General features: G+C 71.4%; 88 protein-coding genes and 2 pseudogenes (1 of these 90 running past the window's edge). 50 read left to right on the top strand and 40 right to left on the bottom strand.

The window, feature by feature from the left end; genetic code table 11:
- Nucleotides 1-417 carry the 3' portion of an HAD family hydrolase gene (locus tag ACFYYH_RS23690; RefSeq protein ID WP_388554399.1) on the top strand. The gene continues 297 nt to the left of window position 1, outside the view, so the window shows 417 of its 714 coding nt (coding positions 298-714); the start codon falls outside the window, past its left edge; its stop codon occupies nt 415-417.
- A gap of 125 nt (nt 418-542) precedes the next feature.
- Nucleotides 543-962: a hypothetical protein gene (locus tag ACFYYH_RS23685; protein WP_388554396.1), complete on the top strand. Its 420-nt coding sequence runs from the start codon at nt 543-545 to the stop codon at nt 960-962.
- Between the two features lie 99 nt (nt 963-1,061).
- Here the strand turns inward: ACFYYH_RS23685 and ACFYYH_RS23680 are convergent, their stop codons facing one another.
- From ACFYYH_RS23680 to ACFYYH_RS23650, 7 genes are all read right to left on the bottom strand, one after another.
- Nucleotides 1,062-1,958 (bottom strand): endo alpha-1,4 polygalactosaminidase, encoded by an 897-nt coding sequence (locus tag ACFYYH_RS23680; protein WP_388554394.1) that lies wholly within the window; start codon nt 1,956-1,958, stop codon nt 1,062-1,064.
- A gap of 89 nt (nt 1,959-2,047) precedes the next feature.
- On the bottom strand, nt 2,048-2,932 hold the full coding sequence (locus ACFYYH_RS23675; protein WP_388554391.1) for a ferritin-like domain-containing protein: 885 nt from the start codon (nt 2,930-2,932) through the stop codon (nt 2,048-2,050).
- Nucleotides 2,929-3,624, bottom strand: coding sequence for a ferritin-like domain-containing protein (locus ACFYYH_RS23670; RefSeq protein ID WP_388554389.1), 696 nt, complete (start codon nt 3,622-3,624; stop codon nt 2,929-2,931). The genes ACFYYH_RS23675 and ACFYYH_RS23670 overlap by 4 nt, the downstream gene beginning before the upstream one ends.
- Nucleotides 3,625-4,002: 378 nt before the next feature.
- Nucleotides 4,003-4,947, bottom strand: coding sequence for a carbohydrate ABC transporter permease (locus tag ACFYYH_RS23665; protein ID WP_388554386.1), 945 nt, complete (start codon nt 4,945-4,947; stop codon nt 4,003-4,005).
- On the bottom strand, nt 4,944-5,930 hold the full coding sequence (locus ACFYYH_RS23660; protein ID WP_388554509.1) for a carbohydrate ABC transporter permease: 987 nt from the start codon (nt 5,928-5,930) through the stop codon (nt 4,944-4,946). Before ACFYYH_RS23660 ends, ACFYYH_RS23665 begins: the two co-directional genes overlap by 4 nt.
- Before the next feature lie 176 nt (nt 5,931-6,106).
- Nucleotides 6,107-7,351, bottom strand: coding sequence for an extracellular solute-binding protein (locus ACFYYH_RS23655; protein WP_388554383.1), 1,245 nt, complete (start codon nt 7,349-7,351; stop codon nt 6,107-6,109).
- A gap of 126 nt (nt 7,352-7,477) precedes the next feature.
- Nucleotides 7,478-8,527, bottom strand: coding sequence for a LacI family DNA-binding transcriptional regulator (locus ACFYYH_RS23650; protein WP_388554380.1), 1,050 nt, complete (start codon nt 8,525-8,527; stop codon nt 7,478-7,480).
- Between the two features lie 125 nt (nt 8,528-8,652).
- Between ACFYYH_RS23650 and ACFYYH_RS23645 the strand changes: the two genes are divergently transcribed.
- The 9 genes and pseudogenes from ACFYYH_RS23645 (at nt 8,653) to argF (ending at nt 17,058) form a co-directional block, all read left to right on the top strand.
- On the top strand, nt 8,653-10,776 hold the full coding sequence (locus tag ACFYYH_RS23645; protein ID WP_388554377.1) for a glycogen debranching N-terminal domain-containing protein: 2,124 nt from the start codon (nt 8,653-8,655) through the stop codon (nt 10,774-10,776).
- A 155-nt stretch (nt 10,777-10,931) separates the two neighbouring features.
- Nucleotides 10,932-11,336: a cell division protein SepF gene (locus ACFYYH_RS23640; RefSeq protein WP_388554375.1), complete on the top strand. Its 405-nt coding sequence runs from the start codon at nt 10,932-10,934 to the stop codon at nt 11,334-11,336.
- A gap of 124 nt (nt 11,337-11,460) precedes the next feature.
- Nucleotides 11,461-11,811 carry a nucleotide pyrophosphohydrolase gene (locus tag ACFYYH_RS23635; protein ID WP_388554372.1) on the top strand — a complete coding sequence of 117 codons (351 nt, stop codon included), beginning with the start codon at nt 11,461-11,463 and terminating at the stop codon, nt 11,809-11,811.
- Nucleotides 11,812-11,956: 145 nt separating this feature from the next.
- Entirely contained in the window at nt 11,957-12,433 is a 477-nt protein-coding gene (locus ACFYYH_RS23630; protein ID WP_388554369.1) for a DUF6099 family protein, read from the top strand.
- A 4-nt stretch (nt 12,434-12,437) separates the two neighbouring features.
- Nucleotides 12,438-13,361, top strand: coding sequence for an LLM class F420-dependent oxidoreductase (locus ACFYYH_RS23625; RefSeq protein ID WP_388554366.1), 924 nt, complete (start codon nt 12,438-12,440; stop codon nt 13,359-13,361).
- A 232-nt stretch (nt 13,362-13,593) separates the two neighbouring features.
- Nucleotides 13,594-14,496 (top strand): homocysteine S-methyltransferase, encoded by a 903-nt coding sequence (gene mmuM / locus ACFYYH_RS23620; RefSeq protein WP_388554363.1) that lies wholly within the window; start codon nt 13,594-13,596, stop codon nt 14,494-14,496.
- A 13-nt stretch (nt 14,497-14,509) separates the two neighbouring features.
- Nucleotides 14,510-14,602, top strand: a pseudogene (locus ACFYYH_RS23615) (hypothetical protein); the annotation flags it as partial.
- A 93-nt stretch (nt 14,603-14,695) separates the two neighbouring features.
- Nucleotides 14,696-15,928, top strand: a complete 1,233-nt coding sequence (locus ACFYYH_RS23610) for an arginine deiminase (protein ID WP_388554361.1) — start codon at nt 14,696-14,698, stop codon at nt 15,926-15,928.
- A 113-nt stretch (nt 15,929-16,041) separates the two neighbouring features.
- Entirely contained in the window at nt 16,042-17,058 is a 1,017-nt protein-coding gene (gene argF, locus ACFYYH_RS23605) for an ornithine carbamoyltransferase (protein WP_388554358.1), read from the top strand.
- Between the two features lie 76 nt (nt 17,059-17,134).
- On the opposite strand, the gene ACFYYH_RS23600 is transcribed toward argF, so the two are convergent.
- Entirely contained in the window at nt 17,135-17,551 is a 417-nt protein-coding gene (locus tag ACFYYH_RS23600; protein ID WP_388554356.1) for an ATP-binding protein, read from the bottom strand.
- Between the two features lie 418 nt (nt 17,552-17,969).
- A complete protein-coding gene (locus ACFYYH_RS23595; protein WP_388554354.1) occupies nt 17,970-19,556 on the bottom strand; it encodes a hypothetical protein in 1,587 nt (528 codons plus the stop codon).
- A 464-nt stretch (nt 19,557-20,020) separates the two neighbouring features.
- Here ACFYYH_RS23595 and ACFYYH_RS23590 point away from each other — a divergent pair, with 464 nt between their 5' ends.
- Nucleotides 20,021-21,919: an FHA domain-containing protein gene (locus ACFYYH_RS23590; protein WP_388554352.1), complete on the top strand. Its 1,899-nt coding sequence runs from the start codon at nt 20,021-20,023 to the stop codon at nt 21,917-21,919.
- A 115-nt stretch (nt 21,920-22,034) separates the two neighbouring features.
- On the opposite strand, the gene ACFYYH_RS23585 is transcribed toward ACFYYH_RS23590, so the two are convergent.
- Nucleotides 22,035-23,363, bottom strand: a complete 1,329-nt coding sequence (locus ACFYYH_RS23585; protein ID WP_388554349.1) for an aminotransferase — start codon at nt 23,361-23,363, stop codon at nt 22,035-22,037.
- Nucleotides 23,364-23,802: 439 nt separating this feature from the next.
- Between ACFYYH_RS23585 and ACFYYH_RS23580 the strand changes: the two genes are divergently transcribed.
- Nucleotides 23,803-24,852 carry an aldo/keto reductase gene (locus ACFYYH_RS23580; protein ID WP_388554346.1) on the top strand — a complete coding sequence of 350 codons (1,050 nt, stop codon included), beginning with the start codon at nt 23,803-23,805 and terminating at the stop codon, nt 24,850-24,852.
- Nucleotides 24,853-24,922: 70 nt separating this feature from the next.
- On the opposite strand, the gene ACFYYH_RS23575 is transcribed toward ACFYYH_RS23580, so the two are convergent.
- Nucleotides 24,923-25,744 carry an alpha/beta fold hydrolase gene (locus ACFYYH_RS23575; protein WP_388554343.1) on the bottom strand — a complete coding sequence of 274 codons (822 nt, stop codon included), beginning with the start codon at nt 25,742-25,744 and terminating at the stop codon, nt 24,923-24,925.
- A 240-nt stretch (nt 25,745-25,984) separates the two neighbouring features.
- Here ACFYYH_RS23575 and ACFYYH_RS23570 point away from each other — a divergent pair, with 240 nt between their 5' ends.
- Nucleotides 25,985-26,545 (top strand): TetR/AcrR family transcriptional regulator, encoded by a 561-nt coding sequence (locus ACFYYH_RS23570; RefSeq protein ID WP_388554340.1) that lies wholly within the window; start codon nt 25,985-25,987, stop codon nt 26,543-26,545.
- Here the strand turns inward: ACFYYH_RS23570 and ACFYYH_RS23565 are convergent.
- From ACFYYH_RS23565 to ACFYYH_RS23555, 3 genes and pseudogenes are all read right to left on the bottom strand, one after another.
- A pseudogene (locus ACFYYH_RS23565) lies at nt 26,529-26,834 on the bottom strand (IS1380 family transposase); the annotation flags it as partial. The gene ACFYYH_RS23570 and the pseudogene ACFYYH_RS23565 overlap by 17 nt on opposite strands.
- Nucleotides 26,819-27,256, bottom strand: a complete 438-nt coding sequence (locus tag ACFYYH_RS23560; protein WP_388554337.1) for a VOC family protein — start codon at nt 27,254-27,256, stop codon at nt 26,819-26,821. The gene ACFYYH_RS23560 and the pseudogene ACFYYH_RS23565, both read right to left, overlap by 16 nt.
- 116 nt (nt 27,257-27,372) lie before the next feature.
- Nucleotides 27,373-28,062, bottom strand: a complete 690-nt coding sequence (locus ACFYYH_RS23555) for a hypothetical protein (protein ID WP_388554334.1) — start codon at nt 28,060-28,062, stop codon at nt 27,373-27,375.
- 289 nt (nt 28,063-28,351) lie between these two features.
- Between ACFYYH_RS23555 and ACFYYH_RS23550 the strand changes: the two genes are divergently transcribed.
- On the top strand, nt 28,352-29,557 hold the full coding sequence (locus ACFYYH_RS23550; RefSeq protein ID WP_388554331.1) for a glycosyltransferase: 1,206 nt from the start codon (nt 28,352-28,354) through the stop codon (nt 29,555-29,557).
- 235 nt (nt 29,558-29,792) lie between these two features.
- On the opposite strand, the gene ACFYYH_RS23545 is transcribed toward ACFYYH_RS23550, so the two are convergent.
- Nucleotides 29,793-31,322, bottom strand: coding sequence for a helix-turn-helix domain-containing protein (locus ACFYYH_RS23545; RefSeq protein WP_388554328.1), 1,530 nt, complete (start codon nt 31,320-31,322; stop codon nt 29,793-29,795).
- A gap of 259 nt (nt 31,323-31,581) precedes the next feature.
- Complete coding sequence (locus ACFYYH_RS23540; RefSeq protein WP_388554325.1) at nt 31,582-33,183, bottom strand: alkaline phosphatase D family protein; 1,602 nt, start codon at nt 33,181-33,183, stop codon at nt 31,582-31,584.
- 399 nt (nt 33,184-33,582) lie between these two features.
- Here ACFYYH_RS23540 and ACFYYH_RS23535 point away from each other — a divergent pair, with 399 nt between their 5' ends.
- From ACFYYH_RS23535 to ACFYYH_RS23515, 5 genes are all read left to right on the top strand, one after another.
- A complete protein-coding gene (locus ACFYYH_RS23535) occupies nt 33,583-36,681 on the top strand; it encodes a family 78 glycoside hydrolase catalytic domain (RefSeq protein ID WP_388554321.1) in 3,099 nt (1,032 codons plus the stop codon).
- The gene (locus ACFYYH_RS23530; protein WP_388554318.1) at nt 36,678-38,015 is read left to right on the top strand and encodes an ABC transporter substrate-binding protein; all 1,338 of its coding nucleotides are present in this window, start codon (nt 36,678-36,680) and stop codon (nt 38,013-38,015) included. The genes ACFYYH_RS23535 and ACFYYH_RS23530 overlap by 4 nt, the downstream gene beginning before the upstream one ends.
- Nucleotides 38,012-39,127 (top strand): carbohydrate ABC transporter permease, encoded by a 1,116-nt coding sequence (locus ACFYYH_RS23525; protein WP_388554315.1) that lies wholly within the window; start codon nt 38,012-38,014, stop codon nt 39,125-39,127. The genes ACFYYH_RS23530 and ACFYYH_RS23525 overlap by 4 nt, the downstream gene beginning before the upstream one ends.
- Nucleotides 39,124-40,017: a carbohydrate ABC transporter permease gene (locus ACFYYH_RS23520; RefSeq protein WP_388554312.1), complete on the top strand. Its 894-nt coding sequence runs from the start codon at nt 39,124-39,126 to the stop codon at nt 40,015-40,017. Before ACFYYH_RS23525 ends, ACFYYH_RS23520 begins: the two co-directional genes overlap by 4 nt.
- Nucleotides 40,018-40,111: 94 nt before the next feature.
- A complete protein-coding gene (locus ACFYYH_RS23515) occupies nt 40,112-44,530 on the top strand; it encodes a hypothetical protein (protein WP_388554309.1) in 4,419 nt (1,472 codons plus the stop codon).
- A 30-nt stretch (nt 44,531-44,560) separates the two neighbouring features.
- Here the strand turns inward: ACFYYH_RS23515 and ACFYYH_RS23510 are convergent, their stop codons facing one another.
- From ACFYYH_RS23510 to ACFYYH_RS23500, 3 genes are all read right to left on the bottom strand, one after another.
- A complete protein-coding gene (locus ACFYYH_RS23510) occupies nt 44,561-46,012 on the bottom strand; it encodes an FGGY family carbohydrate kinase (protein ID WP_388554306.1) in 1,452 nt (483 codons plus the stop codon).
- Nucleotides 46,013-46,192: 180 nt separating this feature from the next.
- Nucleotides 46,193-47,209, bottom strand: coding sequence for a 2-hydroxyacid dehydrogenase (locus ACFYYH_RS23505; RefSeq protein ID WP_388554303.1), 1,017 nt, complete (start codon nt 47,207-47,209; stop codon nt 46,193-46,195).
- Between the two features lie 130 nt (nt 47,210-47,339).
- The gene (locus ACFYYH_RS23500; RefSeq protein ID WP_388554300.1) at nt 47,340-48,125 is read right to left on the bottom strand and encodes a DeoR/GlpR family DNA-binding transcription regulator; all 786 of its coding nucleotides are present in this window, start codon (nt 48,123-48,125) and stop codon (nt 47,340-47,342) included.
- Nucleotides 48,126-48,493: 368 nt separating this feature from the next.
- On the opposite strand from ACFYYH_RS23500, the gene ACFYYH_RS23495 reads away from it, so the two are divergent.
- Together ACFYYH_RS23495 and ACFYYH_RS23490 are read left to right on the top strand one after the other, a co-directional pair.
- Nucleotides 48,494-49,978, top strand: coding sequence for an FGGY-family carbohydrate kinase (locus ACFYYH_RS23495; RefSeq protein WP_388554297.1), 1,485 nt, complete (start codon nt 48,494-48,496; stop codon nt 49,976-49,978).
- Nucleotides 49,975-50,610, top strand: coding sequence for a histidine phosphatase family protein (locus ACFYYH_RS23490; RefSeq protein ID WP_388554294.1), 636 nt, complete (start codon nt 49,975-49,977; stop codon nt 50,608-50,610). The genes ACFYYH_RS23495 and ACFYYH_RS23490 overlap by 4 nt, the downstream gene beginning before the upstream one ends.
- A gap of 232 nt (nt 50,611-50,842) precedes the next feature.
- On the opposite strand, the gene ACFYYH_RS23485 is transcribed toward ACFYYH_RS23490, so the two are convergent.
- Nucleotides 50,843-51,439 (bottom strand): TetR/AcrR family transcriptional regulator, encoded by a 597-nt coding sequence (locus tag ACFYYH_RS23485; RefSeq protein WP_388554292.1) that lies wholly within the window; start codon nt 51,437-51,439, stop codon nt 50,843-50,845.
- A 124-nt stretch (nt 51,440-51,563) separates the two neighbouring features.
- On the opposite strand from ACFYYH_RS23485, the gene ACFYYH_RS23480 reads away from it, so the two are divergent.
- The 5 genes from ACFYYH_RS23480 to ACFYYH_RS23460 all read left to right on the top strand — a co-directional run bounded on the left by ACFYYH_RS23480 (nt 51,564) and on the right by ACFYYH_RS23460 (nt 58,970).
- Nucleotides 51,564-52,538 (top strand): quinone oxidoreductase family protein, encoded by a 975-nt coding sequence (locus ACFYYH_RS23480; RefSeq protein WP_388554289.1) that lies wholly within the window; start codon nt 51,564-51,566, stop codon nt 52,536-52,538.
- An 838-nt stretch (nt 52,539-53,376) separates the two neighbouring features.
- The gene (locus ACFYYH_RS23475; RefSeq protein WP_388554286.1) at nt 53,377-53,712 is read left to right on the top strand and encodes a hypothetical protein; all 336 of its coding nucleotides are present in this window, start codon (nt 53,377-53,379) and stop codon (nt 53,710-53,712) included.
- Nucleotides 53,709-55,937, top strand: a complete 2,229-nt coding sequence (locus tag ACFYYH_RS23470; RefSeq protein WP_388554284.1) for a bifunctional serine/threonine-protein kinase/ABC transporter substrate-binding protein — start codon at nt 53,709-53,711, stop codon at nt 55,935-55,937. The genes ACFYYH_RS23475 and ACFYYH_RS23470 overlap by 4 nt, the downstream gene beginning before the upstream one ends.
- Nucleotides 55,938-55,958: 21 nt before the next feature.
- Nucleotides 55,959-58,232 carry a bifunctional serine/threonine-protein kinase/ABC transporter substrate-binding protein gene (locus tag ACFYYH_RS23465; protein WP_388554507.1) on the top strand — a complete coding sequence of 758 codons (2,274 nt, stop codon included), beginning with the start codon at nt 55,959-55,961 and terminating at the stop codon, nt 58,230-58,232.
- A gap of 120 nt (nt 58,233-58,352) precedes the next feature.
- Nucleotides 58,353-58,970: a hypothetical protein gene (locus tag ACFYYH_RS23460; protein WP_388554282.1), complete on the top strand. Its 618-nt coding sequence runs from the start codon at nt 58,353-58,355 to the stop codon at nt 58,968-58,970.
- 188 nt (nt 58,971-59,158) lie between these two features.
- Here ACFYYH_RS23460 and ACFYYH_RS23455 read toward each other — a convergent pair whose 3' ends face one another.
- The 3 genes from ACFYYH_RS23455 to ACFYYH_RS23445 all read right to left on the bottom strand — a co-directional run bounded on the left by ACFYYH_RS23455 (nt 59,159) and on the right by ACFYYH_RS23445 (nt 63,137).
- Complete coding sequence (locus ACFYYH_RS23455; protein ID WP_388554280.1) at nt 59,159-61,192, bottom strand: DUF2264 domain-containing protein; 2,034 nt, start codon at nt 61,190-61,192, stop codon at nt 59,159-59,161.
- The gene (locus tag ACFYYH_RS23450) at nt 61,189-62,223 is read right to left on the bottom strand and encodes a hydroxyacid dehydrogenase (protein WP_388554277.1); all 1,035 of its coding nucleotides are present in this window, start codon (nt 62,221-62,223) and stop codon (nt 61,189-61,191) included. Before ACFYYH_RS23450 ends, ACFYYH_RS23455 begins: the two co-directional genes overlap by 4 nt.
- Nucleotides 62,224-62,450: 227 nt before the next feature.
- Nucleotides 62,451-63,137, bottom strand: a complete 687-nt coding sequence (locus tag ACFYYH_RS23445) for a superoxide dismutase family protein (protein ID WP_388554275.1) — start codon at nt 63,135-63,137, stop codon at nt 62,451-62,453.
- A gap of 583 nt (nt 63,138-63,720) precedes the next feature.
- Here ACFYYH_RS23445 and acnA point away from each other — a divergent pair.
- From acnA to ACFYYH_RS23415, 6 genes are all read left to right on the top strand, one after another.
- On the top strand, nt 63,721-66,435 hold the full coding sequence (gene acnA, locus ACFYYH_RS23440) for an aconitate hydratase AcnA (protein ID WP_388554273.1): 2,715 nt from the start codon (nt 63,721-63,723) through the stop codon (nt 66,433-66,435).
- A gap of 181 nt (nt 66,436-66,616) precedes the next feature.
- Nucleotides 66,617-66,886, top strand: coding sequence for a hypothetical protein (locus tag ACFYYH_RS23435; RefSeq protein ID WP_388554271.1), 270 nt, complete (start codon nt 66,617-66,619; stop codon nt 66,884-66,886).
- A gap of 60 nt (nt 66,887-66,946) precedes the next feature.
- On the top strand, nt 66,947-67,216 hold the full coding sequence (locus ACFYYH_RS23430) for a hypothetical protein (RefSeq protein WP_388554269.1): 270 nt from the start codon (nt 66,947-66,949) through the stop codon (nt 67,214-67,216).
- Nucleotides 67,209-67,838 carry a DUF6879 family protein gene (locus tag ACFYYH_RS23425; protein ID WP_388554267.1) on the top strand — a complete coding sequence of 210 codons (630 nt, stop codon included), beginning with the start codon at nt 67,209-67,211 and terminating at the stop codon, nt 67,836-67,838. Before ACFYYH_RS23430 ends, ACFYYH_RS23425 begins: the two co-directional genes overlap by 8 nt.
- Before the next feature lie 94 nt (nt 67,839-67,932).
- Complete coding sequence (locus ACFYYH_RS23420; RefSeq protein WP_388554264.1) at nt 67,933-69,735, top strand: ATP-binding protein; 1,803 nt, start codon at nt 67,933-67,935, stop codon at nt 69,733-69,735.
- A gap of 82 nt (nt 69,736-69,817) precedes the next feature.
- Nucleotides 69,818-70,258 carry a tetratricopeptide repeat protein gene (locus ACFYYH_RS23415; RefSeq protein ID WP_388554261.1) on the top strand — a complete coding sequence of 147 codons (441 nt, stop codon included), beginning with the start codon at nt 69,818-69,820 and terminating at the stop codon, nt 70,256-70,258.
- A 211-nt stretch (nt 70,259-70,469) separates the two neighbouring features.
- Here the strand turns inward: ACFYYH_RS23415 and ACFYYH_RS23410 are convergent, their stop codons facing one another.
- On the bottom strand, nt 70,470-74,321 hold the full coding sequence (locus ACFYYH_RS23410) for a GH92 family glycosyl hydrolase (RefSeq protein WP_388554258.1): 3,852 nt from the start codon (nt 74,319-74,321) through the stop codon (nt 70,470-70,472).
- 505 nt (nt 74,322-74,826) lie between these two features.
- Here ACFYYH_RS23410 and ngcE point away from each other — a divergent pair.
- The 10 genes from ngcE (at nt 74,827) to ACFYYH_RS23360 (ending at nt 88,636) form a co-directional block, all read left to right on the top strand.
- Nucleotides 74,827-76,272 (top strand): N-acetylglucosamine/diacetylchitobiose ABC transporter substrate-binding protein, encoded by a 1,446-nt coding sequence (gene ngcE, locus ACFYYH_RS23405; protein ID WP_388554255.1) that lies wholly within the window; start codon nt 74,827-74,829, stop codon nt 76,270-76,272.
- 121 nt (nt 76,273-76,393) lie between these two features.
- Nucleotides 76,394-77,317, top strand: coding sequence for a carbohydrate ABC transporter permease (locus tag ACFYYH_RS23400; protein ID WP_388554252.1), 924 nt, complete (start codon nt 76,394-76,396; stop codon nt 77,315-77,317).
- Entirely contained in the window at nt 77,317-78,276 is a 960-nt protein-coding gene (locus ACFYYH_RS23395) for a carbohydrate ABC transporter permease (RefSeq protein WP_388554249.1), read from the top strand. Before ACFYYH_RS23400 ends, ACFYYH_RS23395 begins: the two co-directional genes overlap by 1 nt.
- Nucleotides 78,277-78,485: 209 nt before the next feature.
- Nucleotides 78,486-79,685 carry an ROK family protein gene (locus ACFYYH_RS23390; protein WP_388554246.1) on the top strand — a complete coding sequence of 400 codons (1,200 nt, stop codon included), beginning with the start codon at nt 78,486-78,488 and terminating at the stop codon, nt 79,683-79,685.
- A gap of 133 nt (nt 79,686-79,818) precedes the next feature.
- Nucleotides 79,819-80,919, top strand: a complete 1,101-nt coding sequence (locus ACFYYH_RS23385; RefSeq protein WP_388554504.1) for a substrate-binding domain-containing protein — start codon at nt 79,819-79,821, stop codon at nt 80,917-80,919.
- A 237-nt stretch (nt 80,920-81,156) separates the two neighbouring features.
- Nucleotides 81,157-81,945 (top strand): ATP-binding cassette domain-containing protein, encoded by a 789-nt coding sequence (locus ACFYYH_RS23380; protein WP_388554244.1) that lies wholly within the window; start codon nt 81,157-81,159, stop codon nt 81,943-81,945.
- A complete protein-coding gene (locus ACFYYH_RS23375; RefSeq protein ID WP_388554241.1) occupies nt 81,942-83,258 on the top strand; it encodes a sugar ABC transporter permease in 1,317 nt (438 codons plus the stop codon). Before ACFYYH_RS23380 ends, ACFYYH_RS23375 begins: the two co-directional genes overlap by 4 nt.
- A gap of 278 nt (nt 83,259-83,536) precedes the next feature.
- Entirely contained in the window at nt 83,537-85,441 is a 1,905-nt protein-coding gene (gene dxs / locus ACFYYH_RS23370; RefSeq protein WP_388554239.1) for a 1-deoxy-D-xylulose-5-phosphate synthase, read from the top strand.
- Nucleotides 85,442-85,656: 215 nt separating this feature from the next.
- Nucleotides 85,657-87,117, top strand: coding sequence for an amino acid permease (locus ACFYYH_RS23365; RefSeq protein WP_388554237.1), 1,461 nt, complete (start codon nt 85,657-85,659; stop codon nt 87,115-87,117).
- Between the two features lie 31 nt (nt 87,118-87,148).
- Nucleotides 87,149-88,636, top strand: a complete 1,488-nt coding sequence (locus tag ACFYYH_RS23360) for a glycosyltransferase family 39 protein (protein ID WP_388554235.1) — start codon at nt 87,149-87,151, stop codon at nt 88,634-88,636.
- Here the strand turns inward: ACFYYH_RS23360 and ACFYYH_RS23355 are convergent.
- The gene (locus ACFYYH_RS23355; RefSeq protein ID WP_388554232.1) at nt 88,612-89,004 is read right to left on the bottom strand and encodes an NTP pyrophosphohydrolase; all 393 of its coding nucleotides are present in this window, start codon (nt 89,002-89,004) and stop codon (nt 88,612-88,614) included. The genes ACFYYH_RS23360 and ACFYYH_RS23355 overlap by 25 nt on opposite strands.
- Before the next feature lie 110 nt (nt 89,005-89,114).
- Between ACFYYH_RS23355 and ACFYYH_RS23350 the strand changes: the two genes are divergently transcribed.
- Nucleotides 89,115-90,275 carry a hypothetical protein gene (locus ACFYYH_RS23350; RefSeq protein ID WP_388554229.1) on the top strand — a complete coding sequence of 387 codons (1,161 nt, stop codon included), beginning with the start codon at nt 89,115-89,117 and terminating at the stop codon, nt 90,273-90,275.
- Between the two features lie 102 nt (nt 90,276-90,377).
- On the opposite strand, the gene ACFYYH_RS23345 is transcribed toward ACFYYH_RS23350, so the two are convergent.
- From ACFYYH_RS23345 to ACFYYH_RS23325, 5 genes are all read right to left on the bottom strand, one after another.
- Nucleotides 90,378-92,501 (bottom strand): 3-hydroxyacyl-CoA dehydrogenase NAD-binding domain-containing protein, encoded by a 2,124-nt coding sequence (locus tag ACFYYH_RS23345; protein WP_388554226.1) that lies wholly within the window; start codon nt 92,499-92,501, stop codon nt 90,378-90,380.
- The gene (locus ACFYYH_RS23340) at nt 92,498-93,718 is read right to left on the bottom strand and encodes a thiolase family protein (protein ID WP_388554223.1); all 1,221 of its coding nucleotides are present in this window, start codon (nt 93,716-93,718) and stop codon (nt 92,498-92,500) included. The genes ACFYYH_RS23345 and ACFYYH_RS23340 overlap by 4 nt, the downstream gene beginning before the upstream one ends.
- 752 nt (nt 93,719-94,470) lie before the next feature.
- On the bottom strand, nt 94,471-95,826 hold the full coding sequence (locus tag ACFYYH_RS23335) for an HRDC domain-containing protein (RefSeq protein WP_388554220.1): 1,356 nt from the start codon (nt 95,824-95,826) through the stop codon (nt 94,471-94,473).
- A gap of 77 nt (nt 95,827-95,903) precedes the next feature.
- Nucleotides 95,904-96,563 (bottom strand): response regulator transcription factor, encoded by a 660-nt coding sequence (locus ACFYYH_RS23330; protein WP_093605154.1) that lies wholly within the window; start codon nt 96,561-96,563, stop codon nt 95,904-95,906.
- Nucleotides 96,564-96,956: 393 nt separating this feature from the next.
- Nucleotides 96,957-97,646 carry a DUF3000 domain-containing protein gene (locus ACFYYH_RS23325; RefSeq protein WP_388554218.1) on the bottom strand — a complete coding sequence of 230 codons (690 nt, stop codon included), beginning with the start codon at nt 97,644-97,646 and terminating at the stop codon, nt 96,957-96,959.
- Nucleotides 97,647-97,737: 91 nt separating this feature from the next.
- Between ACFYYH_RS23325 and hemE the strand changes: the two genes are divergently transcribed.
- Complete coding sequence (hemE, locus tag ACFYYH_RS23320; RefSeq protein WP_388554215.1) at nt 97,738-98,802, top strand: uroporphyrinogen decarboxylase; 1,065 nt, start codon at nt 97,738-97,740, stop codon at nt 98,800-98,802.
- Nucleotides 98,803-98,870: 68 nt separating this feature from the next.
- Here hemE and ACFYYH_RS23315 read toward each other — a convergent pair whose 3' ends face one another.
- Nucleotides 98,871-100,250, bottom strand: coding sequence for an FAD-dependent oxidoreductase (locus tag ACFYYH_RS23315; protein WP_388554212.1), 1,380 nt, complete (start codon nt 100,248-100,250; stop codon nt 98,871-98,873).
- Between the two features lie 73 nt (nt 100,251-100,323).
- Entirely contained in the window at nt 100,324-101,421 is a 1,098-nt protein-coding gene (locus tag ACFYYH_RS23310) for a DUF4349 domain-containing protein (RefSeq protein WP_388554209.1), read from the bottom strand.
- Between the two features lie 147 nt (nt 101,422-101,568).
- Here ACFYYH_RS23310 and hemG point away from each other — a divergent pair, with 147 nt between their 5' ends.
- Nucleotides 101,569-103,023, top strand: coding sequence for a protoporphyrinogen oxidase (gene hemG / locus ACFYYH_RS23305; RefSeq protein ID WP_388554207.1), 1,455 nt, complete (start codon nt 101,569-101,571; stop codon nt 103,021-103,023).
- Between the two features lie 4 nt (nt 103,024-103,027).
- Nucleotides 103,028-103,744 (top strand): hydrogen peroxide-dependent heme synthase, encoded by a 717-nt coding sequence (gene hemQ, locus ACFYYH_RS23300; protein ID WP_388554204.1) that lies wholly within the window; start codon nt 103,028-103,030, stop codon nt 103,742-103,744.
- Nucleotides 103,745-103,894: 150 nt separating this feature from the next.
- On the opposite strand, the gene ACFYYH_RS23295 is transcribed toward hemQ, so the two are convergent.
- The 5 genes from ACFYYH_RS23295 to ACFYYH_RS23275 form a co-directional block, all read right to left on the bottom strand.
- On the bottom strand, nt 103,895-105,589 hold the full coding sequence (locus ACFYYH_RS23295) for an alpha/beta hydrolase (protein ID WP_388554200.1): 1,695 nt from the start codon (nt 105,587-105,589) through the stop codon (nt 103,895-103,897).
- Between the two features lie 188 nt (nt 105,590-105,777).
- A complete protein-coding gene (locus ACFYYH_RS23290) occupies nt 105,778-106,797 on the bottom strand; it encodes a TIGR04222 domain-containing membrane protein (RefSeq protein WP_388554197.1) in 1,020 nt (339 codons plus the stop codon).
- Nucleotides 106,798-106,802: 5 nt separating this feature from the next.
- Nucleotides 106,803-108,305, bottom strand: a complete 1,503-nt coding sequence (locus tag ACFYYH_RS23285) for a DUF692 domain-containing protein (RefSeq protein ID WP_388554194.1) — start codon at nt 108,303-108,305, stop codon at nt 106,803-106,805.
- A 218-nt stretch (nt 108,306-108,523) separates the two neighbouring features.
- Complete coding sequence (locus ACFYYH_RS23280; protein WP_388554191.1) at nt 108,524-109,318, bottom strand: DUF4142 domain-containing protein; 795 nt, start codon at nt 109,316-109,318, stop codon at nt 108,524-108,526.
- Nucleotides 109,319-109,560: 242 nt separating this feature from the next.
- Nucleotides 109,561-110,430, bottom strand: a complete 870-nt coding sequence (locus ACFYYH_RS23275; RefSeq protein WP_388554188.1) for a peptidyl-tRNA hydrolase — start codon at nt 110,428-110,430, stop codon at nt 109,561-109,563.
- 81 nt (nt 110,431-110,511) lie between these two features.
- Between ACFYYH_RS23275 and ACFYYH_RS23270 the strand changes: the two genes are divergently transcribed.
- Both ACFYYH_RS23270 and ACFYYH_RS23265 read left to right on the top strand, forming a co-directional pair.
- Nucleotides 110,512-111,189 (top strand): AIM24 family protein, encoded by a 678-nt coding sequence (locus tag ACFYYH_RS23270; protein WP_388554185.1) that lies wholly within the window; start codon nt 110,512-110,514, stop codon nt 111,187-111,189.
- Between the two features lie 138 nt (nt 111,190-111,327).
- Nucleotides 111,328-111,525: a hypothetical protein gene (locus tag ACFYYH_RS23265; protein WP_388554182.1), complete on the top strand. Its 198-nt coding sequence runs from the start codon at nt 111,328-111,330 to the stop codon at nt 111,523-111,525.
- A 93-nt stretch (nt 111,526-111,618) separates the two neighbouring features.
- Here ACFYYH_RS23265 and ACFYYH_RS23260 read toward each other — a convergent pair whose 3' ends face one another.
- Both ACFYYH_RS23260 and ACFYYH_RS23255 read right to left on the bottom strand, forming a co-directional pair.
- Nucleotides 111,619-112,458, bottom strand: coding sequence for a polysaccharide deacetylase family protein (locus ACFYYH_RS23260; RefSeq protein WP_388554179.1), 840 nt, complete (start codon nt 112,456-112,458; stop codon nt 111,619-111,621).
- Between the two features lie 107 nt (nt 112,459-112,565).
- Entirely contained in the window at nt 112,566-113,453 is an 888-nt protein-coding gene (locus ACFYYH_RS23255; RefSeq protein WP_388554177.1) for a PPK2 family polyphosphate kinase, read from the bottom strand.
- Between the two features lie 78 nt (nt 113,454-113,531).
- On the opposite strand from ACFYYH_RS23255, the gene ACFYYH_RS23250 reads away from it, so the two are divergent.
- The gene (locus tag ACFYYH_RS23250) at nt 113,532-113,702 is read left to right on the top strand and encodes a hypothetical protein (protein ID WP_388554175.1); all 171 of its coding nucleotides are present in this window, start codon (nt 113,532-113,534) and stop codon (nt 113,700-113,702) included.
- Here the strand turns inward: ACFYYH_RS23250 and ACFYYH_RS23245 are convergent.
- A complete protein-coding gene (locus ACFYYH_RS23245; protein WP_388554173.1) occupies nt 113,657-115,024 on the bottom strand; it encodes an alkaline phosphatase PhoX in 1,368 nt (455 codons plus the stop codon). The genes ACFYYH_RS23250 and ACFYYH_RS23245 overlap by 46 nt on opposite strands.
- Between the last annotated feature and the right edge of the window lie 319 nt (nt 115,025-115,343).

The following is a 115,343-nucleotide window of genomic DNA, read 5'->3' as shown; positions in this document are numbered from 1 at the left end:
GTCCGGCTGGTCGAGGAGTGCGTGAGCCTCGCTCCTCTCGCCGTCGCCAGCAACTGCCCGAGAGAAGTCGTCGAGTCCTGCCTCGGCACGGCGGGTCTGCTCAGCCACTTCGACCACATCGTCGTACCCGAGGGCGGGATCAGACCCAAGCCGCTCCCGGACGTCTATCTCGCCGCCGCGCGGCTCTGCGGCGCCGAGCCCGTCGACACCCTGGCGGTGGAGGACTCCTCCTGCGGGATCCGGTCCGCCGCCGCGGCCGGCATGCGGGTCATGGGCGTCGGTCCCTGGCCCGGTGAGGAGATCCTGGCGCAGGTGGACATCTGGGTCCGCACGCTGGACGAGCCGGAGGTGCGCGGCTGGACCGGCGCCCGGGTTCCGGTCCAGGTCACCTTCGACGTCATGCCCGCCACCCGCTGACGCGCGGTCCCCGGGGGCGGGTTCGGGCGCGCTCCCGGAACTGGCCCTCCCGGAGAATCGGCTTACCATGAGGGCCACGGGACATATACGTCCAAAAGCCTCCGTACAGGGAGATGGGGCATCGGATGGACGAGGAACGCGCCGGCCGTCTCGTGTCCTCCCTGCGGGCCCGGGGAGTCATGGCCCACATGGCCCATCTGGGGGTCTACCAGTGCGGTGTGCAGATCGTGCTCGCCGAGGGCGGTGAGGCGATCTGGGACATGGACGACGTGCTCGGACTGCGGGCGGAGGTCGTGGCGGACGGGGTGCTCGTCGGGTTCGTCCCGCATGTGCGGGGTTCCGAGCTCTTCACCGAGGAGCAGCTCGTCGAGGTGATCGCCGCCACCCGGTACGACAGACCGGGGCTGCACGCGTCGGCGGACGGCGACACCGGGCCGTATCTCGACGAGGAGCCTCCGTACCGTACGGCCGGCGGTCCCGTACTTCCCTCACGCGGCACCCGCCGCAGGCTCAGGCTTCCCTGGCGGCTCCGGCGCCCGGGATAGCCGCACCCCGCCGGTCAGCCGCACCCCGCCGGTCCGGGCGCCGGTCGTCGGCGTACCGCCCCGAGCCGGTGGACGCTCCCGGGCCGGCCGGCGTACGGATCAGCAGCGCGCGTTCACATGGCCCGGATCGCCGGCGGGGACGACATCGCGGTCACGCAGCACGATCGCCAGCCGGTCCCCCCACTCCCGGCAGCCCGCGGTGAAGTCCGCCCGCCGGTACTCGACGACCAGCACCCGGTCGTCGTAGGCGTCGGCGTACACCGCGCACTCGTCGTAGCGCCCGCACTCCTCGGCCACCGCGAAGTCGAAGCCGAGGGAGTCCCTGAGCCCGGTCATCTCCGCCGCGTTCTTCTGGCCGATCGCCAGGCCCGCCCGGTGGGCGCGCTCCGCGAGCAGCCGGGCGAAGGCGGCCGCCTGCCGCCGGTCGAGCAGTCCGTCCGCGCGCAGATAGGAGTCCAGATTGTCCGCCTCGACGGCATCGAACCCCCGCTCGGCGCAGCCGTCGATCCAGCCGCCGACGATCCGTGCCAGCCGGGCGCGCCGCTCCCCGGTGGAGATGTCCAGCAAGGGTTCGCGCCAGTCCTCGTCGACGACGGCCGCGCCCTCGGCGTCACGCAGCAGCAGATCCGGATGGTTCCGCTGCCACCAGCTCACGGCGTCCGGCTGTGCCTGGTAGGCGTTGACATAGCAGATGTTGTACGCGCCGGGGGCCGGGTCCGCCGTACGGTCCCTGATGACCGTACGCACCCCGGCGGGCGGGTCGTACGCCCCGCCGATCTGGTAGTCGAAGGGCTCGTCCGCCCCGGGGGGCCGTACCTCCCGGGCCGTACCCGAACCGCCCTCGCCCGCGCGGCCGGTGCCCGCGCCGCCCGCACCGTCCCCGTCCGGGCCGCCCGAGCCGCCGCAGCCGGTGAGGACGAGCGACAGCGCGAGCAGCGACGCCAACGGGACGAGCGGGGATGCCACGGCGCGGCGGGCGGGGGGACGGAGCGGCACGACGGCGCCTCGATTCCGGAACGGCGTGACGGACCGCGCAAGTCTCGCACCGGGCCCGCCGCGCGTCCGCCGCCGGGTCGCCCCCCGGGTCACACCGTCAGAAGGCTCGGCGTCGCCGCCATGTCCTCGGGCAGGAAGGCGTCAGGCACCGGATCCTGCCCGAGGATGAAGCGCAGGATGGAGACATGCATCGCCTCGACGGGCGCGATGGTGGCCGCGGTCTCGATCCCGGCCGCGCTCTTGCCGTCGTAGCTGGCGAAGAGATAGGTCTGCGCCGCCTGGTCCTCCAGTTGCAGCGCGAGTTTCGCGGCGTCGTCGACGCTGGAGAGCCGGTCCAGCGCGGAGGTGATCGCCCGCTGGTTGGAGAGCGGCACATCGGTGACGGCGGGCTTGTGCGCGTCGGTCAGCGCCGCGTTCCAGGCCTTGGCGTGGTCGATGTGATGGGCCATGGCCATGGTGACGAACGTCGACACGGCGGGGGGCACGGCGCCGAACTTCTCGGCTCCGGCGGCGGCCAGGATCGATCCGTAGGCGCCCACCGCCTGGTTCTCCAGAGCGGCCGACAGGGCGACGAATCTGAGGTGCGCGGTGTACATGACCGTGTCGGCGGCGGCGCGGGGCGGGAGCATGTCGGAAGGACGGCTGGGCGGGGAGGCGCCCTTCTCGTCGGTTCCGGCGCTGGTGCAGCCGGTGAGCAGCAGCGCGGCGCCCAGGCCTCCGGCGCCCAGCAGGAAGCGCCGGCGCCCGGCGTCGGCCGGGCCGGGGCCCGCCGTGCGGGCGCCCAGGTGGTCCTCGCCCACCGGGCGGCCGCCGCGCCGCGCCGGGGCGAGCGCCCTGAGCCGCTCCGTGAACGACGCTGTCTCCTCGCGCATCGCGGGCAGTGCCTCGTGGTGCGCCTGCGCCATCTCCCGGGTGAGACGGCCGAGCTGGTCCTCACTGATGGGCAGCTCCCAGCCGCCGCGCGCACGTCTCACTTCAGGGCTCCTTCGGAGATCGGCCGGGCGTTGGCGATCGGCTGGAAGACATCGGGGATGGCCGCGCTGCCGACGGCCGCGGGCAGCCGGGGGGCGTCCGTCGGGATCTCGATCAGGCTCTCGTGGCCCGACGCCAGCAGGGACTGGACGGCCAGCAGTGTGGCGCGGTGCTGGGCCTCGACCGGGGCGACGGACGCGAAGAGCCGGCGCAGCCGCGTGTCGCTGACCCGTGTCACGTTCCTGGTGTGGTTCCGCGCGGCCACGTCCTCCAGATAGAGGGCGAGCCTGATCACGTCCGCCGGGGTCCTGACGGTCGGCAGCGACCGCGTGATGACGGCCTCGTACGCCGCGTCGGGGTCGGTCTGGGCCCGGCCGCCCGCCTTGGTGGCGGCGTCGTTGAACGCCTTGGCGTGGGCCTGGTGCTGCTGCGCGGTCGCCTCGATGAACTCCGCGACCGTCTTGGTCCCGTTCTTGACGAACGGCAGGGCGGCGGCGTTCCGGTAGACGCTCACCGCCAGATTCTCCAGCGACGCCGCGGTCTGGAGCGCCGTGATGTCGTCCTTCGAGGCGGCCTCCTCGGCGGCGAAGCCGGTCAGCGCGTTCCCGGTGATCCTGCGGGCGTCGCCGCTCAAGTCCTGCGACCGCTCGGTCAGTTCCTCCAGCAATCGGGTGTCGATGTGCTCCGCGCCCATCACGCCCCCTCTCTGCTCGGCGCCCGCGCCACCGCGGGACTCTCACCGACACATTCGCGAGCAGGGGGCCGACGGGTCGCCGACCGCACCGACGGGAGGGGGTGTTTCACCTCATCGGCCGAGCGATACGGACGGCGGCCGATTCGCTCAGGGGTACGAGCGCGGAGCACCACGGGCCGGAGCCTCACGGACCGGGCGGCGGACCGGGGCCGTACGGCTCCGGGGCCGTGTACGGACGGGGCGGCACGGACCGGGGCGGCACGGCCGGGAGCCTCGCGGACCGGGAGCACCACGGGCCGGGGCCCGGCGGGACCTCCCCGCCGGGCCCCGGCCCGTACCGTCTCCGTGCCGCCCCCGCCGGCCGTCACCCGGCGGTGCTCACTCCTTGACCGCCCCCGAGTTGGCGCCGTTGACGAAGTAGCGCTGGAAGCAGAAGAACAGCGCGGCCACCGGCAGGGTGGAGAGCAGCGCCGCGGCCAGCTTCAGCGGATACTGCGTCCCGCCGCCCAGGCCGCCCGAGACAAAGCGGGCCAGCCCCGTGGTGAGGGTCTCGTACTGGCTGGACTGGGTGGCGACGAGGAAGTGCGTGAACTCGTTCCACGATCCCTGGAACGACAGGATCGTCAGGGTGATCAGCGCGGGTCTGGCCATCGGCAGGACGACGGACCAGAAGATACGGAACACCCCCGCGCCGTCCACCCGCGCGGCCTCCTCGACCTCGCGCGGCACCGACTCGAAGAACTGCTTCATGATGAAGATGCCCGCCGCGTCCACCAGCAGCGGCAGGATCATGGCGGTGTACGTGTCGAAGATCCCGAACGTGTTGAGCACCAGGAACTTCGGGATCAGCAGGGCCACACCGGGCACCGCCATCACCGCGAGGACAAAAGCGAACAGCACCCCCCGGCCCCGGAAGCGCAGCCGCGCCAGCGCGTACCCCGCCATCGAGTCGAACAGCACCCGCCCCGTGGTCACCAGCACCGCGACCAGCGCCGAATTGCTCAGCCAGCGCAGGAAGGGCACACCGTCCCCGGACTCGCTCAGCCCGAAGAGCCGCTGATAGGCGGCGGTCGTCGGGGTGGCGGGCAGCAGGGAGAGCGGATGCGAGGCGGCGTCCGGATCGGTCTTGAAGCCGGTCACGAACTGGAGCGCGAACGGCAGCAGATAGAGCAGGCCCACCCCGACCACCAGGGCGTACCCCAGGAACCGCAGCGGAACGGGGAACCGCGGCAGCACCGGGCGGCCCTGCTCGCGCGAGGCCCGCCGACGACGGGCCCTCGCCTTCCCGGGCCGGTCGTCCGCGGCCGTACCGGTGGCGGTCATCGTTTCCTCCCCGTGCGTACGCCGCGCTCCCGCAGCACCCAGCGCTGGAACGCGGTCAGACAGAGGATCAGGGCGAGCAGGATGAACGCGATCGCCGCGCCCTGGCCGAAGTCCGCGTTGTCGAAACCCGCGGAGTACGACAGGAAGGCGGGCGTGAGCGTCGTATTGCCCGGGGCGCCCTGGCCCATCACATACACCTGGTCGAAGACCTGCCAGGTGGAGATCAGCCCCAGCGTGAGCACCAGGAACAGCACGGGACGCAGCGCGGGCAGCGTCACATACCGCAGGAGCTGACGGCGGTTGGCGCCTTCCAGGGCCGCCGCCTCCTCCAGCTCGCGCGGGATGTCCTGGAGCGCCGCGAGGAAGATCAGCATGAAGGTGCCCGAGGTGGTCCAGACGGCCAGCAGGATGATCGTGCACATCGCGACCGAGGGACCCGAGAGCCACTCGAACCAGGACAGCCCCATGACGGTGTGGTCGGCCAGCACCCCGGCCGGCCGCTCGGGATCGACGATCCCCAGACCGCCCAGGACGAGCGAGAGCACCCCCCGGGGATCGGCGAACCAGTTCGGCCCCCTCACCCCGATCCACGACAGCAGGGAGTTGACCGCCCCGCTGCCCTGGAACAGGAAGAGGAAGACCGTGGAGACGGCGATGGAGCTGGTGACCGAGGGGAAGAAGAACGTCGTGCGCAGGGCGCCCCGCCCGCGCAGGATCCTCTGGTTGACGATCAGCGCCAGGCCGAGCGCCAGCACGGTCTGGAGCGGCACGGTCAGCAGCACGTAGTAGGCGTTGTTGCGCAGGGCGGTCGCGAAGAGCGTGCGGTCGAGACCGTCCTGGGTCAGCAGGGTCCGGTAGTTGTCCAGACCCACGAAGTCGGCCTGGCCGGAGAACGGATTGGACTGCCCGTCCCAGCGCAGCAGGCTCACCCACAGCGCCATCAGGATCGGCAGGACCAGGAACAGGCCGAGGACCAGCACCATGGGGCTGACGAACAGCCAGCCCCAGGCGCCTTCCCCGCGGCGGCCCGCGCGCCGGGCGCGGGCCGTCGCGGTCGTACCGGCTTCGCCGGATGCGCCGTCAGGAGCGCCAGGCGTGCCGGTCGCGCGGGAAGCGCTGCGCGCGCGGGCCGCGCGCGGCGTACGGATGGGCATCGGGCTCAGTTGCCCTTCGCGATGGCCTGTTCGCCGTTGCGCTGGAGGTCGGCGAGGATCTTCTTCGGGTCGGCGGTGCGCAGCGACTGGAGGTCGGTGTTGAACTGGCTCAGCACCTTGTCGAAGCCGGCGATGGTCACCGGGCCCTGGGCGTACGCGCTGCCGTCGACCCATGCCTTCGCGGCGGGGAACTGCTCGGCGTACGTGGTCAGCGCGCTGGTCCGCGACGGCATCACACCGAACGCGTCGGCGAAGGCGAGCTGCTGGTCGGCCGTGGTGAGGGACTTCACCAGTTCGACACCGGCCTCGCGGTGCGCGCTGTCGGCGGCGACACCCCAGCAGGTGCTGAAGGCGAGCGTGCCCTGACCGGCCGGACCCGCGGGCAGCGGCGCCACGGCGTACTTCACGTCCGGGTAGTCCAGCTTCATACCGCCGTCGAGCCAGTTGCCCTCGATGGTCATCGCGGCCTTGCCCTTGCCGAGGGCCTCGCCGCCCCAGCTCGTGTCCACGTTCTTGGCGAACTTCATCGAGCCCGACTTCAGCAGGGACTGGACGAAGGCGAGCCCCTCGGCGTTCTCGGGGGTGTCGGCGGTCATCTTCTTCTGGTCCGTGTCGGTGACCCAGCCGCCCGCCTGCTTCATGAAGACGCCGAGACGCTGGTACTCGTCGCTGGTGACCAGGCCGGTGACGCCGTCGCCGGTGAGCTTGTCCGCGACGGTCTTCAGCTCGGCCCAGGTCTTCGGGTAGTCCTTCTCCGTCAGACCGGCCTTCTTCCACAGGTCGGTGTTGATGGCCAGACCGAGGGTGGAGGTGTCCTTGGGCAGGCACATCAGCTTGCCGTCGTACGTGAACGAGGTGCGGAGCTGCTCGGAGAAGTCGGCGGCGTCGGGTATCTGGTCGCCGTACGCGTAGAGCGAGCCGCCCTTGGCGTAGTTGGCGAACTGGTCGGAGTTCACATAGAAGACGTCCGGCGGCTTGTGCCCGGCGAACGACTGGGCGAGCTGCTGGTTCATGTCCTTGGCGGTCTCGACGGTGACCGTGTTGCCGGACTTCTTTGCGTACGCGGCGGCGGCGGCCTTGACGGCCTGGGTCTCCGCCTCACCCGAGGTGGCGATGAGGACCGTCAGATTCTGCCGGGCGGCCTTGTCCTGGGCCGGCTCCTTGCTGTCGTCGAAGCTGGACGAACAGCCGGTGGCGGTCAGCAGCGCCGCGCAGGTGGCGAGGGCGGCGACGGCCGTGCGGGTGACCATGAATTCCTCCTGAAAGGGATGAAGCGTGCGGCTCAGCGGCCCGGAGGGGCGTGCTGGGAATCGGTGGACCGCCGCCGGGGCGCGTCGCGCGGGCTCCGGCGGCGAGGGTAAGGGTGCGGGCGCGGCTCAGCCGGCTAACGCCGGTGTGCTCTCCCGGACGACGAGCGAGGGTTCGAGCAGGACGCGCTCGGGCGGTGCGTCCGGGTTGGCCATCCGGGCCAGCAGAAGCCGGACGCATTCGCGGCCGACGGCTTCCAGCGGCTGGGCGACGGTGGACAGGCCGGGGGAGAGGAGCGCGGCGGTGGGGGAGTCGTCGAAGCCCACCACGGCGACGTCCCGGCCCGGCACGGCCTCGCGCTCGCGCAGGGCGTGGTAGCAGCCCAGCGCGAGCATGTCACTGGCGGCGATCACGGCCGTGGCACCCGCGTCGAGCAGCGGTCCCGCGGCGGCCTGTGCCGAGTCGATGTCGTCCACGCTCTGCGCGCGTCTGCCGCGTATCGGCAGTCCGTGCCGGCGCATGGCGCGCTGCCAGCCCTCGGCCCGGTCGTCACCGACGCCGGAGCCGCGCGGCCAGCCGAGGAACGCGATCTTCCGGTGCCCCAGACCGACGAGATGGTCCACGGCGGCGTCCGTGCCGGAGGCGCCGTCGACATCCGCCCAGTCGCCTATCTGACGGCCCGACCACATCCGGCCGAAGCCCACGAAGGGCACTCCGCGCCTGGCCAGCCAGGCCTGGCGCTGGTCGCCCCGGTCGGTGCCGCTGAGCACGAAGCCGTCGACGCGGTGCAGGTCGAGGAGCTCCTCGTAGCCGTCCAGCGCCCCGGCGCCCGGCGGCGAGGCGAACAGCAGTACCCGGTAGCCGGCCTCGTCCGCGGTCTGCGAGAGCGCGTGCAGGAACCGGTCCATGACCGGTGCGGTGGTGCCGGGCGGGTTGGGACGTATGCCGTAACCGATGAGTTTGCTGGAGCGCGTCCGGAGCGCCTGCGCGGCCCGGTGCGGACGGTAGCCCATCTCGTCGATGGTGCGCAGCACGCGTTCCAGGGTCTCAGGACGGAGCAAACCGGGGGAGTTAAGGGCATTTGACACGGTTTGCGGGGAGACCCCGGCCCGTCGCGCCACCATGGCCAGGGTCACCGGACCGGCCTTGGGCGAGGAGCTGTCGGGGGAGCGGGGCATGGGTGTCTCCGGAGCCAGTTGTGCGAAAGGTCGAGTTCATTGGAGCGTTCCAACCCCATTGTCAACGTCCTGAAGTCGTCGTTAGGGTTCTTGGAACGCTCCAATGCCTGAGAGGTTCTGCTCTGTTGGATACAACTGTCAAGACCCACGACATAACGAACTCCGTCGCGGGGGCCGCCCCCTCGGCCGAAGGCCTCCAGCCGTTCCTGCACGACGCCTGTGTGACGCTGTACGCGCCGAGCTTCGCGGTCTCGCACCAGGACGGGCAGATCGACGGCGGCGCCGACGGCTTCTACCACGGGGACAGCAGAGCGCTGGCCCGGCTCACGGTGGCGGCCGACGGCATCGCGGTCGCACCCGTGCGCGGAGCCCTTGACGGTGCCGACGGGGCCGCCTTCCGCGCGGTGCTGCGCGGCCTCGGCGAGGACACCGCGGACCCCGCCGTCACCCTGCACCGGCGCCGCCGCGTCAGCCCGGGGCGGCTGGAGGAGACCCTCGAAGTCATCAACGCGGGGCGGCAGAATGTCCGTTTCCGTCTGGCTGTGACCGCCGCCACCGACCTCGCGCCGATGGAGCGCGTCAAGACCGGGGAGACACAGCCGGCCGTCCCCGCCACCGCGTTCGGAGGAGGACTCGACTGGTCGCGGGGCGTCTTCGCCGTACGCCTCGTCTCCACCCCGAAGCCGACCGCCGTCGACGCGCCGGCCGGCCGGCTGGAGTACGAGATCGAGCTGGCGCCCGGCACGAGCTGGACCGCCGTACTGCGCTGTGACGCCGCTCACGAGGACGGCGACCAGTTCCCGGCGCCCCCCTCGGACAGCGTGCCCTGGCGCACCCCGGAGCTGCGCAGCGCCGACCGGCGCTTCGACCACTGGATCCGCCAGTCGGCCGCCGACCTCGACCGGCTGCGTCTGGCCGACTCCGAGGCGCCCGAGGACCAGTTCCTGGCCGCCGGAGCCCCCTGGTTCCTCACGCTCTTCGGCCGCGACTCCCTGTGGGCGGCCCGGATGCTGCTGCCGCTGGGCACCGGGCTCGCCGCGGGTACGCTGCGCACCCTCGCCCGCCGCCAGGGCACCGCCTCCGACCCGCGGACCCAGGAGCAGCCCGGCAAGATCCTGCACGAGGTGCGCCGCGGGGCCCAGGAGTTCCACGACACCTTCTCCCTGCCGCCCCGTTACTACGGCACGGTCGACGCCACCCCGCTCTGGATCACGCTGCTGCACGACTCCTGGCGCTGGGGCCTCGCCCCCGAGCAGGTCGAACGGCTGCTGCCCAACGCCGAGTCCGCGCTCGCCTGGATGCGTGACCACGGCGACGCCGACGGCGACGGCTTCCTGAAGTACATCGACCTCACCGGACGGGGTCTGGCCAACCAGGGCTGGAAGGACTCGGGCGATGCCATCAGGCACCGCGACGGCCGGCTGGCCACCGCGCCGATCGCGCTCTGCGAGGTCCAGGCGTACGCCTATGAGGCGGCCCGTGGCGGCGCCGCGCTGCTGCGGGCCTTCGGCCGCCCCGGCGCCGACGAGTGGGAGGAGTGGGCCGAGCGGCTGCGTGAGCGGTTCCGGTCCCACTTCTGGGTGGAGGACGAGCACGGCCCCTATCCGGCCGTCGCCCTCGACCGGGACAGGAGGCCGGTGGACTCGGTCACCTCGGGCTTCGGCCATCTGCTGGGCACGGGGCTGCTCGACCACGGGGAGAGCGCGCTGCTGGCCGCCCGGCTCAGCGCCCCCGACCTCGACTCGGGCCACGGGCTGCGCACGCTGAGCAGCGACTCCGCGGGCTACAACCCGTACGGCTACCACATCGGTTCGATCTGGCCGCACGACACCGCGATCGCCGTGCACGGGCTGGTCAGGGCCGGGTTCCCGGACGAGGCCGCGTCGCTCGCGGCGGGTCTGCTGACCGCGTCCGCGGGCTTCGACGCGCGCCTTCCCGAACTCTTCGCGGGCCATGGCTCGGCGACCGACGCCTGGCCCTCGCCCTATCCGGCGTCCTGTCGGCCGCAGGCTTGGGCGGCGGCCTCGTCCGTGCTGGTGCTCCAGTCCGTGCTGGGGCTCACCGCCGATGTCCCCGGCGGGACGCTGACCGTGGCGCCCGGGTTCGCGCGGGCGTACCGGCCGCTGACGGTGACGGGCCTCGATGTCGCGGGCGGGCGTCTGGACATCTCGGTCGACGCCGACGGCACGGCGCACATCGAGGCGCCGGCCGGTCTGGAGGTGAAGCGGGAGTACCCCGTGCCGCGTTGAGAGCGTGTCCCCCATCGCGGTCCGGCGGAGCTCCGGCCGCCGCCGGAGTCCCGCCGGTATCCGATCGCCGGCCGGGCCGTGTCGCTGTTGGGCCGAACGGGTGAGGGGCGAGAGGATGGCCGGATGCAGACTCAGTACGCGGACGGGGTGGTCCGGTGAGCAGGTACGGCGGATACGGCGAGTTCGACGCCACCGACGAGCAGTGGGAGGGCCTGGCGCAGGTCGTCCCGCTGCGGGGCCGCGACGAGTGGCCGTCCCGGGTCGACCACCGGGGCGCGCCACGCGACTACGCGGCCGAGAACCGCCGCTTCATCGTGCTGCGGGTGCAGGTGTTCGGCGACGCGCGGGAGGTGGCCGACCATCTCATCGCCCGGATCCCGGTGCTGCTGGACCTGACCGCCGCGGAGCCCGATGTGGCCAAGCGGATCCTGGACTTCAGCAGCGGGGTCGTCTTCGGTCTCGGCAGCGGAATGCACCGGGTCGACAAGAACGTCTTCCTGCTGGCGCCGATCGGCACGGAGGTCGAGGGGATCGCGGCGGAGGCCGTCCCCGGGTCGTAGGGAGGCCGCCGGGCGGAACGGTTCACCGCGCCGCGAGCGCCATGGGCGGGCGCCTTACGGCCCGGCCGGCCCTGGCAGCCGTCCCCGCGCGGGTCCGGCGGGGTTACGGTGGTAGACCTGACCCGTGACGGAACACGAGGTGGCGGGACTCCAGCGCAGACTGGCCGAGTTCGCGGCGGCACGGGACTGGGAGCAGTACCACGTCCCCAAGAACCTGGCGGCGGCGCTGAGTGTCGAGGCGTCGGAACTGCTGGAGATCTTCCAGTGGTTGACTCCGGAGGAGTCGGCACGGGTGATGGACGACCCCGGCTCGGCCCACCGGGTGGCCGACGAGGTGGCGGATGTGCTCGCGTATCTGCTCCAGTTCTGTGAGGTGCTGGGGATCGACGCGCTCGCGGCACTCGCCGCCAAGATCGAACGGAATGAGGTCCGCTTTCCGCCCAAGCGGCCCTCCGTGGCGCCCGATTCCCCGTAACCGTCACTCTGCGGAGTGACGGAGTTGTACACAATGAACCCGCTGTCCAGAGATTTCCGCATTGCTCTGGCCTTTCTGTCGCCATTCCCTCACTCTGGGTAGTGGAGTGCATGGGCAGGATTGTCGTATGAGCGGGGGCTGTTGCATGGATGCGGAACGGCTCATCGGAGTGAGCCGGCATGCCCTGGCGGGGAGCGCGGACGCACTGGATGTCATCGCGGAGGCCTGGCAGGCCCAGGCCCTCGCGCGGGCGATCGGCAGCCGGCTGGCGCTGAGCGGACCGCAGGAGCTGAGGGGCGAGGCGCGCGAGCTGGGCGAGGGCGACGGACGCGGCTGGGGACTGCCGGATCAGCCGGGGCTCCGCCGCGGCGGGATACGGGCGGGCCAGCTCACCGGGGTGCTGGACGCGCGGGGAGCGCTGGCCGGACTGGGCGAGCTGCTGGGCGAGGTGGGCATCGCACTGGTCGCGGTGGCCTGCGCCACGGACGAGGAGGGGCTGTACTGGCAGTGCATCGAGGCGATCGACGCCGCCGACGAGTCGAGCGACCGGGTGGGCGGGATGCTGCGCAGGCTGAGCGCGCGGGAGCGGGAAGGAGGCCGCCGGTCCGAGGGTGCAGGATAGACGCATGGATCTTCGAATCTTCACCGAGCCCCAGCAAGGGGCGACCTACGACACGCTGCTGACCGTCGCCAAGGCCACCGAGGACCTGGGCTTCGACGCCTTCTTCCGGTCCGACCACTATCTGAAGATGGGGTCCGTCGACGGACTTCCGGGACCGACGGACGCCTGGATCACCCTGGCCGGGCTGGCGAGGGAGACCAAGCGGATCCGGCTCGGCACGCTGATGACGGCCGCCACGTTCCGGCTGCCGGGCGTGCTGGCCATCCAGGTCGCGCAGGTCGACCAGATGTCCGGCGGCCGGATCGAACTGGGCCTGGGAGCGGGCTGGTTCGAGGAGGAGCACACGGCGTACGGCATCCCCTTCCCCAAGGAGAAGTTCGCCCGGCTGGAGGAGCAGCTCGCCATTGTGACGGGCCTGTGGGGCACGGAGGTGGGCAAGACCTTCAGCCATGAGGGCGAGCACTACCGGCTCACCGACTCGCCCGCGCTGCCCAAGCCCGCGCAGAGCAGGGTGCCGATCCTGATCGGTGGCCAGGGTGCGACCCGTACCCCCCGGCTGACCGCCCAGTACGCCGACGAGTTCAATATGCCGTTCGCCTCCGTCGAGGACACCGAGCGGCAGTTCGGCAGGGTGCGGGCCGCCGCCGAGGCCGCCGGGCGCCCGGCGGACGCGCTCGTCTACTCGAACGCGCTGGTGGTCTGTGTGGGCAAGGACGACGCGGAGGTGGCCCGCCGCGCCGCGGCCATCGGCCGGGAGGTGGACGAGCTGAAGACCAATGGGCTCGCGGGCTCGCCCGCCGAGGTCGTCGACAAGATCGGGCGGTACGGCGCGATCGGGGCCTCCCGGATCTATCTCCAGGTCATGGACCTGGACGATCTCGACCATCTGGAGCTGATCTCCGCGCGGGTCCAGTCCCAGCTCGGCTGAGTCCGGGCGGCGGGAGCCGGAGACCGGCGACCGGAGACCGGCGACCGGAGACCGGCGACCGGAGACCGGCGACCGGAGACCGGCGACCGGCGACCGGAGACCGGCGACCGGAGACCGGCGACCGGAGACCGACGACCGGAGACCGACGACCGGGGAGCGATGACCACCGCAAGGAGTGCGCGGTGGGCACCGGAGGCACCGGAGCAGTACGCACCGACACGCTGGAGCAGCCATGGAACCCGCCCGCACACTCGCCGAGGCCCTCGCCGGGGAGACCGTCGTTCTCGACGGCGGTCTCTCCAACCAGCTCACGGCACAGGGCTGCGATCTCTCCGACGACCTCTGGTCCGCGCGGCTCCTCGCCGACGGCCCCGAGCAGATCGAGGCGGCCCACACGGCGTATGTACGGGCGGGCGCACAGGTGCTGATCACCGCCGGCTACCAGGCGACGTTCGAAGGCTTCGCGCGGCGCGGTGTGTCCGGGCGGGCGGCGGCGGGCCTGCTGGCCAGGAGCGTGGAGCTGGCACGTCGCGTGGGAGCGGCGGCGGAGCACGAGGTGTGGGTGGCCGCGTCGGTCGGTCCGTACGGGGCGATGCTCGCGGACGGCAGCGAGTACCGCGGACGGTACGGAGTGCCCGTACGGGAGCTGGAGCGCTTCCACCGGCCGAGGATCGAGGCCCTCGCGGCGGCGGGCCCCGATGTGCTGGCGCTGGAGACCGTGCCGGACACCGACGAGGCGGAGGCGCTGCTGCGGGCCGTCGAGGGCGGTGGGGTGCCGGTGTGGCTCTCGTACTCCGTCGCGGGGGAGCGCACCCGGGCCGGACAGCCCCTCGCCGAGGCCTTCGCCCTCGCGGCCGGTGTCGACGAGGTGATCGCGGTGGGCATCAACTGCTGCGCGCCGGCGGACGCCGACCGCGCCGTCGAGATCGCCGCCTCGGTGACGGGCAAACCGGTCGTCGTCTATCCGAACAGCGGTGAGGGCTGGGACGCGCGGAGCCGGAGCTGGCACGGCGACGCCACCTTCGATCCCGCGAGGGTGAGGGCCTGGCGGGCGGCGGGGGCCCGGCTGGTGGGCGGATGCTGCCGGGTCGGCCCGGCCGATATCGCCCGGCTCGGCGCGGCGATGACCGGATGAGAACGGCCCGTACCGGCTGGCGGACGGCGAGCCGCTGTGGCGGGTGCACGAGGCGGTCTTCGCGGTCCTGGCCCTGGAGTCGGAGCCGGTGGACCCCCGGCTCTGAACCGACGGGCCACCGTCGCGCCACCGGCCCCGCGCGGTGAACGGCGCACCCGTTCACCGCGTGAACCGCCCCCGGTGCGGTGAGGATGGGGGCATGGGATTCCATGTCGACTCCGAGGCCGGGCGGCTGCGCCGCGTCATACTGCACCGTCCGGACCTGGAGCTGAAACGGCTCACGCCGGGCAACAAGGACGCGCTGCTCTTCGACGACGTGCTGTGGGTGCGGCGCGCCCAGGAGGAGCACGACGCGTTCGCCGCGGTGCTGCGCGACCGGGGCGTGCGGGTGCATCTCTTCGCCGATCTGCTCCGTGAGTCCCTGGAGCTTCCGGCCGCGCGGCGGCTCGTGCTGGACAGGGTCTTCGACGAGAAGGAGTACGGTCCGCTCGCCACCGGCCATCTGCGGGAGGTCTTCGACGGGCTGCCGACCGGCGAACTGGTCGAGGCGCTGGTCGGCGGGATGACCAAGCGGGAGTTCCTGGAGCGGCACGCGGAGCCGACCTCCGTCCGCTTCCATGTGATGGCGCTGGACGACTTCCTGCTCGACCCGCTGCCGAACCACATCTTCACCCGGGACACCTCGGCCTGGATCTACGACGGGGTGAGCATCAACGCGATGCGCTGGCCCGCCCGCCGGCGCGAGACCGTGCACTTCGAGGCGGTCTACAAGCACCATCCGCTCTTCACCGGTCCCGGGGCCGGGCCCTTCCACCACTGGTCGGAGGGGCAGGACGACTATCCCTCCACCATCGAGGGCGGCGATGTCCTGGTCATCGGCGAGGGAGCCGTACTGATCGGGATGAGCGAGCGCACCACCCCGCAGGCGGTCGAGATGCTGGCGCGGGGGCTCTTCGCCACGGGTTCCGCGACCACGATCGTGGCGCTCGACATGCCCAAGCGCCGTGCGTTCATGCATCTCGACACGGTGATGACGATGGTCGACGGCGACACCTTCACGCAGTACGCGGGCCTCGGCATGCTCCGTTCGTACACCATCGAGCCGGGCGGCGACGGCCGGGAACTGAAGGTCACCGACCACCCGCCGGAGCATATGCACCGCGCCATCGCGGCGGCCCTGGGCCTGGCCGAGATCCGGGTGCTCACCGCCACCCAGGACGTGCACTCGGCCGCCCGGGAGCAGTGGGACGACGGCTGCAACGTGCTCGCCGTCGAGCCCGGTGTGGTCGTCGCCTACGAGCGCAATGTCACCACCAACACCCATCTGCGCCGACAGGGCGTCGAGGTGATCGAGATCCCCGGCAGCGAGCTGGGCCGGGGGCGCGGCGGGCCGCGGTGCATGAGCTGTCCGGTCGAGCGCGCGGCCGTGTAGAACGCGCCGCCCGTCGTATAGCAAGTCGTATAGCAATACGGGCGATCGTATATAGTTCCAGTTTCCGGTCCATGCCACCCACCCCTCCTCTCTGCGCCCCAGGAGCAGCCACCATGGCGATACACCTCGCAGGCCGCCACTTCCTCAAGGAGCTGGACTTCACGGACGAGGAGTTCCGCGGCCTGATCGAGCTCGCCGCCGAACTGAAGGCCGCGAAGAAGGCGGGCACCGAGGTCCAGCGGCTGCGCGGCAGGAACATCGCGCTGATCTTCGAGAAGCCCTCGACCCGTACCCGCTGCGCCTTCGAGGTGGCGGCGGCGGACCAGGGCGCGGCCACGACCTATATCGACCCGGCGGGTTCGCACATCGGGAAGAAGGAGTCGGCGAAGGACACCGCCCGGGTGCTCGGGCGGATGTTCGACGGCATCGAGTTCCGCGGGGACTCCCAGGCCACCGTCGAGGAACTGGCCGCGCACGCGGGGGTGCCGGTCTTCAACGGCCTCACGGACGACTGGCACCCCACCCAGATGCTCGCCGATGTGCTCACCATGACCGAGCACAGCGCCAAGCCCCTGACGGAGATCGCCTTCGCCTACCTCGGCGACGCCCGCTTCAACATGGGCAATTCGTACCTGGTCACGGGCGCGCTGCTGGGCATGGACGTACGGCTCGTCGCGCCGCGCGCCTACTGGCCGGCCGAGGAGATCCTCACCCTGGCCCGAGAGATGGCCGAGCGGAGCGGGGCGCGCCTCACCCTCACCGACGACATCAAGGAAGGCGTCGCGGGCGCCGACTTCGTGGCCACCGACGTCTGGGTCTCGATGGGGGAGGCCAAGGAGGTCTGGGACGAGCGGATCGCCGCGCTCGGTCCGTACGCCGTGACCATGGACGTCCTGCGCGCGACCGGGAACCCCGAGGTGAAGTTCCTGCACTGCCTGCCGGCCTTCCACGACCTCGACACGGCGGTCGGCCGCGAGATCCACGAGCGCCACGGGCTGACCGAGCTGGAGGTCACCGACGAGGTCTTCGAGTCGGCGCACTCCGTCGTCTTCGACGAGGCGGAGAACCGGCTGCACACGATCAAGGCCGTACTGGTCGCCACCCTGGCCCGGGACGGCGCTCCCGTCTGACGCCCCCGCCCGGCCCCCGCCCGGCCCCCGGGGCCGTGACGCCTTCGCGGGGCAGCCGTCCGGCGCCCCCCGGCGGTCAGCAGGTGGGGAGCGTGAACCAGACGGCCTTGCCCCGATCCGTCGGGCGGTGGCCGCAGGCCGCGCTGAGCGTATGGATCAGCAGCAGGCCGCGGCCGTTCTCCTGCCAGGGATCGGGCATCGCCCCGAACCCCGCACGCGAGAGATTGCCCGGCGGCGCCGGGTCGCGGTCGTGCACCTCGACCTGGCAGCCGGTCGGCAGGAGCTCCACGACCAGCTCGATCGGATCGTTCCCCGGTGTGTGCTTGATGGCGTTGGCGACCAGTTCCGCCGTGAGCAGCTCTGCCGTGTCGCTGTCGGCCATGTCCGCGAGATGCGCGATCGCCGTCCGGACCAGGGCGCGCGCGAGCGGTACGGCTTCCGCACTGTGGGGCAGCGCGACGCGCCACGAGGGGAGGCCTGAGGTTTCCGGCACGGCGGGTGGTCCGATCAGCGTGGTTCGGGGGGTGTTGAGGGTCGGAAGTGCTACCGGCTTCAACTTTACGGAGCGTAAGGGCGCGGGCAAGAGGCGGCGGCCCGCCGGAGAAGGGACTTCGGTCCTGCCCGGATCGGGACCTTCGGCAGGGGTCCCGGGAGGAGCGGGCAGAGGTCCCGGGGCGGCGCGGCCCTGCTCTGATCCCTCCACCGCGGTCACCGCCCCGCGACGCGACCGCTTGTGCGCTTGTCCGCTCATCCGCGCGGGACTGCTTGTCCGCGTGGGATCGCCTGTCCGCGGGGGGACCGGTTGCCTGCGCGGGACCGGCCGCACCGGCCGTCCCTCATACGACAGCGGCCGCCGGCTGTGCCTGTCCCCCCGTGCGGACAGGCACAACCGACGGCTGGATCCGGGTCGGTCAGGCGGTGATGGGGGTGGTCTGGGTGCACTTCTTCCACTCGACCCAGGGACGTGTGCCGCCGCTCTGGGGGCCGGTGGCGTAGGTCGGGTCGCCGGTGATGGTCTGTTCCTTGTGTTCGTGGGTGATGTCGATGCCGAAGAGCTTGAAGCCCATGGTGACCTGTCCCGCGGAGATGCCGAAGCCGATGCCGAGGGAGGCGTTCCACCAGTCGGTGTTGGCCTTGTAGTCGAGGCGGGAGAGTTTGCCCTTGTCGTGCAGGAGGCGTTCCAGGGGTCCGGCGTCGGCGCCGGGTGCCTCGGCCGCGTCGGAGGGTGAGGGCAGGGCGTCGCCGGCGGGGAAGTCGCCGCGTCCGCGCAGCCAGTCCTCGACGAGGGTGCTGTCGGCGTCGTTGTCGAGGACGAGTTCGGCGGACTCGGTGTGGATCTGGGACTCGATCTCCCCGCCGCCCCCGCCGACGTCGATCGTCACGGGGCCCGCGTTGGCGCCCGCGCCGACATTGACGCCGGGGCCCTCGCCGGCCTCCTCGCTGGTGGTGATCACCATCTTCTGGGGGCGGTGCGGCTGTCCGTTCTTCTCCTCCTCGTCGTACATGGCCGCGTCGTAGGTGACGGCCACCTGCTGCATCCGGGTGCCGGTGACCTGGCCCACCTCACCGGCCTTGCCGCTGACGGAGAAGGTGTAGACGAAGGTGACCTTGCCCGCGTCCGGCCCGGTGTTGGTCCGCAGGACCACCACGTCCTCGGTCATGGAGCCGCTGATCAGGTCCGTCGAAACGCTGCCGAGGTCCTTGGGCTTGCCGTCCTTGCCGCCCTCCCCGGTGCCCTTGGTGAACGACTTGCCGAAACTCACCCCGCCGGAGGCCTCGGTGGTCGTCTTGGTGATGTCGACGTCCGGCATCCGCTCCGGGTTGGTCTTCTCCATCTGCGACATGGCGTTGTTGCTGCACCCGACCTGGCTGATGGGAGAGACGGGGGAGCCGACCATGGCGCGGCAGATGGCTTGCTCGTTGAGCGCCTCGGCAAAGGCCTTGGCGTCGGCGAGATTGGCCTCCAGATCGGCCTGCGGATTGTCGGTCTTGTGGCTGCCGAACATCCACTGGCCGCCGCTGCCGCTGCCCCTGGCGTAGGTGCCGCTCAGCGAGGCGCTGCCGCCCCAGTCCTTCAGCCCGGGGATCCCGGCGGAGACGCTGGCCGTGACCCCGACACTGCTGTCCGTCACCCGCTCCACGGTGACCGTGCCGTCGGACCACTGCTGGACCTTGAGCTGGTCCGAGCCGCTGATCTTGATGAAGAGGATCTGGATGACGACGGTGTCCTTGGTCTGGTCCTGCGACAGCAGACACTTCGCGGGCTGGAAGGGGTCGTCGGGAGGTACGACGGGATCCTCACCGTCGCCTCCGCCGCCTCCGTCGTCCCCGTCGCCGCCGCCGTCCTCACCCGAGGCGCACCCGGCGGGGACATTGTCCGCGTGAACGATTCTGCATACGGCGTTCTTGAGCCCGACCGCCTCGTCGTCGGGCACCGTCAGCCCGACGATCGCCGCCACGATCAGGGCGACGACCCCGACCAGCGCGACATACTCCACCCCGCCCTGGCCTTTATCGCCATGCGCATGCCAAGCCGGGAGACCTCTGGCGCCCCTCACGCTTCACTCCTCACCCACGCCGTAGCCGTTCCCCCGAACGGAACGCAGCGTAAGAACGAACCTGGGCCCAACGGCAGGGTCCCCGGACCCACTTGTGGGCCCAAGATCGCCGAGACGCGTGCCGCGGTGTACCGGCCGTGCCACAGAGCCGGTACGAGCCTGTTCTGACACTCCGTCGGCCCCTGCTGGCCGTCGCGCGAAGACGGATATGCTGCCGCACAGCCGAACGCCCTGATGTCTCCGCTGACCTGGGCAACTCCACCCTGAGGCAGAAGAGGATCATTGGTGGGACCCGGTCCGTCCCGGCACGCGACGCAGTGCCCCCGGCGCCCGACGAGCGCATCGATCTCGTCAGTTCTCTGTCCTGAGTTCCCTGTTCTATGACCCATGGAAAGGAGTGACCCGTGCCACCCGAGATAGTGGGGCGTGAAGGTCCTCTCGCCGGCCGAAGGTTCCCGGTCGGCGACACCTCGATCACCTTCGGCCGCAAGAACGACAACAGTGTGGTCATCGCCAGCGGCAGCGCCTCACGTTTTCACGCGGAGGTAGTGCGCGAGCCCGACGGCTATGTCCTGCACGACCGGGGAAGCAGCAACGGAACGCTGGTCAACGGGGAGCGTGTGACCTCGCGCAGACTGGTCCCCGGCGATGTGATCACGATCGGCGACGAGACCTTCTGTTTCGAGGCGGCCGACGCGGTGGCGACGGTCCTGCTCCCGGCGTCCGCCCCTTCCGGTCCTTCCGCCCCGGCGCCCGACCCGGGACCGGTCCTACAGGTCACGGTCTCGGGCGGCGGCCCCGTCGGACTGAGTTTCGCCCTGCTCCTCGAACGCCTCATGGGCGCACGGGTGTTCGTCACGGTGTACGACGGCCGCTGGACCCAGGACGGGTCGCGGGTCGTCTGGAAGAACGAGGGGCAGGGGAACGTCCGGCGGCAGCAGGTCGTCACCATCCAGAGCCGTCAGTATCTGAATCTTCCCGAGGAGGTCCAGGCGCGGTTGTTCAGCGCCGAGTCGTACACCGAGATGTGGCCGGCCGGCCCCGATTCGATCCGCGGCTACAGCCCGCGGAACATCCGGATCGCTTATATCGAAGACACGTTGCTTGAGATAGCGAACGAGAAGACCGACCGTATCCGGCTCGTCCCCGCCCGGTTCGACCCGGTCGAGCACCATGACGATCTCGTCAAGGACCATGTGCTCGCCATCTGCGAGGGAGGCCGCTCCCGCACGCGCGAGCACTTCACCGACAAGTTCGGCAACGCCGACAAGTCGATCTACTCGCTGAACGGGCAGCACGTCCAGGACGTCGTGCTGGGCCTGCGGGTCAAGTCCGATCTGCCGGACCCCATGACGGTGCTGCTGACCGTGGCCCAGAACCGCTTCCTGCTGAACTCCCTGCGTGGCGAGGGATTTCTCAATATGCGCCTCACCGACACCGAGGCCAAGGAAGTCGTCGGTATCGATCCCGTACGCCATGTGTTCGAGGACTGCATCGCCTCACGCCCCTGTGTGATGGGGCGTGACGACGACGGTGACTTCCACTGCTCGACACACGGCACGCTGTTCCTGCCCGCCCTGGTCAGGGGCTCGGCGTTGTGGAAGCGGGTCGTGGAAGGGCTGGCGTTCTTCGGCGTGGCCGAGGAGAACCTGAGCGCCGTCACCGCGTTCCGGCTGAACATGGTGCAGCGGCCGCGCTTCACCGGCCAGTTGTTCTCCACGACCTCGACCACCCCCGGGACCTATGGATTCCTGCTCGGGGACGCCGCCAACGCGATCCACTTCTGGCCGGGACGCGGACTCAACACCGGCCTGGCGTCGGCCACCTCCCTGGCACGGTCGCTGGACAACGCCTGGCGCGGAAAGCCGTTCCGCGACGCCGACTTCCTCCGTCATGAGGCGGCGATGTCGATGCTCCAGTACCGGCAGAAGAGCCGCGCCTGGAAGGCGATGGTGACCACCGACGAGCAGGGGGCCACGCACGCGATCAAGGACAGGATCGCGCGGAGCATCGAGGACGCCGCCGGGACGGCCCTCGACAAGGAAGCCGACATCGAGGCGCTCATGGAGCAGTTGCGCGAGATCCGCACCCGGCTGTCGCCGCGCATTCCCGGTATGCCCGACGACTCCACCCTCCGGGATCATCTGCGGACGATGAAGGGCGAGACCCTGCGGACGCTGCGCGAGAGCGGAGCCTGGGACACGTTGATCGTCGGCGGTGAGGAGGTCGACATCGACATCTTCTACCGCCAGGACGTTCCCGTTCCGGCTCTCGTGGAAGGGAGCCTGAGCCGCGAGGGCTGAACGGCCCCCCCGGGGCCGCGAGCAACGCGCCGCGAGCGACTCCGCGCACGGCATCACCGCGCACGGCATCGCCGTGCTCTGTCGGCCCGCTTCACCTCGGAGAAGCGGGCCGATCTCATGCGCGCGTGCTGGTGAGGATGTCCTGATACGCGGCGCCGAAGCAGTCGACCATGGTTTTGAGCTCGGCGTCGGAACTGATCAGCGGCGGTGCGAAGGCGATGGTGTCGCCTATCGCCCGTACGAGCACACCGTGTTCGGCGGACCTCGCCATCAGGGCCGCGCCCAGTTCGCCCGGCGCGAGGCCGGTGGAGGACGGGTCGAAGGTGACGGCGCCGAGGAAACCGTACGACCGGACATCACGCACCAGTTCGGCGTCCCGGAACATTCCGAGGCCCTCCGCCAGCACCGGGGCCGTCCTGCGCACATAGTCCGGGATGTCGTACTCCGCCAGCAGGGCGAGGGACTCACGGGCGACGGCCGCGGCCACGGGGTGGCCCGAGTAGGTGAAGCCATGGCCGAACGTACCGATCTCGGCGGAGCCCGTGGTGAGGGCGTCGACCACCCGCTCCGCCACCATCAGCGCGGAGATGGGCATATACGCGGAGGAGAGCCCCTTGGCGAGAGTGATCATGTCCGGACGGAGGCCGAACTCCGTGGTCGCGAACAGAGCACCGAGGCGGCCGAACGCGGTGATCACCTCGTCGGCGATGAACAGGATGTCGTGACGGGCCAGGATCTCCTGCACCCGCGCGTAATAGCCGGGCGGCGGGAAGATGACGCCTCCGGCGCCGAGTACGGGTTCCCCGATGAACGCGGCGATGGTGTCGGCGCCCTCGCGGTCGATGAGCTCCTCCAGACGCGCGACGAGGAGGTCGACGAACTGATCGGTCGTCAGGCCCTCGGCGTCCGGGCCGTGGGGGTCGGGGCAGGTCACCTTCGGGAAAGACGGCAGTGGCAGCCCGAACCCCTGGTGTATCTGGGGTACGCCGGTGGCCGAGGTGGCCGCGACGGTGGTCCCGTGGTAGCCGTTCTCCTGCGAGATGATCTTCCTTCGCTCCGGACGGCCCAGGCTCCGGTGGTAGTACCAAGCGATCTTGAACGCGCTGTCGTTCGCCTCGGCTCCCGAATTGGCGAAGAAGGTGCGGCCCATCGGCAAGGGGGAGATCCGGGCGAGATCGTCGGCGAGTGCCAGTGAGACATCGGTGGTGCGGTGGCCGAAGGAGGCGTAGAAGGGCAGTTTGGCCATCTGATCGGCGGCGGCCCTGACGAGACGGGGCTGGCTGTAGCCGAGATTCGCGCACAGGATGCTGGAGACGGCGTCGAGATAGGAACGGCCCTGGCTGTCCCACACCTTCACGCCTTCCCCGCGAACGATCACATGCGGTTCGGTGTCCAGGTGAGGGGGGCTGTGGGGTTCGAGCATGGTGGTCGGCTGCGCAGACATGGTTGCTCCTTAGGTCCGCTGGTTCCGGTGCGCGTCAGCGGACGGGCGCTCTGGAGTTTCGGCCGCGGAATGATGACCGGGCGGGCGCGGCGGACGAGCCGTTTCGGCACGTCGGCCACGGCGGCGTGGAGGCGTGGTGAGCCTCGCGCACCCTGGGGGACCGGGCCGATCTGTTCTGTCAGGTCCCGAAGGTTCACTTCGGGACATTTGACTCATTTAGTGTACTCGGCGCCTCCGGCTGTGGAGGAGGAGTGTCGCCTCCGCCCCATGCCCCCGCCTCTGCCCGTCCCCCGCCGGGCCGGACGCCGTCCATGGGGGCGGAGATATTGCCGTTTGATTTTCCGGAGACCTCTCCGGTACCGTCCGGAGTGTTCCGGAGACCTCTCCGGATGCATCCCCGTTGAGGATTCCCGTTGAGGACCTCCGGTGAGGAGTTCGCGTGAAGTACATCAAGCTCGGCCGTACCGGTCTCGACGTCTCGCCGATCGCGATCGGCGCGATGACCTATGGCGAGCCCGGACGCGGTCATCCGGTCTGGTCGCTCGCAGAGGACGACAGCCGTTCGCTGATCAGGCACGCTCTCGAAGCGGGCATCAACTTCTTCGACACCGCCAACATGTACTCGCAGGGGTCCAGCGAGGAGATCCTGGGGCGGGCGCTGAAGGACTTCGCCGATCGGGACGACGTGGTCATCGCGACCAAGCTGCGCCACCCCATGCGGCAGGGCCCGAACGGCAAGGGCCTCTCACGCAAGGCGATCATGACCGAGGTCGAGCACAGCCTGCGCCGCCTCGGCACCGACTACATCGATCTCTACCAGACCCATCGCAACGACCCGTCCACCCCGGTCGAGGAGACCCTTGAGGCCCTGCACGACCTGGTCAAGGCGGGCAAGGTGCGCTATCTGGGCGCCTCGTCCATGCGTGCCTGGGAGTTCGCCAGGGCGCTGCATCTGCAGAAGCAGCACGGCTGGGCGCGGTTCGTGTCCATGCAGGACCACTACAACCTCCTCGCCCGTGAGGAGGAGCGCGAGATGATCCCGCTCTGCCTCGACGAGGGCGTCGGCACGATCGTGTGGAGTCCCCTCGCCCGCGGCCGGCTCGCGAGGGCCTGGGACGACGCCAAGGCCACCGCCCGCGGCGCCGACGACGGGTTCGCCGACATGCTCTACACCCCGCTGACCGAGGACTCCGATCGTGCCGTCGTGGACGCGGTGGGGAGGGTCGCCGAGGGCCGGGGTGTCTCTCGCGCCCAGGTCGCCCTGGCCTGGCTGCGGGGCAAGGCCGTTGTCACCGCCCCGCTGGTCGGCGCCGGCCGCCCCTCGCACATCGACGACGCCGTCTCCTCCCTCGACATCGATCTCACCGAGGACGAGATCCGCGTGCTGGAGGCGCCCTACACGCCCCGCCACGACTTCCAGGGCATCTCCGACGACCGCGAACTGCGGCGCGTCATGGCGCGGTTGCCCCAGTTCACCACCGCGAGCTGACGGAGAGGGAACAAGTGTGCCGGAGCCGTGGGGGCCGTCGGTCCGCACCACGAGCCGCGGGCGGGCCGGCCTAATCGACGAGCGGGTGCCGGCGGATGAACGCGATGACGGTCCGCGCGACGAGGGCCGGATCCTCCAGCGGCATCGCATGGCTGACGCCGGGGAGGGAGATCTGTTCGGCATGGGCCAGGCGCTTCGCCAGCGCGCGGTTCCGCGCCCGGTAGGGGCTGTTGAGGCGCTCCCCCTCGGCTCCGTCGACCAGGAGAGCCGGCTGCCCGAGGTCGCCGAGACCGGCGGCGTCGGAATCCCACCCGGCCAGTGCGCCGATCTCGTGCTCGAAGAAGTAGCGCCCGCTGCGGATCGACTCCTCAAGACCTTCGGGGCCCAGGGCGCGCCTGAAGACATCCCGGTAACCGGGACCGCACACGCTTCCGGGGAAGAAACCGAACGCCCGCGGAAGATCCCCTTCCTTCGCGGCGCGGATCGCGTCGCGCATGGCGTCGCTCCTCGGCTCGTCCGGGGCGTAGGGGAACGCCGGTTCCATGAGCGTGAGCGACCGTACGAGCCGGGGATACGCGGACGCCAGCTCCAGGGCGATGCTGCCCCCGCTGGAATGGCCGACCACATGGGCCCGCTCGATCTTCCGGGCCTTCAGCACCTCGGCGAGGTGCCGGGCGTGGTCGGCCAGGCTCAGCCCACCGCTCTTGTCGCGACTGCCGCCGTAACCCGCTCGATGCGTGAGCACGACCCGGTAGCCGTTCAGCAACGGGGCGACCCGGTCGAACCAGGCGGCACCGAACGAGGCGTGCACAAGCAGTACCGGTTCACCGTCGCCTTCGTCCCGGAAGGCGATGTCCGCGTCGCGCAGACCGAGGTGATGGACGGTTGCCATGAGTGATCACGTCCGTAGGGGAGTGAACCGGATCAGCTCCTTCACGCGAACCATGATCCCGTTGTCCGACACATCGCGCATCCGTGCGTCCACGCATCCCGGAGCAGGTCCGACGGGGGGAGACCGGCCATGCGCGGACTTCTGCTGCCGTAGGATCAAAACGGAGGCTTCTCCGCCAGCAGCCGTGATGCCGACGGAGAGGACTCGGACCCGCAGACGAACCTGCCGCCCGGAGGCACCGTGACCACCCAGGACGGACCTCAGCGCGCCGACGCGCTGAAGAACCGGGAGCACATCCTCCAGGTCGCCCACGAGGCCTTCGCCGAGTCGGCCACCACGTCACTCAACGCCATCGCCAAGCGGGCAGGTGTCGGGCCGGGCACCCTGTACCGCCACTTCCCGACCCGCGAGGACCTGATCCTGGCCGTGTACCGGCACGATGTGAAGCGCCTGGTCGACTCGGCGGACGATGTGCTCAGGGCGCACACACCGCTCGACGCCTTCACCGTGTGGTTCGAGACGCTCGCCGACTACATCCGGGTCAAGCACGGCCTCGGCGAGGCCCTGTACAGCGCCACCGTGCAGGAGGCCATCAACGAGACATACGCCCCGGTCCTCGCCGCGGTCGCCACACTGCTGCGCGCCTGCGAACGGGAGGGCAGCGTCCGCCCGGGACTCGACCCCGCGGACGTCCTCCTCCTGATGGGTTTCCTCTGGCGCGTCGGCGCGGACAGCGACGGACACGCGCAGGGACGGCGCATCACCGACCTCGTCATCGAGGGCCTCCGGCCTCGCGACTGACGCGCACGGCCGCCACTCGACGTGCGGATCGTCGCGGCGCCCGCCGGTCAGAGGCGTTGGTCGCGCAGCAGGTGATCCGCATGCCGTCCGCGTCCGTGATCCTCAACTCGGCTCCGGGACGCGGTCGTTCCCTGCGGACGATCAGCCGCATGCCCTTCGGCCGGCCGTCCAGCGGCTTGCCCGTGACCTCGGCGGCCCAGGACCGGGCCCCGTCGCGGATCGTGCCGTCGGCCTCGACGGCCGGCGTCCAGGCCGACGCCGGGCTCCTGGCCGTCAGTTCTTCTTCAGCTCCTCGGCGAGCATCACCAGGATGCCGCTGGGACCGCGGAGGTACGTGAGCTTGTACACGTCCTCATAGGTGGCCACACCGCGAAGCGGACGGCATCCGTGCTGTGCGGCTACCTCAAGGGCTTTGTCGAGGTCGTCGACCGAGAAGGCGACGCGATGCATGCCAATCTCGTTGGGGAGAGTGGGCTTCGACTCGATCGCTTCGGGGTGGATGTACTCGAAGAGCTCAAGGCGACCGTGACCGTCCGGCGTCTGGAGCATCGCGATGTTGGCGTGATTGCCATCAAGGCCGACGGCAGTGTCGGTCCACTCACCACTGACCGTGTCACGGCCGACGACCGTGAGACCGAGGTCGGTGAAAAAGGAGATCGTTGCTTCGAGGTCGCGAACGGCGATGCCGACGTTCTCAAGTCTGATGGCCATGCTGTGCATGCTACCGAGCCGGCGGGAAAAGGCTTGCTGATGCACGGAGATGGCCGGTGACCCCGGCGAGCGTGCGCGGCGCCCACCACGCACGAGCTCGCCGGCGCCCCGGGGAGTCAGCCCGTGGCGGTGTTGTAGTTGACGATGCGCTCCACCATGAGAGCGACCGCACCGGCCAGTGGGCTGTCCGCCTCTTTGCCCACCACGTCGGGTAGCCGGTGCGCCTCCTCCTCGGTGGCCGCCACCATGCCCCAGAACGCGTTGAAGCCCGCAGGATCCGCAGGCTTTTCGGCGGCTGCCCGGACTGTCATGACGCCGCCCCCTTCGACCACGGCCAGCGCGCCCATCTGCCGCAGTGTGCCGGGATCCCGCTCTTCTGCGGCCACGACGCTCCAGCCCGCCACCCCTATGTGCCGCAACGCGGCGAGAAGACTGCCGGCACTGCCCGCGCCCGTGACAACGATGTCAGGCAGAACGAGGGCCACCGGCCCCCGCGTCATCGGCAGGGCGGACCGGATGGCCCCGTCGAGCCCCGGTTCGAACGACTCGTCCTGGTAGACGAAGACCAGCTGAAAGGTCTCGGCATAGCGCGCGAGATAACTCACCGTGTCCAGCTTGTGTGTTCTGAAGACGACGACCACGCGCACGTTCAGTCCGCTGTCGGCCAGTTCGACAACAGCCTCCAGGCTGCGGTCCAGCACGGTGACCCCAGGAGCCAGACAGTGCAGTTCCTTCGAGTAGGGCGCCCCGAAGCGCGTTGCGAATCCGGCGCAGGGCAGGATGACCGAGACATCGGGGATGGGCACGGACGAACTCTGCATGGAGGGGCTCTCAGGTTGTGTTGACGATCGGGAACCGTGCGCGTCTCGCCGGGTACGGGCGGCCCGGGGCCGACGCCGCACCGTCGGCCTGAAAGGCACGCCGGCGCTCACCGTAGTCACCGAGGACGGCTCCACGCGAGAGGGAGTGTTGATCGACGTACGCTGTTGCCGCACATCCGCTACGGCCGACGCGTCGCCGTCACCGAGGACCGCTCGACGCCTGGGCGGGCATGGGCCGAAACGCAGGGGAAGACAGAACGAAAGAGGACGCGGAATGCGGGTGCTGTTGTCCACGTACGGGACGCGTGGCGATGTCGAACCACTGGTGGCACTCGCGGTGCGGCTCCAGGCGCTCGGCGCGGAGGTGCGGATGTGCGCCCCGCCGGACGAGGAGTTCGCGGAGCGGCTGTCAGGTATCGGGGTACAACTGGTGCCGGTCGGGCCACCGGTGCGGGAGTTGATGCGCGGGACGACTCTGCCGTCGGCGGCGGAGCTGTCCCGGTACCGGACCGAGATGGTCGACGCGCAATTCGACATCTTCCCCGCGGCGGCCGACGGATGTGACGTGCTGGTGGCGGCCGGCCTGGCGCAGATCGCCGCGCGGTCCGTGGCCGAGGCCGCGGGCATCCGCTATGTGTACGCGAGCTATTCGGCGGTCAACCTGCCGTCGCCGCACCATGCGCCGCCACCGCGGCCGGGCTGGCCGGAGCCGGAGGTGAACGACAACCGGACGCTGTGGGAGCTGGACGCCCACCACGTGAACGCGCAATTCGGCGAGACGCTCAACCGCCACCGGGCATCGATGGGTCTGCCACCGGTGGACAACGTCCGCGACCATGTCTTCACCGGCCGGCCGTGGCTGGCGGCGGACCCGGTCCTGGGACCGTGGCGGGAGACCCCGGGCCTCGACGTGGTTCAGACGGGTGCGTGGACCCTGGCGGACGAACGCCCGCTCCCGGCCGGACTGGTGACGTTCCTGGACGCCGGCGAGCCGCCGGTCTACGTGGGTTTCGGCAGCATGCGCCCGTCGCCGGACATCGCCCGCAGGGCCATCGAGGCGATCCGCGCACAAGGTCAGCGCGCACTCGTCTCCCGTGGCTGGGCGGACCTGGACCTGCTCGACGACCGGGACGACTGCTTCGCCGTCGGCGAGGTCAACCAACAGCGTCTGTTCGGCAGGGTGGCCGCCGTGGTGCACCACGGCGGCGCGGGCACGACGATGACGGCCGCCCGTGCGGGCGTGCCGCAAGTGGTGGTGGCCCTCCATCTGGCGGACAACCCGTACTGGGCCGGCCGGGTGGCAGACCTGGAGATCGGCGCGGTACCCGAGGGTCCGACTCCGACCACCGAGTCCCTGGGCGTCGCGTTCAAGACGGCCCTGGCACCCGGGACCCGCGCGCGGGCCAAGGCTCTGGGCACCAGGATCCGCACCGACGGAGCGACGGTGGCCGCGAGGCTGCTGCTCGACGCCCGCCGGTGAGCGAGGCCGGCCCGGCCCGCCGGCCTCGGACGACGCCATCACGCGAGAGCGCCGAGGCCGGTGCAGCCTAAGCCCGGACAGCGCCGAGGCCGGACCGCGGACCGCAGCCCGTGGCAGCCCCCGCTCGGGCGTCGAGTCCTCGGGCGTTGAGTCCCAGAGAAGCCCCACCGGTGCCGCCGCCCCCTTCCGAACCAGCGTTCAGCCTGGCCGGGGAGGGGGCTGCGGCCCTTGAGGATCAGATGTCGCGGAAGATCTCGATCTGTGCGCCCACCGAGTTGAGGCGTTCCGCCAGGTCCTCGTAGCCCCGGTTGATGACATAGACATTGCGCAGGACGGATGTGCCCTCGGCGGCCATCATCGCCAGCAGGACGACCACGGCGGGGCGCAGGGCGGGCGGGCACATCATTTCGGCGGCGCGCCAGCGGGTGGGGCCCTCGACCAGGACGCGGTGGGGGTCGAGGAGCTGGAGCCGGCCGCCCAGACGGTTGAGGTCCGTCAGATAGATGGCGCGGTTGTCGTAGACCCAGTCGTGGATCAGCGTCTTGCCCTGGGCCACCGCCGCGATCGCGGCGAAGAACGGCACGTTGTCGATGTTCAGCCCGGGGAAGGGCATCGGGTGGATCTTGTCGATCGGGGCCTCCAGCTTGGAGGGCCTTACGGTCAGGTCCACAAGCCGGGTGCGGCCGTTGTCGGCGGAGTACTCGGTGGACCTGTCGTGGTCGAGGCCCATCTCCTCCAGCACGGCCAGCTCGATCTCCAGGAACTCGATCGGCACCCGGCGGATGGTGAGCTGGGACTCGGTGACCACGGCGGCGGCGATCAGGCTCATCGCCTCGACCGGGTCCTCGGAGGGGGAGTAGTCCACGTCCACGTCGATGCTCGGCACCCCGTGGACGGTCAGGGTGGTCGTGCCGATGCCGTCGACCCGTACGCCCAGCGCTTCGAGGAAGAAGCACAGGTCCTGGACCATGTAGTTGGACGAGGCGTTGCGGATGACGGTCGCGCCGTCATGGCGGGCGGCGGCCAGCAGGGCGTTCTCGGTGACGGTGTCGCCGCGTTCGGTCAGCACGATGGGACGGCCCGGGACGATCGAGCGGTCCACCTGGGCGTGGTAGAGGCCCTCGGTCGCGGCGATGTCCAGCCCGAACCGGCGCAGGGCGATCATATGCGGCTCGATGGTGCGCGTACCGAGGTCGCAGCCGCCCGCGTAGGGCAGCCGGAAGCTGTCCATCCGGTGCAGCAGCGGGCCGAGGAACATGATGATGGAGCGGGTACGGCGGGCGGCCTCCGCGTCGATCGCCTCCATGTCCAGCTCGGCGGGCGGCACGATCTCCAGGTCGACCCCGTCGTTGATCCAGCGGGTCCGCACGCCGATGGAGTTCAGCACCTCCAGGAGCCGGAACACCTCCTCGATGCGCGCCACCCGGCGCAGTACCGTACGGCCCTTGTTCAGCAGGGAGCCGCAGAGCAGTGCCACACACGCGTTCTTGCTCGTCTTGACATCGATGGCGCCGGAGAGCCGGCGTCCGCCGACCACCCGCAGATGCATGGGCCCGGCGTAGCCGAGCGACACGATTTCACTGTCGAGCGCCTCACCGATGCGCGCGATCATCTCAAGGCTGATGTTCTGGTTACCGCGCTCGATGCGGTTCACCGCGCTCTGGCTGGTGGCCAGGGCCTCGGCGAGCTGGGTCTGTGTCCAGCCCCGGTGCTGGCGCGCGTCTCGGATGAGCTTGCCGATGCGTACGAGGTAGTCGTCTGCCATAGAGGCAGGTTATCTCAGTTGTGAGATAAGAGTGATACCGGTGAGTGCCGTTGGAGTGACGGCCACCCGGGGGTATCCGGACCGGGCCACGGGTGTATGACGAGGAGGATTGTCCGGTTGTGTGACCGGAATACTCCCCGTGACGCGCCCAAGGCAGCCCGGGGCGGACATCCCGGACGTATGCCCGGGGCGGCCACCCACGTCCGATCCTGTGCACCCGGGGGCCGCCCCGGCAACCGCTGCGCCGCCGTACGGGTGATCAGACGGGCTTGACCCCGGGCCGGCCCGCCTCGGTCACGAAGGAGGCGCGGGTCGAGATGGGGGCGCCGGCGGTGGTCACATACGGGAGCACCCGGAAATCGGCGCGGCAGGTGTTCCGGGTCAAGGTGCAACGGACGTATCCGCGCTGGAAGTTGGTGAACTTGATATGCGGGTTGGCCGCGAGCAGATTCGCCCCCGAGGGGTCCAGGTCCATACCGTCCTTGCCGGTCGCGATGGAGCTGCCGACGAATTCGACACCGATCGTCGGTGAGTCCGGTTCGTCGTAGTTCCGCTTGAGATCGGCGGCGAGATGGCGGTGCATATCGCCGGTCAGTACGACGGGATTACTGACACCGCGGTCGGCGAACTGCTGGAAGAGCCGCTGGCGCGAGGCCGCGTAGCCGTCCCAGAAGTCCATGACGAACGACTGGCCGGTCCCCGGATCGGTGTCGACCTGGCCGACGGGGATCTGCTGGGGGAGGAGATTCCAGGTCGCGTCGGAGTGTCCGAGGCCGCGGTAGAGCCACTGCTCCTGCTCCGTGCCGAGGATGCTGCGCTCGGGCAGCAGCCGCTCGCCGCAGCCGCTCCTGGTGCCGTCGCCGCACGGCTGGTCGTCACGGAAGAGCCGGGTGTCGAGGATATGGAACGTGGCCATCCGGCCGTACCGCAGGCTCCGGTACATCCGGGCGCTGAAGCCCCTCGGCTTGTTCGGCAGCCGCAGCGGAAGGTGTTCGTAGTACGCCTGGAACCCCGCCGCGGCCCGCACGCGGAAGACCGCGGGATCCTGGTCGGTCTCGTTGTCCAGCTTGGAGATGTCGCGCGCCCAGTTGTCCTCGACCTCGTGGTCGTCCCAGACCACGGCCCACGGATGGGCCTGGTGGGCGGCGATGAGATCGGGATCGAAGCGGTGCAGGGCGTGCCGGTTCCGGTACTGCGTCAGATCCATCGGTTCGGGCCTCAGTTCGGCGGCCACCGGGACCTTGCGTACGCCGCCCATCGCGTCGATGGGGTTCTCGTAGATGTAGTCGCCGAGATGGAGGACGAGGTCGAGGTCCTCCTCGGCGAGATGGCGGTACGCGGTGTAGAAGCCCTCGAACCACGCCTGACAGGAGGCGAAGGCGAACTTCACCGACTTGGGACGGCTGAACGGCGACGGCGCGGTGCGGGTCCGGCCGACGGGACTGAGCACTCCGCCGGCCCGGAAGCGGTAATAGTACTGACGTCCCGCCGACAGCCCCGAGACCTCGACATGGACCGAGTGGGCGAGTTCGGCCACCGCGCGGGCCCGCCCTCTGCGGACGACCGAACGGAAGCGTTCGTCGGTCGCCACCTCCCAGTGGACGTCGACGGGGTACGGCGCCATCCCGCCGGTGCCGTCGGGGGCGAGCGGATGGGGCGCGAGCCGGGTCCACAGCACGAATCCGTCCGGCCAGGGATCGCCGGACGCGACGCCCAGGGTGAAGGGGTTCTCGCGGAACCGCCCCGCGGCTCTGGCGCTGTGGGCCGTCAGTCCGCTCGCGGCGAGTGCCAGCGCGGCCGTTCCCGCGCCGAGCACGGCCCGTCTTTCGAGGCCTCTGATGCCGCCGGTTCCACTGTTCATTCTCATGAAGTCTGGTCCGTTCGTCGTGCGTGGTCCCGCCCCGCCCGAGGGGGGAACCTACGCGTGATTTAACGTCAGTTCATGTGGTAATCACACGGTGAATATCACACGGGAATCGCGGGCCACAAGGGCACCCGTCGTAGGGTGCTACCCCGGTGCAACGCTGGTTCCGCGTGCCTGAACGAGGAGTTCGGTCACGGTAGGGGATGGGTGGTCGAGTGCGTCGGTAACACTCTTGACACCTCTCGCGGGGGGCTCATAGTCTCCACGCCACAGAATTCACGTTAGATTTCACATTCAAAGGGGGGCGTCTTCACGGCCGGCGGGTGACGACCGGCGGACGAACGGACGAACAACCGACGTGATGCGCCGTTCCCGGCGCGCGGGAAGGACGTGCTCGTGTTCCTGCGTCCCTACGCCCTGCGATGCGACCACCGCACCGCGCCGCTGGGAATCGACGAGCCCGCTCCGCTCCTCTCCTGGCGTCTGGCGTCCGGGCGCCACGGGGACGGTCCGGCCGCGTACCGGATCCGGGTCGCCGAACGGCCGGAGGACCTGGACGACGGCGGCCGGCCCCGCTGGGACACGGGCCGGGTCGACGATCCGGACGCCGTCGGCGCCCTGTACGCGGGACCCGCGCTCCGCCCCCGTACGCGCTACCACTGGCGGGTCGCCGTATGGCCGGCCGGGACGGCGGAACCGGCCGAGGCCACCTCATGGTTCGAGACCGCGCTGTCCGTCGGACGGCCCGGGGCGCCACCGGGTGCGGTGCCTGACGCGCCACCTGGTGCGGTGCCGGGCGGGCTCGGCGCCGTACCGACTGTCGTACCGGGCGGCGCACCGACCGGCGTAGCGGCCGTCGCGCTCACCGTCATCCCGTCCGGCACTCCGTCAGGGTCCGGGCCCTGGCGGGCCTCCTGGATCGCCCACGATCCCCGCCCCCTCCCCGTGATGGACGCGCCGACCGAGGGCGAGCGCGCCCTCGACGACCACGGGCTCGCCCCCTGCCCCCTCTTCCGCCGTGCCTTCGCCGCCACCACCGCCACCCGCGCCCGGCTCTATGTCAGCGCCCGCGGGCTCTACGAGGTCCGTCTCAACGGGATCCGGGTCGGCGACGCGGAACTCGCGCCCGGCTGGACCGACTACACCCGCCGGATCCAGTACCAGACGTACGACGTGACGGAGCTGATCGGGTCCGGCGAGAACGTCCTCGCGGCGACCGTCGCCGACGGCTGGTGGAGCGGATTCGTCGGCTTCGAGCCGCGCAGGGCCGGAGCCCACTACGGCTCGCACCCCCAGTTCCTGGCCGAACTGCATCTCCTCGACGCCCACGGCCGCACCACCACGATCGTCACCGACGACCTGTGGCACACCCGCACCGGAACCGTCCGCCACGCCGATCTGCTCATGGGCGAGTGCCACGACCTGCGGTACGCGGCGGACGGCTGGGACCTGCCGGGCTTCGACGGCTCCGACTGGTCACCGGCCCTGATCGCGGACACCGACCACCGGCTGCTCGTGGCCTCCGTGGACGAACCCGTACGGGCGACGGCCGAACTGCGCCCGCGCTCGGTCACCCGCCTGCGTGACGGTGTCCATGTCGTCGACTTCGGCCAGAATCTCGCGGGCCGCGTAAGGCTCCGCGTCGAGAACCTCGCCCCCGGCGCCCGGGTCGTTGTACGCCACGCCGAGGTGCTGGACGGTACGGGCGCGCTCTACACGGCGAATCTGCGCACCGCCGCCGCCACGGACGTGCTGATCGGCGACGGCCGCGCGTCCGCCGTGTTCGAGCCGCGCTTCACCTATCACGGCTTCCGGTACGCGGAGATCAGCGGAGTCGCCCGGCTCGGAGCCGACGATGTCGTCGCCGTGGCCCTGCACAGCGACACCCCCTGGACCGGCGCGTTCGACTGCTCGGACCCCGACATCCGGCGCCTGCACTCCTGTGTGGGCTGGGGCCAGCGGTCCAACTTCGTGAGCGTGCCCACCGACTGTCCGCAGCGCGACGAACGGCTCGGCTGGCTCGCCGACGCCCAGGTCTTCCTGCCCACGGCCGCGCTCAACGCCGATGTCGCCGCCTTCTTCACCAAGTGGCTGCGCGATGTGGACGACGCGCGCACCCCGGACGGCGGCTTCACCAATGTCGCGCCCCGCCTGGTCGGGGTCGCCGACGAGGGCGCCCCCGGCTGGGCCGACGGAGGTGTGATCATCCCCTGGCATCTCTACCGTACGTACGACGATCCGCGCTTCCTCTCCCGCGCGTTCCCCGGGATGCGTGCCTGGGTCGACCTGATCCACCGTCACAACCCGGATCTGATCTGGCGCCGGCGCGTGGGGCCGCACTTCGCCGACTGGCTCGCGCCCGGTACGCCCACCCCGCGCGATGTCATCGCCACCGCCTACTTCGCGCACAGCGCCCGTCTCACGGCCAGGGCCGCCGACGTCCTGGGACAGCGGGACGCCGCGGACCGCTACCACCGGCTGGCCGCCGACATCCGCGAGGTCTTCGTCGAGCGGTTCGTCACCACCGCCGACGACGGCGCCACCGTACGTGTCGCGGGGGACACCCAGACCGGTTATCTCGTCGCGCTCGCCTTCGGCCTGCTGCCCGAGGACGGCGTGGACGCCGCCGCGCACCGGCTGGCCGAACTGATCGAGGCGGCGGGTCCCGCCCTCCGGACCGGCTTCCTCGGGGTCGCGCTCGCCGCACCCGTGCTCGACGCGCACGGACGGGCCGACCTCGCCCACGCGCTGCTGCGGCGTACGGAGGTGCCCTCCTGGCTCTTCCCGCTGCGCCACGGGGCCACGACCATCTGGGAACGCTGGGACGGCTGGACCCCCGCGGCGGGGTTCCGCGCCCCGTCGATGAACTCCTTCAACCACTACGCGCTCGGCTCGATCGGCGAATGGCTCTACCGAGGGGTCGCCGGGCTCGACCAGAGCGCGGACTCCACCGGATACCGGAAGCTGACCATCCGGCCCCGGCCCGGCGATCTCACCCACGCGAGCGCCCGGTACGAATCCGTTCGCGGCACCGTCGCGGTGAACTGGCGGCGCGACGAGGACCGTTTCCACCTCGACGTCCAGGTGCCGCCCGGGGCCACCGCCGAGGTGCACGTGCCCACCTCCGACCCGGCTTCGGTCCGGTTACCGGGTGCGGAACCGACGGACGGTGGCCAGGGCCGGGGCCGCTGCGGTGGCGGTGGCGGTGGCGGCCGCGCGGACGAGCGTGACCGCGGCTGCGCGCATGTCTCGTTCGTCAGGGCCGCTCCCGGCCACGCCGTCTACCGCGTCGCCTCGGGCCGTCACCGCTTCACGGCCGTCCTCCCTCCGGCGAACCGGCCCCCGGGCGGCCCCTCGGGGACGGCGCCCGAGCCGCGCGCGTACGCCCTCACGCCCCCGGCGGACCGGTCGCGGCCGGGCCTCCCCCCGGGGCGGCGCCCACCCAGCCCGGCGGCGCCGTCGTCCGCCGGCTCCCACGAGGAGGACACACCATGACCACGGGTTCTCGCAGCGCACCGGGCTCCGTCCCGGACCCGGGCACGGCAGGCCGGGCGGGTATGGTCAGCCGCCGGGGGTTCCTCCGTACCGGCGGGGGCGCCGCCGCCGTCGCCGCGCTCGCGCCGGTCCTCGCCGCCTGCTCCGGTCCGGGCGGCGGCTCCGGACAGATCCGTCTCGTGGGCGTCGCCGACCAGCAGAAGCCGGTGGACGAGCTGCTGGCCGTGTACCGCGAGAGCCACCCCGACGACCGCTTCAGCACCTCCTTCGCCCCCACCGACCAGGTGCAGACCGTCGTACGCACCCAGCTCGCCGGCGGCAACGCGCCCGATGTCCATGTGCTGTTCCCCGGCAGCGGCAGCGCGATGTCGATGGTCGAGCTGGCCAGGGCGGGGCTCCTCACCGACCTCGGGGACCAGAAGTGGACCGAGGGCATCCCGGAGAACTTCGACGCCGCGTACCGGTACGAAGGCGGAACGTATCTCTATTCGGCGGGCAGCTCCGTCATCGGAGCCGTCTACAACAAGAAGGTCTTCGCCACGGCCGGGGTGCGCCCGCCCAGGACCTGGGCCGAACTCCTCGACGTCTGCGCCCGGCTGAAGGCCCGGGGCGTCGTGCCGATCGCACTCGGCGCCCAGACCCCCTGGGTCACCCAGCTCATCACCTACGCACTCGTCCCCAACGCCGTCCACGCCGAGAACGCCGGTTTCGACGGGGAGATGGCCGCCGGGCGCGCCACCTTCGCCAACTCCGGCTGGGCCGACGCCCTGGGCAAGTACCAGGACCTCCAGCGCCGGGGCTTCTTCAACGCCAACCCCAACGGCACCACCTTCGAACAGCAGACCGCGCTGGTCGCGGGCGGCAAGGCGGCCATGGCCGTCCAGGTCTCCGCCGTCCTGTCCACCTTCCGCGCCGCCGCGGCCTCCCCCGGCGACCTGGGCATGTTCCCCTTCCCCGGTGGCGACGACCCCGACCGGCTGTGGATTCCGGCGGGCATCGTGGTCGGTCTCGGCGTCGCCGCCCGCGCCAAGAACACCGCCAGGGCCAAGGAGTTCATCGCCTTCCTGGGGCAGCAGGAGAACATCGACCGCTGGGCCACGGCCGTCTCCGCCATACCCTTCAAACGCGGTCCCTCCACGAAGACCGATCCCGTACTGGACCCGTTCCTGCCCATCATCGACTCCAGTCGCGCCGTTCCCTTCATGGACCAGAGCTGGCCCAACGCCGAGGTGCAGCCCGCCCACTTCGCGGCCGTCCAGGACCTGCTCGCGGGAAGGACGGACGTCAGGGGCGCGCTGGGTCGGATGGACGAGGCCTACGGGAAGAAATCATGAACTCCCTGCCCAGGGGCACCGCTTCGGGCACCGGCACGGACAGCGACGCCCCCGGAAAGGACGGCGGGAGCGGCGGCGGGAAGAGCGCCGGGAAGAGCGGCGGGACCGGCGGTGGGAGGAGCGGAGGGAGCGGGAGCGGTGACGGGACCTCCGGGGCGGGCGCTCCGGGCACGGCCACCGGGACGGGACGCCAGGGCCGCGCCCGCCGGCGCCCGCTCCGGCTCCGGCTCCGGCTCCGTGGCGACGCGACCGTCCCGCCCTGGATCTTCGTCGTCCCCGCCCTCGCCGTCTACGCCGTCGTCGTGCTCTACCCGAGCCTCGCCGGTGTGGTCTACGCGTTCACCGACTGGTCGGGCGTCGGCGCCTTCTCCTTCGTCGGCCTGGACAACTTCCGTACCCTGCTGGACGACGACCGCGCCCTGGAGTCCGTCGGCAACACGCTTCTGCTGACCCTCGCCGTGGTCGTCGTCCAGAACGGCGTCGGTCTGCTGCTCGCGCTCGGCGTCAACGCCGAAATCCGCTCCCGGTCGCTGCTGCGCGTGATCTTCTTCGCCCCCGCCGTGGTCAGCCCGGTCATGGTCGCGTTCCTGTGGAAGTACGTCTACAACCCCGACAACGGGGCCGGTCTCAACGCGGTCCTCGGCGCCGTCGGCCTCGACCGTCTGCGCCAGGACTGGCTGGGCAACCCCTCGCTGGCGCTCTGGTCCGTCGCCGCGATGGTCGTGTGGCAGTACGCGGGGTACTCGATGGTGGTCTTCCTCGCCGGACTCCAGGGCGTGCCCGCCGAACTCCACGAGGCCGCCAGGATCGACGGCGCGGGCGCCTGGCAGCGCTTCCGCCATGTCACCTGGCCGCTGCTCGCCCCGGCGCTGACCATCAATCTGATGCTGTCGACCATCGGCGGCCTCAAGCTCTTCGACCAGGTCTACGCCGCCACCAACGGCGGCCCCGGTACCGCCAGCGAGACCCTGTCGACCGTGCTGTACAAGGAGGCCTTCGTCTTCGGGAAGTTCGGCTACAGCACCGCCGTCGCCCTGGTCCTCGCGCTCTTCGTCGCCGCCGTCTCCCTGGTCCAGCTCCGCTATCTGCGTGCCCGGGAGGTTACCGCGTGAGCACCACCGCCCCGACCCCGAGCACCACTGCCCCGGCTCCGGCCCCGGCTCCGCCCCGTGGACCGAAGCGCCGCCCCCGGTACGGGAGTTACGGCCTCGAACTGCTGATGACCGCCGCCGCGGCCGTCTTCCTCTTCCCCGTGTACGCCCTGGTCGCCCTGGCGATGAAGGACCCGCGCCAGATCGCGGAGTCACCGCTGTCCCCGCCCCTCCCGCCGACCTGGGCCAACTTCGGCAACGCCTGGTCCTCCGCGTCCCTCGGCCCCGCCCTGCTCAGCAGCACGGTCATCACCGCCGCCAGTCTGCTGCTGCTCATCGCCCTCGGTTCCACGGGCGCCTACTACCTCGCGCGCCGCGCCCGCGGACTGGGCTACGGCCTCTACATCCTCTTCCTGCTGGGTATCGTGCTGCCCTTCCAGCTCGGGATGATCCCGCTCTACAGACTGGTCGACGGACTCGGCTGGCTCGGCACGTACCACGGCATGGTGCTCTTCTACACCGGCATCCAGTTGCCGTTCACCGTGTTCCTCTACACCGGCTTCATCCGCGCCCTGCCGCCGGACTACGCGCAGGCCGCGCTGATCGACGGCTGCGACCACCGCCAGGCGTTCACCCGCGTCGTGTTCCCGCTGCTGCGGCCGATCACCGGCACCGTGATCATCCTGAACGCCGTCTTCATCTGGAACGACTTCTTCACCCCGCTGCTCTATCTGGGCGGTTCGGGCAAGGAGACCGTCCCCGTGGGCGTCTTCTCGTTCGTCGGCCAGTACGTCTCCGACTACGGTCTGGTCTTCGCCGGTCTGGTCCTGGCGGCGCTGCCCGTCCTGGTGGTCTTCCTTCTGCTCCAGCGTTATGTGATCAAGGGCTTCGCGGGCGGACTCAAGGGCTGACGCCCGACGGGCCGGCCGCCTGGAAACGGTCGTACGGCCCGAGCGCCCGGGGGCCGCGGTGATGGGGGGGCTTCAGAGGATCGAGGACACGGTCATGACGTACGGACGGCTCCCCGCGGACATCGAGGCGGTGCTGACGCGACCGCCGCGCGCCTACTCGCCCACCGCCATCTGGTGGTGGAGCGGTGAACGGCTCGACCGCGCGCGCCTGCGCGACCAGCTCGAACGCTTCGCGGAGGGCGGGGTGTTCCAGCTCGTCCTGCTCAATCTCGCCCCGTCGGGACCGCTGTTCGGCTCCGACGCCGACGATCCCCCGTTCCTGTCCGAGGCCTGGTGGACCCTGGTCGAAGGCGTGTGTGACGACGCGCGGGCGCTCGGTGTCCGCCTCTGGTTCTACGACCAGCTCGGATTCTCCGGCGCCGATCTCCAGGCACGGCTCGTCGACGAGGAGCCCGCCCACGCGGGCCGCCGTCTCGCACGGGTCCGCGCGGTGGTCGACGGGACGGGCGGAGAGCTGCGCTGCCCGGCGCACGGACAGCCGCTCGCGGGCAGCGCCGTACCCCTCGACGCGCGGGGCCGGCGTACGGGACCCCCGGTCCCGCTGCCCGTGGACGGCCGGGCCGTACGGGCGCCGGGCCCGGGGAAGTGGCGTCTGACGCTCCATCACCATGTGCCGGTGGGCTTCGACTATCTCGGCGAGGACGCCTGCGCGGCACTGCTCGACCGGGTGCACGGGGCGTTCGAACGACGGCTCGGCGACCGGCTGGGGACCGTCGTCGCCGGGTCGTTCCAGGACGAACTGCCGACGCTGCCGACCTGGTCGAACGGGTTCGCCGAGGCGTTTCGGCGGCATCACGGCTATGACCTCACCGAGTGCCTCGACGCGCTCTACACGGACGCGCTCCACGGGGACGGGCTGTACGCGGACGCGACCCGCGAGGACGGGCCCGACGGGGACGGGCTCCGCGCGGACGCGCCCCACGGGAACGGACCGTACGAGGACCGCGCGGGGCCGGACGTCCACCGGATCCGCCACGACTACCAGCGCACCCGCGCCGAACTCGCCGAGGAAGCGTTCTTCCGGCCCCTCGCCGCCTGGCACGAGCGCCATGGGCTGCTCGTCGGCTGCGACCAGCAGGACCCCGCCCGCGCCGGACACCCCGTCGGCGGTGTCGAGCTGTACGCCGACTACGCCCGTACCCACCGCTGGTTCTCCGCCCCCGGCTCCGACCACCACGGCGACGCCCGTATCCACTCCTCGCTCGCCCATCTCTACGGCAGGCCGCGCACCTGGATCGAGGCGTTCCACTCCACCGGCTGGGGCGGCACACTGGAGGAGACGTTCGACTGGCTGCTGCCCTGGCTCCGGTCCGGCGCGACGCTCTACAACCCGCACGCCGTCTACTACACGACCAAGGGCGGCTGGTGGGAGTGGGCACCGCCGGGCACCGACTGGCGTCAGCCGTACTGGCGTCACCACCGGGTCTTCGCCGACGCCGTGACACGGCTCTGCGCGATCCTCAGCCTCGGCCGCCATCTCTGCGACACCGCGATCCTGCTGCCCACCACCACGGTGCAGGCGGGCACGGCGCTCGACGGGGTCTCCGGGGCGGCGGCCGGGGCCCAGGCGGCCTATCTGGAACTCGTCGGGGACATGACCTGGTTCCACACCCGGCCCGGTGTGTTCGACCGGCTCGGTCTCGACGTCGATGTGATCGACGACGACTCGCTCGCGCGGGCCCGCGTGCGGGACGGGCGTGCCCGCGTACGGGACGAGGGGAGCGGGGACGGAGGGAGCGGGGACGGCGGTGTCGTGCGGCTGTGTGTCGCGGACGAGAGCTACGCGACGGTCGTGCTCCCCGCGTGCACGGTGCTCGAACTGGACACCGCGCGCCGGCTGGTCGAGTTCGCCTCGGCGGGCGGCCGTCTGATCGCTCTCGGCGCCCTCCCCGAACAGGTCGTCGGCCCCGACGACACGGCCACCCTGGACAAGGTGCGTGACGAACTGCGCGCGTGCTTCGCGGAGGGCCGGGCCGTTCTCGTACCGTCGGCGGCCGGTCTGGGCGCGGCGCTCGGCACGCCCCGTCCGGCCGTCCGGGCGCCGGTCCCCGCGCTCGCGCGCCGGGTGGACAACGCCACGGTGGTGTTCCTGACCGCCGCCTCGCCCCGCGCGACCCGCGCGGCGGTGGCCGCCCCCGACGGGCGCGGCGCCGCCCTCGGCTGGCTCGACGCGCGCTACGACTTCGACCCCGCCCGGTACGCGCGCACCGCGCGGGTACGGGTCCGTGACGCCGGGGGCCCGGCCGTACTGGTGGATCCGTTCGGCGGCCCGCCCCGGACCCTGCCGGTCGAGCCGGCCGGGGACGAACCGGGGGCCGTGGACATCGAGGTGCCCTTCGACACCGGTCCCGCGGCGCTGCTCGTCCTGCCCGCACGCCCCTCGTCCACGCCGGGGTCCGAATCGGCCACGGCCGCGCCGGAGATGCCCCGGCAGCCGTCCGGTTCCGTCCCGGGGCCCGGCCCCGGGGCCGCGCGGACGGTGGTCGAGATCCCGGCGGAGGCGGAGTGGGAGATGACACTCGTGCCGACCCTCGACAACACCTGGGGCGACTTCGCACGGCCCGCGACCCCTCCGCCCGGCCGCCCGCTCCCAGCCCCGCTCCCCGGTCGGCCCGACGGTCCTTCCGGCAGTCCCTCCGGCAGTCCTTCCGGCAGTCCTTCGGACGGCCGCCGCGACGGCTCTCGCGGCGGCCTTTCCGAGACCGCCCCGGCGGTCACCGAATGCCGTACGTTCCGGCGGGGTGACGCCGGGGGCCCGGCCGGGCCCCCGGTCCACGCGACCTTCGGACCGCGCGCGGTCGTGCTGGGCGCCGGTGACGACATCCGGGCGACCCTCGTGTGGTCCGACACCCGGGGCATCCACAAGGATCCGGTCCACCGCGAGGTCCTCGGCCCCAAGGGGCATGTGCCGGAGGAGTTCGTCCATGTCGGTCCCACGGGCGCCGGTGAGACGGCGCGCGTACGGTCCGATCTGCTGCTGGACGAGGACTTCGACGGATATCTCGCGGTCGGGGCCCCGGCGGCGAAGACGGTCCGGCTCGGTGGCGCCGCGGTGGAACTGGACGACGGCGGCCATCTCGCCCTGGGGCCCGTCCGGCTGGCCGCCGGCCGCCATCTCCTGGAACTGGATCTGACGCCTGATCAGGACCTCGATCTGCGGGCGCACATGGCGCTCGTGCGCGATCCGGACCGCTACCGCCGGCCCGAGTGGATCCTCGCGGGTGGTCCCCGCGCGAACACCGGCGGCCGGGACACCGTCGGGACGACCCTGACCCTGGCGACGGTGCCGGGCCGGGCGGTCGTCCAGCTCGCGGCACGCGGCCGGTGCGTCCTGCGCGTCAACGGTCATGTCGTCGGCAGGCAGGGCGGGTTCGACCCGTACGCCGAGCACGCCGTACCGAGGGTGCGACGGCACGAGGTGGCGGCGGCCCTGCGCGCCGGGGACAACGAGATCACCGTGGAGACCGCCGGCGGCGACGATCCGGCCGTCCTGGTGGACGCGGTGCTGTACGACGACCATGACCGCGTGTTCGCGACCGCGCACAGCGACTCCACCTGGTGGTCAGGTCGGGGGAGCGGGAGCGTGGGTGAGGGTGAGGGTGAGGGTGAGGGCGGAGACGGGAGTGAGGGCGGTGGGAGCGGGCGGACGCCGGTCGTGGTGCGCCGTCGGCAGACCGGTGACCCGGCCGCGCTGTATCTCCGCCGCAGGCCGCACCCCCTGCCCGGTGCCGCCTGGCTGGACCCGGACGCCGACGACGGCACGGTGGTGCCGGTCGGCTTCGCGGTGCCGGGGGACGGCGCCGGGGAGGAGTGGCTGTGGTGCGAACTGCCCCCGGGCACGGTCCGGTTGACGGTGGGCGCGTACGGTCCGACCAGTGTCTTCGTGGACGGCCGGGAGACACCGGCGACCCATGGCGCCGACGTCGGTGGCGTGCACACGGTGACCGTGGATCTCCCTGCCGAGGGTCCCCGCGGTCCGCGTACCGCCGCTCTGCGCGTGCTCACCCGTCCCGGCCGCAGGGACGGCGCGGCCCTGGCCGGTCCCGTGCGCTGCGAGGTCGGCCCGGGGCTGATCCGGACCGGCGACTGGGAGACCCGAGGCCTCGCCGGGTACAGCGGCGGGGTGCGCTACCGCCGTCGGGTGATGGTGCCCGCCGAGGCCGCGGGGGCGGCCGGGGACGGACGGCTGGTCCTCGATCTCGGACGGGTACGCGGCACGGCGGAGGTACGGATCGACGGTGTCGAGGCCGGGGTGCAGGTGTGCGCTCCCTATGTCTTCGATGTCACGGGAGCGCTCGGGCCCGGCGCGCATACGGTCGAGATCACCGTCTTCGGCACGCTGGCGCCGTATCTGGACGCGACGAGCCCGACCCACTTCGTCTTTCCCGGGCAGCGGGTCACGGGCCTGATGGGCCCGGTACGGCTGCTGCTCGGCCCGGCCGAGGTCCCCTGAGGGCGCGCCGGTGTGGACCGGCGGTAGGGGTCAGCGGCCGTCCGCCGGCCCGCGCCGGCGTGCCCGCGCGCTCTCCACCCGGAACAGATAGTCGGCGTAGGCCTGTTCGTAGAACTCCACCCCCGCCGGATCCGGGTCCACCACCGCGTCGGGCACGGTCCACGCGGCGGTGTCCAGCCCGTGTCCCAGCTCCGCGCCCCGGGCCGCGACCGCCGCGAGCACCGCGCCCCGCGCGCCCGGTTCCGGTCCCCGGGCGACCCGCAGCGGACGGCCGAGCACATCGGCGAAGACGCGCAGCCACGCCAGGCTGCGCGCGCCGCCGCCGCAGACGGCCAGTTCACCGGTGAGCCCCGCGGCCTCCAGACAGTGCCGGGCCGCGAAGGCGATCGCCTCGCACATGCCCCGTACCAGATCCGCGCGAGAGGCCCGCAGATCGAGTCCGGTGAACTCCGCCCGCGCGGTGGGGTCCACGAAGGGCGCGCGTTCGCCGGAGGGCGACAGATAGGGCAGCGCGGCCACCCCGTGGGCCCCGCGCGGAGTCGTGTCCAGCAGACCCGAGACCTGCTCGTGGGAGGTGCCGGTGAGACCGAGGACCCAGTCGAGCGCGACCGTCCCGGTCATCGCGGGCAGGGCCCGCAGATGGCGGTCGGGGCGGGCCGTGGCGAGATGGAACCCGACCGGGTCCTCGTCCAGGGCGACCCGTTCCACCATGACCTGGCAGGCCAGCGTCGTCCCGACGATGAGCAGACCGTCCCCCGGTTCGCTCACCCCCGCGCCGAGCGCGCACGCGGGCAGATCGTACGGACCGGAGCTGACCGGGGTTCCCTGGGCGAGCCCGGCGGTACGGCCGGTCGCCTCCCCGTACGGCAGCGTGGCCGCGATGGGGGGCAGCAGCCCCGCGCGGTGTCCGAGTCCCAGGGCCGTCAGGACATCGGGGGAGTAGGCGCGGGTGCGGGGGTCGAGAAAGGGCACCGACGCGTCGGACAGATCGGTGCCGCGTTCGCCCGTGAGCCGCAGATGGAGGATGTCCTTGCAGCTCGCGGCGGTGGTGGCCGTGTCCAGGGACTCCGGCTCGTTGCGGTCGAGCCAGGCCAGGAGCGGGCCGGGGGAGCCGGGGAAGAGGACATTGCCGGTGTGCCGGTACAGCCGTTCCGCCGTGCCGTCGGCCATCCAGCCCGCGACGAGATCACCGGCCCGGCCGTCCATCCAGGACAGCGCGGGCCGTACGGGCCGTCCCTCCGCGTCCGCCAGCCACAGGCCGTCGCCCTGGCCGGTGAGGGCCACCAGAGCGGGGGTGCCGCCCTCGGTCACCGCGCCCAGGACGCGGGAGGCGGCTCGTACCACCTCTTCGACATCCTGTTCCACCCGGTCGCCGCGTCCGCCGAGCGAGATCGGTGTCGATTCCACGCGCAGCGCGGTGCCGTCCTCGTCGAAGGCCGCCGCCTTCGCGACCGAGGTTCCCATGTCCAGGCCGACGAACACTGTGTAGCCCCTTCCCTGACTTCCCCCGACTCGGCTGACGCTCTCTCAACTCCGCTTGGTGCTGTGGACCTGTGCCTGTGGACCTGTGCCTGTGGACCTGTGCCTGTGGACGTGTGCCTGTGGACGTGTGGTGCCTCTGGGCTTGCTCCTGGCGCCTGCGGGCCGGCGGGCGCTCCCGCGTCACACGACGCGGTGGGCGAGTGGTTCACCGCGCAGGAACCGACCGACCTCGGCGGCGGCGACCCGCGCCGCGTGGTGCGCGACCGACTTGTTCGCGCCCGCGAGATGGGGCGTCATGACCAGCCGGGGAGCCGTGCGCAGCCGGGAGCCCGGCGGCGGGGGTTCCACCGCGAACACATCGAGTCCGGCCGCCGCAAGCCGCCCCGACTCCAGGGCGTCGCACAGGGCGTCCTCGTCCAGAAGGGCGCCCCGCGCGCAGTTGACGACCACCGCGCCCTCGGGGAGCAGGGCGAGTTCGCGGGCGCCGAGCAGACCGCGGGTCTCGGGCGTCAGCCGCGCGTGCAGCGAGACGACGGACGAGCGGCCCAGCAGTTCGTCCAGAGCGGCGACGGGCGTCCCCACCTCGCGCAGGGCCTCCGGGTCGGCGTAGGGGTCGTACACCAGGACCTGGGAGCCGAGGGCGGTGAGGGCCCGTGCCACCCGGCTGCCGACCGCGCCGCAGCCGATCAGCCCGACGGTCGCCCCGGCGAGGCCGGGCCCGCAGTTGTCGTACGTGTAGAACTCGCCCGCCCAGTGCCCGGCGGCGAGCGCCGCCGAGGTCTCCGGGATACGGCGCATCGTGGCGAGCAGCAGTCCGACGGTGTACTCGGCGGTGGCGGCGGCGTTGCGCCCCGGGGTGTTGCAGACCCGCACCCCCCGCTCCTTCGCCGCGTCCAGATTGACGTTGACGGGCCCGCCCCGGCCGACGACGACCAGCCGCAGCTCCGGTGAGCCGTCGAGGACCTTCCTGGTCACCGGCGCCATCTGGGTGACACAGACCTGGGCCCCGCCGAGCGCGGCGAGCAGTGTCTCCTCGTCCCCCGACGCCTCGTCCACCTCGGAGACCCGCCCGAAGGGGGTGAGCGGCCAGGGCAGACGCAGCGGGTCGACGGTGTGGGCGGTGCCGATCTGGGCCGTCAGCTCCCGGGTGAGCAGTTCGGGGGCGACGAAGTGGTCGCCCGCGGCGAGGATTCTCATCGGCCAGGTCTCCTTGACGGTGGATCGGCCCAGGGGTGACGGAGCGGCCCGGGGGCGGGGGCGGGGGGAGTGCGGAGACGGGGGAGTGCGGAGGCGAGGGACGGGCGGGGCCCGGGTGGGGGCGGGGCGCTCAGGCCGGGGCCAGTTCGTACCGGACACCGCTCTCGTCGAGGGCCCGCAGGGCCTCCGGCGGGGTGCGGTCGTCGATCAGCACCAGGTCGAAGGAGGAGAGCGGGGCCAGCCGGTGCAGCGCGGTACGGGCGAGCTTGGAGTGGTCGATCATCAGCACGGTGCGGCCGGCGGACCGGAGCATCGCGCGTTTGACCGCGACTATGCGCTGTTCCTGGTGGAAGGCGTAATCCCCGTACACCGACGAGGTGGACACGAAGCACAGATCCACCCGCAGCGCCTCGACGGCCTCCACGCACGGCACCCCGAGGAAGGAGTCGTGCAGCGGGTCGTAGTCGCCGCCCAGGGCCATCAGATGCAGACCCCGTTCGTCGGCCAGCAGGTTCAGCGCTTCGAGGAAGTTGGTGACGACGGTCAGCGGCTCGACCCGGGGGAGGAGTCTGGCCAGTTCCAGCGCGGTGGTCGAGTCGTCGATCATCACGGACATACCGGGTTCGACCAGGGTGAGGGCCTTCGCGGCGAGAGCCTCCTTCTCCGCCCGCATCGAGTTCTTGCGGTAGGCCACATTGCTCTCGAACACGCCGGAGGGCTGTGCGGTCACACCGCCCCGGAACTTGCGCAGGACGCCTTCGCGTTCGAGTTCGTCGATGTCCCGGTAGATCGTCATCGGACTCACACCGAACCGCTCCGCCAGGTCCGCCGCCGATGCCGACCCCTCCGTCAGCACATGGTCGGAGATCTCCCGGCGCCGTTGTATGGGGCCCCGCTGGCTCTTGTCCTGTGACATTCCCGGTCCTGTTCCGATCCGTCGTGCACGGGACAGGTGAGGACGTGCGTGCTCCTCCGCCCGAGACACCTCATCAATAACATGAAGCTCTGAGGATATAACATAGATTGTTGATGTACCGTTCGGCAGTGTTCACCACGGGCGGCGATCGGGTCAACCCGTCGACCGATGCCGCCCCACTGTCCTCACCAGGTGAGACAAGGGAATCACGGCCCTGTGGACCCCTGTCCGCGCTCCCTGGTGCATCATCGTGTTCGCCATGTGAAAAGTAACGTGAGATCGCCGGCGGACGACGAGAAGACGACCGGCGGGCGACGGGACGTGGAAGGCGGGACGCTGTGACGGACACACGCCACAAGGACGTGTGGATGGGAATCGACCTGGGGACGCAGAGCGTGCGTGCCCTGGCCGTCACCGACGACGGACATGTCCTGGGCCGGGGCTCCGCCCCGCTCACCGGCCACCGCGACGGCAACCGCCATGAACAGCTCCCGGCCGACTGGTGGGAGGGCGCGCGCGCCGCCGTCCGCCGGACCCTGCGGACGCTCTCCCCCGCGCGGGTGCGGGGAGTGGCGGTGTGCGGCACCTCGGGCACCGTCCTGCTGACCGACGCCCGGGGGACCCCCCTGACACCCGCGCTGATGTACGACGACGGCAGGGCCGCGGACGAGGCACGGGACGCGCAGGAGGCGGGCGACGAGGTGTGGCGCGCGCTCGGCCACCGCATCCAGCCGACCTGGGCCCTCGCCAAACTCCTCTGGCTCACCCGCGCCGGGCACGAGGAACGGCGTACCGGCGTCGCGTCGGGGCTCAAGGGCGCCCGCGTCTGCCACCAGGCCGACTTCATCACCACCCGGCTCGTCGGACGCCCGGTGCCGACCGACTCCAGCCATGCCCTGAAGACCGGCTACGACCTGCACACCCGCACCTGGCCCACGGCCGTCCACGACCGGCTGGGGCTGTCCTGCCTCGACTTCCCCGACGTCGTGGCCCCCGGCACCCGGCTCGGCACGGTCTGCGAGGAGGCGGCGGCCGGTACGGGGCTGGCCGAGGGCACCCCGGTCGTCGCGGGGATGACCGACGGATGCGCGGCCCAACTCGGCTCCGGCGCCTGGGGAGTCGGGCAGTGGAACAGCGTCCTCGGCACCACCCTCGTCCTCAAGGGCGTCACCGAGACTCCGCTCCACGATCCCGCCGGTGTGCTCTACAACCACCGCTCACCGGACGGACACTGGCTGCCCGGCGGTGCCTCCAGCGTCGGCGCGGGCGCCCTGACCCGCGCCTTCCCCGGGGCCGATCTCGCCCGGCTCGACCGGCTCGCCGCCGAGCACGAACCGGCGAGCGTCGTCGCGTACCCCCTGGTCTCGCGCGGGGAACGCTTCCCGTTCCTGGCACCCGACGCGGAACCCTTCGTCCTCGGCCGGCCGGCCGACGACGGCGACCGCCACGCCGCGCTGCTCCAGGGCGTGGCACTCGTCGAACGGCTCTGTCTGGCCTATGTCCGCTTCCTGGGCGCCCCGGCCCGGTCGCCGATCGCGTTCACCGGCGGTGCCACCAGCAGCCCGTACTGGAACCAGCTCCGTGTGGATGTCCTCGGACTGACCGCCACGATCCCCGAGCACACGGACTCGGCGCTCGGGATGGCGGTGCTCGCGGCGCACGGGGTACGGGCGGAGGGCGCCACCGCGCCGCTGTCCGCCGTACGGGGCATGGTGCGGGTACGGACGATCCTCGATCCGCGACCGCAGGTCAGCCGGCGCTTCGCCGAGCCGTTCGGCACGCTGGTGGACGCCCTGGAACGACGCGGCTGGCTGCCCCCGGAGACGGCCGCCTACGCACGGGAGCACGGATGACGGCCTCGGCGCCCGGGGACCCCGCCTCCACGACACTCTTCCTGGCCCGGCACGGGGAGACCGTCTGGCACGACGAGAACCGCTACACCGGGATCAGCGACATCGCTCTGACGCCGCGCGGCGCCGAGCAGGCCGACGGGCTCGGCCGCTGGGCCGCCCGCGCCGGGCTGGACGCCATCGTGACCTCCCCCCTCTCACGGGCCCGCCGCACCGCCGAGCCCGCCGTCCGTGCCACGGGTCTGGAGCCCGTCGTCGAACCGGACCTGAGGGAGCTGGACTTCGGTGTCGCCGAGGGCCGCACCATCGCCGAGCTCGAAGCCTCGTATCCACGGGAGGTCGCGGACTTCCGCCGTGATCCGGCGGCCCATCCGCTGCCGGGCGGCGAGGACCCGAAGGCCGCCGCCGCCCGGGGCGCCGCCGCGCTGCTCCGGCTCGCGGAGAGCCATCAGGGCCGCCGGGTCCTGGCCGTCGCGCACAACACCCTGTTCCGGCTGGTGCTGTGCCGGCTGCTCGGTATCCCCGGGAGCGAGTACCGACGGGTGCTCCCGGGGATGCGCAACTGCGCGGTCACCGAATTGCGGGTGTCGCGGGGGCGGGCCGCCCTGATCTCGTACAACCTGCCGACCGGGTAGGGCCTCTCGTTTGGATCTTGCCGGGCTCGCCCAGATGCAAACGAAAGACCCTGGGCGGATCCGTCACCCGCCGGTCCGTCGGCCCCTTGTGCCGTCCTGTCGGGTACGGGCGGGGCCGTCGGCATCGGGACACCGGCCAGGAACGGGAGCGGCGACTCCTCCTCCTGGTCGAGGTGCGCGTGCAGCTCCCGTGTCATCCGGTCCCGTTCGGTACGGAACCGCAGCGGATCCGTCAGTGTGCGAGCCGGAGATGGAGCAGCGAGATGTCCAGCGCGGCTTCCAGATGCGCGCTGCTGCCGGTGGACATCAGGATGGTGACGCCGCCCTGCACGGCCGCGACGATCGCGGCCGCCGTACGCCCGGCGTCGAGGCCGTCGGCGATCAGACCGCTGCGCTGCATTCCGGTGATGCCCACGCGCAGTTCGTTCTGCCACTGTTCGATGAGCTGTCCGGTGACCGCCTGCGCGGCGGGGGTGCTGCGGCCCAGTTCGGTGATCAGCACACCGAGGGGGCAGTCCATCCCCTGCCGCTGGTAGCGCCGTACGACCGCGTCCCGCCAGGACTGCCACGCGTCCCAGGTGGTCAGCCGGCCGAGATGCGGCTGCTGGTCCTCCAGGACGCGCTCGGCCTCCCGTTCGGCGACGGCGAGCAGAAGCTGCTCCCGGCCGTCCGGGAAGTAGTGGAAGAGCTGGCCCTTGCTGGTGGCGGTCCTGCGGCAGACATCGTCGAGCGTGACGGCCGGCACGCCGCGGTCGCGGATCTCGGCGGCGGCGCCCTCGATGATCCGCTGCCGGGTCGCGACTCCCTTGGCGGTCAGCGTTCTCGCCATGTCGGCCGTCCTTCCGGAATCCGCGAGCGCCCCGGGGAGCCCCACGTCTGGACTTGCCGGTCCATTCTAATCGCGTGAGGGTGGGGCTGTCGACCGAGGAGAACCGAGGAGAGGGGTGTCGGCCATGCGCGCGATCGTCATCGAGGAACTGGGCGGTCCGGAGGTGCTGAAGCAGGCCGAGCGGCCGTCTCCGGTACCTGGTCCGGGAGAGATCCGGGTGGACATCACCGCCGCGGGCGTCAACTTCATGGACACCGGGACCCGCCGCTTCGGGCCGCCGGACGGCGGGGTGCCGCTCGTGCCGGGGGTCGAGGGGGCCGGCCGGGTCTCCGCGCTCGGCCCGGGGGTCAGCGGCTTCGCGGTCGGTGACCGTGTGGCCTGGGTGTACGCCTACGGCAGCTACGCCGAACAGATCGTCCTGCCGGCGGCCATGGCCGTACCGCTCCCGGCGTCCATACCGGACGAGGTGGCGGCGGGCATCATGATGCAGGGCCTCACCGCCCACCACTTCGTGACCGAGGCCGCGCCGGTCCGGCCCGGCGACGTCACGCTGGTGCACGCGGCGGCCGGCGGTCTCGGCCAGCAGCTCACCCAGCTCATCAAGCGCCGGGGCGGCACCGTCATCGGTCTGGTGTCCAGGGAGGCCAAGGCGGAGGTCGCGCGGGCCGCGGGCGCCGACCACGTACTGGTCTCCACCGGCGACCGGTTCGTCGAGGACGTCGAGAAGCTGACGGGCGGCGAGGGCGTGCACACCGTCTACGACGGCGGCGGCGAGACCACCTTCCGCGCCTCCCTGAGCGTCACCCGCCGGCACGGCACCGTGCTCTACTACGGCCCCTTGATCGGCCGGTCCCCCGTGGTCACCCTGCGCGAACTGCCCAACAGCGTCAAGGTCTGCTATCCGGTCTTCCGGGACCACATCCCGACGCGCGAGGCCCTGCTCGCCCACACGGCCGAGATCTTCGGCCTGATCGGGACGGGACGGCTCAAGGTCTCCATCGGCGAGCGGTATCCCCTGGCCGAGGCGGCGCGGGCCCACCGCGATCTGGAGTCCCGCGCGACCACGGGCAAGCTGCTGCTCCTGCCTCGGCCCGAGTGAGCGTCCGGTGCGGTTTGGGCCCGGGGTTGGGCCCCTGAGCCCTGGCCCTGGGCCCCCGGACCGGTCATGGCGTGGGCCGGGTGCTCGCGTGGCGGATCCCCACGGGCGGCAGGTGTGTCCGGGGGCGGTCCGGTCGCCGTGCGTCCGGCGGTCCGGGTTCAGGCGGCTCGACGGGCGGGAGCAGCGGCGGCCCCGCGCGCGGGCGCGGCGGGGCCTCAGGTGTGAAAGGCTTGTAGGGAGGGGCAGTTACTCGCCACACTTGTCGTCGGGGCCGAGGTGTTGTGTCCGCCTGTGAAGCCTGTGAAGCCGGTGGGGCTGTGGGGGAGACGGGGGGCGATGGACAGCGCGACGCTGATATTCCGTTGTGGTGGGCTGCTGGCGGGAGGGCTGCTCCTGGTGGCCTGCTCGGGGGACGCGAAGACCCCGGAGCCGCAGACCCCGCCGTCGAGTTCGGCCACCGGCCGGGCGGGCGGAGACAGTGACCCGGACCCCGGGGACGGCGCAGGTCCCACTCCCTCGGCCACGCGCCTCGACTTCACCCCGGACCCCGGCCGGGCGCCGAGGACCCGCGCGGAAGGTCTGCGGCTGGCCCGTGCCGTGGCCGGGTCCCCCGGTATGTGGGGCCCTGGTTATGTGGCCCGCGACCCCTTCGAGAGCGCCTCCACTTCCTGGCCCGTACTGGACGAGAACTGCGTGTGGCAACGCCGGGCCGTTCCCGGCGATGTGCTCGCCAGCCTGACCCGCTCCAGCGAACTTCCCGCACAGGGGGGGCAAGGGCCCCATCCGGGTCGCCGCCACGGTCACCGTCCACCGCGACGCGGACGCGGCGGACTGGGAGATGGCCGGGACCCTGGAGGAGGCGCTGCGCTGTCCCGACCAGCAGCTTCGCGAGGGTGAGCGGATCACGGGACTGCTCTCGACGGGCAACAGCTACGGGGACCTCAGCAATTTCGACTCCGAGGACAGACTCGCGGAGTCCGGTGAATACCACAGCGACGAACTCGGCGGACCCCACTACTACTTCTGGTCGCAGGCCCGCCTGGGGCAGGTCACCGTGGCCGTGGTGGGGAAAGGGTCGAAGGGACGGACGGCGGACGACGTGGACAACGGGCTGACCCAGGCGATCAGCGAGATGATCACGCGAGTCGGCGACGAACTTCAGGCCCCGCGATGACGGGCCCGCTGCTTTCCTCCGATCCCTCGTCCATCGGCGGCCACCGGCTGCTCGGCCGACTGGGCGCCGGCGGCATGGGCGTGGTGTATCTGGGGCGTACCGAGGCCGGCGGCCTGGTCGCCGTGAAGGTCATCCAGGCCGACTACGCGGACGATCCCGACTTCCGCGCCCGTTTCCGGCGCGAGGTCGACGCCGCCCGCCGGGTCTCCAGCCCGTGGGCGGTGGCGGTCACCGGAGCCGATCCGGACGCGGACGCACCGTGGCTCGCCACCGCGTTCGTCCCGGGCCCCTCGCTCGCCGAAGCGGTCGGCCGGTGCGGCCCCCTGCCCGTCCGCGGCGTACGCGTTCTCGGCGGGATGCTGGCGGCGGCGCTGGGCGAGGTCCACGCACGGGGGCTGGTCCACCGCGACGTCAAACCGGGCAACGTCCTGCTCGCCGTCGACGGCCCACGCCTGATCGACTTCGGGATCTCCCGCTCGGCCGACGACACCGCGATCACCTCGACGGACGTCATCGTCGGCACACCGGGATTCCTCTCCCCCGAGCAGGCCCAGGCCACCGGCGGGCCGCCCGGACCGGCCGGCGACATCTTCTCCCTCGGCTGTCTTCTGGCGTACGCGGCCACCGGACGGCCGCCGTTCGGTACGGGCTCCACGGACGCCCTGCTCTACCGCACCGTTCATGACGACCCCGACCTGGACGGCGTCGGCCCCGAACTGCTGGAGGTGCTGCGCTCGTGCCTGGCCAAGGATCCGGCGGAACGTCCCACACCTGAGCGGCTCGCGGTGGAACTGACCGAGGACGCCCCCGGTGGTTCGGCCGACTGGCTGCCGGAAGAGGTCGTCCGGTTGATCGCCGACCGCTCCGCCGAGCTGCTGGCGCTCCCGGACATCGAACCCACGGTGGCGGACCCGTCCGGCCCCATGGACCGGTCCGGTCGCACGGGTGACTCCGGCCCCGCGGGCCCGTCCGGCGCCACGGGCCCCTCCGATCCCACGGAGCGCCCGGGGCAGGAGGACGCGAAGCCCAGCCGCAGACGGCTGTTCGCCCTCGCCGGCGGTGCCGTGCTGCTGGCCGCGGCGGGCGGGGGCGCCGCCTGGGCCGCGCTGCGCGGCGACGACGGCAATGGTTCCGGCGCCGGTACGGGGCGTCGACGTCCCTGGGCCATCGGCCTTCAGGCGGACCTGACCGGCCCGCGGCGCGAGGCGGGGCAGGCCCAGGAGAGAGGCGCGCGACTGGCGGTCGAACAGTTCAACCGCCGCGCGGGAACGCCCTTCGAACTCGCCCTGAGAACAGCCGACGACGGCGGGGTCCCCGACCGCGCGACGGCGGGCGCCGAGAAGATGGCCGCCGACCGCGATGTCCTGGCCGTGCTCGGTACCACCAGCGACGACACGGCCCTCGCCGTGCTCGGCAGCTACGACGAGGCACTGCTGCCGCTGCTGTGCGTGTCGGCGGGCGGGATCAACCTCACGGCACAGCAGTACCGGTCCTTCCTGCACTGCCGGCCCAGCGACGCGGCCGTCTCGATCCCGCTGGCCACCTATCTGGCGGCGAACGCGGTGACGGGACCGGTCGGCATACTCCAGGACCGCACCGGGGAGCAGTACGCGTGGGAGTCCGCGCAGATCACCACCAGCGCGCTGCGGCTGTACGAACTCCCCAGCTATCCGAGGGTCATTCCCGCGGGGACCGAGAACGTGCGGCCGGTGGTGGCCGACATGCTGCGTGCCGGTATCGGCTCGTTCGTCTACGCCGGGGATCCGGCAGGGGCCGCCCGGGTGGCGAGAGAACTGGCGGCGGCCGGCTTCGGCAAGCCGCGTCTCGCACCGCAGGCCGTACTCGACCCGGTCTTCACCCGGCAGGCGGGGCCCGCGGCCGAAGGCTGGATACTGGCCGCCTCCTTCACCGACCCCACCGCGCTGCCCACGGCCAAGGCATTCACCACGGCCTTCCGTGAGCGGTACGGATCCCCGCCCGGTTACTACGCCGCGGAGGCCTACGACGCGACGAACCTCGTCATCGGGGAACTGGTGAAGGCCGCGAAGAAGGGCCGGCCGAGCCGCCGGGAACTGGTCGGTCTGCTGCGCGGGAGCACCTACTCGGGGATCACCAAGCGGTTCTCGTTCAAGCCGGAGGACGGCACGTTCACCGCTCAGGGCGTCTTCCTCCATACCGTCAAGGACGGCGCCTTCCGCTTCCTCGGTCCCGCGCCCACCACGTAGGAGCACCACCTCATGGGGGCCGTGCACCCACTGCGCAAGGACGACCCGCGGTCCGTCGGCGGCTTCCTTCTGCTCGGGCGGCTCGGAGCGGGCGGAATGGGGGTGGTGTATCTGGCACGTTCCGCCGGCGGCTCACTGGTCGCGCTGAAGCTGATCCGCGCCGAGCACACGCACGACGACGGCTTCCGCGCCCGTTTCCGTCGCGAGGCCGAAGCCGCGGCCCGGCTCCGGGGGCCGTGGCTGGTGCCGGTCAGGGACGCCGCCCCCGAGGCGCCCGAGCCCTGGCTGGCGACGGCCTTCGTGCCCGGCCCCTCACTGGCCGACGCCGTTCGGATCCACGGCCCGCTCCCGGCGCACACCGTGCGGGTCCTGGGCGCGCGGCTGGCCGACGCGCTGACCGAAGTGCATGCCGCCGGCCTGATCCACCGCGATGTCAAACCCGGCAATGTCCTGCTCGCGCTGGACGGCCCCCGTCTGATCGACTTCGGGATCGCACGCTCCTCCGGCTCGACCGCGCTGACCGCCAGCGGCGTGGTGATCGGCTCACCCGGGTTTCTCTCGCCGGAGCAGGCGCGGAGCCGGACGGACATCGGGCCGCCGAGCGATGTCTTCTCCCTGGGCTGTGTCCTGGTGTACGCGGTGACGGGCAACCGTCCTTTCGGCGCCGGCTCACCGCCCGCCGTTCTGTTCCGTACCGTTCACGAACCGCCGGACCTGGCCGAAGTCCCTTCCGCTCTCGTGCCGTTGCTCACCGCGTGCCTCGCGAAGGACCCGGCGAGCAGACCCACACCCGCGGAGCTGCGCCGTGCGCTGGCCCCGGAGCCCGGCAGGCCCTGGCTCCCCGTCGAACTGCCACGGCTGATCGCCGCACACTCCTCGCAGGCGCTGACTCTGCCGGATCCCGACCCCGACCCCGATCCTGATCCCGACCCGGGCCCCGACCCCGACGCAGATCCGGACGCCGGTCCCGGTCCCCGTCCGGCTCGCGGGTTCGGCCCTGGGTCCGACTCCGCTCCTGAGCCCGGTCCCGGGCCGTCGGCGACATCGACGCGGCAGTCCGTACCGGACCGGTGGGCCCCCTCGCGCCGTCGGCTGCTGACGCTGGGGTCGGCGGCCGGGGTCGTCGCCATCGGTGGCGGACTCGCCGTCCGGGGCGCCCTCCGGCAAGGCGGTGGCGGCGCCCCGCTCTCCCCGTCGGCCTCCCGGAAGCGACCGCGCTATGTCATCGGTCTGCACGGCGATCTGTCCGGCAGGCGGGGGGCGGAGGGTACGGCACAGGAACGCGGCGCCCGGCTCGCGGTGGACGAGTTCAACACGCGTGCCGACAGGACGTTCGACCTCGCCCTGAAGGTGCGGGACGACCGCGGGGACGCCGCGACCGCACGGGACGTGGCCGCCGCCTTCGCCGGGGACCCCGAGGTCTACGCGGTCATCGGCCCGACCGGTGACGCCGAGTCCGAGTCGGCCGCGCCCGTCTACGAGGAGGCACTGCTCCCCGTGGTCGCCCTGTCGCCGGGGACCGATGCCTTCACCACCACCGCCAACCGCGTCCTCTTCCAGCTCAGAGCCAACGACACCATCCTCTGGGCACCGCTGGTGCGCTACCTCACCGAGGTCGCCTCGGTGCGCAGGACCGCGGTCGTCGACGACCGGGCGACAGCGATGAGCAGTTGGACGACGGCGAAGAACGTCGCCGCCACTCCGCCTTCGCGGGGGTCCGCCAGCACCCATGTCGTCGCGGCGGACTCGGACGACTTCGGAGCCGTCGCCAGGGCCGTCGTAGCGGAGCGCGCACAGGGCGTGGTGTACGGCGGTACATCTCCCCAGCGCGCGGCGCTCTGTGCCGAAGCCCTGCGCGGGGCGGGCTTCACGGGGACGTGCGCGGCCACCCAACCGGTGCTGGAGCGGGCGTTCCTCACCGAGGCGGGCGCCGCCGCCGAAGGCTGGGTGATCAGCGCGACCTATGCCGACCCGGCCGCACTGCCGCGCGCGGAAGCCTTCGTGGCCGCGTATCTGAAACGCTTCCGTGTCCGTCAGGTCGGGCGGTACGCGACAGAGGCGTACGACGCTCTGTTCTTTCTCGCCCAGGGACTCGGCGGACCCGAGGGGGAGACGGCCGAACGCGGGGCACTGGTGCGCAAGCTGAGGTCGATGACCTACCGAGGACTCGCGAAGACGGTGGAATTCCAGCCCCCCTCCTATGACTTCATCCCCGATCGAGGGCTCTTCCTGTACCGCGTCGAGAACGGCGGTCCGCGCTTCCTGGGCCAGTACGAACAGGCGGTCAAGGGCTGACCCGGCGGCCGGGCTTTCGCTTCGGTACCGCGCGGGCGACACCGCGCCTTGACCGCCTCCCGCGGTCGGCCCACTACGTTGCCGCGAAACCAACCGCCGCTACGGACGGGGGAGTTCGACATGGCGCAGAGGATCGATCAGAGACAGCAGGCGGTGGTCTCGCATCGGATGACGTTCTGGGGGAGCCCGTCGGGAAACGGCGCGGCTTCCTGGGAGTACACGGGTCAGAAATGGGTGGTGAAGAGGCCCGACGACGGGAATCCCCCCTTTCAGCGCACGGTCCGGTGCGAGGAGTGCGGGAAGGCGCTGAGCTATGCCGTTCACAGCGTCGGGACCACCCGCCGCCGACGGTTCCGCCGACTGCTCGGTGCCTACGCGGGGCTCGCCGTCCTGCTGGGGAGTCTGGCCGGCTTCCTCACCCTGGGGGACGCCGGTACCGCCCGGACGGTCGGCACGGTCGCGGCCTTCTTCCTGGGCGCTGTCCTCGGCTGGGTGTGCGGGCTCGCCGCCGCGGAGGAGAAGGGCGTCACCGGGCACTTCGTGGGCTGGCCCGGACCCACCAAGCACGATGTGACCCTCGTCGAACCCCCTCCGGAGGAACTGCCGGAGCTGGTCTGCGCGCGCTGCGGTCACCGGGAGGAGTTCCCGCAGGGCAAGCACTACCGCAAGGGTTTCGTCCAGAAGCACTATCGGGCCGCGGTGTCCCGGCTGGAGAACCACACCTGCGGCAATCCCTGAGCGGAACCCCGCCGCGTACCCGGCTTCGCCGAGCGGCCGACGCGGGCATCGCCGATCGGCCGGCGCGGACGTCGCCGAGCGGCGGGTGTCCCGGGGCGGTGTCCGGCGGATGCGGCGGGTGCGGTGTCCGGCTGGTGCGGCGGATGCGTTGCGCGATGTCCGGCGGGTGCGGCGCGCGGTGTCCGTGCTCAGCCGTGGGTGACCGTCAGCGGCGCGAAGGCGATCCGGGTCGTCGAGCCGTCGTCCGCCCAGGTCACCTCGATCGCGCTGCCGTCCTCGCCCGCCACACGGACCTCCCGCACCGCGCGGGCCTCGCTCACCGCCTCGTCCGACGGGGTGGCGCGGGGGTCCGCGGTGAGGCTGACGAGAGCGGCGAAGAGGGCTGTCCCCGCCACCTCCGCGGTCAGCCGGGGCACGCGGGCCCAGCGCGTGAAGGCCGTGCCCTGCGGCGCCCGGGGCTCGTCCGGCGTCTCCCACCCGTACAGCCCGGTCAGCTCCGACCGTACGGCGTCGTCGCCGTTGCCGTCCCCATAGCCGGCCCCGTTCCCGGCCACGCCCTCGTTCCCGGCCCCGCGCCCGGCCCGGTCGGCGGGGGCGGTCGCCCAGCCCGTCTGCCGTACGCGCGCCCCCGGCGGGGCGCCCACGACACGGTGCACCCGCAGTTCGTACCGGCCCCTGACCACGGTCACGCTCTCGACCCGCAGTCCGGGCGCCGTGGGCGGGCCCGCCCCGAACACCGGCCGGTGCCAGGACGCGGCCCAGCCCCAGCCGTCGCCGTGCCCGGCGCCCAGAGGACGGATACGGCGGCGGACGCTGGGGACCCCCGCGATCTCGACGGCCAGATGGTTGTCCGCGACGTTCTCCGGCGCGGTGGGTCCCGTCCTGGTGGAGTAGGCCTGCCGGCCGTAGTGCGGGTCGTCCTCCGCCGCCGACTCCCCCTCGTGGGGCCGGACATTGTCACTGCCGTGGTTGTGCAGCCGTACGATCCCGTCCGCGGCCGTGGAGTGCACCAGCAGCCCCGGCGCGGGCAGGGCGAGCACCCGGTCGGCGCCTTCGCCCGGGGCGGCCTCCTCGGTGGCCGTCCACAGCGGGTCGTCCGGGGGCGCGAGCAGGGCGACCAGGGCCTTGGACGCCCAGTAGGGCGAGGAGGGACCCGAGTAGCGCTGGAGCGTGGCGGTATGGGGCCCGTGCCAGCCCAGGCCGAGCAGACCGTCCGCGCCGATGGCGCCACGGTCGAGGAAGTAGCGCAGCGATCCGTTCAGCAGCCGGCGTGAGACACCCGGCGCGAGCGGGGTGTGCCCGGTGACGGCGCCCAGGGCGACCGCCGTACCGGCCGCGAAGCGGTAGGTGAGCGAGCGGCCGAAGTGCATCGGCGCGCCGTCGGCGCCGAACATCAGGGAGAAACTCTCCAGGTGCTCACGCAGCCGGGCGCCGAGGCGCGCGGCCGACTCCCCGGTGTCGCCCGCGAGATGGGCGTCCAGCACCGGATACAGGTGCAGCGCCCAGCCGTTGTAGTGGTCGAAGGCACGGCCGTCACCGTCGGAGTACCAGCCCTGGCCGCGGTACCACCCCTCCAGCAGGGCGAGTGCCCGCTCCCGCGCGCCCGCCGTCTCGGCGTCGCCCCGGCCCACCGACTCCAGGAATCCCGCCACGGTGTACGGGAACAGATACCAGTTGTTGGGGGCCGGGGTGTGCCGCAGCGCGCCGCGCAGCCACTCCTCCGCACGGTCCCGCACGCCCGGGTCCAGCCGGTCCCACAGCCAGGCCCTGGTCAGCCGCAGTCCGAGGGCGACGGACGCGGACTCGACCATCGGCTGTCCCCGTACCTCGTGGCCGAGGACCGGCGGCCAGGACTCGGCGTCGTCCCGGCCGGGGGTACGGGTCCCCGCCGCGAGCCCGTCCGCGTACCGGTCCAGCCAGCCGTGCGGATCCTCGCCGCCCGCGCCGGCGACCCGGAAGGCGGCGGCGAGGAACGTACGGGCGTACCCCTCCAGACCGTCCGAGCGCACACCGGAGACGGACGGCCGGCCGGGCAGGTCGAGCAGGGCGCGGCCCGGGGAGGCCCATCGCCACGCGGCGTGCAGCAGACCGTCGGCGGTGGCCTCCCAGTGTGCCCGGGTCCAGCCGGTGTACGGGCTGAGCGTCCGGTCCTCGGCGGGCAGCCGGAACCCGGGGCAGCCGTCCACCGCACCCGCTCCGGGGACTTCGCGCGGGGACGTCATGCGAGGAACGCCAGCCTTTCGCGTCGTACGGGATGGGCGAAGCCCTCGCCCGCGGCCCAGCGCGCGGCCTCGCCGACGGCGAGATCGGCCAGCCGTCGCAGCTCGTTGCCCTGTGAACCGGCGAGATGCGGCGTGATGAGCGCGTTCCCGCACTCCCACAGCGGATGGTCCGGGGGCAGTTCGTCGGGGTCCGTGACATCGAGGACGGCCCGGATCCGGTCCGCCCGGAGCACCTCGACGAGGGCGTCCTGATCGACGACGGCGCCGCGTGCCGTGTTGATGAGGACGGCGTCCTGCCGCATCGACCGGAGGAGTTCGCGGCTGACGAGGCCACGGGTGGCGGGCAGCAGCGGGGTGTGCACGCTGACGGTGTCGGTGAGCGCGAACAGTTCACCGAGGCCGACCTGCCGGACGCCGAGCGCGGCGGCCTGCACACCGTCCACGTACGGATCGTGCAGCAGCACCCGCAGATCGTAGGGCCGCAGCAGGTCGATGACGCGTCGGCCGATCAGCGAGGCGGAGAGAATGCCCACGGTGCGGCCGTAGTTGCCCACCTCGGGGGTGCGCGGCCGCTCCTCGCGGCGGCGCGCGGCCCGGTAGTCGCGGGCGCTCTCCAGCGCGCGTTTGCCGGAGAGCAGGATCATCGCGACGGTGTACTCGGCCACCGGGAGGGCGTTGGCGGCGGCGGCCGAGGACACCTCGATGCCCCGTTCCCAGCAGGCCTCGGTGATATGGCCCCGGACCGAGCCCGCGGTGTGGACGACGGCACGCAGCCGGGGCGCCGCTTCCAGGACGGCGGCGTCCAGGGGCGGACAGCCCCAGCCGGTGACGAGGAGTTCGGCCTCCGCGAGGACGGCGCGGGCCCGGCCGGTGGTGAAGTCGTCGAGGACGGGCGCCGACGGCAGATCGCACACCGCGCGCAGGGCGGCCAGCGCGTCGGGGCCGAGGACGGCGTCCGCGACGTCCGGCCCCATCGCGAGGGCGGCACGCGGCCGTGGCCGCGCGGTTCGGGCGGTCGGTGCGGCGGTCATCGGTCTCCTGATACGGGAGTGACACGGAGCACCGGGCCTGGGCGCCTCCCGTGGCTCCGGCCGGGGGACACGGGAAATCCTGATCGGCTGATCGGAACGGGTCAAGAGACCCCCCCCGGGAGAACCCCCGCCCGGTCAACCGCGCGCTTATGAGCGCCGAGTGGCCACGGACGGAAGCGAGCGGCCATAGACGGAGGGGAGCGGCCCCAGACGGAGGGGAGTGGCGGCTACGGACGGATCCGGTCGGGAGCGGCCGCGGACGGACCGGCGGAGCTGCCCTCCGTGCCCGTCGGCGCGAAGGGCACGGTGAGGCAGGCGAGCCGCGCCCCCGCCGTTCCCGCCTCACCTGGGCCGGTCGACGTGTGGTGCTCATGGATGACCAGGGAACGCGCCCCGCCCGGCCGGAAGCGCCAGTCGTGCCGGGACTCGGCGGTGCCATGGCCCCCGGCGTCGGTGGTGAAGTCCAGCCAGACCTCGTTCCCGGGGTTCGCGTAGGCGGGGTCGGTGGACGGCTGGTTCGGGTCCATGACGTTCTGGTAATGCGGTCCCGCGGCCTCCGGGGCCCTGCCGCACGGCTCGGTGTGCACATGCGCGCCGTACATACGGTCCGGGAGCAGACCGCTCACCCTGAGCAGGACCGTGGTGGCCGCCCCGTCGGCCTGCTCGCCGGCGTGTACGCCGTCTCCGCCGCCGTCCGACTCGCCGCTCTGCTGGACGACGGAGACGCGCGAGCCCACGGGGACCTTTGTCACGTCGTACGTCAGCGCGTTCGAGAGCTGGGAGGGGGAGGGCGGCGCGAACCACCCCTCGGCCTTGACGAGGCCGGAGCCGTCCCGCGCGAACGCCGTGGTGGTCGGCATCACGAGGATGGCCGTGACGGCGAGGGCTGCGGACGCCTTGCGATGTGTCCTCACGAGCGGTCTCCTTCGACGGGGATGTTGAGGAGTCCAGGGTGGTGGACGGCGGCGGTCCCGCCGTGACGCATGGCGACTGCGCGCCACGCGATTAAGGCGTTCGGTGCAGTGAAGAGGCCGGTGCGCCGGGGGACCGGTCCAGATGAGGCGTCTCGGGGCCGGTGACCCGGGCAGAGCCAGATTAACTCCGGGGCACATCGGAGGCACACAGAGCGCGGTCGCGTTCCGGCTCCGGGAAGGGCCTGCCGGAGACGGCTCCAACGTGGCCCGCCTCGTCCACCACGCCCGCCCCCGCCCGACGAGCACTCCGCCCGGCCGAATCCCCCGAGCGGGTGAGAGAGCCACGCACCGGGCCGAACCGAACCGGGCCGAGCCCGCGCATGACCCCGCAGCGGTCATGTACTAGAGTTATCTCGACATCGAGATATCTGCCGAAGGGCTACCGCGGCCGCCACTCGGTAAGGGTTACCTAACCAAGCCTTACCTTAGCGGATCGGCGAGGGTCGTGGCGGCACCACGCGGCGGTAGCCGCACATAGAGGTACAGGCGCGGTAGTACGCGCACATTGATGAAGGAGACTGTCGTGTCGGCGAACAGCTTCGACGCCCGCAGCACGCTGCGCGTGGGCGACGAGTCGTACGAGATCTTCAAGCTGGACAAGGTCGAGGGCTCCGCGCGCCTCCCTTACAGCCTGAAGGTGCTGCTGGAGAACCTGCTCCGCACCGAGGACGGCGCGAACATCACCGCCGACCACATCCGCGCGCTCGGCGGCTGGGACTCCCAGGCGCAGCCGAGCCAGGAGATCCAGTTCACCCCGGCACGCGTGATCATGCAGGACTTCACCGGTGTGCCCTGTGTCGTGGACCTCGCCACCATGCGTGAGGCCGTGAAGGAGCTGGGCGGCGACCCGGCGAAGATCAACCCGCTGGCCCCGGCCGAGCTGGTCATCGACCACTCCGTCATCGCCGACAAGTTCGGTACGCCGGACGCCTTCGCGCAGAACGTGGAGCTGGAGTACGGCCGCAACAAGGAGCGTTACCAGTTCCTGCGCTGGGGCCAGACCGCGTTCGACGAGTTCAAGGTCGTCCCGCCCGGCACCGGCATCGTCCACCAGGTCAACATCGAGCACCTGGCCCGTACGGTCATGGTCCGGGGCGGCCAGGCCTACCCCGACACCCTCGTCGGCACCGACTCGCACACCACCATGGTCAACGGCCTCGGTGTGCTCGGCTGGGGGGTCGGCGGTATCGAGGCCGAGGCCGCGATGCTCGGCCAGCCCGTCTCGATGCTCATCCCGCGCGTCGTCGGCTTCAAGCTGACCGGTGAGCTGCCCGCCGGCACCACCGCCACCGACCTCGTCCTCACCATCACCGAGATGCTGCGCAAGCACGGCGTCGTCGGCAAGTTCGTCGAGTTCTACGGCGAGGGCGTCGCCGCCACCTCCCTCGCGAACCGCGCCACCATCGGCAACATGTCGCCGGAGTTCGGCTCCACCGCCGCGATCTTCCCGATCGACGACGAGACCCTCAAGTACCTGCGTCTGACCGGCCGCAGCGACCAGCAGGTCGCGCTCGTCGAGGCGTACGCCAAGGAGCAGGGCCTCTGGCTCGACCCGGCCGCCGAGCCCGACTTCTCCGAGAAGCTGGAGCTGGACCTCGCGACGGTCGTCCCCTCCATCGCGGGCCCGAAGCGTCCCCAGGACCGTATCGTCCTGGCCGAGGCCAAGCAGAAGTTCATCGAGGACGTGCGCAACTACGTCACCGAGGACGAGGAGGCGGGCAAGGAGTCCTTCCCGGCCTCCGACGCCCCGGCCTCGGCCGACGGCGTACCGACCCGGCCGACCCTGGTCACGGCGCCCGACGGTTCGACGTACGAGATCGACCACGGCGCCGTCACCGTCGCCGCGATCACCTCCTGCACCAACACCTCGAACCCGTATGTGATGGTCGCCGCCGCGCTGGTGGCCAAGAAGGCGGTCGAGAAGGGCCTGACCCGCAAGCCCTGGGTCAAGACCACCCTCGCCCCCGGCTCGAAGGTCGTCACCGACTACTTCGACAAGGCGGGACTGACCCCCTACCTCGACAAGGTCGGCTTCAACCTCGTCGGCTACGGCTGCACCACCTGCATCGGCAACTCGGGCCCGCTGCCCGAGGAGGTCTCCAAGGCGGTCAACGAGCACGACCTCGCGGTCACGTCGGTGCTCTCCGGCAACCGCAACTTCGAGGGCCGGATCAACCCCGACGTCAAGATGAACTACCTGGCGTCCCCGCCGCTGGTCGTCGCGTACGCCCTCGCCGGCTCGATGAAGGTGGACATCACCAAGGACGCCCTGGGCATCGACCAGGACGGCAAGCCCGTTTATCTCGCGGACATCTGGCCGACCGAGGCCGAGGTCAACGATGTCGTGGCCAACGCCATCGGCGAGGACATGTTCAACAAGTCCTACCAGGACGTCTTCGCGGGCGACGCGCAGTGGCAGGCGCTGCCGATCCCGACCGGCAACACCTTCGAGTGGGACCCGCAGTCCACCTATGTCCGCAAGCCCCCGTACTTCGAGGGCATGACGATGGAGACCAGCCCGGTCGAGGACATCACCGGCGCGCGGGTCCTCGCCAAGCTGGGCGACTCGGTCACCACGGACCACATCTCCCCGGCCGGTGCCATCAAGGCCGACACCCCGGCCGGAAAGTACCTCACGGAGCACGGCGTCGAGCGGCGCGACTTCAACTCGTACGGCTCCCGCCGCGGCAACCACGAGGTGATGATCCGCGGCACGTTCGCCAACATCCGGCTGCGCAACCAGATCGCGCCGGGCACCGAGGGCGGCTTCACCCGCGACTTCACCGTCGAGGGCGCCCCGGTCTCCTTCATCTACGACGCCTCCCAGAACTACCAGGCCGCCGGCACCCCGCTGGTCGTCCTGGCGGGCAAGGAGTACGGCTCGGGCTCGTCCCGCGACTGGGCCGCGAAGGGCACGGCGCTGCTGGGCGTGAAGGCCGTCATCGCCGAGTCGTACGAGCGCATCCACCGCTCGAACCTGATCGGCATGGGCGTCCTCCCCCTCCAGTACCCGGAGGGCGCGTCGGCGGAGGCCCTGGGCCTGACGGGCGAGGAGACCTTCTCCTTCACCGGCGTCACGGAACTGAACAACGGCACCACCCCCCGCACGGTCAAGGTCACCACGGACACGGGCGTGGAATTCGACGCGGTCGTCCGCATCGACACCCCGGGCGAGGCGGACTACTACCGCAACGGCGGCATCATGCAGTACGTGCTGCGGAGCCTGATCCGCAAGTAGTCCAGACAGCGCCACCAGGGCACTGAACCGAGGGCCGTGTCCCGTACGTATCCGTACGGGACACGGCCCTCGTCGCGTCGTATGGCGTGAACTTGCCCAGCCAGAACGTTGCTCTGCGTAATCATGCGGATATACAATGTGTCTCAGTTGCGCACTCAACCAACCCCGAGTGGAGGCAGGCATGGCCCGTGCCTGGGAGGCCGATCCGTCCGCGTTATTCGAGCGGCGGCTGGGAAAGTCGGCCGAGGAGCTGGGGCATTCGGACGGCAAGGACGCATGCCCGGACATCTGGCAACTCGACAACGGCGATATCGCGGTGATCGGCCGGGATCTGACATCCCATTTCGCTACGCGACTGCCCGAGGGCGTCAGCCTCGCCGCGGACGAACGACTGGTCGTCATCCCCGGAAATATGCTCGGTGCAGCGAAGCCGGACATCGCCGATGCGTAATCGGCGCGCCCTGTTCCGTGCCGTGTCGGAGGCCATGGATTCGCTGCGATGGAGGCAGGTATGACTCGTTCCTGGGAAGCTGATCCGTCCGCGTTATTCGAGCGGCGGCTGGGGAAAACGGCCCAGGAAATGGGCAACTCCGACGGAAATGACGAGTGCCCGGACATCTGGGAGCTCGACAACGGGGATATCGCGGTGATCGGCCGTGATCTCACCGCTCACTATGCTCCGCATCTCCCGGAGGGCGTCAGCCTCGCCACGGACGAGCGGCTGGTCGTCATCCCCGGGAATATGCTCAGCGCGGCGAAGGCGGATATCGTCGATGCTTGATCTCCGACCTCCGACTCTCCTCCCTGAACAGGGCGAGAGGCTTGTACGGGACATTTACAAGCGGGACTTCCGGGAACGCCTCGCGGCAATCCAGAACCAGGACTCCTGGAAGCTCGAACGGCGACAGCACTTCGAGGAACTGGGTAGTGCCAGCCGGGACGCGCTTACCCAGGGCGACTGGGGCCGCTCGCTGCGGTTGATCGAGGAACGACGCGACGATGTGCTCGCGTCCGTTCGCGAGGACGAACGCCGCGGTTCCCGCTTTCATCGGGTGCGTGTAGTGGAAAAGCCGCTGACGCCCTATCTGCAGTGGGAGCTTTATTCGCTGCGGCAGCGCGCCGAATGCGGTGGGAGAATCCGAACGGTCGACGCTGAAGTGGTGGCCGCGTCGGAGGACAACGGGCTCCTCCCGGAAGTCGTCGTTCTCGGCGGGCATACGCTTTACGAGGTGCTTTACAACGAATCCGGTGTGCCCTGCGGCGCGGTCCGCTATACCGACGCCGGGATCGTTGGGCGCTGGGAAAGCTACATCAAGGAACTTTACGAGGCAGGTGAGGACGTGGAGAGCTACTTCGCCCGCGAGGTGGCGCACCTTCCCCCACCGACGAGGAACGCGGAGTAGACCGATCAACGAGCACAGCGGTGACGAGAGGCGTCTCGGCAGGTCGGACAACGACCTGTCGGGTACGTCGCGCGATGTCGTACAGGCCGGAAGCGTGAGCGGCGGAATCCACTTCCACGGGCGCGGCGCACCGGACGAGGACGGTTCCCCGCACCCCACGCCGCGGCAACTCCCCGCCGACATCCGTGGATTCGTCAACCGTACACATGAGCTCGACGAGTTGAACGCCGTGCTGGCCGACGAGGACGGCAGGCCACTGGTCATCTCGGTGTATGTCATCGCCGGCACCGCCGGTGCGGGTAAGACCTCGCTCGCCCTGCGCTGGGCCCATCAGGTTCAGGACCGCTTTCCCGACGGGCAGCTCTACGTCAATCTGCGGGGTTACGACCCGGGGGCGCCGGTCACCGCACAGGATGCCCTGCACCGTTTCCTCGGCGCACTGGGGATACGTCCCGGATCGGTGCCGCAGGATCCCGATTCCGCGGCCGCGCTGTACCGCTCCTTACTGGCCGACCGCCGGATGTTGATCGTCCTTGACAACGCTGCCACGGTCGGCCAGGTCCGTCCGTTGCTGCCGGGCAGCTCGGGCTGTCTGGTGGTCGTCACCAGCCGGAGCAGGCTCTCCGGACTCGCCGTCCGGGACGGGGCACGGCGGCTGACGCTCGGGACGCTGCCGCAGCCGGAAGCCGTCGCCCTGCTGCGTGCCGTCACCGCCGGATACCGTCCGGAGGACGATCTCGGCAAGCTCACGGAACTGGCCGGGCTCTGCGCCCGGCTGCCGCTGGCCCTGCGGATCGCCGCCGAACGCGCGGCGAGCCGGCCCCATATGAAGCTGGACGACCTGATCGCCGATCTGAGGGACGAGAGCGCTCTGTGGGACGCGCTCAGCACCGGGGACGACGAGGAGGCGGAGGCCGTCCGTACCGTCTTCGCCTGGTCCTACCGCGCCCTCTCCGAGACCGCGGCCCGGCTGTTCCGGCTGCTCGGCCTGCATCCGGGCCCCGAGTTCGGGCTGCACGCCGCCGCGGCTCTCGCCGGACTGACCGCCGCACGCACCCGGCAACTGCTGGACTCCCTGGTCGGTGCCCATCTGCTGGAGCAGACCGCGCCGGACCGCTACCAGTTCCACGACCTGCTGCGCGCCTACGCCACCGACCAGGCACAGCACGAGGAGCCGTCCGAGGAGCGGGAGGCCGCCCTCCACCGCGTACTGGACTGGTATCTCCACACGGCGGACGCCGCGCAGAGCTGGATCAGCCCCGCCGAACCCCATCTGGAGCTGCCGGCGGTCACCGAGGGCGTACAGCCTCTGTCCTTCGTGGACTACGACGCGGCCGTCGACTGGTCGGAGCGCGAGCACACCAATCTGCTCCGGGCCGTGCGGGCCGCCGCGGCCACGGGGGACGACCGGCTCGCCTGGCAGCTGTCCGCCGTGCTGGCGAACGCCTACTCGCCCTCCGCTCCCGCCTCGGAGTGGGCGACCGCCGGCCGGATCGGCCTGGTAGCGGCGCGACGGCTGGGCGAGCGCCGCGGAGAGGCTCAGCTCCTCACCGAACTGGGCATGAGCCACACCCGGAACAACCGCCTGGCCGAAAGCTATGAGAACCACAGCGAGGCCTTACGGATCTGGCGCGAGCTGGGTGACCGTGAGGGAGAGGCCCATTCACTCAACCTGGTGGGGCTGGTCCATCTCCACGCAAGGCGACTCGGCGCCGCCGCCGAGCACTTCGAGCAGGCGACCGCCCTCTTCCAGGAGCTCGACGCGGCCCACTGGGAGGCCACCACCCTCTCGAACCTCGGCCAGTACCCACTACCGCGCCGGCCGTCTCCCGGAGGCCTCCGGGGTCGCCCGCCAGGCGCTCGCGGCGCATCGTGCCCTGGGCAACGCACGGGGTGAGGGCAATGTCCTGCGGCTGCTCAGCCATCTGGAGCTGGAGCAGGGGCGGGCGGAACAGGGGCTCGGCTCCGCCCGGGACGCCGTGGACATCGCGCTCACACTGCGCGATCACCGGCTGGAGGGCTACTGGCTCCTCACCCTGGGCGATGCCCAGCAGGCGAACGGCGAGCCGGCCGAGGCGCTCGCCTCCTACCAGCGCTCCGCGGCCCTCCACCGCCGCCTGGGGAACCGGAGCCGGGAGGCCATGGCCTGGAACAGCACGGCCGACGCGTACCGGCGCCTCGGCCGCCACGAGGAAGCGGCGCAGTTCCACCGCAGGGCCGCCGCCGTCCACCACGAGCTCGGCGACACCTGGGACGAGGCCATGGCCCTGGACGGGCTGGCCGAGGCGCTGGCGGCCGAAGAGCCGCAGGCCGCCCTCGGCCACTGGGCGGACGCGCTGCGGCTCCTCGCCGGCTACGACGACCCGCGCGCGGTCGCCGCGCGCGAGCGGATGGAGAGCCGCCGCGCCGAGACCTGCTGAGCCGGAGCGCCCGCCCGACACGGCGGCGGTGCGCCGGTCCATGAGTGGAAAGCCGGAACGGGTCACCGGCTTGTGCCGGTGACCCGTTCCTTGACCCGTCCCTTGAGCCGTTCCTTCGACCTGTTGCCGTGATCTGTCCGTGTGAGCCGTTTCCGTGACCCGCGCGCTCGACCCGTTTCCGGGGGTCGTTCCCGCGGGTCGGCTCACCTCGCTACCGGAGCAGTTCCACCTCCGCCAGGGTCGGCGGGGTGTCCGTCGGGCCCGTGGTCACCAAGCGGTACTTCGTGTACGTGCCCGGCCTGGCGACCGTGAAGGCGCGGGTCTGTTTGTCCCAGGTGAAGGACTGCGCCGACCTGGTGTCCAGGGTGCGCCAGACCGTGCCGTCCGACGAGCCCTGGAGTGTCCAGCCGCTCGGGGCCTTCGACGCCGTGGCCGACGTCAGGGTGTACTGGACCGCGCGGGTCGCCGAGCCGACCGGCAGGTCCACCGACTCGACCGTCCCCTCCGTACGGGAGGAGTTGTCGAACAGCGGGCCCGACGCCGGCAGCGCGTCCGTCCGGGGGGACGGGGCCTTGTCGTCCCGCGTGATCGAGACCGGGGCCGCGTTCCTGCCCGAACCCCACGCCGACGGCTTCGGACCCATCGCGAACTCCAGCGTGCCGCCCCGTGCGATCAGTTCGTGGGGGAGCGCCGTGGAGTTCCAGGTCTTGCCGTTCACCTTGAGGCCCTGGACATAGATGTTCTTGCGGCTGTTCTTCGGGGCCTTGACCACGAGCTTGCGGCCGTTGTCCAGATGGACCGTCGCCTTGGTGAAGAGCGGCGAGCCGATCGCGTACTCCCCGCTGCCCATCACCAGCGGATAGAACCCGAGCGCCGAGAAGAGGTACCACCCCGACTGCTCGCCGTTGTCCTCGTCGCCGTGGTAGCCCTGTCCGATCTCACTGCCGACATACAGCCGGCCCAGGACCTCGCGGACCTTCTCCTGCGTCTTCCAGGGCTGCGAGGCCGCGTTGTACATGTATGTCGCGTGGTGGGCGACCTGGTTGGAGTGGCCGTACATGCCCATCCGTACGTCGCGCGCCTCCGTCATCTCGTGGATGACCCCGCCGTACGAGCCGACGAACTCGGGACCGGCCGTCTCGGGCGTCGCGAAGTACGTGTCCAGCTTCCGCGCGAGGCCCGAGCGGCCCCCGTAGAGGTTCGCCAGTCCGCGCGAGTCCTGCGCCGCCGTGAAGGCGTAGCCCCAGCCGTTCGTCTCGGTGTAGTCGTAGCCCCAGACCCTCGGGTCGTACGTCTCCGAGTCCACACGCCAGTCGCCCTTCAGGTCACGGCCCTGGAAGAAGCCGGCCTTCGGGTCGAAGAGCGTGACATAGTTTTTGGCCCGGTTGCGGAAGTACTCCGACTCCTCCTTGTACCGCTCCTTCTTGGTCTTCTTGTAGAGGGCCTCGGCCATCGTGGACAGGCCGTAGTCGTTGAGGTAGCCCTCCAGCGACCAGGACAGCCCCTCGTGCGTCTCCGTGGAGGCGTAGCCGAGGAAGGGCGAGGTCTCCATGCCCTTGCGCCCCACACCCGAACTGGGCGGCACCACGGTGGCGTTCTTCAGCGCCGCCTCGTACGCCGCCTCCGCGTCGAAGTCGACGCCCTTCACATACGCGTCGGCGAAGGCCACGTCCGAACTCGTACCGGTCATCAGGTCCGCGTAGCCCGGGGAGGACCAGCGGGAGATCCAGCCGCCGTCCTTGTACTGCTGGACGAAGCCGTCCACCAGCTCGCCCGCCCGCTCCGGGGTGAGGAGGGAGTACGCGGGCCAGGTCGTCCGGTAGGTGTCCCAGAAGCCGTTGTTGACGTACACCTCACCGTCGACGATCTTCGCGCCGGTCTGCGTCGGGGTGTCCTGGCCCGTCTTCGGCGAGAACGGGCTGGCGTACTGCTGCTTCGGGCGGGACTTCGTCCCGGTGTTCTCGAAGCCGGAGTTGGGATACAGATACAGCCGGTAGAGGCTGGAGTAGAGCGTGGTGAGCTGGTCGTGGTCCGCGCCCTCCACCTCCACCTTGCCGAGGATGTCGTCCCAGGCGCGCTGCGCCCGGTCCTCGACCCGTTCGAAGCGGGTGCCGGCCGGGATCTCGTCGGCGAGGTTCTTCTTCGCCTGGTCCACGCTGATCAGCGAGGTCGCCAGCCGCAGGGTGACGGTGCGGTCCTCACCGGCGTCGAAGCGCAGATAGCCGGTGACGTCCGCGCCCCCGCCGCCGGACAGCTTGCCGCTCGCCGTGACGGGCGCGTCGAAGACGCCGTATACGAAAAGACGCGTGGCGCCGGTCGACAGACCGCTCCTGACGTCCGAGAAACCGGTGAAGGAGCCGGTCTCCGGGTCCAGCGTCAGCCCGCCCGCGTTGGAGATGTTGTCGAAGATCATGCTCGCGTCCGCGCCGGGATAGGTGACCCGGACCATCGCCGCGTGATCGGTCGGGGTCATCTCGGTCCTGAGACCGTTCTCGAACGTCACCCCGTAGTAGTGGGGCCTCGCGATCTCGTTCTCGTGCCGGAACGGCAGCGCCCGCGCCGTACGGGACGCGTCGGGCGTGCCCGCGGCCACCGACGGCATCATCTGGAACGTCTGCCGGTCGCCCATCCAGGGGCTCGGCTCATGGCTGGCGCTGAAGGCCTGGACGGTCGGCAGGTTGTCGGCGTTGTTGCCGCGGCTGTACTCGTACAGCCAGCTCGTCGACCCCGCGTTGGTCACCGGCGTCCAGAAGTTGAAGCCGTTGGGCACGGCTGTCGCGGGGAAGGTGTTGCCGCGCGAGAAGGACCCGCTGGAGTTGGTGCCGCGGGTGGTGGACGCGTAGTCCGACAGATGCGCCAGCCGCTTCTCGGGTGCCTTGGGGGCCAGGGTGATGTCGTCGATCCAGCCCTGGAAGGCCGCGGGGCCCTTGGGGGAGTCGTACGCCACCAGGATCCGGTCGACGGTCTTTCCGGCCGCGACCGAGCCGATCCGCGCGTCGACCTGGTTCCACTGGTTGACATAGAGGCGCTTGGCGGCGCCCTGGCCCTGCGGGGTCAGCAGCCCGCCGTGCGCGTCGACGGCCTTCAGAGCGCTCAGATAGGTGCCGTCGGTGAACGCGAGATCGACGGAGACGTTGGTGGCGGGGTAGTTGAGATCCGTCTCCGGGAGGGAGGGATAGATCCGGTACGAGAGCGCGGTGTCGCGCCGCACGGCCGTGTTGACGTCGAAGATCTTGTTGTACGAGTACGCGCGCCCCTCCGGCTGGTGCGTCCCGGCGTACTTCAGCGCGCGCTTGCCGGTGAATCCGGCGGCGGACTTGGCCGTGGGGGAGCCGGACGGGCCGCGGTCGACCTGCGTCCGCATGTCCTGGGGCGCCGGGGCGCCCATGTCGCCGTTGGAGAACTGGACATCGGCGAGCTGGGTGGCGTCGGAGCCGCCGTTGTTGGCCGTGATCTCCAGCCGGTAGTGCTGGTACGCGGTCGTACCGGCGATGTCGTACGACTTCGTCTGGAAGCGCTCGCCGAAGGTCTCGCCCTTCCGCGTGTCCAGGTCCTGCCACTGCGTGCCGTCCGTGGATCCCTGGAGCGTCCAGTCCCTGGGGTCGCGCTCGGCGTGGTCGTTCGCGGAGGTCAGGGCGTAGGTGAGGACCTTGACGGGCCCGTCCAGGTCGAACTCCACCCAGGCGGTGCGGGTGAAGGCCAGCCACTTCGTGGCCGACTGGACATCGACCAGATTCTCCTTGGTCTCCCCGCCGCCGGTGTTCTCGCCGCTGGCGCGCAGATCCACCACCCGGTCGGTGATATTGCCCGGGATTCCACTGGTGAAGCCGCCGTCGACACCGGATGCCCGCTTCTCGCCGCCCGGTCCCACTTCGACGGTGTTGCGCCAGTCCGGCTGTGTTTCGTCGGCCTCGAAGGACGTACTGAATTCCTTTTCCGCCAGCTTGGGTTGCGCGGGTCGCGCCACGGCGGCGGACTGCGCCGTGACGACGAGCAGCGCGGCGGCGGCCACCAGGGCGGCCGGGTGCCATTGTCTGCGCCGGGGTCCGGTTCTCTGCTCCATACCGAGCTTTCCTCCTGCGTACCAAGTCGGACAACGTTGTCAAACGAGAGCGCAGGGTCCAGTAGGAGCCAAGTGCAGAGTGGTGTCAAGGGTGTTGCGGGGGTGGAACATTTGGAGTCGGCCATTCCGATGGGGGCGGAGGTGGTCGAATGAGTACACAACCGGCTCGGATATCCGCGAGGTCTCAACTAGGGAAAGACTGCCGTCCAAACCTGCTTTCGATCTTGCTCAGTTGGCGGGAAGTGGACTATACCTGTCGGCGTCCGCCCCTGGGGTTTCCCGCAGTGGCGGACAACACGTAGGAGGAGGGGGCGGCCGGGAGGGTTCTGTCCACGACCGGCCGTTCGTAGAGGCCCGTACTCCCGCGACCGACGCGCACGACGAAGAGCGACCATCCTGCACGACCCAGCTTCAATCGACCGCGGTGGCGGGGCCCTTCTCCTCAGGCGAGAAGCACGGGCGACCGGTACACCGCCTGAGTCCTGGAGAAGGCGAGGACTTGAGCATGGGATCCACCTCCGCTCAGCACAACGGGGGCCTCGGCCGTCGTGATGTGATCAAGCGGTCCGCCGCGATCGGTCTGATCACCGTCCCGACGATGAGCTTCCTGGCGTCCTGCGCGAGCAGCGACAGCGGGACCGACAACAAGGTCGACAAGGGCACGGCGTCCGAGAAGAACCCGCTCGGGGTGAACGACAGCGCGCCGCTCGACTTCGTCCTGTTCGACGGCGGTTTCGGCACCGAGTACGCCACGGACGCCGTCAAGCAGTACGAGAAGGCCTTCCCGAAGGCGGAGGTGAAGTTCACCCCGACCCAGAAGATCCAGTCCCAGCTCCAGCCGCGCTTCAACGGCGGCACCCCGCCCGACCTGATCGACAACTCGGGCGCCGAGGCGATGGACATGGGTGTTCTCGTCGGCAAGAAGCAGCTCGCCGATCTCACGCCCCTGCTGGACGCCCCCTCCTACGACGACCCGGCCAAGAAGGTCAGGGACACGCTGCGGCCCGGCGTCGTCGAGATGGGCCAGTTCGACGGCGACCCGGTGTGGATCATGTACTACGCCTACACGGTGTACGGCGTCTGGTACTCGCAGACCGCGCTGGACAGGCTCGACGCGGAGTACCCCGAGGACTGGGACGCGATGCTGGCCCTCTGCGCGAAGGCCAAGAAGCAGGGCATCGCGGGCTGGACGTACGCCGGCAAGTACCCGTACTACCTCCCGTTCTCGCTCTACCCGTTCATCGGCAAGATCGGCGGCCGTGAGGTCCTCGACGCGATCGACGACCTGGAGCCCAACGCCTGGAAGCACTCGGCCGTGAAGTCCGCCTTCGAGGCGTACTACGAGCTGTACAAGAAGGGCTATGTCCTCAAGGGCACCCCGGGTCTCGACCACATCCAGTCGCAGACCGCGTGGACCGAGGGCAAGGCGCTGTTCATCCCGAACGGCTCCTGGGTGGAGAACGAGGCGGCCAAGACCACGCCGAAGGACTTCCAGATGAAGGTGGCCGCGCCGTCCGGTCTGGACAGCTCGGACAAGCTTCCGTTCGGCGCCATCTGGGCCTCCGGCGGTGAGCCCTTCGTCGTCCCGGCCAACGCCAAGAACCCCGACGGCGGCATGGAGCAGCTCCGCATCATGCTCAGCGAGGCCTCGTCGAAGAACTTCACCTCCAAGGTGAAGTCGCTGACCACCTTCAACGGCGGCACCGACGGGCTGACCCTGTCCACCGCGCTCCAGTCCGGCGTCGACGCCCTCGCCAAGGCGGGCGACAACGTGCTGAACCCGCGGCTCCAGGACTGGTACGTCGCCCTCCAGAAGGAGAAGATCGGCGTGGGCGTGCTCGGCGAGATGATGGCCGGGCGCATGACCCCGGCCGAGGCCATGAACAAGGCCCAGGAGTACGCCGACGCGGCGGCCAAGGACAGCTCCATCAAGCACTACAAGCACCAGTAGGAGCGGATGCGGCCGGAGGCCCCGCCGGGGCTTCCGGTTCCGGCCCGTCGGCCCCGCGCGGAGTCCGACGGGCACTCCAGGGCAGCACGGCGGCACCCGCCGGGATTCGGGGTCGGGAGACATGCAACACGGCAAGTACCGGTTCATCGTGGGGTTTCTCATCGTGCCACTGGCGCTGTACGCGCTTTTCGTCGTGTGGCCGTTCATCCAGTCCATCTATTACTCGTTCACGGACTGGACCGGGCTCAGCCCCGATTTCGCGATGGTCGGCTTCGACAACTACACCCGGATGCTGGACGACGACACTTTCTGGAGTTCCCTCCGGCACAGTCTGCTCTTCGCGCTGCTGCTGCCCGTCGTGGTACTCGGACTGGCGTTGTTCTTCGCCTTCATGCTGAATGTCGGCGGGCGCGGGCGGAAGGGATCCGCCATCGCGGGTGTGCGCGGCTCCGCCTTCTACAAGATCGTGTACTTCTTCCCGCAGGTGCTGTCGATCGCGATTGTCGCGCTGCTCTTCCAGTTCGCGTACAACCCGAACAGCGGTGCCATCAACTCGGCGCTCGGCGCCGTCGGACTGGACAGTGTCCAGCCGGAGTGGCTGGGCGATCCGAATCTCGCGCTGTGGTGCGTGATGGCCGTCCTGGTGTGGTCCACCACCGGCTTCTTCGTGGTCCTGTTCTCCGCGGGCATGGCCTCCATCCCCAAGGACTTCTACGAGGCGGCGCTGCTGGACGGCGCGAACCGCTTCACCACCTTCTTCCGCATCACGCTGCCGCTGCTGTGGGACACGGTGCAGTCGGGGTGGGTCTACATGGGCATCCTCGCCCTGGGCGCGGAGTCCTTCGCGGTCGTCCAGATCATGACCGTGGGACCGGGCGGACCCGCCGATTCCACCAACGTACTGACCCTGCTCGTCTACCAGAAGGCGTTCCGTGACGGTCAGGCGGCCTATGCGACCACGATCGGTGTCGCCCTCCTCGTCGTCACGCTGGCCTTCGCCGCCGTCGTGATGCGGCTGGGCCGACGTGAGCGGCTGGAGTTCTGATGAAGACCACTGACACCCCTCCCCCCGCCGACACGCCGCCCCCGGCGGGTGCCCCGGACCCGGCCGAGGCCACGACGGGCGCGGCACGGCCCGCGGTGGCCAGGACAGCTCCGGAGCCCGGAGGCGAGGGCAGGAGCGGCGGCGTCCTCAATGTCTTCTCGCACGGTGTGCTGGTCATCTGGGCCGTGCTGGTCGTGATGCCGCTGCTGTGGGCGGTCATGACGTCCTTCAAGGACGACAGATCCATCTTCACCGAGCCGTGGTCGCTGCCCGACACGCTGCACTTCGACAACTGGTCGCGCGCCTGGACCCAGGCGCACATGAGCGACTACTTCCTCAACACCGTGCTGGTGGTGGCCGGTTCGCTCGCCGGCACCCTGCTGCTGGGTTCGATGGCCGGCTATGTGCTGGCGCGCTTCGAGTTCCCCGGGAACCGCTTCATCTACTACCTGTTCATCGGCGGGATGAGCTTCCCGGTCATCCTGGCGCTGGTCCCGCTGTTCTACGTCATGAACAATCTGGGCCTGCTGAACACCATCCACGGCCTGATCCTGGTCTACATCGCCTATTCGCTGCCGTTCACGGTCTTCTTCCTGACCTCGTTCTTCAGGACGCTGCCCACCTCGGTCGCGGAAGCGGCGATCATCGACGGCGCCTCGCACACCCGGACCTTCTTCCAGGTGATGCTGCCGATGGCCAAGCCCGGCCTGATCAGTGTCGGGATCTTCAACTTCCTGGGGCAGTGGAACCAGTACCTGCTGCCCACGGTGCTCAACACCGACCCGGACCGCAAGGTGCTCTCGCAGGGACTGGTGCAGCTCGCGGTCAGCCAGGGATACAAGGGCGACTGGTCCGGTCTCTTCGCCGGCCTGGTGATGGCGATGCTGCCGGTGCTCGCCGCGTACATCATCTTCCAGCGCCAGGTGGTGGCCGGTCTGACGGCCGGCGCCCTGAAGTAGCGGACCGGCCCCCAAAGCACCCGAACCGCCCGTCGGCACAGGTCGACGGGCGGTTTGTCGCGTTCCGCATTGCTCAAGGTCTTGACGGGGAGCAGCGCGAAAGGCTGAGCTTAGGGTTCACAAGTTGGAGAGACGTCGGGGTCTCATTGGCGCGGCCCCGGCCGGCGGCGGCGGTCGTGCCGCCTGCCAAGGGCAGGAGTGGATCAGTCGTGGAGACTCCAGGGTCGCAGTCGTCCCTGCACCGGGCCAACCTCGAACGAGTCGTACGAGCGGTTCGTATGGCCGGTTCGCTCACCCAGGCGGAGATCGCCCGGAGCACGGGACTGTCGGCGGCCACGGTCTCCAATATCGTCCGTGAGCTGAAGGACGGCGGCACGGTCCAGGTCACGCCCACCTCGGCGGGCGGCAGGCGGGCCCGCAGCGTGTCCCTCAGCGGCGACGCGGGCACCGTCATCGGGGTCGACTTCGGCCACACCCATCTGCGGGTGGCCGTCGGCAATCTCGCCCACCAGGTGCTCGCCGAGGAGTCGGAGCCCCTCGACGTGGACGCCTCGTCCGCCCAGGGATTCGGCCGCGCCGAGGAGCTGGTCGAGCGGCTCATCGTGACCACCGGCGTCAGCCGCGCCAAGGTGATAGGTGTCGGCCTGGGCGTTCCCGGGCCGATCGACGTGGAGTCGGGCACCCTCGGCTCCACCTCGATCCTGCCGGGCTGGAGCGGCATCAACCCCAGCGACGAGCTGGCCTCGCGCCTGGGCGTCCCCGTCTACGTGGACAACGACGCCAATCTCGGGGCCCTCGGCGAGCTGGTCTGGGGGAGCGGGCGCGGGGTCAGGGACCTGGCGTACATCAAGGTCGCCAGCGGGGTCGGCGCCGGTCTGGTGATAGACGGCCAGATCTACCGCGGCCCCGGCGGTACGGCCGGTGAGATCGGGCACATCACGCTCGACGAGTCGGGCCCGGTGTGCCGCTGCGGCAACCGGGGCTGCCTGGAGACCTTCACGGCGGCCCGCTATGTCCTGCCGCTGCTCCAGTCCAGCCACGGCGCCGATCTGACCATGGAGCGGGTGGTCCAGCTCGCCAGGGAGGGCGACCCGGGCTGCCGGCGGGTCGTCGCCGACGTGGGCCGGCACATCGGCAGCGGTGTGGCGAATCTGTGCAACCTCTTGAACCCCAGCCGGGTGGTGCTCGGCGGGGATTTGGCGGAGGCTGGGGAACTGGTGCTCGGGCCGATACGCGAGTCGGTCTCCCGGTACGCGATCCCGAGCGCGGCCCGGCAGCTCTCGGTGCTCCCCGGGGCGCTCGGCGGCCGTGCCGAAGTGCTCGGCGCGCTCGCCCTGGTCCTCAGCGAAATGGGCGATTCGACCCTTTTGGAGAGCGTCGTTCCGGCCACGACGCCTGCCTTCACTTAGATAACGAATGGCACCGTTGTCATCTCGTTAAGGATTTACTCCTTGACGCCGACCTCGGAGCCGAGTTGACTTCCAGCCACCTCGGCCGCAACGTCGCGGCCTCGTCAGGGAGGTTTGTGAAGTGAACGCAAAGATGCGTCGTGCTGCCGTGGCCGCCGCCGCCACCGCGATGGCCGTCTCGCTCGCCGCTTGTGGCAGCGCGAAGGAGTCCGGTGACAAGGCCGAAGAGTCCAAGCCGGCCGCCGATGGCCCGATCACGGTCGGCCTGCTCCTGCCGGAGAACCAGACCGCCCGGTACGAGAAGTTCGACAAGCCGCTGATCGAGAAGAAGGTCAGCGAGCTGACCGACGGCACCGGCAAGATCGTCTACGCCAACGCCAAGCAGGACGCGACCCTGCAGAGCCAGCAGGCCGACACCATGATCACCAACAAGGTGGACGTGCTGGTCGTCGACGCCGTCGACTCCAAGGCCATCGCCAGCTCGGTGAAGAAGGCCAAGGAGGCCGGCATACCGGTCGTGGCGTACGACCGTCTCGCCGAGGGCCCGATCGACGCCTACACCTCCTTCGACAACGAAGAGGTCGGCCGGGTGCAGGGCAAGGCCCTCCTGGAGGCGCTGGGCGACAAGGCCAAGTCGGGCCAGATCGTCATGATGAACGGTGCCGTCACCGACCCGAACGCCGCCATGTTCAAGAAGGGCGCGCACTCCGAGCTCGACGGCAAGGTGAACATCGGCAAGGAGTACGACACCAAGGAGTGGAAGCCGGAGAACGCCAACGCCAACATGGAGGGCGCCATCTCCGCCCTGGGCAAGGACAAGATCATCGGCGTCTACTCCGCCAATGACGGCATGGCCGGCGGTATCATCACCGCCCTCAAGGGCGCCGGCTTCGCCACCCTCCCGCCGGTCACCGGCCAGGACGCCGAACTCGCCGGTGTGCAGCGCATCGTGACGGGCGAGCAGTTCATGAGCGTCTACAAGTCCTACCCGCAGGAGGCCTCCGTGGCCGCCGAGATGGCCGTCGCGCTCGCCAAGGGCGAGAAGCTCGACTCCATCGCCAAGACCACGGTCGACAGCGCCACCACCAAGGGCGTCCCCTCGGTGCTCGTCCCGGTCGTCTCGCTGACCAAGGACAACATCAACGACACGGTCATCAAGGACGGCATCTACACCGTCGGTGAGATCTGCACCGGCAAGTACAAGGCCGGCTGTGACGCGATCGGTCTGAAGTAGGTCCCCGGGACCGAGAGGTCCCTTCCGGGCCCGCCCGGGACCTGCCCCCGGTGAAGCCTGTCCGGCACCCCGCCCACCAACAGCCCCGCAGCTCGGGCGGGGTGCCGGATGGATCCACCCCGGCCGCCGTGCCATGCCGTGCGCCCGCACCGCGTGGCCGGCCCCTTACGTTCTCTTCTGCTCGACCTCCGCGCCTCCCCCCGGCGCGGCATCCCCGCCGGTCAGGCGGCGAAGGAGATGGTTCACGTGACCGCTACGCCCGTGCTGGCGTTGCGAGGGGTCTCCAAGCGATTCGGTGCCGTCCAGGCGCTCACCGACGTAGAGCTTGAGGTCCACTCCGGTGAGGTGGTCGCCCTGGTCGGCGACAACGGCGCCGGGAAATCAACGCTGGTGAAGACCATCGCCGGCGTGCACCCCATCGATGACGGAGTCATCGAGTGGGAAGGCAGGCCCGTCTCGATCGGCAGGCCGCACGACGCCCAGAACCTGGGCATCGCCACCGTTTACCAGGACCTCGCCCTGTGCGACAACATCGATGTCGTCGGCAATCTGTTCCTCGGGCGTGAACTCCGCAGCTGGGGCGTGCTGAACGAGGTCGAGATGGAGCGCCGCTCGCGCGAGCTGCTCACCACCCTCTCGATCCGGATACCCAGTGTCCGTATCCCGATCGCCTCGCTCTCCGGCGGCCAGCGGCAGACCGTCGCCATCGCACGGTCCATGCTCGGCGAGCCCAAGCTGGTCATCCTGGACGAGCCGACCGCGGCCCTCGGTGTCGAGCAGACCGCCCAGGTCCTCGACCTCGTCGAGCGGCTGCGCGAACGCGGCCTCGCCGTCCTGCTCATCAGCCACAACATGGCGGACGTCAAGGCCGTCGCCGACAAGGTGGCCGTGCTCAGGCTGGGCACCAACAACGGCGTCTTCGACGTCGCGTCCACCTCGCAGGAAGAGATCATCGCCGCCATCACCGGAGCCACGGACAACGCCGTGACCCGTCGCGCGTCGCGCACCGTGGAGGTTCAGAAGTGACCACCGAGAACACCTCCCCCTCGCTCGACAAGGCGGCGCCGTCCGGTACGGCCCCCGCCCCGGTCGACGCCCCCGCCGCGGCGGACGGCGCGGTCACCGCGGTCGACCCGCGGCTGCTCGTACGGGAGCAGGGCTTCGCGGGCTACATCTCCGAGTTCCGGCGCAAGATACGCGCCGGCGACCTGGGTTCCATCCCGGTCGTCATCGGTCTGCTGATCATCTGTGTCGTCTTCCAGAGCCTGAACTCGAACTTCCTGTCCGCGGAGAACATCAACAACATCTCCGTGGCCATGGTCGGCACCGGCATGATCGCCGTCGGTATCGTCTTCGTCCTCCTGCTCGGCGAGATCGACCTGTCGGTCGGCTCCGTCAGCGGTGTGTCCGGTGCCATCGTCGCCGTGCTGAGCGTCACCCACGGGATGAACGAGTGGCTGGCCCTGGTGATCGCCATCGTCAGCGGCGCGGTCATCGGCGCCATCCACGGGTTCTTCTTCGCCCGGGTCGGCGCGCCCGCGTTCGCCGTCACCCTCGCCGGTCTGCTCTTCTGGCTCGGCTTCATGCTCCAGATCCTCGGCGACAACGGCACGATCAACCTGGACCCCGACGGTCTGGTCGCCAAGCTGACCACGCACTACTTCACCGATGTCGCCGCGGCCTACGGGCTCGCGATCGTCGCGGTCGTGGTGTTCTTCGCCACGTCCTTCCTGGAGAACCGCCGCCGTGAGGCCGCCGGTGTCCCCTCCAGGCCGCTCAGCGAGATCGTGCTGCGCACCGTCGTCCTCGCGATCGTGGCCTTCGCGGCGGCGATCATGTTCAACCAGTACAAGGGTCTGCCGCTCGCGCTGGTGATCTTCCTCGTGGTGCTGGTCGTGACCGACTTCGTGCTGCGCCGCACCACGTACGGCCGCAAGGTCTTCGCGCTCGGCGGCAGTGTCGAGGCCTCCCGCCGCGCCGGTATCAACGTCACGCTGATCCGGGTCTCCGTCTACTCGATCGCCGGTACGTTCGCGGCCATCGGCGGTCTCTTCATCGCCTCCAAGATCGCGGCGGCCAACCAGGGCGCCGGCACCGGTGACCTGCTGATGAACGCCATCGCGGCGGCCGTCATCGGTGGCACCAGCCTCTTCGGCGGCCGGGGCCGCACCTGGAACGCGCTGCTCGGTGTCATGGTGATCACATCGATCCAGTACGGACTGGCCCTCCAGGGCATCGCCACCCCGATCCAGTACATGATCACCGGTGGGGTGCTGCTGGCCACCGTCGTGATCGACTCCGTCACCCGGAAGACCCAGAAGACCGCGGGCCGCGCCTGAGGTTCGCCCCCGGCGGCCGTCCCGCAGACGTACGGGCCCGTGCCCGGCACCCCGCCCCGGGGTGCCGGGCACAGCCGTGTTCCGGGTCTAGTCGGTATGACCTACATACAACTGATCGAGTGATGAGTTATGCACCGCCCACTGATGACAGCCGCGAACGGAACATTAGACTCGCCAGATCGGCAGAGCTCGACCAGCCCAAAACGCAAGGAGGCACAGTGAAGCAGGTGCCGCGCGAAGCGCGCCGAGCAGGGGCGGGGGTGGGCGGATGGGAGCTGATGACTCGCATCAGGGAGCCTCGCGACCTGGACCGGCTCGGCCCGGAGCAGCTTGACGAGCTGGCCGGAGAGATCCGGTCGTTCCTCGTGGACGCGGTCTCCAAGACCGGCGGCCACCTCGGTCCGAACCTCGGCGTCGTCGAACTGACCATCGCCCTGCACCGCGTCTTCCACTCGCCGAAGGACAAGATCCTCTTCGACACGGGCCACCAGTCGTACGTCCACAAGCTGCTCACCGGACGTCAGGACTTCTCCCGGCTGAAGAGCAAGGGCGGTCTGTCCGGCTATCCCTCCCGCGCCGAGTCCGAGCACGACATCATCGAGAACTCGCACGCCTCGACGGTGCTCGGCTGGGCCGACGGTCTCGCCAAGGCCAACCAGGTCCTGAACAAGGACGACCATGTGGTCGCGGTCATCGGTGACGGCGCGCTGACCGGCGGCATGGCCTGGGAGGCGCTGAACAACATCGCCGCCGCCAAGGACCGCCCGCTCGTCATCGTCGTCAACGACAACGAGCGTTCGTACGCGCCGACCATCGGCGGCCTCGCGGACCATCTCGCCACCCTGCGGACCACCGACGGCTACGAACGCTTCCTGGCCCGTGGCAAGGACCTCCTGGAGCGCACCCCGGTCGTCGGCCGTCCCCTCTACGACACCCTGCACGGCGCCAAGAAGGGCCTCAAGGACTTCATCGCCCCGCAGGGCATGTTCGAGGACCTCGGGCTGAAGTACGTCGGTCCCATCGACGGCCATGACATCGAGGCCCTGGAGTCCGCGCTGCTGCGGGCCAAGCGCTTCGGCGGCCCGGTCATCGTGCACTGCCTCACCGAGAAGGGCCGGGGCTACCAGCCCGCGCTCGCGGACGAGGCGGATCGTTTCCACGCCGTCGGCAAGATCCACCCCGACACCGGTCTGCCGATCGCCTCCTCGGGCGTCGACTGGACCTCCGTGTTCGGCGAGGAGATGGTCAAGCTCGGCCGGGAGCGCGAGGACATCGTCGCCATCACCGCCGCCATGCTCCAGCCGGTCGGTCTCGACAAGTTCGCGAAGATCTTCCCCGACCGGGTGTACGACGTCGGCATCGCGGAACAGCACGGCGCCGTCTCCGCGGCGGGCCTGGCCACCGGCGGGGTCCACCCCGTCTTCGCCGTCTACGCGACCTTCCTCAACCGGGCCTTCGACCAGGTCCTGATGGATGTCGCCCTGCACCGCTGCGGTGTGACCTTCGTCCTGGACCGCGCGGGGATCACCGGCACCGACGGCGCCTCGCACAACGGCATGTGGGACATGTCGATCCTCCAGGTCGTGCCCGGTCTGCGGATCGCCGCGCCCCGCGACGCCGACCAGGTGCGCGCCCAGCTCCGCGAGGCGGTGGCCGTCGACGACGCCCCGACCGTGGTGCGCTTCTCCAAGGGCGCGGTCGGTCCCGCGGTCGCCGCCGTCGGCCGCGTCGGCGGCATGGACGTGCTGCGCAGGCCCGAAGAGGGCCCGGCGGACGTCCTGCTGGTCTCCGTCGGCGCGCTCGCCCCGATGTGCCTGGAGATCGCCGGGCTCCTCGACAAGCAGGGCATCACGACCACCGTCGTCGACCCGCGCTGGGTCAAGCCGGTGGACGAGGCACTCGCCCCGCTCGCCGAGCAGCACCGGGTCGTCGTCACCGTCGAGGACAACAGCCGCGTCGGCGGCGTCGGGTCCGCGATCGCCCAGACCCTGCGCGACGCCGGGGTCGACGTACCGCTGCGGGACTTCGGCATCCCGCCGCGCTTCCTCGACCACGCCTCCCGCAAGGAGGTCTTGGCCGAGATCGGGCTGACCGCCCCGGACATCGCACGGCAGGTCACCGGCCTGGTCGCGAAGCTGGACGGCCGGCTGGTGCCCTCACCCACCGAGGCCGCCCGCGACTAGGACGCCACGTTCGCGACACGCCCCTGAGCATTCCCTCGAACGGCTGATGGGCCGGTCGGTCCGCCCTGTACGGGTGGTCCGACCGGCCCATCCGTGTGAAAAACGACGTCGCGGGCGCCCCCGGGTGCGCGGCCTCTCGATCATGGCCGGAACGACGCGCACACGGAGGTATGCCGGTGAGTACACAGCACGCCCCGGGACCAGCCGGAAACGGGATGTTCCGCACCAAGGATGTCGAGCAGTCCATCCGCGACACCGAGGACCCCGAGTTCGCGCTCAGGAAGTCCCTCTCCGCGCTCGACCTCACGGTGTTCGGCGTCGGTGTGATCATCGGTACGGGCATTTTCGTGCTGACCGGCGTGGTCGCCCGGCAGAACGCCGGACCCTCCACCGCGCTCGCGTTCATCGCCGCCGGGGTCGTCTGCGGACTGGCCGCCCTCTGCTACGCCGAGTTCGCCTCGACCGTACCGGTCGCCGGATCCGCGTACACCTTCTCGTACGCCTCGCTCGGTGAACTCCCCGCCTGGATCATCGGCTGGGACCTCGTCCTGGAACTGGCGCTGGGCTGCGCGGTCGTGGCCGTCGGCTGGTCCGGCTATGTGCGCTCACTGATGAACAACGGGGGCGTGAGCCTGCCGGAGTTCCTGTCCGGCACCCACGGCGGGACGTTCGGCTTCGACCTGCTCGCCTTCCTCCTCGTCCTCGTCCTGGCCGGCATCCTGATCGTCGGCGTGAAGCTCTCCTCACGCGTCACCGCCGTCATCGTCGCCGTCAAGGTCACCGTCGTACTGATCGTGATCGTCGTCGGCGCCTTCTTCATCAACGGCTCCAACTACCGGCCGTTCATCCCGCCCGCCCGGCCCAGCGCCGGCGGCCGCGGACTGGACGCCCCGCTCATCCAGCTCATGTCCGGCTTCGTGCCGACCCACTTCGGCGTCATGGGCATCTTCACCGCCGCGGCCGTCGTCTTCTTCGCCTTCATCGGCTTCGACATCGTCGCCACCGCCGCCGAGGAGACCGTGAACCCGCAGCGCGACGTGCCGCGCGGCATCCTCGGCTCGCTCTTCCTCTGCACCCTGCTGTACGTCGCGGTCTCGCTCGTCGTCACCGGGATGCAGCACTACACCCGGCTCTCCGTCGACGCCCCGCTCGCCGACGCCTTCAAGTCCGTCGGCCATCCCGTCTGGGCCGGTCTGATCAGTTTCGGCGCGGCCGTCGGACTCACCTCCGTCTGCATGATCCTGCTGCTCGGCCAGACCCGGGTGTTCTTCGCGATGAGCCGCGACGGACTGCTCCCCAGGACCTTCTCCCATGTCCACCCCCGGTTCGGCACGCCCTACCGCTCCACCGTCCTGCTCGGGGTGATCGTCGCGATCGTCGCGGGCTGCACCTCCATCGAGGAACTCGCCGGACTGGTCAACATCGGCACCCTCTTCGCCTTCGTCGTGGTCGCGCTCGGCGTCATCATCCTGCGCCGACGCCGCCCCGACCTGCCCCGGGCCTTCCGTACCCCGCTGGTGCCGTATCTGCCGGTCGCGTCCGTCCTGGCCTCCCTGTGGCTGATGCTCAATCTGCCCGCCGAGACCTGGCTGCGGTTCGGCGTCTGGATGGTCGTCGGCTGTGTCCTCTACGCCGTCTACGGACGCGCCCACAGCCGCCTCGGAACCTCCCGCTGACGGCGGACAGCGGCTCGTAGCGGCCCCCGCCATGCTTGCCGAGCCACCACCGCCCGCCCTGCGGCCCGTACGCCCGGAGCACCGCGCCGCACCGGCCACGGCGCCCCGGACCGCCCCCTACTGGCGGCGGCTGCTCCCGGTCGTCGCGCTGCTGGTCCTGATCACCCGGATCCCCTCCTTCCGCCACCCCCTGTGGAGCCCCGACGAGGGCTATCTCGCCGTCCAGGCGCGGATGCTGGCCGACGGGGGAGCGCTGTACGAGACCGTCGTCGACCGCAAGCCGCCCCTGCTGCCCTGGCTGTACGAAGCCGTCCTCGCGCTCTGCGGCGACGGCACCCTGTACGCGGTGAAGGTCCTCGCCGCCGTCGCCCATCTGCTCACCGCCGCCCTGCTGGCCGCGATCGCGCGCGAGCGCTGGGGCGACCGGGCGGGCAGGACCGCCGGAGTCCTGCATCCGCTGCTCTCCGTCGGCCTCAACCCCGAGGACACCCAGGCCGCCACCTTCGAGGTCTTCATACTGCCGTTCACGGCGGCGGCGATCTGGTGCGCGGGCCGGGGGCGCCCCGGCGCCGCCGGACTCGCCGTCGCCGGGGCGCTGCTGACGAAACAGACCGGCGGCGCCGTCCTCGTCCCCGTCCTGTGGCTGCTGCGGCGCTCCGCGCCCGGCGGCGCCGGACTGCCGAGGCTGGCCGCCGGGCTCGCCCTGCCGGTCCTCGCCGCCGCCCTGCTCACCGACCCGTCCGGCTTCGTCTTCTGGACGGTGACGGGATCGGCCGCGTACGCCGCCTTCACCGGCTCCGGACTCCATGTGCTCTCCCGGGGGCTGGCGAACACCGCCCTCCTCGCTCTCGCCTGCTCCGCGCTGCTCGCACCACTGGCGCGCGCCCGGCGCACCGCCCGGGGAGACACCGCCGATCTGTGGGTGTGGCTCGCCTCCTCCGCCGTCGCCGTCGTGGCCGGCCTCCACTTCTTCGGCCACTACTTCCTCCAGCTCGTGCCGCCGCTCGTGCTGCTGGCGACCGCCGCCCTGCGCCCGCTGTCCCGCGAACGGGCCGCGTCCGCGCTGCTGACCTCGGTCGGCGTCTGCGCGCTGTTCCTCACCTGGGGGATGCTCGCGCCCCGCCCCGAACTGGCCCACGCCCAGCGGCTCGCCGACGCGGTACGGGCCCGTACCGCGCCCACGGACCGGGTCCTGGTCTGGGGGATGCACCCGGAGACGTACTGGCTCGCCGGCCGCACCCCCGCCAGCCGCTATCTGACGGCCGGTCTGCTCACCAACTACAGCGGCGGCAGGGACAGCCCCCGGGTCGGCGAGAGGTACGCCGTCACGGGCGCCTGGCCCGTGCTCCTCGCCGAGCTGCGCTCCCGTCCGCCGCTGCTGATCGTGGACGACTCGCGCGGCGGCCCCTACGCCCCCGGCCGGCTGCCCACCCTGCGCGCGCTGCTGGCCCGGCAGTACGAGCCGCTGGCGGCGACGGTCGACGGCGCGGTGCTCTACGTACGCTCCTCCGGAGGCTGACGTACCGTCCGGGGGCCCGCGCACTCCGCGCCGTACCCCGCCACCCGCCGGCGCAGCTCCCGGTCGGCCGTGACGACGACACAGGGGACCCCGTCCCGCGCCGCACGCGCCGCCAGCTCCACGATCCGGTCGTCGCCGCTGCCGGGCGCGGGCTCGACCCGTACCCCCGGCACCGGTGCCACCTCCCGGGCGGTGCCCTCCACGACCAGGACGAGTTCCACCGGCCCCGGATGCCCGGCGATCCCCCGTTCGGCGTAAGGCACCAGGGAATCGCGCAGCCGCTCGGTGGCCCCGCGCCGGTCGCGCCACCATCCGTCGGGGACGGAACCCACCACGTTCGCCGCGTCCACGATGATCTGAGTCCGCATCCCGGAAGCGTGTCACAGCGCCGCGGGCCCCGGGCTCCCGGACCCACCGGAGCACCCGCGCGTATCATCGTGTCCCGGGTTTCCAGCGCCCGGGAAGGTGGCGGCGGGCCATGACACCGAGGTCCGGACGGATGTCGAGACGGTCGGGGGACGGCGCGGGCAAGGCCGTGGACATGGCCGGGCCACGCCGCACGCCTCCGGCGTTTCCCGTGGACACCTCCCTCCCCGCCACCACCGGCTGGCTGCTGCGCGGCAAGGACGGCAGGCTCACGGCCTACGCGCCCGCCGCCGACGGGGTGCTGCGCTGGACGGAGACCCGGGTCGGCGGCCCCGGCTGGACGGGCCCCGAACCCCTCGCCGCCCCCGGTCTGCTGCCGTATCTCTCCATCTCCCGCAGCGCCGAGGGGTTCGTCCATCTGCTGGGGCTGCGGAAACGTCACCGCGCCGACGGGCCGAGCGACACCGATCTGGTGCACGCCGTGCAGTTCCAGACGGGCCGTCCGCTGCGGGACTGGCAGTCGCTGGGCAATCCGCACGGCAAGGACCGCGAGAAGGGCGTCCACATCGGACTGCCGTCGGCGGTCCTGGACCCGACCGGCTCCGTGCACCTCTTCGTACGCAACGCCAACGGCGGTCTGTCGGCCAAGAACCAGTCGCCCACGGGCCGTTGGCAGGCCTGGGGCGGTGCGAACCCCGAGAAGGGCACGGAGCTGACGGGCGAGACGGCGGCGGCCATGACCGACCAGGGCCGGATCGAGGTCCTCGTCCCGGCCCGGGACACCGTCGTCCGCTGGCTCCGCGAGAAGCCCGAAGCACCCCTGGAACGCGCCGGGGACGAGCCGGTCGCCCCCGTCGCGCCCGGCACGCTCATCGCCGAGCGCACGGGCGCGGGGCGGCTCACCCACTTCTGGCGGGACGCCGAGGACAGCACGGTCCACGCCTGGCGGCCGGGAACGGAACCGGCCCGGCTGGGCGGCCCGGGCACCGGCCCGCTGGCCCTGCTCCGTACCCCGGTCGACGGCCACGACTGCACGATCCTCGCCCAGCGCGGCCCCGACGGCCGCCCCAGCATCGCCGCCTATCCGACCGAGAACGAGGCCGCCGGCCTCAACTGGACCCTGTCCGGCGACCCCTGCGTCGGCGCCCCGGCGCTGGCCCTGGACGGCGAGGGAAGAGTGGTCCTGGCCGCGCTCGGCGAGGACGGCACCCTGCGCCTGGCCCGCCAGAAGGCGGAACCGGGCCTGGCACTGGCGGCCTGGACACGCGTCTGACGCCCCGTCGCGGAGACACGATGAGAGACCCGCCCCCATGGGAAACGGGCGGGTGGGGAAGTCTCCTCGCCCCACCCGCCCGTTTCCCGGCGCCTGTCTCCGTTACGCGGGCACGCTCGCCACACCCGGGGCCAGGAACGGCTTGCCGTTCACACGCTCCGAGACGCCTTCCCGGTCCAGATACGGGGTGATGCCGCCCAGATGGAACGGCCAGCCCGCGCCCGTGATCAGACAGAGATCGATGTCCTGGGCCTCGGCGACGACGCCCTCGGCCAGCATCAGACCGATCTCCTGCGCCACCGCGGCCAGGACACGCTCGCGCGTCTGCTCCTCCGTCAGGACCGTGCCGCCCTGCTTCAGCAGCGCGGCGACCTCCGGGTCCAGCTCCGGGGCGCCCGAGTCATAGACGTAGAAGCCGCGCTTGCCCGCCTTCACGACCGCCGCGAGATTCTCCGAGACCGTGAAACGGTCCGGGAACGCGCGGTGCAGGGTCTCGGAGACATGCAGCCCGATCGCGGGACCGACCAGCTCCAGCAGCACCAGCGGCGACATCGGCAGCCCCAGCGGCTCCACCGCGCGCTCCGCCACCTCCACCGGGGTGCCCTCGTCGATCACGTTCTGGATCTCGCCCATGAAGCGCGTGAGGATACGGTTGACGACGAACGCCGGGGCGTCCTTCACCAGCACCGCGCTCTTCCTCAGCTTCTTGGCCACCGCGAACGCTGTCGCCAGCGACGCGTCGTCGGTCAGCTCACCGCGCACGATCTCCAGCAGCGGCAGGATCGCGACCGGGTTGAAGAAGTGGAAGCCGACGACCCGCTCCGGGTGCTTCAGCTTCGACGCCATCTCCGAGACCGACAGCGACGAGGTGTTGGTGGCGAGGATCGCGTGCGCCGGGGCGACCGCCTCCACCTCCGCGAACACCTGCTGCTTGACGCCCATCTCCTCGAAGACGGCCTCGATGACGAAGTCCGCGTCGGCGAAGCCCTCGGCCTTGTCCAGCACACCCGAGACCAGGCCCTTGAGCCGGTTCGCCTTGTCCTGGTTGATACGGGACTTCAGCAGCAGCTTGTCGATCTCGCCGTGCACATAGCCGACGCCCTTGTCGACGCGCTCCTGGTCGATGTCCGTGAGGACGACCGGGACCTCCAGGCGGCGCAGGAAGAGCAGCGCGAGCTGCGAGGCCATCAGCCCCGCGCCGACCACACCCACCTTGGTGACCGGACGGGCCAGCGACTTGTCCGGGGCGCCCGCCGGGCGCTTGGCGCGCCGCTGCACCAGATTGAAGGCGTAGATCCCGGCGCGCAGCTCGCCGCCCATGATCAGGTCCGCGAGGGCCCGGTCCTCGGCGTCGAAGCCCGCCTGGAGGTCGCCGTCCTTGGCCGCGGCGATGATGTCGAGCGCGCGGTAGGCGGCCGGGGCCGCGCCGTGCACCTTGGAGTCGGCGAAGGCCCGGCCGCGCGCGACGGCCTGGTCCCAGGCCTCACCGCGGTCCACCGCGGGCCGTACGATCTCCAGCTCGCCCTTGAGCACGGACGCCGTCCAGAGCAGCGACTGCTCCAGGAAGTCCGCGCCCTCGAAGATCGCGTCGGCGATCCCCAGCTCATGGACCTGGGCGCCCTTGAGCTGCTTGTTCTGGTTGAGCGAGTTCTCGATGACGACCGAGACCGCGCGGTCCGCGCCGATCAGGTTCGGCAGGAGCGTACAGCCGCCCCAGCCCGGCACCAGACCGAGGAAGACCTCGGGCAGCGAGAACGCGGGCACCGCGGCCGACACCGTGCGGTAGCGGCAGTGCAGACCGACCTCGACACCGCCGCCCATCGCCGCGCCGTTGTAGTACGCGAACGTCGGCACGGCCAGTGCCGCGAGCCGCTTGAAGACCTCGTGGCCGCCCCGGCCGATCGCGAGGGCGTGCTCGTGGCGCTTCAGCAGCTCCACACCCTTGAGGTCGGCGCCGACGGCGAAGATGAACGGCTTGCCGGTCACCCCCACACCCACGATGGCGCCCTCGGACGCCTCGGCCTCGACCTGGTCGATCGCGGCGTCCAGATTCGCCAGCGACTGCGGGCCGAACGTCGTCGGCTTCGTGTGGTCCAGGCCGTTGTCCAGCGTGATGAGCGCGAAGCGCCCGGCCCCCGGGAGGTCGAGATGGCGTACGTGCGCCTGGGTGACGACCTCGTCGGGGAACAGCTCGGCCGCGCCCTTCAGGAGTTCAGCGGTGCTCACTTGGTGCCTCCGTCGAAGTGCGGGTTCTCCCAGATGACCGACGCGCCCATGCCGAAGCCGACGCACATCGTGGTCAGTCCGTAGCGGACGTGCGGCTGCGCCTCGAACTGCCGGGCGAGCTGCGTCATCAGCCGTACACCGGAGGAGGCCAGCGGATGACCGAACGCGATGGCGCCGCCGTACTGGTTGACACGCTCGTCGTCGTCCGCGATGCCGTAGTGGTCGAGGAAGGCGAGCACCTGTACCGCGAAGGCCTCGTTGATCTCGAACAGCCCGATGTCGGAGATCGACAGACCCGCCTTGGCGAGGGCCTTCTCCGTCGACGGGATCGGTCCGTACCCCATCACCTCGGGCTCGACGCCCGCGAAGGCGTACGAGACGAGCCGCATCCTGACCGGCAGCCCCTGCTCGCGCGCGAAGTCCTCGGCGGCGATCAGCGAGGCCGTGGCGCCGTCGTTGAGCCCGGCGGCGTTGCCCGCGGTGACCCGGCCGTGCGGCCGGAACGGCGTCTTCAGCCCGGCCAGCGTCTCCAGCGTCGTCCCCGGCCGCATCGGCTCGTCCGCGGTGGCCAGACCCCAGCCGGTCTCGCCCGCCTCGGCGTTGGTACGGCGGATCGAGATCGGCACCAGATCCTGCTGGATCACACCGTTCGCATACGCCTTCGCGGCCTTCTCCTGCGACCGCACCGCGTACTCGTCGGCACGCAGCCTGGTCAGATGCGGGAAGCGGTCGTGCAGGTTCTCGGCCGTCATCCCCATGAAGAGGGCGGACTCGTCGACGAGCTTCTCGCTCACGAACCGGGGATGGGGATCCACACCCTCACCCATCGGGTGGCGCCCCATGTGCTCGACCCCGCCGGCCAGGACGACGTCGTACGCGCCGAAGGCGATGGAGCCCGCGGTACTGGTCACCGCGGTCAGCGCGCCCGCGCACATACGGTCCACGGAGTAGCCGGGCACGGACTGCGGCAGCCCCGCGAGGATGCCCGCGGTACGGCCCAGGGTGAGGCCCTGGTCACCGATCTGCGTGGTCGCGGCGATCGCGACCTCGTCGATACGGGCCGGGTCGAGATCCGGGTTGCGGCGCAGCAGCTCCCGGATCGCCTTCACGACCAGATCGTCGGCCCGGGTCTCGTGGTACATGCCCTTCGGGCCCGCCTTGCCGAACGGGGTACGGACGCCGTCGACGAAGACGACGTCCCTGACGGTACGAGGCACGATGGCTCTCCTCCAGGGTGCGGGATGGCACTGCGGGGCACGCCAGGGCGTGCTTCCCCTCCCATGCTACTTGCCGGTAACCATCCCGCCCAGCCCGGCTGTGTTTTTTTGGGCGCACCTTCTTTTTCGGGGCTCGGTTCGCCTCCGGGGCGCCTCATGTCGGTGCCGACAGTCGACCGTGCTCGGTTCGCTCGTTCCTCACGAACCTCCGCGCGCTCTCCTTTTCGGCACCGACGCGCCCCTTCGGCTCACACACCTTCTTTTTGAGGGCTCGGTTCGCCTCCGGGCGCTGGATGCCACTGTCGACGGTCGACCGTGCTCGATTCGCTCGTACCTCACGAACCTCCGCGCGCTCTCCCTTTCGACAGCGGCGCGCCCTTCGGCTCACTCGCCGGCGGCCGACAGCAGCCAGAACGTCAACGCACCCCGGGCGGCCGGGGTGACCCGGCACCCGAGCGGGGCCCACCGGCGGGAGGCCACCGCGGCCGGTGCATGCCCACCCACCCGGTGGCCGGAGCGCGGCGGGAGGGGGTCGGGGTCGTAGGAGGTGCGTGTTCGGACACTAAAGCGTGATTTGTGGCGTCCGGACGCCCGTATCCAGCGCACGGCCAGGGGCGCCGTAAATCATGCCGTCCGGACATGTACCTCCGGAGGCCCCGGCACCCGGCACCACCCACCCACCGCACCCCGCCACGGCCCCCCGCCGGAGGCGCACCGCACCGCACCCCGCGCCGCGAGGCGCGCCCCGCCCCCTAGCCCGCAGCCGCGCCGCCCGCACCCGCGTCGCCCGCAGCCGCGCCGCCGCCACCCGCAGTCGCGCGCCCCACCGCCGTCGTCAGCAGCGGCGCCACCTGCTCGATCTGCCACGCCCGCGCCCCGAACTCCGCCAGCGCCGCCTCCACCGCCTCCACCGTCCGCTCCCGCGGCGGCTCCCAGCAGACCCGCCGCACCGTGTCCGGGGTGATCAGATTCTCCTGCGGCATGTTCAGCCGTTCCGCCAGCGCCGAGACCGCCGCGCGCGCCGCCGACAGCCGCGCCGCGGCCTCCGGGTCCTTGTCCGCCCAGGAGCGCGGCGGCGGCGGGCCCGCGACCTGCTGGCCCGGCTGCGGCAGCTCCGCGTCCGGCAGCGCCCGCGCCCTGTCCACCGCCGCCTGCCACTGTTCGAGCTGACGGCGGCCCATGCGGTGGCCGAAGCCGGGCAGCGCGGTGAGGGCGTGCACCGTCGCCGGCAGGGCCAGCGACGCCTCGATGATCGCCGTGTCGCTCAGCACCTTGCCCGGGGAGACATCGCGCCGCTGCGCCACCCGGTCACGGGTGGTCCACAGCTCCCGTACCACCGCCATCTGACGCCTGCGGCGCACCTTGTGCATCCCCGACGTACGGCGCCACGGGTCCTTGCGCGGGGCCGGCGGCGGGGCGGAGGCGATCGCCTCGAACTCCTGGTGCGCCCACTCCAGCTTGCCCTGACGGTCCAGTTCCTTCTCCAGCGCGTCGCGCAGATCGACCAGCAGCTCGACATCGAGCGCGGCGTACCGCAGCCACGGTTCGGGAAGGGGCCGCGTCGACCAGTCGACGGCGGAGTGGCCCTTCTCCAGCGCGTACCCGAGGACGTTCTCGACCATCGCGCCGAGCCCGACCCGGGGGAAGCCCGCCAGCCGGCCTGCCAGTTCCGTGTCGAACAGCCGGGTGGGCGTCATGCCTATTTCGCGCAGGCACGGGAGATCCTGGGTGGCCGCGTGGAGAATCCACTCGGTCTCCGCGAGCACCTCGCCGAGACCGGAGAGATCGGGGCAGCCGACCGGATCGATCAGTGCCGTGCCCGCGCCCTCACGGCGGAGCTGCACGAGATAGGCGCGCTGGCCGTACCGATAGCCGGACGCGCGCTCCGCGTCGACGGCCACGGGTCCGGTGCCCGCGGCGAAGGCCGCGGTCACCGCGGCCAGGTCTGCCTCGGTGGCGACCACCGGCGGAATGCCCTCGCGGGGCTCCAGCAAGGGGATCGGCGCCGATTCGACGTCGCCCGGGGGCTGCGACATCAGCGGCTGCCGCCGCGGGCCCCCGGTGGTTCGCAGTGCTGGCTCTGCTGCGGTCTCTTGGGCGTCGGTCACCTGTCAAGGGTATCTGTGAACGGACGGCGCCCGTCGACGGAACGTTCCGTCGACGGGCGGTGGGGGAGAAGAGGCGGTCAGTGGATGATGCCGGTACGGAGGGCCACGGCGACCATCCCCGCCCGGTCACCCGTGCCGAGCTTGCGCGCGATACGGGCGAGATGGCTCTTGACGGTGAGCGCGGACAGGCCCATCGAGACACCGATGGCCTTGTTGGACTGGCCTTCGGCCACCAGCCTGAGCACCTCGACCTCACGGCCGGAGAGCTCGCGGTAGCCGCCCGGGTGGCTCGGCGCGCCCGGGGGACGGCGGTGCATGCGCTGACCGGCGCCGATGGGGGCGGCGCCGGGGCGGGTGGGGTGGCCGATGTTGGTACGCGTACCGGTGACGACATAGCCCTTCACGCCGCCCGCGAGGGCGTTGCGCACCGCGCCGATGTCATCGGCGGCGGAGAGGGCGAGGCCGTTGGGCCAGCCGGCGGCTCGGGTCTCGGACAGCAGGGTCAGCCCGGAACCGTCGGGCAGGTGGACGTCGGCAACACAGATGTCGCGCGGGTTGCCGACGCGGGGGCGTGCCTCCGCGATGGACGACGCCTCGATGACGTCACGTACTCCAAGCGCCCACAGATGGCGGGTGACGGTGGAGCGGACGCGCGGGTCGGCCACGACGACCATGGCCGTCGGCTTGTTCGGGCGGTAGGCGACCAGGCTTGCGGGCTGCTCGAGGAGAACGGACACCAGGCCTCCTGGGGAAGGTGCGGGACGGCGCCGGCTCTGGGGGATGAAGCCGGGGGGAACCGTGTTTGAAGGGTCATTGACCTCTTCGGCAGCAATCCCGCCCGCCTTTAGGGAAAGATCACGATTTGGTGAGTAACAATTCGGGCAATTCGGATGGGTGATCGATCATCCTATGACCCGTCCCACCGCGCCGACGTGCGCGGAGAGCAGGGGGGAGCGCCCCGGTGGCGTGAGGGAGCCAGGCCGGCGGCACGCGGCCCGTCGGGAACACGGCGCGGTGGTGGGGAGGGCGGGGCGACGGCGTGAAGGGGCGTCAGGACGACCGAGGGCACCCAGGGAGACCCCGGGGCGGCTCGGCACACCCGGGGGCCGGGCGGCACACGCGGGACTCGCTCAGGACACCTGCGGACCGCGTCGCTGGGGCAGGGAGACGACACCCGCGCCGGAGCCCGCCTCCGTGTGCCCCGGCCCCGGTCCGGCGGTGGCCGGCGGCAACCCGGCGACCTGGCAGAGCAGATCGCACCAGGCGGCGAGATGCGCCGCGGTGTCGGGCACGCCGCCCCGGCCCTCGCGCGGTGTCCACGAGGCCCGGATCTCGATCTGGGTCGCCGGCCTGCGCTCGGCGAGACCGCCGAAGTAGTACGAGCCGGCCTGGGTGACCGTGCCGCTGGCCTCCCCGTACGACAGACCGCGCGCCTCCAGCGCGCCCGTCAGCCAGGACCAGCACACCTCGGGCAGCAGCGGATCGGCGGCCATCTCCGGCTCCAGCTCCGCCCGCACCAGCGTCACCAGCCGGAACACGCCCTGCCAGGCCTCGTGTCCGGCCGGGTCGTGCAGCAGGATCAGCCGGCCGTCCGCGAGATCCTCCTCGCCGTCGACGACCGCCGCCTCCAGGGCGTACGCGTACGGTGCCAGCCGCTTGGGCGGCGGGGTCGGCTCGATCTCGACCCCGGGACGCAGCCGCGCCGACCTCAGTGCTTCGACCGCCGTACGGAACGCGGACGGGACGGAGCCCCCCTCCGCGCTGTCCGTTCCCTCGGTGCCGTTGGAATGATCGGAAAACTGTCCCTGAGCCGCAGCCATGCGGGGAAGAGTAGGCGGAACCCGCGCCTCGCGCAGGGAGGGACACCCGGGCCGGGGCAGCGGCTTCCCCGTACATGCGAAGATTCTGGGCGTGAGCGCGATTGACCGCCCCCCGGGCCAGCAGACGAAGACGTACGAATCGGCCTTCCTGAAGGCCTGCCGGCGTGAACCGGTACCGCACACGCCGGTCTGGTTCATGCGGCAGGCGGGGCGCTCGCTGCCGGAATACCTCAAGGTCCGCGAGGGGATTCCGATGCTGGAGTCCTGTATGCGGCCCGAGCTGGTCACCGAGATCACGCTCCAGCCCGTACGGCGCCACAAGGTCGACGCCGCGATCTACTTCAGCGACATCGTCGTCCCCCTCAAGGCCATCGGCCTCGACCTCGACATCAAGCCGGGCGTCGGCCCGGTCGTCGCCGACCCGATCCGCAGCCGGGCGGATCTCGCGCGGCTGCGTGATCTCACCCCCGACGACGTCTCCTATGTCACCGAGGCGATCGGCATGCTGACCGGGGAGCTGGGCGCCACCCCGCTCATCGGTTTCGCGGGCGCGCCCTTCACCCTCGCCAGCTATCTCGTGGAGGGCGGCCCGTCCCGCAACCACGAGCACACCAAGGCCATGATGTACGGCGACCCGGCGCTCTGGGCCGATCTGCTGGACCGGCTCGCGGAGATCACCTCGGCCTTCCTCACGGTTCAGATCGAGGCCGGCGCGAGCGCCGTGCAGCTCTTCGACTCCTGGGTGGGTGCCCTGGCGCCGGCCGACTACCGCCGCTCCGTACTGCCTGCCTCGGCCAAGGTCTTCGACGCCGTCGCCCCGTACGGTGTGCCGCGCATCCACTTCGGCGTCGGCACGGGCGAACTGCTCGGCCCGATGGGCGAGGCCGGCGCGGATGTCGTCGGTGTCGACTGGCGCGTACCGCTCGACGAGGCGGCCCGCCGGGTCGGCTCCGGCAAGGCGCTCCAGGGCAACCTCGACCCGGCCGTCCTCTTCGCCCCGACCGAGGCGGTGGAGGAGAAGACCCGCGAGGTGCTCGACGCGGCGGCCGGTCTTGAGGGCCATATCTTCAATCTGGGCCATGGTGTGCTGCCCAGCATGGACCCGGACGCCCTGACCAGGCTGGTGGAGTACGTCCACACCCGGACCGTTCGCTGAGTGTGGTCCGTGACGGGGTCCGCCACCGCGGACCCCGTCACGGCCCCCCCCGGGCCGGCCGGACAGGCCTATATGCCGGCCGCCCGTACCGCCGAGGTGGCCTTGCGCGCGGCGACCAGCACCGGATCCCAGACCGGGGAGAACGGCGGGGCGTAGCCGAGGTCCAGGGTGGTCATCCGCTCCACCGTCATCCCGGCGGTCAGCGCCACCGCCGCGATGTCCACGCGCTTTCCCGAGCCCTCGCGGCCCACGATCTGGGTCCCCAGCAGCCGGCCCGTACGGCGCTCCGCGAGCATCTTCACCGTCATCAGGGCCGCGCCCGGGTAGTACCCGGCGGTGTTGGTGGACTCGATGGTCGCGGTCACGAACTGGAGACCGGCCCGGCGGGCGTCCTTCTCGCGCAGCCCCGTGCGGGCGATCTCCAGATCGCAGACCTTGCTGACGGCCGTACCGACCACTCCGGGGAAGGTGGCGTACCCGCCGCCCACGTTCGCGCCGATGATCTGGCCGTGCTTGTTCGCGTGGGTGCCCAGGGCGATATGGCGCGTCGTGCCGGAGACCAGGTCGAGCACCTCCACACAGTCGCCGCCCGCCCAGATGTTGTCGTGACCGCGCACCCGCATCGACTGGTCGGTGAGCAGTCCGCCGTGCGGGCCGAGAGGCAGTCCGGCCGCGTGGGCGAGGGAGGTCTCCGGCAGGACACCGATCCCGAGCACGACGACATCGGCCGGGTACTCGGCGTCCTCCGTGGCGACGGCCCGCACCCGGCCGTCCTCCCCGGTGAGGACCTTGGAGACCGCGGCACCGCCGACCGTGGTGATGCCCATTCCGTCCATCGCCTCATGGACCAGCCGGCCCATGTCCGGGTCGAGCGTGGCCATCGGCTGCTCGCCCCGGTGGACGACCGTGACCTCGTAACCCCGCTTGAGCAGCGCCTCGGCCATCTCGACACCGATGTAGCCCGCGCCGACGACGACCGCGCGCCGGCCCTCCGTACCGGCCAGCGTGTCCAGCAGCGCCTGGCCGTCGTCGAGGGTCTGCACGCCGTGCACGCCCGGCGCGTCGATCCCGGGCAGCGCGGGGCGCGTGGGCCGCGCGCCCGTCGCGAGGACCAGCTTGTCGAAGCCGGTCCAGCTCTCCGTGCCATCGCTGAGATCCCGTGCCAGAACCCGCTGCCCGGCCACATCGATCTCCATGACCTCCGTACGCGTACGGAGATCGATGGCGCGTTCGCGGTGCTCCTCCGGAGTACGGGCGATCAACTCGTCCCGTTCCGCCACGTCACCGCCCACCCAGTAGGGGATGCCGCAGGCCGAGAACGAGGTGAAGTGGCCGCGCTCGAAGGCGACGATCTCCAGTTCCCCGGGGCCCTTCATCCTGCGGGCCTGCGATGCGGCGGACATCCCCGCCGCATCGCCCCCGACGACCACCAAGCGCTCCGCCGCCATCGCGTGTCCCTTCCTCGCGTCTCCGTGGGGAACTGCGTCTCCGTGGGGGAACGCTACGCGGGGCGGAGCCGGATCAGTCCTCCGGTGTCGCCCGGGGCGGGGGACCGGAGGGACGAGTGGGACCGGCAGGAGTGCCCTGACCGGCGGGGGCGCCCTGACCGTGAGCGTTACCGGGACCGTGAGCGGCGCCCTGACCGTGAGTGCCGGGACCGGTGGGACGGACGGGAGGCGCCGGGGCCGTGACGGGACGTCCCTGGTGCGCCCCGGTCACGGGCAGCAGACGCCGCGCCAGCAGCCACAGCACGTAGAGCACGGCGAGCGCGCCGGCGAACGGGGCCACCGCGCCGATCACGACCGCGATCCAGCGCAGCGTCGCGGTGAACGCGTTCCAGCCGCCGCCCAGCGCGTCCAGGAAGCCCGGCGCGTCCGCCTCCTCCCGGTCCTTCTTCACGACCGGCTCTTCGGAGAGCTCCAGGGTGATCGTGGCCAGCGTGGTGCGGTCCTTGAGCGAGGCCTGCTGCGCGAGCAGGGACTCCAGCGCCGCCTGGCGGCTGCTCAGTTCCCCTTCCAGCGCCACCACATCGCCGAGCTTGGTGGCCCGGTCCATCAACTCCCGTATCCGCGCCACGCTCACCCGCTGCGAGGCGATCCTGCTGTCGACGTCGACGACCTGGTCGGTGACGTCCTTGGCGTTCGCCTTGCGGGCCAACAGCGTCCCGGTGCCCGCCAGTTCGGACAGCACCTCGTCATAGGCGTCCTGCGGGACCCGCAGCACGATGCGCGACCTCACATGCGCGTCCTCGACCCGCTCGGTGGACTCGTTCTCGACCAGACCCCCGGAGTCCTCCGCCGCGGCACGCGCCGTGGCCAGCGCCTTCTGCGTGTCCTTGACCCGTACGGTGAGTTCGGCGGTGCGGATCACATGGGTCCCGGCCCGCGACGGCGCCGCGGTCTTCTCCCCCTGGCTCCCGGGCGCCCCGGCCGCCCGGTCCGCCGCCCCCGCGCCCTCCTGCTCGCCCTCCTGCTTGCCCTCCTGTGCCGGAACGGCCTGCGCCGCTCCGTCCGAGACGGACTTCTCGCTGTTGTCACTGCCGGCGCCGCCGGCACTGCATCCGGCGAGTGCGAGCGAGATCGTGAGTAGTGCTGCCGCGAACGCGGGCATCCTGCGCATCTGGGCCCCCCTGGGCGGAAAACGAATGATGCCGGTTCGACGTGCGGGACCCGTGCGCGGGTTGCCCGTTCACGGTTCCGAAGCGGTCACGGTCGGGACTCGGTACGGGTCGCGGGGAGCTCGATACGCGTTTGAGAGAGTGGATCCATGGAGTCGAGCGAGTCGAGCGCGCAGCACGTGGACACACAGACGGGTCATGTCGTCGTCATCGGGGGTGGCATCGCCGGTCTGGCGGCCGCGCACCGGCTGCTGGACGCCGGGGTCCGGGTGACGCTGCTGGAGGCCACCGGACGGCTCGGCGGAAAGCTGTACGCGGGCGAGATCGAGGGCGCGCCCGTCGACCTCGGGGCCGAGTCGATGCTCGCGCGCCGCCCCGAGGCCGTCGCCCTGGCGCGCGCCGTGGGACTCGGGGACTCGCTCCAGCCGCCCGCCACTGCCTCCGCCTCGGTCTGGACCCGCGGCAGGCTGCGGCCCATGCCCAAGGGCCATGTGATGGGCGTGCCCGGGGACGCCGCCGCTCTCGCGGGTCTGCTCTCCGACGAGGGCCTGGCCCGGATCGCCCGTGAGCCCGAGCTGCCGCCCACCGAGATCGGCGACGACGTCTCGGTCGGCGCGTATGTCGCGGAGCGGCTCGGCGGCGAGGTCGTCGACCGGCTGGTGGAGCCACTGCTCGGCGGGGTCTACGCGGGCGACGCGTACCGCATCTCCATGAAGGCCGCCGTCCCGCAGCTCTTCGCCGCGCTCAGGACCCACGACTCCCTGCTGGAGAGCGTTCGCGACCTCCAGAAGAAGGCCGCCGCCGCTGCCGGAGCCGGCGGTGCGGTCTTCGCGGGCATCGAGGGCGGCGTGGGCCGGCTGCCGGGCGCCGTGGCCGACGCGGTACGGGCGAAGGGCGGCCGTATCCTCCTGGAGACCCCCGTCCTCGGTCTCATCCGTACCGCCGACGACTGGCGGATCCGTACCGGCCGCGAGGTGCTCACCGCCGACGGCGTGGTGCTGGCGACCCCCGCGTGGTCCGCCTCCGCGCTGCTCGCCGACGAGTCCCCGGCCGCCTCCGCCGAACTCGCCGGGATCGAGTACGCCTCGATGGCGCTGGTGACGATGGCCTTCCGGCGCGCCGACGCCGCCGCGCTGCCCGAGGGCAGCGGCTTTCTCGTACCGCCCGTCGACGGGCACACGATCAAGGCGTCGACCTTCTCCACCCGCAAGTGGAGCTGGGTCGCGGACGCCGCGCCCGGCCTGTTCCTCCTCCGTACCTCGATCGGGCGGTACGGCGAGGAGGAACAGGTGCACCACGACGACGCGGATCTGGTGAAGGTGTCCCTGCGCGACCTCGCCGAGGCGACCGGGCTCGCCGCGCGCCCCGTCGCCACCGAGGTGACCAGATGGATCGGCGGCCTGCCCCAGTATCCCGTGGGCCATCAGGACCGGGTGGCCCGGATCCGCGCGGCGGTCGCCGCACTGCCCGGTCTGCGGGTCTGCGGCGCCGTCTACGACGGGGTCGGCATCCCGGCCTGTGTGGCCAGCGCCCACCGCGCCGCCGACGAGATCACCGCCACGCCGACCCTGGCGCGGGGCACCGGACGCGGCGCGGGAGAATAGCCCCATGACTGCTGCTCCAGAGAAGACCCCGAACGCGGGCAAGAAGGCCAAGGACCTCAACGAGGTCATCCGCTACACGCTGTGGTCCGTCTTCAAGCTGCGTGATGTGCTGCCCGAGGACAGGACCGGCTACGCGGAAGAGGTCCAGGAGCTGTTCGACCAGCTCGGAGCCAAGGACATCACCGTACGGGGGACGTACGACGTGTCCGGGCTGCGCGCCGACGCCGATGTCCTGATCTGGTGGCACGCCGAGACCGCGGACGAGCTCCAGGAGGCGTACAACCGCTTCCGCCGCACCCGGCTCGGACGGGAGCTGGTGCCGGTCTGGTCGAACATGGCGCTGCACCGCCCCGCCGAGTTCAACAAGTCGCACGTACCGGCCTTCCTGGCCGACGAGACGCCCCGCGACTATGTGAGCGTCTATCCCTTCGTACGGTCCTACGACTGGTATCTGCTGCCCGACGAGGACCGCCGCAGGATGCTCGCGGACCACGGCAAGATGGCGCGCGGGTACCCCGACGTACGCGCCAACACCGTGGCGTCGTTCTCGCTCGGCGACTACGAGTGGGTGCTCGCCTTCGAGGCCGACGAGCTCTACCGGATCGTGGATCTGATGCGTCATCTGCGGGGCTCGGAGGCCCGGATGCATGTCCGCGAGGAGGTCCCGTTCTACACGGGCCGCCGCAAGTCGGTCGCGGAACTGGTCGCCGGACTGGCGTGAGCGGGTCCCGCGCCCTCCCGGGGGACGGGACCCGCTTCCCGCGCGGTCCCGGCGCCCCTCACCTTCCCCCGGAAGACCGGCACGGGTTTCCGTGACCCGCGCTCGGTGACCGGTCCGCGGCGGTGCGGACCGGCCACCCCGCCCGGAAGATCAGACGATCGGCGGCAGCTTGCGGCCGCCCGACCGCTCGTCCAGCGACACCGGGTTCGGCTCCGCGTGCGGCGCGCACTCCGCGCGCCGCACCGGTGCCTCTCCGCGGAGCAGATAGTCCTCCAGATACTTGTTGACACAGGCGTTGTTGCCGCCGGCGATTCCGTGCGTACCCGCGTCGCGCTCCGTCACCAGCACGGAACCGGCCAGCCGGCTCTGGAGTTCCAGCGCCCCCTCGTAGGGCGTCGCCGCGTCCCGCTCGGCCGCGAGGATCAGCGTCGGCGGAAGCTCACCCGGCGCCGTGCGGACATCGAGCGGCTGCTGGCGGGGCGCCGGCCAGTAGGCGCACGGCAGATTCATCCAGGCGTTGTCCCAGGTCTCGAAGGGCGCGTGGCGGGCGAGGTCCGTGTTGTCGCGGTCCCACACCTCCCAGTCGGTGGGCCAGGGCGCGTCGTTGCACTCGACGGCCGTGTACACGGCGTTGCCGTTCTCGCCGTCGGCGGCGGCCCTCGGCCTGGGGGAGGCCTGCGCGACCAGCGGCTCCGGATCGCCCTTGAGGTACTCGGAGAGCGCCGTGGCGCGCATCGCCCAGTAGTCGTCGTAGTAACCGGCCCCGAGCATCGCCGCCTGCAACTGGCCGGGACCGACCTTCCCGCCGGCCGGCTCGTGCTCCACCCCCGCACGGACCTTCTCGTAACTCCGCTGGACCTCCTCCGGGGTGCTGCCCAGGTGATACGTCGTGTCGTGCTTGGCGATCCAGGCGCGGAAGTCCGCCCAGCGCCGCTCGAAGGCGGCCGACTGGTCGAGGTTGTTGCCGTACCAGATCTTGTGCGGATCCGGGTTGACCGCCGAGTCGAAGACCATCCTGCGTACGTGCGACGGGAAGAGCGTGGCGTAGAGGGCGCCGAAGTACGTGCCGTACGAGGCGCCCATGAAGGTCAGCTTCCGCTCGCCGAGCGCCGCGCGCAGCACCTCCAGATCGCGGGCGTTGTTGAGGGAGGTGTAGTGGGGCAGGGCGGAACCGGCGTTCTCGGCGCAGCCCCCCGCGTACGCCTTGGCCTCGGCGATCCGCTCCTGTTTGTACGACTCGGAGGGCTCCGCCGGGGAGTCGGTCGGCGCCTTGCTGAAGTCCGCCGGATCCTCGCAGGAGAGGCGGGCGGACCGGCCCACCCCGCGCGGGGCGTAGCCGACGAGGTCGTACGCCTGGGCGATCCGCTTCCACTCCGACATCTCGGCGGCCAGCGGGAAGTACATGCTGGAGGCGCCGGGGCCACCGGGGTTGAAGACCAGCGCGCCCTGCCGCTGCTTCGGCTTGCCGCTCGCGCGGACGCGGCTGACGGTGAGACTGATCTTCCGGCCGTCGGGCTCCGTGTAGTCGAGCGGGACCTGGACCGTCCCGCAGGCGATCGGAGCGGGCAGCATCTCGGCCTTGGGGCAGTGACCGAAGCGGATACCGGCGGTGGCGGCGCGCCGGGCGGCGAGGGCGACGCCCCGGATCCCGGCGGCGTCCTCGGTACGGGGGACCACCGCACCGGCGGGGGCGGCGACCGTACCGCCCGCGCCCGCGCTGCTCGTGCCGCCCGCGCCGCTCGTACCGTCCGTGCCGTCGTCGCCGACCGCGGGGGCGACGACGAGGGCCGACAGAACCAGGGAGCCGAGGGCGGTCAGAGCCCCGTACTTCGCTACTGCTCTCATCGCGTTCCCTTCAGGCGTGCGGATGGGGGATCAACCGCAGGGACAGAGAGTCAGCAGAGGAACGGGGCTTCACAAGGACCGGCGGGCGGTGTCGGGGGCAATGACCCCCCTGCGCCTCCGGGCCACTCCGGAGGGCCTTCCGGGGTGCGGGATCGTCCGGGATGTGCGACGGAGGCCCGGGCCGGGTCTCAGGAACTGCCGCCGCCCCCGCCGCAACTGCTGCCTCCGCCACCTCCGCCGCAACTGCTGCCCCCGCCGCCCCCGCTGCAACTGCTGCCGCCTCCGCCTCCACTGCAACTGCTGCCCCCGCCGCCCCCGCCGCCTCCGCCTCCGCAGGAACTGGCTCCACAACTGGACCCGGATCCGCCGCACCCCGTACCGGAACCGGGCGTCGCACCCGAGCACCACACCACCACCGCGGCGGAGCTGTGCGCGGCGGGCGAGAAATCCCGCCCCGGCCGCAGCCGGGCCGCCGCCCGCAACTGCTCACGCAGCACGGGATCGGGCAGCGCCGTCACCCCGTGCGCCGCGACCAGACGGTCCGCCGGGGCGGCGCTCCCGCGCGGATGCGCGGCGGTGAACTCCCGTAGTGCCCGCTGTCCCGCGGCGGTGATCCGCCGCCCGGTGAGGGACGAGCAGACCATTCCGACGACGGCGCCGACGAACAGCGTCGGCAGCAGGGAGAAACCGGCCGCGCTGCCGTCGCCCGGGAGGGAGTCCGAGACGACCATGACGGCGAGGACGAAGCAGACCGGCAGGCCGAGGAAGCAGAGCAGCCCCTGCGTCGCGCCCCAGCGCCTCGGCCCGCGCGCCCGAGCCGGGGGCACCAGCAGACCGCGTGCCGCGAGTGCGTCGCCCACCCGTTGCACGGCAGGTCCGCGCATCACCGCGAGACGCAGGGTGTGCAGGGCGCCGCTGGGCGCCATGGCGTGTTCCTGGAGGACCGCCTGCTCCACCGCGTTCCTGGCGACCGGGTGCGGTACGGAGACGATGCCGGGGCCGCCGACGACCAGCCGGCCGTCCGCGTGCATCCCGGCGATCGCGGCCTCCGCGACCCGGCCGGGACCGCCGCCGAGGAACGCGGCCTCCATCACGTCATGGACAGGACCGGCCGGGCCCCTGCGGCGCAGCCGGACCACGGCGGAGATCAGCAGGACGGAGGAGACGGCCACGGCGAGATGGATCACCGTCACGATGAGCGTGGTCATCGCCGTCACCTCCCGATGAGCGCGGCGCGCGCCCTGCGGACGAGCCGGGTGGCCCGGCGCGGCGGCCGCGACCCGGCGCGCTCCTGCCACCAGAAGGTCAACTGCCGCCGTGCGACCGGGTCCTCGGGCCGCCCCTCGATCAGCAGATGCTCGGCGAAGCCGAGGGCGTCACGGCGGTAGCCACCGCGCAGGGGCCGGTTCACGGCGTACGAGAGAAAGGCCGGCCGGTAGCCGTCGCCGAGGATCCCGGGCAGTTCGGGGGCGACCTTGGCGACCACGTCGGCACGCTTGGCGGCGAGGGCACGGCTCTGCACCCGCACCCGCCGGGAGTCGAATCCCTCGGGGACGGGGGTGCCGGCGACCAGCGCGGAGAGCAGCGCGGCCTCGCGCAGCGCGAGCCGCCCGCGCGCGGCATCCGTCGCGGTCGTGCCGGTCGCGGTGTCGATCCCGGTCTCGGTGCCGGTCTCCATGCCGGTGCCGGTGCCGGCACCGGTCGGGGAGCCGGCGGTCTCCGGGGTCCCCTCGGCCGGCCGCGCGGCAGACTCAGCCGTAGCCGTAGCCGTAGCCGTAGCCGTAGCCGTAGCCGTAGCCGTAGCCGTAGCCGTAGCCGTAGCCGTGCGCGTGCCCGTACGGCTGGCCACGGCGGCCCTGGGCCTTGCCGGGGCCGTGGCCGTGGCCGGGGTGGCGAGCGTCTCGCGGATCACCGTGAGTTCGCCCGCCAGCTCCGACGCCGGCGGGAAGTCGTCGTCCCGCTCCAGCAGCACGCCCGGCGGCGCGACCCGCGAGCGCAGCTCCGCCAGCACATCGAGGACGGGCCGGGTGACGGGGTGGGCATGGGTGTCGTGCCAGACGCCGTCACGCTCGACCCCGCCCGCGACATGGACATACGCGATGGCCTCGACCGGCAGCTCGTCCAGGGCCCTCACCGGGTCCTCGCCCCGGTTCACCCGGTTGGTGTGCAGATTGGCCACATCGATCAGCAGCCGGACCCCGGTCCGCTCGACCAGCTCCGCGAGGAACTGGCCCTCGCTCATCTCCTCGCCGGGCCAGGAGATCAGCGCCGCGATGTTCTCCACGGCGAGCGGCACGGGCAGCGCGTCCTGGGCGATCCGTACGTTCTCGCAGAGCACGCGCAGGGCGTCCCTGGTCCGTGGCACCGGCAGCAGATGCCCCGCTTCGAGCGCGGGCGACGCGGTGAGCGGCCCCCCGGCCCGTACGAACGCGATGTGCTCGGTGACCAGCGGCGATCCCAGCGCCTCGGCGCGTTCCGCGAGATCCGCGAGCCGCTGTGCGTCGGGCCGGTCCGCGCCGCCCAGTCCGAGCGAGACCCCGTGCGGTACGACGGTGACTCCGCGTGCGCGGAGCCGTACGAGCGAGTCGGGCAGATGGCCGGGGCAGAGGTTCTCCGCGACGGCCTCCACCCAGTCGACCCCGGACAGCCCCTCCACCGCGTCGGCTATCTCAGGACGCCAGCCGATGCCGATCCCCAGCTCCGGTATGTCGTTCATGGCTCCCCCTCCTCGGTGCGCGACAGCGCAACGGTGCAGGGGTGATGACCCCGCCGGGCGCCGCTGAATCCGCTGAGGAGGACGTTCAGAGGTCGATTTGAGGTTCCAAGTCGATGTGAGGCTCCAACGGCCCCGGTCCCCGTCCGACGGCGTCCGTCGGGCAGGGACCGGGGGCTCACAGCGGGGCGGGGCAGGGCCGGCAGGGGCCCGGACGGCCCTCAGGGAGTCGGTGGTATGTCTTCCGTTCCCGGTTCGGGCCGGTTGGTGTTGATCGCCGTCGGCGCGCCGGGCTGGGTGGAGGGCCGGGAGGTGAAGGACTGGTCACCGGTCGGCTCGACGGGCGGCGGGGCCGGCGGAAGGTTCCCGTCCGGCGGCGGCGGACCGGTGGGGCTGGCGGTCGCGGTGCCCGCGGCCTCGTTGGCGATGCCGTCGAAGTCGACGAAGCCGGTGGCCTCCAGCATCGTGATGTGGTCGAGGACGGTCTGGTTGGCATCGCTGGCGAGCTGCCGTATCAGGGTGTTTCTGGTGGTGTGCCGCACCTGCGCGATCAGCGAGAACACCTTGCCGTGGGCGTTGCGCAGCAGATTGGCGAACTTCCGCTCGTACTCCTGGCCCGTGGCGGCCGACAGCTCCCTGAGCCAGCCCTGCTGCTGCTCGTTCGGCTGGTTCGGCAGCTCGATCCCGAGCTTGGCCGCCACATCGCGGGCCCGCTTGTCGAGGTCGGTGTGGCCCACCACGAGATGGTCACCGCACTCCTTGATGGCCTGGCTGGGGGCGCGCTCGATGGCCTGCTGCCCGGCCGGCAGCTCCCAGAGCCCGGCCAGCCGCACCTTGATCAGCAGATCACGGTCGGTGGCGGAGAGCGGTCCCCACTGTGTCGCGACGGACGAGGCGTTGAGATTGGCCTGTCCTGTGCCGGAACGGTCGGCGTACGACCAGACGGGGAAGGCCAGGGCCCCGACTGTGGCGACGAGTGCCGCGATGATGAGCGCCGTACCGTTGATGCGTCGCAACAATGTGCTGCCTCCCGAACCGATAGTGGACACCGCTGAACCAACCGCTGACCGACGGGCCGTTCAACCTGCTAGGCGGTATCGGGAGGTACGTACACGGGCTCCGGAATGTTCAGCTCCGTGGCGCCGGATCTTCCGCACGGGTGTGGGGACGCCGGCGACGAGCACGGCGGCGGGGGTCCGTGCCGCCCTCCGCGCCGCCCTCCGTGCCGCCGCCGTCACGGCGCCGACACGGTGCCCCTCTACGGCTGTCGCAGGCGCGGGAGCGGACAGAGGTGGTGGCCCCCCTCGGCCACCACGGTCTTCCCGGGGGCGATCTCCGTGAAGCCCGCGTCCCGGACCACCGGGAGGCCGCTGGTGGTGAGGTCGCGCCACCGCGCGGGATCGGAGGTGCGTACGGCGAGGGGGAAGCCCGCCGCGTGCCAGGCCTTGCGCTCCGTCTCCGACAGCTCCCACCAGGCGAGCTGGGCGCCGTGGCCGGCCTGGGCCATGGCCTTGCCCGCCGACATCTCCAGGTGGGGGCTCAGCCAGAGCACGGGGTGGGCCGGGTCGGGGGCGGGCGGGGGCTCGGGATCGGCCAGATGGGTGCCGGAGACCTGGAGTTTGGCCAGTTCCTTCGGCCAGCCGTCGAGCGGAACCGGCGGGAAGACCCGTACCTCGGCGGCCGGTACGGCGTCCGCCGGGGTCCCCGTACCGGTGACCGTCAGACCCGGGAGCGCCGAGGCGCGGCGCCACTCCGCGCCGCGCGCCCGCCGTACGACCTTGCGGATCCGGGCGTCCTGCCAGTCCCGTACCGCCTGGGCCCACTCGCCCTCGCCGAGCGACCGTTCGTCGGAGAGCATGACCAGCACCGCTCGGGCCGCCGTCTCCAGGGCGTCGGTACGGGTCGGGGGCGTGGCCTTCTCGATATGGACGACCAGCGGCAGTACGAACTGCGGGGCCTCGTCACGGGCCGCCCGCTCGTGCTGGAAGGGGCTGTCGGTGCCGGTGCCGGTCCCGGCGCCGCTGTCGGTCCCGGCGCCGGTGGTGGTGCCGGTACGGGTGCCGATGGTGCCGGTACGGGTGTCGGTGTCGCTGCCCGTGACGTCGTCGCTGTCGCTGTCGCTGCTCACGGCTCCAGTCTGCCAGCCGGCCCGTGCCCGCCTTCCCCGGATCCTTGGCGGAATCAACGCGTCCGGGCGAGGATGCACGGCATGAAGAGCGACCTTTTCACCGCGGAGCATCTGGCCCAGCCGGCGACCGCCCCGGGGATGACCCTCCAGAACGCCAAGTCGATCAAGTACGCCGTCAACGGCGAGATGCACGCCCGCCAGGGCTCCATGATCGCTTACCGGGGCAGTCTTCAGTTCGAGCGGAAGGGCCAGGGCATCGGCGGCATGCTCAAGCGGGCCGTCACGGGCGAGGGCCTCCCGCTGATGGCCGTCCGCGGGCAGGGCGAGGCGTGGTTCGCCCAGGAGGCCGCCAACTGCTTCATCGTGGACATGGAGCAGGGTGACTCCCTCACCATCAGCGGACGCAATGTGCTCTGTTTCGACCCGACCCTCTCGTACGGGATAAAGACGGTGAAGGGCGCCGGTGTGACCGGCGGCGGGCTCTTCAACAGTGTGTTCACCGGCTACGGGAAGCTCGGTCTGATCTGCGAGGGCACCCCGATCGTGATTCCCGTCACGGCGCAGGCGCCGGTGTATGTGGACACGGACGCGGTCGTCGGCTGGAGCACCCAGCTCGGTACCTCGCTGCACCGCTCGCAGTCCGTCGGCTCGATGATCCGGGGCGGCTCGGGCGAGGCCGTGCAGCTCATGCTCCAGGGCGAGGGCTTTGTGATCGTCCGGCCCAGCGAGGCCACCCCGGCGAAGCCCACCGCGCACTGAGCCCGGCGGAAGCCGTGAGCTGAATCTCCAGGGCGAGCGCCGTGCCGATGGCGTGCCGGCCGTGGCTTTGGCAGCGTTGGCGGTCGCGGCGGTGGCCTGCGGTGTGGCGGCACGCCGGGGCTGGATACGCTCGACGGTATGACGGGCAGCAGGACGAGTGGCGCCGACGGCACGGGCGGGGAAACGGCCGTGGATCCGTCCGCGGCGGAGGACATCGACTACGCGGACTGTGTGCTCTGCGGAAAGCCGACCGAGTACCCGGAGTCGGTCAGGGGCGCGACGCTCTGCCCCGTCTGTGAGTGGCACGAGGCCCAGCGGGTGGCCTGTTCGGGCTGAGCCGCCCGCCGAGCCGGCCGGGCCTCCCGGGCGCCCGCGGGCCGGCGGTCCGGATCGTGTCCGGCCGCCTCGCTCCGTCCCCGGGGCCCGCGCTCAGCGCCGCATCAGGTCGGAGACCTTGACGAAGCGGTAACCGCGCTTGCGCAGCTCGGGCACGATCTTCCCGACCGCCTCCTCCGTCACGGGCGCCGCGCTGCGCGTGCAGTGCATCACCACCAGCGAGCCCGGCTTGACGTCCTTCAGGACCTGTTCGGCGACGGCGTCCGCGTCGGTGGCGAAGGCGTCCCCGCTGACGACGTCCCACTGGACGGCGGTCACCTTGGCCGGGGCGAGGGCCCGTAGCGCGGCATCGTCGTAGCAGCCGCCCGGGAAGCGGAAGTACGGCACCACGTTCCGGGCTCCCGCGGCACGGAACGCGGTGAACGCGCGCCGCACGTCCTCGGCCATCTTCTGCCTGCCGATGGTCGGCAGCCCGTAGCAGTCGCCGGTGAAGGCGTAGTGGCTGTACGAGTGGTTGGCGACCTCGAAGAGCGGGTCGCGGCCGATCTCCTTGGCCTGACTCGGATACTCCTCGGCCCACCGCCCCGTCATGAAGACCGTCGACGGGACGTCGAGGCGGCGCAGCAGGGAGATCAGGGCGGGGTTGTCGAACTGCTCGCCGTCCGCCGCCCGGGTGCCCTGATCGGCCGTCATGTCGGCGTCGAAGGTGAGGGCCACGGTCTTTCCCGCGGCGGGGGTTCCGCGCTCGAACACGGGTGTGAGCCCGCCGGGGCCGGGGGCCATGGTCGGTGGCGCGCCGACCCCCGTGCTCCCGGGCGCCCCGGAGGCGCGGGAGGCGGAGAGCGAGGCGGACGAGTCCGGGCCGCCGCCGCATCCGGCGAGCGCGGCACCGAGGACGGCGACGGTGGCGAGCATGCGTACATATCTGGTCACTCACGGAAAATATAGGATGATTTACTCGGATCGGCTGTACGGCACTCGCTCACCACCGAAGTCGTCCGGCCGCCCGGGTCCGGCCCATGGTCCGCTACGGGGTGCGCTCAGGGCATGCTCAGCAGCTTGTCGCGGGCTTCCCCGACGTCGAACCCGGCCTTCGGGTAGGCCGGGTCCAGCGCCTCCAGATGCTCCAGGAGCAGGCCGCTGATCGCCCAGTTGCGGTACCACTTGCGGTCCGCCGGGACCACGTACCAGGGCGTCGCCGCCGTGTTGCAGCGTTCGAGGGCCAGTTCGTACGCCTCCTGGTAGGCGGGCCACAGGGCGCGGTCGTCGATGTCGGCGGGGCTGAACTTCCAGTGCTTGGCCGGGTTGTCGAGACGGGCCAGCAGACGGGCGCGCTGCTCCTCGTAGCCGATGTGGAGGAAGACCTTCACGAGGGTGACGCCCGTCTCGGCGAGCGACTGTTCGAAGCGGTTGATCTGGGCGTAGCGCCGGTTCACCTCGCCGGGGGGCGCCAGCTCACGGACACGGGCGACCAGGACGTCCTCGTAGTGCGAGCGGTCGAAGATACCGATCTCGCCCGCCTCGGGGAGCGCGAGCCGGACACGCCAGAGGAAGGGATGGCTCCGCTCCTCCGCCGTCGGAGCCTTGAACGCCCTGATCCGGCAGCCCGCGGGATTGAAGTGGCCGATCACATGCTTGACCGTGCCGCCCTTCCCACTGGTGTCCATGCCCTGGAGCACGAGCAGCAGCCGGCGGCCGTCGCCCGCCGTGCTGGCCGCGTACAGCCGGTCCTGGAGGCCGGCGAGACGTTCCGCCAGCAGGGTGGTGGCGGCGAGGCCCGCCGCCTTGTCCCGCGGACCGTCCGGGACGGCCCTGGAGTCGTACGAGGAGAGGTCGACGGGCCCGCCCCCGGGGACGCGCAGCAGCTCGCGGAGGGCGGGCGGCGGCCGATCCCGCCGCTTCTTCTCCTTCGCCGCCTTCCTGGCCACCGCGCACCCCTTCCGGCCGTCTCCCTAGAGCCTGCGACGAATCCGCGTGCCCCGCGACCGAGGAGCCCCCCCGACCCGATGAGTGGCTGGACGGACGAGTACCGCGACCCGATGGGCATCGGGACCGACAAGTACCGGAACCCGGTGGGCGCCGGGCCCATGGGCGCCGGGACCCGCCCCGGGGCGGGTCCCGGCCGCCGGAGCTACCGCCAGGGGCCCGTCACCGCGAAGGTGGTGCCCGGCGTGTAGCAGTTCACGTACATCGTGGTGCCGCCCGGAGCGAAGGTGACCCCGGCGAACTCGCCCCATTCGGGGTCCTCCGGGGCGCCGAGGGCCTGGGCGTTCCGCGCCAGCGCGTACACCTCGCCCCGACGCGTCACGCCGTACACATGCTGGGCGCCACCGCCGTCCTCGCACACCATCAGACCGCCGCCGGGCGCCAGGCAGATGTTGTCGGGGGACTCCCCGGGGAGCTGGACGTCCGTCCCGGGACCGAAGACGATCACCAGGGTGAGCCGGCGCCGGTGCGGCTCGTACCTCCACACCTGGCCGAAGTGGTCCGCCGCCGAGCCCTCCGCGCGGTGCGCGAAGCTGGAGACGAAGTAGACCGAACGCCCGCCCCAGTAGCAGCCCTCCAGCTTCTGCGCGTGGGTGATGCCCCGGGGCCCGAAGTCCTGGAGGCGGATGGGCGTCCGCACGGCCAGCGGGTCCGGTACGGGGACCCACTCCACGCGGTCGAAACTGGTCCCGGTCTCCTGGACGGCCGAGAGGTCGGGCACCCCGGGCACCCGCATGGCCTCCAGGGCGCCGCCCGCGCGCAGCGATCCCGTGCCGCCGCCCGGCTTCTCCGGCAGGAAGCGGTAGAAGAGCCCGAACGGTTTCTCGAACGCGTCCTCCGTCTCGTACACGATGCCGCTGCCGGGGTCGATCGCGACGGCCTCGTGCTGGAAGCGGCCCATGGCGGTCAGCGGCACGGCTCCGGTACGGCGCGGATCGGCGCCGTCGACCTCGAAGATGAAGCCGTGGTCCTTGGTGTAGCCGTTCGTACCGGCCTTGTCCTCGGTCTCCTCGCAGGTGAGCCAGGTGCCCCAGGGGGTCGGCCCGCCCGCGCAGTTGACGGCCGTGCCCGCGAGGGCGACGCGCTCGTCGAGGACATGGCCGCGGCCGTCGAGTTCGAGCGTGGTGCAGCCGCCCTTGCCCGCCGGGTCGTAGGTGAGACCGGGCACGGCCGGGACGGGGAGCGGGGCGGTGGCGCGGTTCTCGTGGTTGCGTACGAGACGGACCCGGCCGCGGGGGCCCGCGAAGGCGGCCATGCCGTCGTGGTTGCCGGGGACCGCGCCCTCACCGGAGCGCAGGGGGTCGCCCTCCCGGGAGAGGACCGTGTAACGGAACCCCTTCGGGAGGTCGAGCAGACCGTCCGGATCGGGGACCAGGGGACCGTAGCCGCGGTGGCCCAGTCCCGGTGCGGCGGTGGCGGTACCGGTGAACAGCTCGGGCACGGCGCCGGTGAAGGCGACGGCTGCGGCGCTCGCGCCGGTACGGGCGAGGATCTGACGTCGTGTTGCGGACATGAGGCAACTCCCTGCTGGCGGACAGGAGACGTGACCCGCCTGTGTGTACCACGTGCGCCGTGACACGTGAACCACGCGGGTATCGGCGTGCCTCGGGTGCCGAAGGCGACGCACCCGCCCCACCTGCCACGCACGTCATGCGCGCACCGCCGCTCCCGGGTGTCCTGCGCGCCCCGCGCGTCACGCGGCACGGCCGTGGGGGGCGGGGGCGGGGGGGGGGGGGGGGGCGCCGCCCCCGGCCCCCCCGCCCGGCCCGCCGCCCCCCCCCGCCCCGGCCCGCGCGCCGGCCCGCCCCGCCGTGGGGGTGGCGCGCGCGGCC

The organism is Streptomyces sp. NPDC002018 (assembly GCF_042890865.1).
Taxonomy (GTDB): domain Bacteria; phylum Actinomycetota; class Actinomycetes; order Streptomycetales; family Streptomycetaceae; genus Streptomyces.
This window is presented reverse-complemented; position numbering and strand designations above follow the sequence as displayed.

Excerpts from the sequence above, each read along its gene's own strand:
- ACFYYH_RS23325 (WP_388554218.1), bottom strand. The coding sequence starts at position 97,646 with ATGGCTGCGGCTCAGGGACAGTTTTCCGATCATTCCAACGGCACCGAG.
- ACFYYH_RS23625 (WP_388554366.1), top strand. The coding sequence starts at position 12,438 with ATGGATCTTCGAATCTTCACCGAGCCCCAGCAAGGGGCGACCTACGAC.
- ACFYYH_RS23355 (WP_388554232.1), bottom strand. The coding sequence starts at position 89,004 with ATGCGGACTCAGATCATCGTGGACGCGGCGAACGTGGTGGGTTCCGTC.
- ACFYYH_RS23545 (WP_388554328.1), bottom strand. The coding sequence starts at position 31,322 with ATGGCAGACGACTACCTCGTACGCATCGGCAAGCTCATCCGAGACGCG.
- ACFYYH_RS23410 (WP_388554258.1), bottom strand. The coding sequence starts at position 74,321 with ATGGAGCAGAGAACCGGACCCCGGCGCAGACAATGGCACCCGGCCGCC.
- ACFYYH_RS23315 (WP_388554212.1), bottom strand. The coding sequence starts at position 100,250 with ATGGCGGCGGAGCGCTTGGTGGTCGTCGGGGGCGATGCGGCGGGGATG.
- ACFYYH_RS23630 (WP_388554369.1), top strand. The coding sequence starts at position 11,957 with ATGGATGCGGAACGGCTCATCGGAGTGAGCCGGCATGCCCTGGCGGGG.
- ACFYYH_RS23265 (WP_388554182.1), top strand. The coding sequence starts at position 111,328 with ATGACGGGCAGCAGGACGAGTGGCGCCGACGGCACGGGCGGGGAAACG.
- ACFYYH_RS23290 (WP_388554197.1), bottom strand. The coding sequence starts at position 106,797 with ATGACCACGCTCATCGTGACGGTGATCCATCTCGCCGTGGCCGTCTCC.
- ACFYYH_RS23455 (WP_388554280.1), bottom strand. The coding sequence starts at position 61,192 with ATGACGTCCCCGCGCGAAGTCCCCGGAGCGGGTGCGGTGGACGGCTGC.
- ACFYYH_RS23380 (WP_388554244.1), top strand. The coding sequence starts at position 81,157 with ATGGTTCACGTGACCGCTACGCCCGTGCTGGCGTTGCGAGGGGTCTCC.
- ACFYYH_RS23540 (WP_388554325.1), bottom strand. The coding sequence starts at position 33,183 with ATGAACAGTGGAACCGGCGGCATCAGAGGCCTCGAAAGACGGGCCGTG.
- ACFYYH_RS23655 (WP_388554383.1), bottom strand. The coding sequence starts at position 7,351 with ATGGTCACCCGCACGGCCGTCGCCGCCCTCGCCACCTGCGCGGCGCTG.
- ACFYYH_RS23480 (WP_388554289.1), top strand. The coding sequence starts at position 51,564 with ATGCGCGCGATCGTCATCGAGGAACTGGGCGGTCCGGAGGTGCTGAAG.
- ACFYYH_RS23550 (WP_388554331.1), top strand. The coding sequence starts at position 28,352 with ATGCGGGTGCTGTTGTCCACGTACGGGACGCGTGGCGATGTCGAACCA.
- mmuM (WP_388554363.1), top strand. The coding sequence starts at position 13,594 with ATGGAACCCGCCCGCACACTCGCCGAGGCCCTCGCCGGGGAGACCGTC.
- ACFYYH_RS23475 (WP_388554286.1), top strand. The coding sequence starts at position 53,377 with ATGGCCGGGACCCTGGAGGAGGCGCTGCGCTGTCCCGACCAGCAGCTT.
- dxs (WP_388554239.1), top strand. The coding sequence starts at position 83,537 with ATGACTCGCATCAGGGAGCCTCGCGACCTGGACCGGCTCGGCCCGGAG.
- ACFYYH_RS23470 (WP_388554284.1), top strand. The coding sequence starts at position 53,709 with ATGACGGGCCCGCTGCTTTCCTCCGATCCCTCGTCCATCGGCGGCCAC.
- ACFYYH_RS23270 (WP_388554185.1), top strand. The coding sequence starts at position 110,512 with ATGAAGAGCGACCTTTTCACCGCGGAGCATCTGGCCCAGCCGGCGACC.
- ACFYYH_RS23450 (WP_388554277.1), bottom strand. The coding sequence starts at position 62,223 with ATGACCGCCGCACCGACCGCCCGAACCGCGCGGCCACGGCCGCGTGCC.
- ACFYYH_RS23310 (WP_388554209.1), bottom strand. The coding sequence starts at position 101,421 with ATGCGCAGGATGCCCGCGTTCGCGGCAGCACTACTCACGATCTCGCTC.
- ACFYYH_RS23585 (WP_388554349.1), bottom strand. The coding sequence starts at position 23,363 with ATGTCTGCGCAGCCGACCACCATGCTCGAACCCCACAGCCCCCCTCAC.
- ACFYYH_RS23435 (WP_388554271.1), top strand. The coding sequence starts at position 66,617 with ATGGCCCGTGCCTGGGAGGCCGATCCGTCCGCGTTATTCGAGCGGCGG.
- ACFYYH_RS23295 (WP_388554200.1), bottom strand. The coding sequence starts at position 105,589 with ATGAGAGCAGTAGCGAAGTACGGGGCTCTGACCGCCCTCGGCTCCCTG.
- ACFYYH_RS23400 (WP_388554252.1), top strand. The coding sequence starts at position 76,394 with ATGCAACACGGCAAGTACCGGTTCATCGTGGGGTTTCTCATCGTGCCA.
- ACFYYH_RS23285 (WP_388554194.1), bottom strand. The coding sequence starts at position 108,305 with ATGAACGACATACCGGAGCTGGGGATCGGCATCGGCTGGCGTCCTGAG.
- ACFYYH_RS23245 (WP_388554173.1), bottom strand. The coding sequence starts at position 115,024 with ATGTCCGCAACACGACGTCAGATCCTCGCCCGTACCGGCGCGAGCGCC.
- ACFYYH_RS23490 (WP_388554294.1), top strand. The coding sequence starts at position 49,975 with ATGACGGCCTCGGCGCCCGGGGACCCCGCCTCCACGACACTCTTCCTG.
- ACFYYH_RS23425 (WP_388554267.1), top strand. The coding sequence starts at position 67,209 with ATGCTTGATCTCCGACCTCCGACTCTCCTCCCTGAACAGGGCGAGAGG.
- argF (WP_388554358.1), top strand. The coding sequence starts at position 16,042 with ATGGCGATACACCTCGCAGGCCGCCACTTCCTCAAGGAGCTGGACTTC.
- ACFYYH_RS23485 (WP_388554292.1), bottom strand. The coding sequence starts at position 51,439 with ATGGCGAGAACGCTGACCGCCAAGGGAGTCGCGACCCGGCAGCGGATC.
- ACFYYH_RS23505 (WP_388554303.1), bottom strand. The coding sequence starts at position 47,209 with ATGAGAATCCTCGCCGCGGGCGACCACTTCGTCGCCCCCGAACTGCTC.
- ACFYYH_RS23575 (WP_388554343.1), bottom strand. The coding sequence starts at position 25,744 with ATGGCAACCGTCCATCACCTCGGTCTGCGCGACGCGGACATCGCCTTC.
- ACFYYH_RS23660 (WP_388554509.1), bottom strand. The coding sequence starts at position 5,930 with ATGGTGCTGGTCCTCGGCCTGTTCCTGGTCCTGCCGATCCTGATGGCG.
- ACFYYH_RS23495 (WP_388554297.1), top strand. The coding sequence starts at position 48,494 with ATGGGAATCGACCTGGGGACGCAGAGCGTGCGTGCCCTGGCCGTCACC.
- ACFYYH_RS23685 (WP_388554396.1), top strand. The coding sequence starts at position 543 with ATGGACGAGGAACGCGCCGGCCGTCTCGTGTCCTCCCTGCGGGCCCGG.
- ACFYYH_RS23665 (WP_388554386.1), bottom strand. The coding sequence starts at position 4,947 with ATGACCGCCACCGGTACGGCCGCGGACGACCGGCCCGGGAAGGCGAGG.
- ACFYYH_RS23500 (WP_388554300.1), bottom strand. The coding sequence starts at position 48,125 with ATGTCACAGGACAAGAGCCAGCGGGGCCCCATACAACGGCGCCGGGAG.
- ACFYYH_RS23365 (WP_388554237.1), top strand. The coding sequence starts at position 85,657 with ATGTTCCGCACCAAGGATGTCGAGCAGTCCATCCGCGACACCGAGGAC.
- ACFYYH_RS23560 (WP_388554337.1), bottom strand. The coding sequence starts at position 27,256 with ATGGCCATCAGACTTGAGAACGTCGGCATCGCCGTTCGCGACCTCGAA.
- hemG (WP_388554207.1), top strand. The coding sequence starts at position 101,569 with ATGGAGTCGAGCGAGTCGAGCGCGCAGCACGTGGACACACAGACGGGT.
- ACFYYH_RS23430 (WP_388554269.1), top strand. The coding sequence starts at position 66,947 with ATGACTCGTTCCTGGGAAGCTGATCCGTCCGCGTTATTCGAGCGGCGG.
- hemQ (WP_388554204.1), top strand. The coding sequence starts at position 103,028 with ATGACTGCTGCTCCAGAGAAGACCCCGAACGCGGGCAAGAAGGCCAAG.
- ACFYYH_RS23670 (WP_388554389.1), bottom strand. The coding sequence starts at position 3,624 with ATGGGCGCGGAGCACATCGACACCCGATTGCTGGAGGAACTGACCGAG.
- ACFYYH_RS23650 (WP_388554380.1), bottom strand. The coding sequence starts at position 8,527 with ATGCCCCGCTCCCCCGACAGCTCCTCGCCCAAGGCCGGTCCGGTGACC.
- ACFYYH_RS23350 (WP_388554229.1), top strand. The coding sequence starts at position 89,115 with ATGACACCGAGGTCCGGACGGATGTCGAGACGGTCGGGGGACGGCGCG.
- ACFYYH_RS23360 (WP_388554235.1), top strand. The coding sequence starts at position 87,149 with ATGCTTGCCGAGCCACCACCGCCCGCCCTGCGGCCCGTACGCCCGGAG.
- ACFYYH_RS23525 (WP_388554315.1), top strand. The coding sequence starts at position 38,012 with ATGAACTCCCTGCCCAGGGGCACCGCTTCGGGCACCGGCACGGACAGC.
- ngcE (WP_388554255.1), top strand. The coding sequence starts at position 74,827 with ATGGGATCCACCTCCGCTCAGCACAACGGGGGCCTCGGCCGTCGTGAT.
- ACFYYH_RS23610 (WP_388554361.1), top strand. The coding sequence starts at position 14,696 with ATGGGATTCCATGTCGACTCCGAGGCCGGGCGGCTGCGCCGCGTCATA.
- ACFYYH_RS23250 (WP_388554175.1), top strand. The coding sequence starts at position 113,532 with ATGAGTGGCTGGACGGACGAGTACCGCGACCCGATGGGCATCGGGACC.
- ACFYYH_RS23385 (WP_388554504.1), top strand. The coding sequence starts at position 79,819 with ATGCGTCGTGCTGCCGTGGCCGCCGCCGCCACCGCGATGGCCGTCTCG.
- ACFYYH_RS23515 (WP_388554309.1), top strand. The coding sequence starts at position 40,112 with ATGACGTACGGACGGCTCCCCGCGGACATCGAGGCGGTGCTGACGCGA.
- ACFYYH_RS23395 (WP_388554249.1), top strand. The coding sequence starts at position 77,317 with ATGAAGACCACTGACACCCCTCCCCCCGCCGACACGCCGCCCCCGGCG.
- ACFYYH_RS23530 (WP_388554318.1), top strand. The coding sequence starts at position 36,678 with ATGACCACGGGTTCTCGCAGCGCACCGGGCTCCGTCCCGGACCCGGGC.
- ACFYYH_RS23460 (WP_388554282.1), top strand. The coding sequence starts at position 58,353 with ATGGCGCAGAGGATCGATCAGAGACAGCAGGCGGTGGTCTCGCATCGG.